This is a genomic window from Pseudoalteromonas sp. CR1, assembly GCF_019392235.1.
Lineage (GTDB): Bacteria > Pseudomonadota > Gammaproteobacteria > Enterobacterales > Alteromonadaceae > Pseudoalteromonas.
Map to the genome: position 1 here is coordinate 1 of NZ_JAHXRM010000013.1, position 115343 is coordinate 115343.

At 40.6% G+C, this 115343-nt stretch carries 103 protein-coding genes and 1 pseudogene (1 of these 104 running past the window's edge); 54 read left to right on the top strand and 50 right to left on the bottom strand.

What is annotated here, in order from left to right; translation table 11 throughout:
- Positions 1-370: 370 nt before the first annotated feature.
- Both gppA and rhlB read right to left on the bottom strand, forming a co-directional pair.
- Positions 371-1864, bottom strand: coding sequence for a guanosine-5'-triphosphate,3'-diphosphate diphosphatase (gppA, locus tag KZZ04_RS12115; RefSeq protein WP_058403740.1), 1494 nt, complete (start codon positions 1862-1864; stop codon positions 371-373).
- Positions 1865-1907: 43 nt separating this feature from the next.
- Positions 1908-3185, bottom strand: a complete 1278-nt coding sequence (gene rhlB, locus KZZ04_RS12120; protein ID WP_006792443.1) for an ATP-dependent RNA helicase RhlB — start codon at positions 3183-3185, stop codon at positions 1908-1910.
- A gap of 91 nt (positions 3186-3276) precedes the next feature.
- Between rhlB and trxA the strand changes: the two genes are divergently transcribed.
- Complete coding sequence (trxA, locus tag KZZ04_RS12125) at positions 3277-3603, top strand: thioredoxin TrxA (RefSeq protein ID WP_006792444.1); 327 nt, start codon at positions 3277-3279, stop codon at positions 3601-3603.
- Positions 3604-3786: 183 nt separating this feature from the next.
- The gene (rho, locus tag KZZ04_RS12130; RefSeq protein WP_006792445.1) at positions 3787-5046 is read left to right on the top strand and encodes a transcription termination factor Rho; all 1260 of its coding nucleotides are present in this window, start codon (positions 3787-3789) and stop codon (positions 5044-5046) included.
- 64 nt (positions 5047-5110) lie between these two features.
- Here rho and KZZ04_RS12135 read toward each other — a convergent pair whose 3' ends face one another.
- Positions 5111-7921, bottom strand: coding sequence for an ATP-binding protein (locus tag KZZ04_RS12135; RefSeq protein ID WP_219422844.1), 2811 nt, complete (start codon positions 7919-7921; stop codon positions 5111-5113).
- A gap of 76 nt (positions 7922-7997) precedes the next feature.
- Here KZZ04_RS12135 and KZZ04_RS12140 point away from each other — a divergent pair, with 76 nt between their 5' ends.
- Positions 7998-8573: a DNA-J related domain-containing protein gene (locus KZZ04_RS12140; protein WP_219422845.1), complete on the top strand. Its 576-nt coding sequence runs from the start codon at positions 7998-8000 to the stop codon at positions 8571-8573.
- A 5-nt stretch (positions 8574-8578) separates the two neighbouring features.
- Here the strand turns inward: KZZ04_RS12140 and dbpA are convergent, their stop codons facing one another.
- On the bottom strand, positions 8579-9967 hold the full coding sequence (dbpA, locus tag KZZ04_RS12145; RefSeq protein WP_033019133.1) for an ATP-dependent RNA helicase DbpA: 1389 nt from the start codon (positions 9965-9967) through the stop codon (positions 8579-8581).
- 197 nt (positions 9968-10164) lie between these two features.
- On the opposite strand from dbpA, the gene KZZ04_RS12150 reads away from it, so the two are divergent.
- The 3 genes from KZZ04_RS12150 to KZZ04_RS12160 all read left to right on the top strand — a co-directional run bounded on the left by KZZ04_RS12150 (position 10165) and on the right by KZZ04_RS12160 (position 14823).
- Entirely contained in the window at positions 10165-12243 is a 2079-nt protein-coding gene (locus tag KZZ04_RS12150; RefSeq protein ID WP_219422846.1) for a TonB-dependent siderophore receptor, read from the top strand.
- 139 nt (positions 12244-12382) lie between these two features.
- Entirely contained in the window at positions 12383-13786 is a 1404-nt protein-coding gene (locus KZZ04_RS12155; RefSeq protein ID WP_219422847.1) for a M20/M25/M40 family metallo-hydrolase, read from the top strand.
- An 86-nt stretch (positions 13787-13872) separates the two neighbouring features.
- Complete coding sequence (locus KZZ04_RS12160; RefSeq protein WP_138528105.1) at positions 13873-14823, top strand: tetratricopeptide repeat protein; 951 nt, start codon at positions 13873-13875, stop codon at positions 14821-14823.
- A 16-nt stretch (positions 14824-14839) separates the two neighbouring features.
- Here KZZ04_RS12160 and KZZ04_RS12165 read toward each other — a convergent pair whose 3' ends face one another.
- Positions 14840-15751: a DUF808 domain-containing protein gene (locus KZZ04_RS12165; protein WP_138528107.1), complete on the bottom strand. Its 912-nt coding sequence runs from the start codon at positions 15749-15751 to the stop codon at positions 14840-14842.
- 388 nt (positions 15752-16139) lie between these two features.
- Here KZZ04_RS12165 and KZZ04_RS12170 point away from each other — a divergent pair, with 388 nt between their 5' ends.
- The 5 genes from KZZ04_RS12170 (at position 16140) to KZZ04_RS12190 (ending at position 21491) form a co-directional block, all read left to right on the top strand.
- A complete protein-coding gene (locus KZZ04_RS12170; protein ID WP_058403734.1) occupies positions 16140-16460 on the top strand; it encodes an MliC family protein in 321 nt (106 codons plus the stop codon).
- A 28-nt stretch (positions 16461-16488) separates the two neighbouring features.
- Entirely contained in the window at positions 16489-18519 is a 2031-nt protein-coding gene (locus tag KZZ04_RS12175) for a methyl-accepting chemotaxis protein (RefSeq protein ID WP_058403733.1), read from the top strand.
- Positions 18520-18592: 73 nt separating this feature from the next.
- On the top strand, positions 18593-20059 hold the full coding sequence (gene ubiD / locus KZZ04_RS12180; protein ID WP_058551244.1) for a 4-hydroxy-3-polyprenylbenzoate decarboxylase: 1467 nt from the start codon (positions 18593-18595) through the stop codon (positions 20057-20059).
- Positions 20060-20207: 148 nt separating this feature from the next.
- Complete coding sequence (gene fre / locus KZZ04_RS12185; RefSeq protein WP_058403731.1) at positions 20208-20921, top strand: NAD(P)H-flavin reductase; 714 nt, start codon at positions 20208-20210, stop codon at positions 20919-20921.
- Between the two features lie 159 nt (positions 20922-21080).
- Positions 21081-21491, top strand: coding sequence for a CBS domain-containing protein (locus tag KZZ04_RS12190; protein ID WP_006792457.1), 411 nt, complete (start codon positions 21081-21083; stop codon positions 21489-21491).
- 92 nt (positions 21492-21583) lie between these two features.
- On the opposite strand, the gene add is transcribed toward KZZ04_RS12190, so the two are convergent.
- The 7 genes from add to cyaY all read right to left on the bottom strand — a co-directional run bounded on the left by add (position 21584) and on the right by cyaY (position 28738).
- On the bottom strand, positions 21584-22585 hold the full coding sequence (add, locus tag KZZ04_RS12195; RefSeq protein WP_058403748.1) for an adenosine deaminase: 1002 nt from the start codon (positions 22583-22585) through the stop codon (positions 21584-21586).
- A gap of 272 nt (positions 22586-22857) precedes the next feature.
- Positions 22858-23970: a heme biosynthesis HemY N-terminal domain-containing protein gene (locus tag KZZ04_RS12200; RefSeq protein WP_058403730.1), complete on the bottom strand. Its 1113-nt coding sequence runs from the start codon at positions 23968-23970 to the stop codon at positions 22858-22860.
- The gene (locus KZZ04_RS12205) at positions 23967-25799 is read right to left on the bottom strand and encodes a uroporphyrinogen-III synthase (protein ID WP_138528109.1); all 1833 of its coding nucleotides are present in this window, start codon (positions 25797-25799) and stop codon (positions 23967-23969) included. Before KZZ04_RS12205 ends, KZZ04_RS12200 begins: the two co-directional genes overlap by 4 nt.
- Complete coding sequence (hemC, locus tag KZZ04_RS12210) at positions 25800-26738, bottom strand: hydroxymethylbilane synthase (protein WP_058403728.1); 939 nt, start codon at positions 26736-26738, stop codon at positions 25800-25802.
- A gap of 35 nt (positions 26739-26773) precedes the next feature.
- A complete protein-coding gene (locus KZZ04_RS12215) occupies positions 26774-27739 on the bottom strand; it encodes a DUF2914 domain-containing protein (protein ID WP_058403727.1) in 966 nt (321 codons plus the stop codon).
- A gap of 22 nt (positions 27740-27761) precedes the next feature.
- A complete protein-coding gene (locus tag KZZ04_RS12220) occupies positions 27762-28418 on the bottom strand; it encodes an alpha/beta hydrolase (protein WP_219422895.1) in 657 nt (218 codons plus the stop codon).
- Positions 28415-28738: an iron donor protein CyaY gene (gene cyaY, locus KZZ04_RS12225; RefSeq protein WP_058403725.1), complete on the bottom strand. Its 324-nt coding sequence runs from the start codon at positions 28736-28738 to the stop codon at positions 28415-28417. Before cyaY ends, KZZ04_RS12220 begins: the two co-directional genes overlap by 4 nt.
- Positions 28739-28895: 157 nt before the next feature.
- On the opposite strand from cyaY, the gene KZZ04_RS12230 reads away from it, so the two are divergent.
- From KZZ04_RS12230 to KZZ04_RS12260, 7 genes are all read left to right on the top strand, one after another.
- The gene (locus KZZ04_RS12230; RefSeq protein ID WP_058403724.1) at positions 28896-29090 is read left to right on the top strand and encodes a lipoprotein; all 195 of its coding nucleotides are present in this window, start codon (positions 28896-28898) and stop codon (positions 29088-29090) included.
- Entirely contained in the window at positions 29091-30344 is a 1254-nt protein-coding gene (gene lysA / locus KZZ04_RS12235) for a diaminopimelate decarboxylase (protein ID WP_058403723.1), read from the top strand.
- Between the two features lie 64 nt (positions 30345-30408).
- Positions 30409-31239 carry a diaminopimelate epimerase gene (dapF, locus tag KZZ04_RS12240; protein WP_010557932.1) on the top strand — a complete coding sequence of 277 codons (831 nt, stop codon included), beginning with the start codon at positions 30409-30411 and terminating at the stop codon, positions 31237-31239.
- Positions 31236-31847, top strand: coding sequence for a DUF484 family protein (locus KZZ04_RS12245; RefSeq protein ID WP_219422848.1), 612 nt, complete (start codon positions 31236-31238; stop codon positions 31845-31847). The genes dapF and KZZ04_RS12245 overlap by 4 nt, the downstream gene beginning before the upstream one ends.
- Complete coding sequence (locus tag KZZ04_RS12250) at positions 31844-32788, top strand: tyrosine recombinase XerC (protein ID WP_219422849.1); 945 nt, start codon at positions 31844-31846, stop codon at positions 32786-32788. Before KZZ04_RS12245 ends, KZZ04_RS12250 begins: the two co-directional genes overlap by 4 nt.
- A gap of 9 nt (positions 32789-32797) precedes the next feature.
- Positions 32798-33508 (top strand): HAD-IA family hydrolase, encoded by a 711-nt coding sequence (locus KZZ04_RS12255; RefSeq protein ID WP_219422850.1) that lies wholly within the window; start codon positions 32798-32800, stop codon positions 33506-33508.
- A 47-nt stretch (positions 33509-33555) separates the two neighbouring features.
- On the top strand, positions 33556-33912 hold the full coding sequence (locus KZZ04_RS12260) for a HopJ type III effector protein (RefSeq protein WP_219422896.1): 357 nt from the start codon (positions 33556-33558) through the stop codon (positions 33910-33912).
- Between the two features lie 37 nt (positions 33913-33949).
- On the opposite strand, the gene KZZ04_RS12265 is transcribed toward KZZ04_RS12260, so the two are convergent.
- Together KZZ04_RS12265 and KZZ04_RS12270 are read right to left on the bottom strand one after the other, a co-directional pair.
- Positions 33950-34357 carry a GNAT family N-acetyltransferase gene (locus KZZ04_RS12265; protein ID WP_219422851.1) on the bottom strand — a complete coding sequence of 136 codons (408 nt, stop codon included), beginning with the start codon at positions 34355-34357 and terminating at the stop codon, positions 33950-33952.
- A gap of 41 nt (positions 34358-34398) precedes the next feature.
- Entirely contained in the window at positions 34399-34704 is a 306-nt protein-coding gene (locus KZZ04_RS12270; protein ID WP_006792473.1) for a DUF6482 family protein, read from the bottom strand.
- A gap of 91 nt (positions 34705-34795) precedes the next feature.
- Here KZZ04_RS12270 and KZZ04_RS12275 point away from each other — a divergent pair, with 91 nt between their 5' ends.
- The 3 genes from KZZ04_RS12275 (at position 34796) to KZZ04_RS12285 (ending at position 37183) form a co-directional block, all read left to right on the top strand.
- Positions 34796-35488, top strand: a complete 693-nt coding sequence (locus tag KZZ04_RS12275) for a pseudouridine synthase (RefSeq protein WP_219422852.1) — start codon at positions 34796-34798, stop codon at positions 35486-35488.
- Between the two features lie 99 nt (positions 35489-35587).
- Positions 35588-35962: a BlaI/MecI/CopY family transcriptional regulator gene (locus KZZ04_RS12280; protein WP_219422853.1), complete on the top strand. Its 375-nt coding sequence runs from the start codon at positions 35588-35590 to the stop codon at positions 35960-35962.
- Positions 35963-35971: 9 nt separating this feature from the next.
- Positions 35972-37183 carry a TonB family protein gene (locus KZZ04_RS12285; protein ID WP_219422854.1) on the top strand — a complete coding sequence of 404 codons (1212 nt, stop codon included), beginning with the start codon at positions 35972-35974 and terminating at the stop codon, positions 37181-37183.
- Positions 37184-37269: 86 nt separating this feature from the next.
- Here KZZ04_RS12285 and KZZ04_RS12290 read toward each other — a convergent pair whose 3' ends face one another.
- Entirely contained in the window at positions 37270-37653 is a 384-nt protein-coding gene (locus KZZ04_RS12290; protein WP_219422855.1) for an MAPEG family protein, read from the bottom strand.
- A 290-nt stretch (positions 37654-37943) separates the two neighbouring features.
- Between KZZ04_RS12290 and KZZ04_RS12295 the strand changes: the two genes are divergently transcribed.
- The gene (locus tag KZZ04_RS12295) at positions 37944-38786 is read left to right on the top strand and encodes a multidrug transporter (protein ID WP_257903623.1); all 843 of its coding nucleotides are present in this window, start codon (positions 37944-37946) and stop codon (positions 38784-38786) included.
- Positions 38787-38868: 82 nt separating this feature from the next.
- On the opposite strand, the gene KZZ04_RS12300 is transcribed toward KZZ04_RS12295, so the two are convergent.
- The 4 genes from KZZ04_RS12300 to KZZ04_RS12315 all read right to left on the bottom strand — a co-directional run bounded on the left by KZZ04_RS12300 (position 38869) and on the right by KZZ04_RS12315 (position 43995).
- Positions 38869-39186, bottom strand: coding sequence for a multidrug efflux SMR transporter (locus KZZ04_RS12300; protein ID WP_219422857.1), 318 nt, complete (start codon positions 39184-39186; stop codon positions 38869-38871).
- Complete coding sequence (locus KZZ04_RS12305; RefSeq protein ID WP_219422858.1) at positions 39186-40718, bottom strand: bifunctional GNAT family N-acetyltransferase/carbon-nitrogen hydrolase family protein; 1533 nt, start codon at positions 40716-40718, stop codon at positions 39186-39188. Before KZZ04_RS12305 ends, KZZ04_RS12300 begins: the two co-directional genes overlap by 1 nt.
- Before the next feature lie 88 nt (positions 40719-40806).
- A complete protein-coding gene (locus KZZ04_RS12310; RefSeq protein ID WP_219422859.1) occupies positions 40807-41655 on the bottom strand; it encodes an MBL fold metallo-hydrolase in 849 nt (282 codons plus the stop codon).
- A gap of 57 nt (positions 41656-41712) precedes the next feature.
- Positions 41713-43995 carry a penicillin acylase family protein gene (locus KZZ04_RS12315; protein ID WP_219422860.1) on the bottom strand — a complete coding sequence of 761 codons (2283 nt, stop codon included), beginning with the start codon at positions 43993-43995 and terminating at the stop codon, positions 41713-41715.
- 147 nt (positions 43996-44142) lie between these two features.
- Here KZZ04_RS12315 and ycaO point away from each other — a divergent pair, with 147 nt between their 5' ends.
- The 7 genes from ycaO to folX all read left to right on the top strand — a co-directional run bounded on the left by ycaO (position 44143) and on the right by folX (position 52736).
- The gene (gene ycaO, locus KZZ04_RS12320; protein ID WP_138528117.1) at positions 44143-45903 is read left to right on the top strand and encodes a 30S ribosomal protein S12 methylthiotransferase accessory factor YcaO; all 1761 of its coding nucleotides are present in this window, start codon (positions 44143-44145) and stop codon (positions 45901-45903) included.
- 109 nt (positions 45904-46012) lie between these two features.
- Entirely contained in the window at positions 46013-49369 is a 3357-nt protein-coding gene (locus tag KZZ04_RS12325) for an ATP-binding protein (protein ID WP_219422861.1), read from the top strand.
- Between the two features lie 51 nt (positions 49370-49420).
- A complete protein-coding gene (locus KZZ04_RS12330; RefSeq protein ID WP_058403707.1) occupies positions 49421-50050 on the top strand; it encodes a YceH family protein in 630 nt (209 codons plus the stop codon).
- Positions 50051-50118: 68 nt separating this feature from the next.
- Complete coding sequence (gene nadE / locus KZZ04_RS12335; RefSeq protein WP_219422862.1) at positions 50119-50949, top strand: ammonia-dependent NAD(+) synthetase; 831 nt, start codon at positions 50119-50121, stop codon at positions 50947-50949.
- A gap of 135 nt (positions 50950-51084) precedes the next feature.
- Positions 51085-51804, top strand: coding sequence for a dihydromonapterin reductase (gene folM, locus KZZ04_RS12340; RefSeq protein ID WP_219422863.1), 720 nt, complete (start codon positions 51085-51087; stop codon positions 51802-51804).
- A gap of 17 nt (positions 51805-51821) precedes the next feature.
- Positions 51822-52376, top strand: coding sequence for a GTP cyclohydrolase I FolE (folE, locus tag KZZ04_RS12345; RefSeq protein WP_010557916.1), 555 nt, complete (start codon positions 51822-51824; stop codon positions 52374-52376).
- A 3-nt stretch (positions 52377-52379) separates the two neighbouring features.
- Positions 52380-52736: a dihydroneopterin triphosphate 2'-epimerase gene (gene folX / locus KZZ04_RS12350; RefSeq protein WP_008129424.1), complete on the top strand. Its 357-nt coding sequence runs from the start codon at positions 52380-52382 to the stop codon at positions 52734-52736.
- A gap of 12 nt (positions 52737-52748) precedes the next feature.
- On the opposite strand, the gene KZZ04_RS12355 is transcribed toward folX, so the two are convergent.
- A complete protein-coding gene (locus tag KZZ04_RS12355; protein ID WP_219422864.1) occupies positions 52749-53183 on the bottom strand; it encodes a YqaA family protein in 435 nt (144 codons plus the stop codon).
- Positions 53184-53248: 65 nt separating this feature from the next.
- A pseudogene (locus tag KZZ04_RS12360) lies at positions 53249-53614 on the bottom strand (DUF4870 domain-containing protein).
- A gap of 182 nt (positions 53615-53796) precedes the next feature.
- On the opposite strand from KZZ04_RS12360, the gene KZZ04_RS12365 reads away from it, so the two are divergent.
- The 4 genes from KZZ04_RS12365 to KZZ04_RS12380 all read left to right on the top strand — a co-directional run bounded on the left by KZZ04_RS12365 (position 53797) and on the right by KZZ04_RS12380 (position 57535).
- Positions 53797-54498: a spondin domain-containing protein gene (locus tag KZZ04_RS12365; protein ID WP_058403703.1), complete on the top strand. Its 702-nt coding sequence runs from the start codon at positions 53797-53799 to the stop codon at positions 54496-54498.
- Between the two features lie 10 nt (positions 54499-54508).
- Positions 54509-55231, top strand: coding sequence for a spondin domain-containing protein (locus KZZ04_RS12370; protein ID WP_058403702.1), 723 nt, complete (start codon positions 54509-54511; stop codon positions 55229-55231).
- An 86-nt stretch (positions 55232-55317) separates the two neighbouring features.
- Positions 55318-56043 (top strand): response regulator transcription factor, encoded by a 726-nt coding sequence (locus tag KZZ04_RS12375; protein WP_138528124.1) that lies wholly within the window; start codon positions 55318-55320, stop codon positions 56041-56043.
- Positions 56044-56053: 10 nt separating this feature from the next.
- Positions 56054-57535: a cell wall metabolism sensor histidine kinase WalK gene (locus tag KZZ04_RS12380; protein WP_138528126.1), complete on the top strand. Its 1482-nt coding sequence runs from the start codon at positions 56054-56056 to the stop codon at positions 57533-57535.
- Between the two features lie 46 nt (positions 57536-57581).
- Here the strand turns inward: KZZ04_RS12380 and KZZ04_RS12385 are convergent, their stop codons facing one another.
- Positions 57582-59756 (bottom strand): S9 family peptidase, encoded by a 2175-nt coding sequence (locus KZZ04_RS12385; protein WP_058403699.1) that lies wholly within the window; start codon positions 59754-59756, stop codon positions 57582-57584.
- A gap of 129 nt (positions 59757-59885) precedes the next feature.
- Positions 59886-63353 carry a S8 family serine peptidase gene (locus KZZ04_RS12390; protein WP_219422865.1) on the bottom strand — a complete coding sequence of 1156 codons (3468 nt, stop codon included), beginning with the start codon at positions 63351-63353 and terminating at the stop codon, positions 59886-59888.
- Positions 63354-63589: 236 nt separating this feature from the next.
- Between KZZ04_RS12390 and KZZ04_RS12395 the strand changes: the two genes are divergently transcribed.
- Positions 63590-64060: a DUF2721 domain-containing protein gene (locus tag KZZ04_RS12395; protein ID WP_006792500.1), complete on the top strand. Its 471-nt coding sequence runs from the start codon at positions 63590-63592 to the stop codon at positions 64058-64060.
- A gap of 90 nt (positions 64061-64150) precedes the next feature.
- Positions 64151-64603, top strand: a complete 453-nt coding sequence (locus tag KZZ04_RS12400; RefSeq protein WP_058403697.1) for a cytochrome c — start codon at positions 64151-64153, stop codon at positions 64601-64603.
- Positions 64604-64673: 70 nt separating this feature from the next.
- Here the strand turns inward: KZZ04_RS12400 and KZZ04_RS12405 are convergent, their stop codons facing one another.
- Positions 64674-67817: an efflux RND transporter permease subunit gene (locus KZZ04_RS12405; RefSeq protein WP_058403696.1), complete on the bottom strand. Its 3144-nt coding sequence runs from the start codon at positions 67815-67817 to the stop codon at positions 64674-64676.
- An 11-nt stretch (positions 67818-67828) separates the two neighbouring features.
- A complete protein-coding gene (locus tag KZZ04_RS12410; protein WP_219422866.1) occupies positions 67829-69007 on the bottom strand; it encodes an efflux RND transporter periplasmic adaptor subunit in 1179 nt (392 codons plus the stop codon).
- 288 nt (positions 69008-69295) lie between these two features.
- Here KZZ04_RS12410 and KZZ04_RS12415 point away from each other — a divergent pair, with 288 nt between their 5' ends.
- The gene (locus tag KZZ04_RS12415; RefSeq protein WP_219422867.1) at positions 69296-71803 is read left to right on the top strand and encodes a zinc-dependent metalloprotease; all 2508 of its coding nucleotides are present in this window, start codon (positions 69296-69298) and stop codon (positions 71801-71803) included.
- Between the two features lie 136 nt (positions 71804-71939).
- Here the strand turns inward: KZZ04_RS12415 and KZZ04_RS12420 are convergent, their stop codons facing one another.
- Positions 71940-72359 carry a hypothetical protein gene (locus KZZ04_RS12420; protein ID WP_058403693.1) on the bottom strand — a complete coding sequence of 140 codons (420 nt, stop codon included), beginning with the start codon at positions 72357-72359 and terminating at the stop codon, positions 71940-71942.
- Between the two features lie 881 nt (positions 72360-73240).
- On the opposite strand from KZZ04_RS12420, the gene KZZ04_RS12425 reads away from it, so the two are divergent.
- Positions 73241-73438 (top strand): hypothetical protein, encoded by a 198-nt coding sequence (locus KZZ04_RS12425; RefSeq protein ID WP_219422868.1) that lies wholly within the window; start codon positions 73241-73243, stop codon positions 73436-73438.
- A gap of 423 nt (positions 73439-73861) precedes the next feature.
- Complete coding sequence (locus KZZ04_RS12430; protein ID WP_219422869.1) at positions 73862-74479, top strand: replication initiation protein; 618 nt, start codon at positions 73862-73864, stop codon at positions 74477-74479.
- On the opposite strand, the gene KZZ04_RS12435 is transcribed toward KZZ04_RS12430, so the two are convergent.
- The 4 genes from KZZ04_RS12435 to KZZ04_RS12450 form a co-directional block, all read right to left on the bottom strand.
- A complete protein-coding gene (locus KZZ04_RS12435; RefSeq protein WP_219422870.1) occupies positions 74431-75228 on the bottom strand; it encodes a PhzF family phenazine biosynthesis protein in 798 nt (265 codons plus the stop codon). The genes KZZ04_RS12430 and KZZ04_RS12435 overlap by 49 nt on opposite strands.
- Positions 75229-75244: 16 nt before the next feature.
- Positions 75245-75718 (bottom strand): pilin, encoded by a 474-nt coding sequence (locus KZZ04_RS12440; protein WP_219422871.1) that lies wholly within the window; start codon positions 75716-75718, stop codon positions 75245-75247.
- Entirely contained in the window at positions 75715-76536 is an 822-nt protein-coding gene (locus tag KZZ04_RS12445) for a hypothetical protein (protein ID WP_219422872.1), read from the bottom strand. Before KZZ04_RS12445 ends, KZZ04_RS12440 begins: the two co-directional genes overlap by 4 nt.
- A gap of 64 nt (positions 76537-76600) precedes the next feature.
- Entirely contained in the window at positions 76601-77215 is a 615-nt protein-coding gene (locus tag KZZ04_RS12450) for a SemiSWEET family transporter (protein ID WP_058403688.1), read from the bottom strand.
- 284 nt (positions 77216-77499) lie between these two features.
- On the opposite strand from KZZ04_RS12450, the gene KZZ04_RS12455 reads away from it, so the two are divergent.
- A complete protein-coding gene (locus KZZ04_RS12455) occupies positions 77500-78633 on the top strand; it encodes a PepSY domain-containing protein (RefSeq protein ID WP_058403687.1) in 1134 nt (377 codons plus the stop codon).
- A gap of 48 nt (positions 78634-78681) precedes the next feature.
- Positions 78682-79836: a lipopolysaccharide assembly protein LapB gene (locus tag KZZ04_RS12460; RefSeq protein WP_138528132.1), complete on the top strand. Its 1155-nt coding sequence runs from the start codon at positions 78682-78684 to the stop codon at positions 79834-79836.
- Between the two features lie 63 nt (positions 79837-79899).
- On the opposite strand, the gene KZZ04_RS12465 is transcribed toward KZZ04_RS12460, so the two are convergent.
- From KZZ04_RS12465 to KZZ04_RS12480, 4 genes are all read right to left on the bottom strand, one after another.
- A complete protein-coding gene (locus KZZ04_RS12465) occupies positions 79900-82725 on the bottom strand; it encodes a hypothetical protein (protein WP_219422873.1) in 2826 nt (941 codons plus the stop codon).
- Positions 82726-82851: 126 nt separating this feature from the next.
- A complete protein-coding gene (locus KZZ04_RS12470; protein ID WP_219422874.1) occupies positions 82852-84414 on the bottom strand; it encodes a PH domain-containing protein in 1563 nt (520 codons plus the stop codon).
- Positions 84407-84940 (bottom strand): PH domain-containing protein, encoded by a 534-nt coding sequence (locus KZZ04_RS12475; protein ID WP_058551203.1) that lies wholly within the window; start codon positions 84938-84940, stop codon positions 84407-84409. Before KZZ04_RS12475 ends, KZZ04_RS12470 begins: the two co-directional genes overlap by 8 nt.
- A 62-nt stretch (positions 84941-85002) precedes the next feature.
- Positions 85003-85854: a D-hexose-6-phosphate mutarotase gene (locus KZZ04_RS12480; protein ID WP_219422875.1), complete on the bottom strand. Its 852-nt coding sequence runs from the start codon at positions 85852-85854 to the stop codon at positions 85003-85005.
- A gap of 429 nt (positions 85855-86283) precedes the next feature.
- Here KZZ04_RS12480 and KZZ04_RS12485 point away from each other — a divergent pair, with 429 nt between their 5' ends.
- The 8 genes from KZZ04_RS12485 (at position 86284) to KZZ04_RS12520 (ending at position 94973) form a co-directional block, all read left to right on the top strand.
- Positions 86284-86766: a MarR family winged helix-turn-helix transcriptional regulator gene (locus KZZ04_RS12485; protein ID WP_006792516.1), complete on the top strand. Its 483-nt coding sequence runs from the start codon at positions 86284-86286 to the stop codon at positions 86764-86766.
- Positions 86767-86871: 105 nt separating this feature from the next.
- Positions 86872-88185 carry a porin gene (locus KZZ04_RS12490; RefSeq protein WP_219422876.1) on the top strand — a complete coding sequence of 438 codons (1314 nt, stop codon included), beginning with the start codon at positions 86872-86874 and terminating at the stop codon, positions 88183-88185.
- A 126-nt stretch (positions 88186-88311) separates the two neighbouring features.
- Positions 88312-88707 carry a YbaN family protein gene (locus KZZ04_RS12495; protein WP_138528140.1) on the top strand — a complete coding sequence of 132 codons (396 nt, stop codon included), beginning with the start codon at positions 88312-88314 and terminating at the stop codon, positions 88705-88707.
- Between the two features lie 328 nt (positions 88708-89035).
- A complete protein-coding gene (locus KZZ04_RS12500; RefSeq protein WP_058403679.1) occupies positions 89036-89668 on the top strand; it encodes a PepSY-associated TM helix domain-containing protein in 633 nt (210 codons plus the stop codon).
- Positions 89668-90177 (top strand): DUF2271 domain-containing protein, encoded by a 510-nt coding sequence (locus KZZ04_RS12505; protein WP_138528142.1) that lies wholly within the window; start codon positions 89668-89670, stop codon positions 90175-90177. Before KZZ04_RS12500 ends, KZZ04_RS12505 begins: the two co-directional genes overlap by 1 nt.
- 35 nt (positions 90178-90212) lie before the next feature.
- Positions 90213-91058 (top strand): DUF4198 domain-containing protein, encoded by an 846-nt coding sequence (locus tag KZZ04_RS12510; protein WP_058403677.1) that lies wholly within the window; start codon positions 90213-90215, stop codon positions 91056-91058.
- 292 nt (positions 91059-91350) lie between these two features.
- Positions 91351-93882: a TonB-dependent siderophore receptor gene (locus KZZ04_RS12515; RefSeq protein WP_219422877.1), complete on the top strand. Its 2532-nt coding sequence runs from the start codon at positions 91351-91353 to the stop codon at positions 93880-93882.
- Between the two features lie 197 nt (positions 93883-94079).
- Positions 94080-94973, top strand: coding sequence for a hypothetical protein (locus KZZ04_RS12520; protein WP_219422878.1), 894 nt, complete (start codon positions 94080-94082; stop codon positions 94971-94973).
- A 105-nt stretch (positions 94974-95078) separates the two neighbouring features.
- On the opposite strand, the gene KZZ04_RS12525 is transcribed toward KZZ04_RS12520, so the two are convergent.
- Genes KZZ04_RS12525 through KZZ04_RS12535 form a run of 3 tightly spaced genes read right to left on the bottom strand, consistent with a single transcriptional unit; the run spans position 95079 to position 99265 of the window.
- Complete coding sequence (locus tag KZZ04_RS12525) at positions 95079-96179, bottom strand: lipocalin-like domain-containing protein (protein WP_219422879.1); 1101 nt, start codon at positions 96177-96179, stop codon at positions 95079-95081.
- 7 nt (positions 96180-96186) lie between these two features.
- Positions 96187-98616, bottom strand: coding sequence for an FtsX-like permease family protein (locus tag KZZ04_RS12530; RefSeq protein WP_219422880.1), 2430 nt, complete (start codon positions 98614-98616; stop codon positions 96187-96189).
- Complete coding sequence (locus tag KZZ04_RS12535) at positions 98609-99265, bottom strand: ABC transporter ATP-binding protein (RefSeq protein WP_219422881.1); 657 nt, start codon at positions 99263-99265, stop codon at positions 98609-98611. Before KZZ04_RS12535 ends, KZZ04_RS12530 begins: the two co-directional genes overlap by 8 nt.
- A gap of 201 nt (positions 99266-99466) precedes the next feature.
- Between KZZ04_RS12535 and KZZ04_RS12540 the strand changes: the two genes are divergently transcribed.
- Positions 99467-101356 carry a monovalent cation:proton antiporter-2 (CPA2) family protein gene (locus KZZ04_RS12540; RefSeq protein WP_138528154.1) on the top strand — a complete coding sequence of 630 codons (1890 nt, stop codon included), beginning with the start codon at positions 99467-99469 and terminating at the stop codon, positions 101354-101356.
- A gap of 97 nt (positions 101357-101453) precedes the next feature.
- Here the strand turns inward: KZZ04_RS12540 and KZZ04_RS12545 are convergent, their stop codons facing one another.
- From KZZ04_RS12545 to KZZ04_RS12585, 9 genes are all read right to left on the bottom strand, one after another.
- The gene (locus KZZ04_RS12545) at positions 101454-101825 is read right to left on the bottom strand and encodes a hypothetical protein (protein WP_219422882.1); all 372 of its coding nucleotides are present in this window, start codon (positions 101823-101825) and stop codon (positions 101454-101456) included.
- Positions 101826-101839: 14 nt separating this feature from the next.
- Entirely contained in the window at positions 101840-102361 is a 522-nt protein-coding gene (locus KZZ04_RS12550) for a YcxB family protein (RefSeq protein WP_219422883.1), read from the bottom strand.
- 63 nt (positions 102362-102424) lie between these two features.
- On the bottom strand, positions 102425-103105 hold the full coding sequence (locus KZZ04_RS12555) for a hypothetical protein (protein WP_219422884.1): 681 nt from the start codon (positions 103103-103105) through the stop codon (positions 102425-102427).
- 44 nt (positions 103106-103149) lie between these two features.
- Positions 103150-103500: a hypothetical protein gene (locus KZZ04_RS12560; protein ID WP_219422885.1), complete on the bottom strand. Its 351-nt coding sequence runs from the start codon at positions 103498-103500 to the stop codon at positions 103150-103152.
- A 113-nt stretch (positions 103501-103613) separates the two neighbouring features.
- The gene (locus KZZ04_RS12565; RefSeq protein ID WP_138528160.1) at positions 103614-104048 is read right to left on the bottom strand and encodes a hypothetical protein; all 435 of its coding nucleotides are present in this window, start codon (positions 104046-104048) and stop codon (positions 103614-103616) included.
- Positions 104049-104337: 289 nt separating this feature from the next.
- Positions 104338-105075 carry a hypothetical protein gene (locus KZZ04_RS12570; protein WP_219422886.1) on the bottom strand — a complete coding sequence of 246 codons (738 nt, stop codon included), beginning with the start codon at positions 105073-105075 and terminating at the stop codon, positions 104338-104340.
- A gap of 112 nt (positions 105076-105187) precedes the next feature.
- On the bottom strand, positions 105188-106978 hold the full coding sequence (locus tag KZZ04_RS12575; protein ID WP_219422887.1) for an alkaline phosphatase: 1791 nt from the start codon (positions 106976-106978) through the stop codon (positions 105188-105190).
- 11 nt (positions 106979-106989) lie between these two features.
- On the bottom strand, positions 106990-108573 hold the full coding sequence (locus KZZ04_RS12580; RefSeq protein WP_058403666.1) for an alkaline phosphatase: 1584 nt from the start codon (positions 108571-108573) through the stop codon (positions 106990-106992).
- A gap of 516 nt (positions 108574-109089) precedes the next feature.
- Positions 109090-109857 (bottom strand): sulfite exporter TauE/SafE family protein, encoded by a 768-nt coding sequence (locus KZZ04_RS12585; protein WP_235591406.1) that lies wholly within the window; start codon positions 109855-109857, stop codon positions 109090-109092.
- A 170-nt stretch (positions 109858-110027) separates the two neighbouring features.
- On the opposite strand from KZZ04_RS12585, the gene KZZ04_RS12590 reads away from it, so the two are divergent.
- The 5 genes from KZZ04_RS12590 to KZZ04_RS12610 all read left to right on the top strand — a co-directional run bounded on the left by KZZ04_RS12590 (position 110028) and on the right by KZZ04_RS12610 (position 113264).
- Positions 110028-110777, top strand: a complete 750-nt coding sequence (locus tag KZZ04_RS12590; RefSeq protein ID WP_058403665.1) for a GntR family transcriptional regulator — start codon at positions 110028-110030, stop codon at positions 110775-110777.
- Positions 110778-111181: 404 nt separating this feature from the next.
- Entirely contained in the window at positions 111182-111391 is a 210-nt protein-coding gene (locus KZZ04_RS12595) for a cold-shock protein (protein ID WP_006792548.1), read from the top strand.
- Positions 111392-111578: 187 nt separating this feature from the next.
- A complete protein-coding gene (locus KZZ04_RS12600) occupies positions 111579-111788 on the top strand; it encodes a cold-shock protein (protein WP_006792549.1) in 210 nt (69 codons plus the stop codon).
- A 161-nt stretch (positions 111789-111949) separates the two neighbouring features.
- Entirely contained in the window at positions 111950-112195 is a 246-nt protein-coding gene (locus tag KZZ04_RS12605; protein WP_006792550.1) for a DUF3297 family protein, read from the top strand.
- A 166-nt stretch (positions 112196-112361) separates the two neighbouring features.
- Positions 112362-113264, top strand: a complete 903-nt coding sequence (locus KZZ04_RS12610) for a homocysteine S-methyltransferase family protein (RefSeq protein ID WP_219422888.1) — start codon at positions 112362-112364, stop codon at positions 113262-113264.
- A 17-nt stretch (positions 113265-113281) separates the two neighbouring features.
- On the opposite strand, the gene KZZ04_RS12615 is transcribed toward KZZ04_RS12610, so the two are convergent.
- The 4 genes from KZZ04_RS12615 to KZZ04_RS21245 form a co-directional block, all read right to left on the bottom strand.
- A complete protein-coding gene (locus tag KZZ04_RS12615) occupies positions 113282-114106 on the bottom strand; it encodes an alpha/beta hydrolase-fold protein (protein WP_219422889.1) in 825 nt (274 codons plus the stop codon).
- 369 nt (positions 114107-114475) lie between these two features.
- Positions 114476-114919 carry a MerC domain-containing protein gene (locus KZZ04_RS12620; protein ID WP_306430583.1) on the bottom strand — a complete coding sequence of 148 codons (444 nt, stop codon included), beginning with the start codon at positions 114917-114919 and terminating at the stop codon, positions 114476-114478.
- A gap of 8 nt (positions 114920-114927) precedes the next feature.
- A complete protein-coding gene (locus tag KZZ04_RS12625; RefSeq protein WP_257903624.1) occupies positions 114928-115248 on the bottom strand; it encodes a transcriptional repressor in 321 nt (106 codons plus the stop codon).
- A gap of 27 nt (positions 115249-115275) precedes the next feature.
- Positions 115276-115343, bottom strand: the 3' portion of a protein-coding gene (locus tag KZZ04_RS21245; RefSeq protein WP_257903625.1) for a hypothetical protein. The gene runs 67 nt beyond the window's last position; only the last 68 of its 135 coding nucleotides appear in the window; the start codon falls outside the window, past its right edge; it ends in the stop codon at positions 115276-115278.

The following is a 115343-nucleotide window of genomic DNA, read 5'->3' on the forward strand; positions in this document are numbered from 1 at the left end:
CGAAGTAGCTTGGCTGTTAGAACTCAATCTGTACGAGTGCCCACACAGATGATTGCTTTATATTGTTAAAGAACGTTTGAGTTGCCTTAGCGACTCAAGGGAAGCAAATCTTACGCTTTCCTGTGCTTTTGTCAACACTTAATTTTAAACTTTATAAAAATCTAAACCTAAGTTTTACTCGACTCACTAAGTGGTTTGCCTGCAGCTTAAGCGTTGCCTGCTCTGCCGTCTCAGTGGGGTCGCATTATAGGGAGATCCAAAAACAGATCAACCCTTTTTTGAAGAAAACTTGAAAAAACATGCTGTTCGCACGTATTTTAATCGAAACGATTACTTTAAACACTAAAAAGGCCCGCAAGGGCCTTTTTACTTAATGAACGACTAGCTTCCAACCAAGTTTACTTTGCTGTTTAGACTCTTGCTGTAGCTCACTAGCCATTAATGGATGTTCTTTTAACCAGTTATTTTCGAATGTTAGTGTTAAAACTTCATTTTTAGCAGTTAATTCAAAGTTTGGCAGGACATCATCTTGTCGTCTCATTGACAAAATAACAGATACCCGCAGTAATCTTACGATGTACTGCGCAAGAAGGTTGTTTGCACCTAACGTACTAAAGCTGTCTTTTGGTATATCAGAGCGATGCGCATCGGCTACTGCCACAATTAACCTGTGCTCTGATTGCGAAAAACCAGGCATGTCGGTATTTTCTAGAATATACGCTGTATGCTTATGATACTGCTTATACTCTATTAGTAAGCCGATTTCATGTAACTGCGCAACGGCTTTTAACAGGGGTAAGCCATTTAAGTGATTAATTGGCCAATCTTCATTAATGCTTTGTGCGAGCTCAATAGCTAAACTAGAAACTCGTGATGCTTGTTTTTGGTCAACATGGTAGCGACTCATAAACCCATCAACTGTTCGCTTTCTTATATCGCTATTATGAAACTCTGGCACCATGCTATATAAAACACCTTCACGAAGTGCACCGCCTGCAAGCCCCATTTTTTCAATATTTAATGATTCAAACAAAGCAATCAAAATAGCAAGACCCGATACAAAGACCAATCGACGGTCTTCGCTTAAACCTGGTAGGTCTAACGCAGCAATAGTTTTAAATGCAATTGATTGCTCTTTTATTGAATTTAGTTTTTCTAAAGTAAGAAGATCATCAAGGTTTTGTGCCACCATTATTTCTTGAATAGCCTGCACTGTACCTGATGCGCCTGATGCAATTTGCCACCCTGCGGCTTTGTATTCAGGTGCTATATTATCGATAACAGCTCGAGCGGCCTTTATAGCGGTATTGAAATTACTATGTGTTAATAAGCAATCTTTAAAATAACGCTCAAGGTAAGTAACACACCCCATGTTGAGGCTCTTGTATAAAAGGGCATCAAATTCTTTACCAATCACTACTTCGGTACTTGCACCACCAATGTCAATAACGAGCTGTTTGCCGGTACAAGCTGAAGTGTGCGCTACACCTTTGTATATGGTACGCGCTTCTAGTTCACCACTAATAACGTTGATTTTATGGCCAAGAATTTTTTCAGCTTGCGCTTTAAACACTTCAGCATTAGTTGCCAGGCGTAATGTAGCTGTAGCTACTATGGTAATATTTTGATTTGGAATATCTTGTAAACGCTCAGCAAAAAGCGCGAGGCATTCCCAGCCTCGCTGCATAGCCTCGGTGCTTAATACATTATCTTTATCAAGCCCGGCGGCTAGCCTAACCTTGCGTTTTACGCGACCAATCGTTTGTAAACCGCCAGCCACTGATTTGGCAATAAGCATATGAAAGCTATTTGATCCCAAATCAATAACTGCGTATACATTTTTTTGCGGTATAAGTTGCCCCACCGTTCAAAAACCTCTAGTTACTACTACTTATGCAAACGGTTTATTACGACCGTCCTTTTTGGTAACTATTATTTGGGCGACGTCCGTTGTTATTACTACGATTACGAGGACCATTTGAATAGTTGCGCTTTCTTTGAATAATAGGCTTAGTTAGGTCGTCTAACAAAGCGGCTTTATCATAATGAGATAAAGGAATGCTGTGCTCTATATATTCTTCAATTTCATGTAGGTTATAAGCATATTGTTCACATGCAAAGCTTATTGCATGCCCTGATGCACCCGCACGACCTGTTCGACCAATGCGGTGAACATAATCTTCACAGTCATCAGGTAAGTCAAAGTTAAATACATGACTTACTTCTGGTATATGCAAACCACGCGCGGCAACATCGGTTGCAACTAAAAAGTCTAATTCGCCTTTGCTAAATTGCGCTAAGATGCTTTGACGTTTTTTCTGATTTACATCACCTGTTAGCATACCAACACGATGGCCGTCAGCTTTTAACCACGCATACACGGTTTCACAACTGTGCTTAGTGTTTGCAAATACAATGGCTTTATCTGGCCATTCTTCTTCGATCAAAGTTAATAAAAGCTTAATTTTATCTTCTTGCGAAGGATGAAATAACTCTTCTTTTATGCGTTTACCGGTTTTTACGTCAGGCTCAATTTGAACATGCTCTGGGTTAGTCATGTGTTCAAAAGCAAGCTCTTGTACGCGGTACGATAAAGTCGCAGAAAATAATAAGTTTAATCGCTTTGATGTATCTGGCATACGATCAAACATATAACGTATATCTTTTATGAAGCCTAAATCGAACATACGATCGGCTTCGTCAAGCACGACAACCTCAATTTCATTGAGGGTGTAACAGCCTTGCTTGTACAAATCGATTAAACGACCTGTCGTACCAATTAAAATATCTACGCCTTTTTCTAATTGTGCACGTTGTTTTTCGTAATCTTCGCCACCATATACTAAACCTAAGTTAAGATTACAGTGTGGCGCTAAAATTTTTGCATCTTTGTGTATCTGAATCGCAAGCTCCCGAGTAGGGGCCATGATCAGGGCTCTTGGATGTTTACTAGGTGCTTTGCTAGATTGTAATAACCGATGGCACGTGGCAGTTAAAAATGCCAACGTTTTGCCTGTACCCGTTTGTGCTTGGCCCGCAATATCGCGTCCGTCACAAATAAAAGGTAGGCATTTTGCTTGAATAGGTGTGCAATATTCAAACCCATTCTCGGTTAGACCGGCAACCACTTCCGGTGCGATAGCAAAGTCTGAAAACTTTTTATCGGTTAAATGTGTCTTAGTCATAGCGTTTAAGCATAACGTTTAAACTTGCAATAAGAAACAAGAGTGTTTAAATACGCACTAAATATTTCGCCTAACTAAATCGGAGAGCGCAATGAGCGAGAAAATAATCCAAATTACTGACGATAGCTTTGAAGCTGACGTATTACAATCAGACAAGCCTGTACTAGTAGACTTCTGGGCTGAATGGTGCGGACCTTGTAAAATGATCGCCCCTATCCTTAACGAAGTTGCTGATGAATACGACGGTCGTGTTGCTGTTGCTAAACTTAATATTGACCAAAATGCTGGCACTCCGCCTAAATTTGGTATTCGTGGCATCCCTACTTTGCTTCTTTTTAAAGATGGCCAAGTTGCTGCAACTAAAGTTGGTGCACTTTCAAAAACACAACTTATCGAGTTTTTAGATAACAACATCTAATAGACTAGAACTAAAAAAAGGGCTTTTTGCCCTTTTTTTGAATTTATTTTGTATAAACACTGGACGCTATGCCAGTGAACTGCTAGTTTATAAAGCCAACTAATCCTTAGTTATATTCAACCAACCTCACTCAACGATCAAAGCGACTTTGAGTATGACAATTGTAATAAAGAACCCACCAATATGCATTTACGCGAATTAAAAGACAAGTCTATAAAAGAACTTGTAAACTTAGCTGAGTCCATGGGGCTCGAAAACGTAGCCCGCTTAAGAAAGCAAGATATCATTTTTACCATATTAAAATCCCATGCCAAAGGCGGAGAAAATATCTTCGGCGGCGGTGTACTTGAGATTTTGCAAGATGGTTTTGGCTTTTTAAGATCATCAGAAGCTTCTTACTTAGCTGGCCCAGATGACATTTATGTATCACCGAGCCAAATTCGCCGTTTCAGTATGCGTACTGGCGACTCAATTTCAGGCCTTATTCGTCCACCAAAAGACGGCGAACGTTACTTTGCATTACTTAAAGTAAACGAAGTTAACTTTGATAAACCTGAAAATTCTCGTACTAAAATTCTTTTTGAAAACTTAACCCCATTACATGCAAACGAACGTTTCCGCATGGAACGTGGTAACGGTAGTAAAGAAGACATTACTGCTCGTGTACTTGATTTAGCATCACCAATTGGCCGCGGCCAACGTGGTTTATTAGTAGCACCGCCAAAAGCGGGTAAAACAATGTTGCTACAAAATATTGCGCAATCAATCACACATAACCATCCTGACGTTACATTAATGGTTTTACTTATTGATGAACGCCCAGAAGAAGTAACTGAAATGCAACGTCTTGTTAAAGGCGAAGTTATTGCATCAACGTTTGACGAACCTGCGTCTCGTCACGTACAAGTTGCGGAAATGGTTATCGAAAAAGCAAAGCGTTTAGTTGAGCACAAAAAAGACGTTGTTATTTTACTTGATTCAATCACACGTCTAGCACGTGCATATAACACGGTTATTCCATCATCAGGTAAAGTACTTACCGGTGGTGTTGATGCTAATGCACTTCACAAACCTAAGCGTTTCTTTGGTGCCGCACGTAATGTTGAAGAAGGTGGTAGCTTAACAATTATAGCCACTGCGCTTATCGATACTGGCTCAAAAATGGATGAAGTAATCTACGAAGAGTTTAAAGGTACTGGTAACATGGAATTACACCTTAACCGTAAAATTGCGGAAAGACGTGTATTCCCAGCTATCGACTTTAACCGCTCTGGTACTCGCCGTGAAGAACTACTTACTAAGCCAGATGAGCTGCAAAAGCTATGGATTTTACGTAAAATTGTTCATGAAATGTCAGAAATTGACGCCATGGAATTTTTAATCGATAAACTATCAATGAGTAAAACCAATGATGAGTTTTTTGATTCGATGAAACGCCAATAAACGCATTTAAGTAATACAAAAAAAGCGCCCTGGGCGCTTTTTTTATATTTGTTATAATGTGTACTTACGTTTCATTATATTTGTGTAATACAGCCTGGAGCTCTGACACAAGCTGATTAATATATTTCATATCTTTTTCGCCTTTTTGCAATAAGGCGCTGTCTAAATTTTTCGCAGCTGAAGCTATTTCCTCTAAGGCAAACATTTGTGCCGCACCTAATATTCGGTGGCTATCTTTTTGCAAAGCGTCAAAGTCTTCACTTAAAAAATGCTGTGTAATGTTGTCGCTTTCTAAGCTGAAACTTTGTTTAAAGCTTATTACTAAGTCACTGATATCTATGTCACTTGGTACATTAGGTCCGTCTGAATGCACTTGCTCTAAATTTTCTGACAAGGTTTTATAAAATAAGTCTTTATCCAATGGCTTTGCAAGGTAACCAGTAAACCCTAATGTAAGGTAGTCGTCTATTTCGTGACTCATTGCGTTTGCAGTGAGCGCAAATATTGGCCGTTGAAAACCACATTTTTTCAATAACTCAAAGGCAGCTCGCCCATCCATTATTGGCATTTGAATATCAAGAAGTACAAGGTCTGGGTATATTTGTAAGCATTGCTCTACAGCTTGCTCGCCGTTTTCGACTGCAATTACATCAAGCCCTAAAGAGCGCAAATAACGGCTAATGAATCTGCGGTTATCTGCGTGATCCTCTGCAAGAAGCACAGTACCGCTTAGCTGCTTTTTATTTTGCTCTATTTGCCCAATATCACTGTGTTCACTGGATACTTGCGCACAAGGTAAAAAGAACGAGAATTGACTTCCTTTTTTATATTCACTTTGTACGCTTATATATCCGCCCATCATAGAAGCGAGCTGCTGCGATAAACTAAGCCCTAAACCTGTACCACCAAACCGCCGACTAATGCTGTTATCTGCTTGGCTAAAGTATTCAAAAATGAGTTTTAATTGTGAGGAGTTCATACCTATACCGGTATCTTTAACAATAAAAACAATGCCTTGCTCTGATTTATTTAATACAATTACCACCTGTCCTGATTGAGTGAACTTGATTGCATTAGCACACAAATTGATAAGAATTTGTTTTACTCGCATTAAATCAAGGCGGGTGTAAAACTCATCGCCCACCTTATTTTCAAGCACAAGCCGAAGGTTTTTTGCTTTTGCCTGAGGACTGAACATAGCGTGCACATCATTTACCAGTTGCACCATGTCGAAACACGAAACATTAAGCTCTAATCTATTCGCCTCTATTTTACTTAAATCGAGTACATCGTTTATCAAGCTTTTTAGATGATTACTGTGCCGCTGAATAATAGCTAACTCATCTTTTAGCTGTTCAGGCTCGTATAAACCATTCATTAAGTCGTCTGTTTGTCCGAGAATCGCCGTTAATGGTGTTCTTATTTCATGGCTAACATTAGCCAAAAATTGACTTTTAACATCATTAGCTGTTCTCAACTCTTGGGCAACACCTTGAAGCTCTGCTGTGCGTTGCGCCACCTGTTCAGCTAAATATTGTTTTGCCCGTTTTTCTGCGCCGCGTCGATATAAAGCAACCCCTGTCACTATGACTAAAAATAACAGTACAAAAATAAACACCGTTAACTGCGAACGCTGCTTCATTTTTAACTCTTGTAATTTACGGTCTTGTTTCAGCTCTTTAATTTCTTGATTCAATTGTGTGGCTTTAAATTGTTTTTCTAGCACGGCTAAGGCTTTAACAATAGAGTCACTTCTTAATTTGCGTAGTTCGTTATTGTACTTTTCATGCAACTGCATTGCATTTTCGTAGTTCCCCCTGCTTGCTTCAATCAAAGCGTGGGTGCCAAGCCCATCTCGCATAATACGATCATTACTATGCTCTTTAAGTAATTCAAAAACACGTTCAATATTCGTTTTTGCCTCATCTAACATCCCTCTAACAAGCTGAACTTTTGCGAGAGTTTGCAGTGCAGTGAGTTCTAAGTTTTTGTTATCAATTTTAAGTGAATACTCTATCGCTAATTGCGCTTGCTCATACGCTAATTCCACTTTATTAAGAATAATATTGACGTTTGCAAGGTTAGTGTACTGAGTCGCTAACTTATTCACATTGTTGACGGATAGGTAATAACGGGTTGCTAATTGGTAGTAATGCATCGCTAAATCTAGCTGGTTGCTTTCAAAATAAACCACCCCCATATTGTTATGCACCAAAGCAATACCCAAATTATCATCTAACTTGCGAAAAATTTTTAACACGTCTTGATAAATACTCATGGCATTTTCATAACGAGATAAGCGTATATACACGCCGGCTATGTTAAGCAAAATATCGCCTTTATCCTGTTCACTACCCACCTTTTCGTAAATCTCTTTTGCTTTTAGGTAGTAATCAAGCGTTGCTACTAATTTATGCATATTAAAATAAACTAAACCAATATTATTCAATAAGTTTGCTTGCTCTAATGGTTGGTTATTAATTTTTGCTATATCAAGTGCACGGGTGTATTGAGTTATTGCTTGTTTAAACAAGCCCTGATAAAAAAGTGCAACACCTTGCATTTTAATTGCACGAAAGTGCTCGCTAGGAAGAAGTGATCCAGAAGTTTCTTGCTCTAATAATTTAAAGTAATTAAAGGCATCGCTAAACTGACCGCTCGACAGCGCAGTATCGGCAAGGCCTGCATATATGACAGTGCGATTTTGGGCTGTAATGCGTTGGTTATTAAGTAAGGCGTTACCTAACTCAAGCTTTGCATCCCATTGCTGTTTTTGCTTAAACTCTTCTAATGTTGGCTCTGACTGTTGAGCATAACTTGGCAAATAGAACAAACTGCATACAATGAATAAGAGGCACTTGAGCTTGCCATGCATAATTTTAATCCTTCAAATTGTTACGTGTAACAATGTAATCTGTACTGAAGATACACTAAATACTAGGACCTAAACAATGCTTAACCCACTGATTGACCGAATATTTGACTTAATATTAACCCAAAAAGTGTGGCAAGTTCATATCCTAGCAGCTGAGCTTATTAATTGCGGCGTAATTAAGCCACTTGATAAAAACCCTGAACGTGATTTATTTAAGCGTAATTTTTTAATTATGAATGCATTGTATCAACTACAGGAACAACTTCACCCTAAAAGTCTCTTAATATCAACACTTCATATAGAGCTCATTGAAACGGATATAGAAAACCCAGCAACGCTTAAATCAAATTTAAAAGATTATTATTTAGACTGGGAGAATTACGAAGCAAGCGAAGAGCAGATTAATGAGCTACTCATAAGTTTTTGGCAAAAGTTTAAGAGGGTAAATAGCACGCCAGCTTTAACAGAAGATCACTTTGACACACTTTTGGCAAAGTGGCAGCTAACAAATGATTTTTCACTTAAAGAATTACAAAAACGTTGGCGACAGCTTGCACTGGCGAACCACCCAGACAAACCTACTGGCTGCGAGAATGCATTTAAGCAAATAAAAGTAGAGTACGAGCAGCTTAAACCGGCTGCTCGCTCATAACTTGATTAACGCGTTAGGCGACGAGCACGAATTTTGCGCCCTTTTATATTACCTTCGGTTAATTTACGAAGTGCCGGTTTAGACGCATTACGTTCAACAGCCACAAATGCGACATTATCAAGTACATTGATTTTACCCACTTGACGCCCAGCAATACCGTCTTTACCCGTTAACGCACCTAAAATATCACCAGCACGCACTTTTTGCTTTTTACCTGAATCTATCATCAGAGTGACCATTTCTGGTTTGTACGGTGGTTTGTCCAACAAATTATATGAAGGCATTGGCTCTGGTTCAAAGTCGCGCTCATAGTGATCACCAATTTGCGCTACTTTAAATTGCTCCGCATCACCATAAATTGAGCAAGCAATCCCTTTTTTACCCGCGCGGCCTGTTCGCCCGACACGGTGAACGTGTGTTTGCGGGTCATGTGCTAAGTGGTAGTTGATTACCATATCCATATCGTCAATATCTAAACCACGTGCTGCAACGTCTGTCGCAACTAAAATAGACGCACTTTTATTAGCAAAATGAATCAGAGTGCGCTCTCGGTCACGTTGTTCTAAATCACCATGCAATGCCACAGCGCTGAAACCTTCATCGGCTAAATCGTCGCACACTTGCTGCGTTTCTACCTTGGTATTACAAAACACAACACAGCTTTGTGGTGTAAATTTAAGTAATAGTAATTTAAGTGTTGGATAGCGCTGTTTATTGTTATCCATTTTGTAGAAGTACTGTTTTATTGTGCTTTTTTCTTGCTCTTCTTCTACTTTAATCATCTCTGGGTTACTAAGTACACGCTTTGCTATCGCTTCGATTGCGCGTGGAAAAGTAGCACTAAATAAAAGCGTTTGGCGGTTTTGTGGGATGCATTCAATAATCGCATCAAGGGTATCTTGAAAGCCCATATCAAGCATTTGATCGGCTTCGTCTAATACTAATGTTTCTACATCATCTAACCGTAAAGTCCCTTTGCGAATATGGTCATCTACGCGCCCTGGTGTACCAACAATGATATGTGCACCGTGTTCAAGCGACCCAATTTGCGGGCCAATTGATACACCACCACATAGCGTTAATATTTTAATATTATGGATACCACGCGCAAGCTTACGCATTTCAACAGCCACTTGTTCAGCAAGTTCACGTGTTGGACATAAAACTAGCGATTGAATTCTAAAACGTTTTACGTTTAATTTAGCAAGCACACCTAAACTAAACGCAGCCGTTTTACCTGAGCCGGTTTTTGCCTGAGCAATGATGTCTTTACCTTCAAGTACAGGAGGCAAACTTTGCGCCTGTACAGGTGTCATGTGGGCGTAGCCAAGCGTCGATAAATTATCAACAAGTCCAGCTGGTAAAGCCAAAGATGAAAAAGCAGTTGAAGTCACAGTAAATTCCATAGCAGTAAAAATAACGCAGGATAAAGTCCCACTAAATATGCCGCTAATAATAGCAGAATTCGTTATTGGCAACCATTAGCAAACACATTATAAAACATTGTTAATAAAAACACATTGCAAATGATATTTATTTTCATTAAGATTGCGCTTCACTTTTTATTTAAATATTGAGCTGGAAGCATCAAATGAAACTGAGTTCACTTTACATCGCACTATTAGCAACAATAACAACAAACACATATGCAAACTCTACCGACCTTGAACATATTGAAGTCAAAGGAAGTTACTTTAATGACTACAAAGTAGATAACGCAAATGGTGCAATGAGAACGTCAACTTCATTACTCGATACAGCTCAATCAGTGACTGTAATTGGCGACATTATTATCAACGAACAACTTGCAACAACATTAGGTGAAGTACTTTCAAACGATGCAAGCTTAACGGCCGGTTCAAAACAACGTAACCGTGAAGTATTTAACTTACGTGGATTCGAACTCAGCTCATCAACCGGTTATTTACGCGACGGGCATCAGCATTGGTCGCACTATCAACAACCCATTGAAATTTTACAACAAGTAGAGGTTATTAAAGGCCCATCAAGCATTTTATATGGTCAATCAGGTCCTGGTGGCCTAATTAATATGGTCACTAAAAAGCCGACAGCACACACATTATTTAATGCCAGTGCCGATGTAGATCAGCATGGTTCAACACGCTTTATGATAGATGCTGCAGGCGCTTTAACGGATGCAGAAGATTTACGTGCACGCGGTATTTTAGTTAAGCAAGATGTTGATTACTGGCGCGAATACCAAAACGGTGAAAACCGCGAGCGTGACCGCTTTTTAGGTGCGTTGATTGTTGATTACGATATTAGCGACAATGCTCTTGTTCGAGTTCATTATGACCGCACAGACGACGAAGCAGGTTTAGACACAGGTGCATGGATAGACGACAACGCCAACGTTATTGGCGACGATAAAACTATTCGCGATATGTCTTGGGCGTTTACCGACATAACGGTAGAAAATGCGGGCATTGATTTTCAAGTATTTTTAAACGATAACTGGCAAGTAAAGCTGGGTTATAACGAACAAACATTTGAACGCCAACGTTTTGAGTCAGCTCCACGTAAGCCGAGTAATTTTGTTGAAGGCAACAGCTATGAGTCTCGCCCTTACGACCGATTTGACGACTGGCAATTTAAAACCGCATTTATCGACTTTATCGGTGAATTTGAAACAGCAGGCGTTCATCATCAATTACTCATTGGTGCTAACTCGCTTGATTATTATTATGGACAGCGTCGCACCTCAGCTGATTCATTTAATTTTATATCTGGTCAAACAGAGCCAAGTCGCCCAACTGTCAGCTATAAAACAGATGATACTATCAGCGAAACAGAATACGACTACTACGGTATTTATGTTCAAGACTTAATCACGTTTTCGCCACAGTGGCAGCTATCGCTTGGTGGCCGCTACGATAAACAAACACGTGAAGATGCCAATAATGAATCGTTTGTGCCAAAAATAGGTGTGCTTTATCATCCTAATGCATCAGCGACGGTATACGCGAGTTACTCTGAAGGTTTTGAACCTCAAGGCAGTGATACTCTTGTAAACGAAGACGATATAAATAATGGGATGAAGCTAGATGCCGTTACCTCTGAGCAAAAAGAAATTGGTATTAAGTGGCAGTTATTTGATGATCGCTTAATGCTAAGTGGTGCGCTTTTCGATATAAGTAAAAATGGCACACTAGTTACAGAAACGCTTGAAGTACCAGTGGGTGATCTAACTTCTGAAACAAACCAAATTGGTGAACAACGCCATAAAGGGATTGAACTAACAGCACAAGGTGCGGCAACCGACCGTTTATTTATAATGGCATCGACTATGTACCTAGATGCAAATTACGAACGTGACGAAGAGTTAGAAGGTAAGCGCCCTACCGATGCCCCTAAATGGTCTGCATCACTTTGGACTCGTTACGAATTTAACGACGCGATTGCATTTAATGCCGGTGCATTTTACGAAGGTGAGCGTTTTGCAGATAGTGACAACACGATTATTAAAGATGCCTACACACGCGTAGATGTAGGTGCAACTTACAAACTTAAAGTAAGCAAAACCGATGTTAACTTACGCCTAAACATAGAAAACTTATTTGACGAAGACTACCTAGCCGGTGGTGGAACAAATAACGTAACAATAGGTGAAGGCACTAACATAAGACTAGCTGCACAGTTTAGCTTTTAATTAAGCGCTTTAATTACCAGCCCGCGCTTAAAATACGCGGGCTTTTTTGATCACTTAAAGCAGCTCATTCATCTCATCTATTTTTTTACGTCTTTATTACATGTTTTAATAGCCGCAATCATAAATAAGGCTAATTACCATGAAAAATCTCATCACCGCACTACTCCTTACCAGTAGTATGGCAGCTACTGCCAGCAGCAACGAATTTACAAGCAATCAATTACAACAAGTAGATAAAGTGCGTACCACAGCCCTTAATAGCCACTTAAGCTATGAGCTATTAGAGTCACTAACAACCGAAGTTGGCCCGCGTTTACCTGGTACCGAAAACGATAAAAAAGCCGTTGCTTGGGCGCAAGCTAAATTTAAAGAACTGGGCTTTGATAAAGTATGGCTTGAAGAAGCGACCTTTCCAGAATGGCGCCGCTACAGCGAAAGTGGAAAAATATTAACACCTAGCGAACAACCCCTTCATTTAACTGCACTAGGTAATAGCATAAGCACACCTAAAGGAGGTATCAGCGCACCGATTAAATTATTCGAAACACTTGATGAACTAAAAGCAGCACCGGCTAATAGTTTAAAAGGCAAAATTGCTTACATTAACTACAGAATGAATCGCGATATAGACGGCAATGGTTATGGACCCGCTGTAAAAGCACGTGCCACCGGAGCAATTGAAGCATCTAAAAAAGGGGCTGTTGCCTACATGATGCGGTCAGTAAGTACAGGTCATCACCGTTTTGCCCACACCGGCGGAAGCTATTATAAAGAAGGCGTTAAAAAAATACCTAACGTAACCATTGCTAACCCCGATGCCGATCAAATTGCTCGCTTAGTCGCTTTAGGCAAAGATGTATCGGTCAATATAAATGTACAAACCGAAAACCTTGGCGAAGGCACTAGTTACAATGTTATAGGCCAATTTAACGGTACCGAAAACCCAGAGCAATACGTATTAATTGGCGGGCATTTAGACTCATGGGATTTAGGCACAGGCGCACTTGATGACGGTGCCGGCGTTGCATTGACTATGGCGGCTGCTAAACATATTAGCGATGTAAAACGCCCTAAACGCAGTATTCGCGTTGTCCTTTTTGCCGCTGAAGAGCTTGGTTTATGGGGTGCAAAAGCGTACTTTGCGAAACATAAAAACGATTTACACAATATTGTCGCTGCTGCAGAGTCTGATTTTGGCGCTGATGTAGTTTACGGTTTTGAATCAAATGTAGATGCAGCGTCACTGCCTGTAGTACGTGCTATCGCAAAAGAGCTTGCCCCTTTAAATGTTGAGTACATTGGTAAAAACCAAGCTAACGGCGGACCTGATCTCATTCCATTTAAAAATGCGGTGTCGGCACCTATTTTTGAGCTGGCCCAAGATGGTACAGACTACTTTGATTATCACCACACCGCTGACGACACGCTTGATAAAGTAACGCCAGCAAAGCTTCGTCAAAATACAGCAACCTATGCGGTATTTGCGCTTATGGCAGCAGACGCAAAAACAACAATTAAACCAAAAATAACAACAAAAGAGTAACAGACATACTTACTTACAGTTTGTTGCTTTAAAAAATATGCCCCTTGTTTTACTTTAATAGAAATTAAAACTCGGGGCATTATTGCATGCTGCTTTTCAACACCGGTCAGTCTTTTCCTCATTTTTCACAAACGCAGTCCTGCCCAAGCTGCCAAAGCGATAGCTATCACTTAGTAAACCATAGCCGCTACTTACGTTTTACGATTATTCCTATCGTACCATTAAAGCTAAATTACAAGCGCGAATGCTACCAATGTGGCCATAACGAAGCTATTAATATAAAAAAACTCCCCTTAATTGAAAAACTAAGCCTGCCAAAATACGGGATTGGCTTAATTTTATTATTGTGGGTAATAGTGTATTTTTTCCAACAATACACCGACAACCAAGCACTCAAATACAACTACTTAAGTAACCCACAGGCATTTGATACATATTTAGTTCACGCTGATAAATTTACTCACGAACCATGGACGCTAACAAATTTAAAAGTGGCCCAAGTACTCAGCTTTGACGAGCAATTTATTACTTTTCAAGTAAGCAATTACAGCTATAAACGCAACCGAGGCATAACCACGGCAATGCGCACCAGTTTATTAGTACAACGCGATTATTTTTCAACAAGCACAATTACCTTACCCCGTGATGAGGTAAAGCGCTTATATAATAATGACGTGATTTACGATGTGCTGCGCCCACACGCTAATAGCTTGTATGGTGGGTTTGTGATGTTTCCGCCTAAACCTAAGCCTTTATACAAAGGTTTAAAGCTAGATAAAAACAACCAGCAAGGCATTATGTACTTTAAAGATGGGCAATTTGAAGAAGCCTTAGAAAGCTTTAAACTTGCTGCAGAGTCAGGCTCTCAATGGGGGCAGCTTAACCTTGCACAAATGTACCGAGACGGCCAAGGTGCAGACAAAAACACACAACAAGCTATTTACTGGTATAAAAAAGCAATTGCTCAAGGTAATAGTAAAGCAACCTACGAACTTGAGCAGTTGTGTAAATTTATAACATGTGAATCAATTATGTAGGGCAGAAAGCACGGCTCTACTTATCTGTTTTAAATAACCTTGTATAAACCACATTGCAAAGCACAATAACTAGCCCTGCAACAACCCCTAGCACTCCATCAAAGACTAGCGGAGCTAATAGCTCACCTATATTGCCTAGTATTGACTGCGCATAACTAATCACATTAAGTTGTGCATGATGTAATAACTCAATACCATGAGATAAAATACCGCCTCCCACCAAAAACATGGCCACAGTACCTGCAAAAGCTAAAAACTGCATAAGTCGTGGTGCTGCCGCAAGCAAGCTTTTACCCAGAAACTCTTTAACCGCACTGCCAGACACTTTAGATTGATTTACCAAATACAAGCCTGCATCGTCAAGTTTTACAATTGCAGCTACAAGTCCATAAACACCAATAGTCATAACAATCGCTATTACACAAAGAACTAAGGATTGATTGAGTAATGTTTGGCCCGCGACAGTACCAAGCGTAATAACAATGATCTCGGCCGATAGAATAAAGTCTGTCCGTATCGCACCTTTTATTTTTTGTTTTTCATATTCAACTAAATCAAGTGTTTTTTCGCCATCTGCAATCTCATCATGATGAGGTAAAAATCGCGCAAATATTTTTTCAGCTCCTTCAAAACATAAAAACAACCCACCTAAAATTAAAAGTGGTGTAATGAGCCATGGAAGCCAAACACTGATCATCAACGCCGCAGGAACAAGGATTGCTTTATTTAAAAATGATCCTTTTGCTACCGCCCATACAACGGGCAGCTCTCTGTCGGCTGACACACCCGTTACTTGCTGTGCATTCAGCGCTAAATCGTCTCCTAAAACACCTGCTGTTTTTTTTGTCGCTATTTTACTCATGGTTGCAATGTCATCGAGTAAAGCCGTTATGTCATCTAATAATGTTAAAAGGTTAGTGCCTGCCATTTTGCTTCCTTGGGTCTGTTGTTCTTTCAATGTTAAATTTGCAGCAGCCTGTTTGGTATTTAGGCAAGGCAGAGCCGATGCAGTGTGGTTATTCCCCATAAATTGGCGATAACGTAGCATTAATACCAAACAGGCGCTGCCCGATGGGTTCTTCCTAGGGGCTACTTACTTTTTGTTGCTCGGCTTTTACTTAGTCCACTAGGTTACAAACCTCGCGCCACGATTAAATAGCCCCTAGTTTGAACAAATTTCAATCCGAAAAGATCAACAGACCCTAGCTTATAAATAATTTAATCAACATAACGTAAAGCGCGCCTTTCACCAACGGTTAATTTTGCCCTGTTATTCTTAAGTAAAATAGCGGGTAAAATATATTAAGGAAGGGAAAATGAAAGCAACACTTGTTTTAATGGCTTGCTTACTCAGTTTAATTGGATGTAGTAAAAAAACAACAAGCACACACTACGTATGTAATAACAAGAAAGCAGTACTGAGTACGTTAAAAAACCAAGAAGCAGAGCTCACCTTCAATAATAAAATATACAACCTTTCTCATGAAGAAAGCGCGTCTGGAAATAAGTATATAAATAAAAAAGTACTTTTTTGGGGAAAAGGCGCTGAAGCGATGCTTATAATTTTAGGCAAAAAATATCACTGCACCTTAAAACAACAAGCTACTAACAACAAATTAAAAAACTTGCTACACTAAAAAAAGTCTTAATTTTGTTGATGAAGTTATGCGTTCTATTGCCATTAAACATAAAATAATTTTAGCCTTTTGTGCTATAGGTCTATTAATGCTTATCAGTAGCTTATTTTTTTACTGGTCCTTAAATAAAATAAGCACGACTACCTCACGAATAGAGAACCTTGCTGTTCCAGCTCAACAAGTCAGTAAAGACTTAAGATTATCGCTTCTCTCTATAACCAAATTCAATGCACTAGCCTATAGTCAAACAAAACCTGATTTATTACTGACCAATAAAAAAGAAGCGCTTAGCGAGCAACAAGAATTCAGTAATATGCTCAATGCACTTAAGCCACAATTGACAGGTCAGCAAAACATGCAAACTTTGCTAGTTGACGCTTCAAAAAACTTTGAGCAACTAAGCAAAACAAGCGCAAACATGTTTAATGCCAAAGAACAGCGTTTTACGGCGCAGTCGGCTGCTACCTCACTAATTAAAGAGTTTGGTGATGAGCTAAGTAACCTCAGTAATGCCTTACTCGATATAGAACTCATAGAGATAAATGCAAAGCAGCAGTCGTTACTAAACTCTGTATTTGGCACAGCAACACGCATTGACGACTTACTCTTTAATTTAAGCAACAATATTAAAAGTATTACGCAAACGACCAGTGTCAGCGACTTAAACGTCCACCAACAAGATACCCAATTTTTACTTGATAACATCCAGCCAAACTTTGTGTATTTAGAGCAGCAAGCCACTCCCTTAGGTGAGCGTTTAAACGCGGCTCAATTTACCGAGCAATTTAATAACTTAAGAACACGATTGAATGGGCCCGACGGTATTTACGCCCAGCAAAATAAAGCGCTTGAAAACACCCAAATGGCACAGCAAAGTTTTGAGCGTTTTCAACAAGAGTTTATAGACACAGAAAGCCAATTATTACAGCTTAATAAACTGGCTGACGAGCGTTTTAAAACTCTGCAAAGCAGTGCTAAGTCGGCAATTAATATGGGTTCTAGCTCTGTCATTATAATTGCGATTGTACTTATTGGTTTACTTATTGTTATTTCAATTTTTACAACTAATGCCATGCTAAAACCACTTAAAAAAGTAAATAGCGATTTAGCACGTATTGCCTCAGGTGATTTTTCTAAACGCAGCCAACCGCGTAGCAAAGATGAATTTGGCACTTTACTTAACAACATCAATAAGCTCAGCGATGATTTGACCCACCTTATAAAAGCGATTAGTAATGATGCTCACGAGCTTGATAAATCGGCCATTCAAACAAGTGAAAAGGGCCAACAGATGACCATTGTTGCTCAGCAGCAATTAGAACGAAGCGCACAAGCCACAGAGCTTGCGCATAGCATGCTAAACAATTCGCAAGCGGTCTATGAGCAGGCCGATAATGCATCTAACGAAATTACCAACGCCTCTCAGTTTGCTAACGACGTAAACCAAATAGCCAACGACAACAGTTTAAGTATTGAAGCACTCTTAAATCGATTAGATAAAGCGGTAAGTAGCACAGAAGAGCTGGCCGAATTTACAGATTTAATTGGCGCAATTGTAAATACTATTAGCAGCATTGCAGAGCAAACTAATCTACTTGCATTAAATGCAGCTATAGAAGCGGCAAGAGCCGGAGAAAATGGCCGAGGCTTCGCTGTGGTTGCTGACGAGGTTCGCTCATTAGCGGCACGTACACAGAGCTCCACAAGCGAAATTCACACCATGATCCAAACGCTGCAGCAACACACAAAAACAACGCAGAAAGAAATTAACGATGGCCAACAACAAGCTAAACAGTGTGTTGAAAACAGTGCTGAACTAAATAAAGCGGTTGAGCGTATAAAAGGGACGTTACTGTCAATTAACCAAATGAGTGAACAAATTGCTACAGCTTCTCATGAACAGTTAACAAACAGTGATGATATTCAAAAAATAATGGCTAAGGTGACCGAACATGCCACTTTAAATGCCAATAACGCAACCACCCTAGCAAGCGAAAGTGAAGACGTAAATCAACTTGCACACTCTTTAACAAGTGCCGTAGAGCGCTTTAAGTTTTAAGTGCAGGTGTAATGACTTGCTTTGCATGAAATGGGTATAATAGTTCAACTCTTTTGCTTAATAGCGGCCCATAATGAAATATAAAGATCTGCGCGATTTTATCAATTTACTTGAAAAAAAAGGTGAGCTTAAACGCATCACCCAAGAAATTGACCCGTATCTTGAAATGACCGAAATTTCTGACCGCACACTGCGTGCAAAAGGTCCTGCCTTATTATTCGAAAACCCAAAAGGGCACAGCATGCCGGTGCTTACCAATTTATTTGGAACACCGAAGCGAGTTGCTATGGGGATGGGCCAAACAGACGTAAATGAACTTCGTGAGGTGGGTAAACTACTCGCGTTTTTAAAAGAGCCCGAGCCCCCAAAAGGCATTAAAGAAGCACTTGGATCTATTCCTGTATTTAAAAAAGTGCTGAACATGCCAGCTAAAGAAATCAAAAAAGCACCTTGTCAGCAAGTGATTTTACAAGGTGATGACGTCGACTTAACAAAACTACCTATTCAACACTGCTGGCCAGGTGATGCAGCCCCTTTGATTACATGGGGTTTAACCGTCACAAAAGGGCCATACAAGAAACGTCAAAATCTGGGTATTTATCGCCAACAATTATTAGGTAAAAATAAAATAATTATGCGCTGGTTGTCGCACCGCGGCGGCGCACTCGACTTTCAAGAGTGGTGTAAAGAAAATCCTGGTCAACCTTATCCAGTATCGGTGGCATTAGGCGCCGATCCAGCGACCATTTTAGGTGCAGTAACTCCTGTACCAGATACGCTTAGCGAATATGCATTTGCAGGGCTATTGCGTGGAAGCCGAACTGAAGTGGTAAAGTCAATTTCAAACGACTTACAAGTGCCTGCCAGTGCCGAAATCGTTCTTGAAGGCCATATTATGCCAGGCGAAATGGCGCCAGAAGGTCCCTATGGCGACCACACAGGTTACTACAACGAAGTTGATGACTTCCCTGTTATGACCGTAACTCACATTACACACCGTAAAGATCCTATTTATCACAGCACATTTACTGGCCGTCCGCCTGATGAACCCGCTATTTTAGGTGTTGCACTTAACGAAGTATTTGTACCAATATTACAAAAACAGTTTCCCGAAATTGTGGACTTTTATTTGCCGCCTGAAGGTTGCTCGTACCGCATGGCGGTAGTCACAATGAAAAAACAATACCCTGGTCACGCTAAGCGCGTAATGATGGGAGTATGGTCGTTTTTGCGCCAGTTTATGTATACCAAGTTCGTAATTGTGTGCGATGACGATATAAATGCTCGCGACTGGGAAGATGTTATTTGGGCCATCACAACGCGCATGGATCCAGCGCGTGATACAACGTTGATTGAAAACACTCCAATAGATTACCTAGATTTTGCCTCTCCGGTATCGGGCCTTGGATCTAAAATGGGTATGGACGCGACTAATAAATGGGTAGGCGAAACCGACCGTGAATGGGGTGAACCAATAGTAATGGATAAAGCCACCAAAGAACGTGTTGACGATATTTGGGATAGCCTTAAAATTCTTTAGCAACTAAACAAACCCAGCGATGGTCAATAATTTATTCACCATCGTTCGGGTAAGCTATAAACAGGCTATAAAATAATCCTATAGGTATGCTAGAATCGATCCATTCAATTGCGTATCTGCTATCAAAAGCGCTGCTAAAAGGTAAAAAATGCAAACATTAAAAGCTGAAGTTGTAGCTATCAGCCCACTAACAGAATTTGTTAACAAAGTAACTTTAAAGCCACAAGAGCCTGTGACCTTTGAAGCGGGCCAATACATGCAACTGGTGTTAAGTGAAAAAGACAAACGCGCTTTTTCTATTGCTAGCCGGCCATCACAATGTGATGAAATAGAGCTGCACATTGGTGCCTCTGGTGCAGACTCGTACGCAATGCAATCGCTTGAACATTTACGTAATGCGCATTCAAACAAAACAATGGTTGATATAGAGGCTGGATTAGGTGTTTCCCAACTTCGTTTGCAATGTAACCGACCTATTATTTTACTTGCCGGTGGCACTGGCTTTTCGTATGTAAAATCAATGGCTGATCACCTAGCTGAAATAAACTGTGATCGCCCTGTGCTATTTTACTGGGGTGTTAAAGAAGAGTCGGCATTATATGCACATGAAGAAATGAAATTATGGGCAGAAAGCCACGAGCATTTTGAATTTATTCCTGTCGTCGAAAACCCATCAGCTAATTGGCAAGGTCACACGGGTTTTGTGCACAAAGCAGTAATGCAAGACATCGTATCACTAGAACCTTACGACATTTACATGGCAGGTCGTTTTGACATGATAGGGATTGTACGTGATGATTTTATAGCTCATGGCGCTATTCGTGAAAACATGTACGCCGATGCATTTGCATTTATAAAGTAAACTCATCGCATCATTTAATGATAAGCACCTATGGGTGCTTTTTTTTATGACTTTAAAGTTTTAATAGCTTAAACCTATCAAACACATCAATATAAACAATTTCCTAAAATCCAATCTATAAACCATACTTTGTACAGAACATCAGCGGGAGAGACCCAAATGCTAAATACAAAAGTAAAAGATTTTATGCAACGCAAGTTGCCAAACATAACACCAGACACTGAAATGACAACTGCCATAGCCGAGTTACAAAAATTTAAATTACTTGGTGCGCCTGTATTCGATAACGAAAAATGCCTAGTCGGATTTATTTCAGAACAAGAGCTATTAAAGCCTTTAATGCAAAGTAGTTATTTTTGCGAAGGGGTTGTAAAAGTGTCGCAGCTTATGCAGACCAATGTAGTCACAGTGAGTAGCGATTTAAACATTATTGAACTAGCTGAACAAATGCAGCCAGGTAAGCCAAAAAACTACCCTGTAGTAGAAGGCGTAAAAGTGGTGGGGATGATAAATCGTGCCGACGTACTCAAAGCGCTTTACGATAACTACCTTAGCTGCCAAGAGCACTAATTTAAAACCTGAGCGTTAGTAAATCTCTTAACTATCGCTCAAGTTAAATCTATAAATATGCAGCTTTAAAGCCGCATATTTATTTGCATTACTTAACGTGCACTCACTTGTGCTAGTAGTGCTTTTTTATCGCCGTCACTTAAAAATGCAATTTCTAAGGCATTAGCTTGGGCTTTTTCTATATCAGCCTGAGATAGGCCTGCTTTGGGTGCTGCAATGGTATATTCATGCTCTATTTCAATACCTTCAACAGCCGGGTCATCTGTATTAAGACAAGCAAGAATACCATGATCTAAAAACTGTTTAAGTGGATGCGTAGCTAGGTCGGTAACTGTACTGGTTTGAATATTACTGGTTAAACACGATTCAATACCAATGCGGTTATCACGCAGGTAATCCATTAATCCTGGATCTTCAATTGCTTTTACACCATGGCCAATTCTACTTGCACCTAATTCATTAATTGCTTGCCAAATACTTGGAGCGCCAAGTGCTTCGCCAGCATGAATTGTTGACGCTAAATACGCATCACGCACTTGCTTAAAGTGCTCAATAAATAATTCACCCGGAAAGCCAATTTCATCGCCCGCTAAATCAACCGCCACTAAGTCATTTTTAAACGCAAGTAATGCATCAAGCTCATACTGGCACGTTTTAACACCATAAGTACGCGACAAAATACCAATTAAGTTTGCTTTAATATTGGTATTCTTTGTTGCTGATTTAATACCATCAACCACAGCTTCTACAACACCTTGTGGGTGTAAACCTTGGCTTTGCGACATGTAGTAAGGGCTAAAACGAAGTTCAACGTAGTCAAGGCCTTGCGCTTGCGCATCTTCAATATTTTCAATAGCAATACGGCGGCATGCATCGTAATCGCCAAGTACCGTTACGCCCCAGTCTAGCTTTTGTAAAAAAGCCACTAGGTTTGGCTCTGGATCTATAACTTGAACATGAGGAATTAATTGTTCAACGTTATCTGCGGGTAAATCAATATTAAACTGACGACCAAGTTCTAGTATGGTTTGCGCGCGAACATTACCATCTAAATGACGGTGAATATCTAGCAAAGGTAGTTTTCTATTGATCATAGTAGCACCCAGTTTAATTAAATTTTTGCGCATAATACGCAGATAGAGGTATTTTTCAAGTCTATACGCTTTGTAATATTATTAAGCGGTCATATGTCTGCTTTTTGTGCAAAATATTCACGCACTTAACAATAATCTGTATAAAAATAGTATCGCCTTACTTTTTTATTGTTTCGCTAAATTTAAAAAATACCTATAAAAAAGCACAGGTAAAGCATTTATAAAACGCCTATAACCTGTGCCTAAAATATATAACTAATCAGCTAGTAAACTTATTTGTTATATAAAACGAGTGCCTTTTCAGCCTGTGCCGTGTTTTTATAACTCAAGGCTGCTTGGTCTGCAAATTGGTGTTTATTATCACCATTAAGCGCTTTATCAAATACACGTGCCGCTAAGTCATAATCACTTTGTGCATTAGCAAGACATGCCAGCGACAACAGCAGCGCTGTATTGGTGTCGTCTTTTTTAAGGCGATCTTGGATACTGGCTTGTAACTTGTGCGCTTCACCATGGTTTGCATTATTTAAAATAGCAGCAAGCTCATCATGTTGGCTGGCTTGCTTAACCATTTTAGTTAAATCGCCCTCAATAACGGCAAGCTGACCTGTTGCAGCCATTTGAGTTAAATATGCAGTCTGTGCATGAGTGTGTAGTTTTCGTGGTAATTGTTTGTATTTATTTGTTAATTCATCAGCTGATTGGGCCGTAAAATAGGCAGAAAATACACGCGTCCACTGCTCACTAGAAAACACTTTTTTACGCAGTAGCTTGGGTAAAAACTCTTCAAGTGCACTAAAGTGCTGCTGTTGTACTAATACCTCAGTGTACAGTTTAAGTTCAAGGGCGGTGGCTTTTTTAGCTTCTGCATTCACACGCAACTGCGATTCAATCGCACTGCTATCGCCACTTGCCAACCATAGCTTTGCTACTTTTAATTGCTGCTCTGGGCTTATTTCAAATAATCGCTCAAGCGCTTTATCTGCCTCGTTGTTAGCAAGTGCTGCTTTAGCTAAAAGCGCTAAACGAATATCGTCAAATTTTTCTGGCACACTGTTACCAGAAAGTGCGCGCTCTACCTGTTCGTAATCGTCGTTTATAGCACTGAAAAGGGCTTGTTCAATTGCGGCGAATTTACGCTCTTCACTGCGGGCAAAAAAACCATGCTTGGTATTTCTATAAATTGATAATAAATAACGTATTAGTTTGTAACTAAAATATAAAACTGCCGCAGACAATGCAGCCATAATACAAAACGAAACAATGGTGCCTTCAATGGTCGTATTATTGAACGAAATTAGCACATAACCTTTTTCGTCAAGTACAAAAGGGGTAACCGCAATTACAACAACAACAGCTACAATTAAAATAATTAGCCCTATCATTGCGCCCACTCCTTAACCATTTGTGTGCTTTGCAGTGTGACCTCTTGGCTGAAATTAAGTGGTTCTTTTTCTAATTTAGATAGCGTATTTAGTGTTGATTTAGTCGCTGCATCATCTTGCTTAAAGTATTCACCAATTAAGCGCTTTGCTTCGCTTAATGCATTAAAATATATACTGGCTTGTTTACTTAGTAGCGCATCTTGCGCCTGCGCTATATTAAGCTTAATTCGCTGGTTAATTAAATTGCGCTCTTGATCAGTTAGTAATGGTTCAACAGCTATACCTTCATGGCGCCTAATTTTAATAAAACTATCAACAATTTTATTCCAACTGTTACTGATATTTTGCTGCCAATCGTTAATATCTTCGCTGAGTGCATTTTCATCAACTTCCCGTGGTTCCTCTGGTAAATTGACCGCGTTAAACACCAGTTCATCAATTCGGTTAAGAACACTATTTAGCTGCAAATAAATAGCCTCGGTAGCAACCGGTTTTAAACTATCAAGCGTTTGTATGTCTTGCATAATAGATTGGCGAAGTTCAATTGTACCAGGGTGCTCACTTAACAGTCCGTCTAAACGCTTTAGTACAGCGCTTGCGCCTTGGTAGTCTTTTTCTGCCCACAGTTTAAATTCAGCCATACGCTGCAAACTAGTTACTTCTTGTGGATTTAAAGATGAGCCTTGTTGCTGCGCTTTTTGTAGTGCGTTTTTTAATGCTTGCTCATTTTCAAGAGTGCTTTGCGCTAACGCCTCAGATACTTTTTCTTCGCTATTAAATAGCGCTTGTTGCAAGCTCACTTGAGAAGACTTAAGAACCGCTAGCTCTTGCTGAAGTAGCTTATTTTGCTCGCTAAGTTCGTTAACAAATGTATTTTGCGCTTTACCTGCATTTAGCTTTTGATAAAACTCGTAACCAACTCCAGAGGCCACAACCAACGATATTAACAATGCAAGAGAAGCCACTTTACTAACTTTTTGTTTGTCATTTGCTGGTTTGTTTTTTACGCTTGCTGGCTCATTTTTAACTGATGCTGAACTCGAAGCTGTTGATGTTGTGTTTTCTGTTGTTATTGACTTAGGTTGTTCACTCATGCTGCTACCTTGCTGATTAATACAGGTAAACATAGCGTTATCGCTAGCCCCTGCTGCAATATGTATATTTGCCAAACTTACGTGTTGTTGCTGTAAATATGCGGCTATACGCTCGCTGGCAACATAAAAGTGGCACTGTTGTAACCATTGTAATTGTTGTGCAGCAAGGGGGGTAAATATGGCATCAACTGCTGCATTACTTGTTATGACTATACCGTGTACATTGTTGCTTTGCCAGTGGTCAGTCCAGTTACTAGTTAAATCGGATACTGGCTCACGTTCATAAACAACACAATTATTTAAAAACGCACCGCGCTCTTTTAGGACCTTGGCTATATCGGGTCGACCACCTTGCCCTTTGACCAATACAATATTGCTGCCATCAACCTGAGCCAACGACTTAAGAGCCAATACCCCTTCAGAATCGAACTGTTTAGGAGTTGCTGCACGCACACCAAATAATTCATATATTGTATCGGCAGTTTGCTGCCCTACAGCATAAAACTGCGCTTTAATGTTTATATCGGGCTTTAATTGTGCCAGTGCTTTAACAGCATCCTGAGAGATAAAAATAATTTTATCTGCATTAATAAGTGGGCTTAGTTGAGTACTAGAAGGCGTTAAATAGTTAATATTTAAAACAGGAAACAACGACGTCTGATAACCCGCTTGCTCAAGTTGTTCTGCAAGGGCTACGCCTTTTCCTTCGGGCCGAGTTATCAGAATATGTGTCATTTATGCGTCTCTGTATACGTCAGCTAAAATTTTATCTGCGCCTTGAGCAAGTAATTTTTCAGCCAGCTCTATTCCGAGTTTTTCGGCATCGTTAATATTACCCGCAACTTCGTCACGTAAAATTTCGCTGCCATCAATTGCGCCTACAAGCCCTCGTAAATGAACCTGCTCGCCATCAACTAACGCATAAGCGCCAATTGGTACTTGGCAACCGCCTTCTAAACGACGGTTCATGGCACGCTCTGCGTTAACACGAATACGCGTGTGTGCGTGTTCAAGCGGTGCTAATAACGCTTTAGTTACGTCATCTTCAATTCGACACTCAATACCTACAGCACCTTGGCCATTTGCAGGCAACGATACTTCTGGTTCAATGTAATCCGCAATACGCTCGCCCATCTCTAAACGAATAAGCCCTGCCGCTGCTAAAATAATGGCATCGTATTGCCCATCATCTAATTTAGCTAGGCGTGTATTCACGTTTCCGCGTAAATCACGGATTTCTAAGTCAGGTCTTAGCGCTCTAATTTGGCACTGACGACGTAAGCTAGATGTACCTACAATGGCCCCCTTCGGTAACTCATTTAAGTTGGCAAAGTTATTTGATACAAATGCATCACGAGGATCTTCACGCTCGCAAATGGTATGAAGCGCTAGTCCTTCCGGAAATTCAACAGGCACGTCTTTCATTGAGTGCACGGCAATATCAGCTCGGCCATCTAACATGGCTTGCTCAAGCTCTTTTACAAATAACCCTTTGCCGCCTATTTTGGCCAATGGCGTATCTAAAATAATATCCCCTTGTGTCGACATAGGGACTAACTCAACACGTACATCATCATGAAAATGCTCTAGCTGAGCTTTTACAAACTCAGCTTGCCATAACGCTAGGGCGCTTTTGCGAGTTGCTATACGTACTAATTTTGTTTTTTCTGTCATAGGGGTATCCAATTAATTACTGCGGTTAGCATTATTTAGTTAGCTAACACTCTAAATTCTTTTTGGGCAATTAAATTACCTTGCTCGTCAACAACGTCTACACGCCAATGGCCTGTTTGCGTGTTCATAATATTTTTTGTTGAATAAGTTCTGTAACGCGGCGAAGTAACATTAAGTGTAATTTCGGCCATTGTCTCACTTTCAAAATACCAAATATGTTTAACTTGCTGACCTTGAAGCCCTTTTAGTTCACTAAAAAACGATAATGTTCCTTCAAATTGACTCATACGCACATCTGCCGCAAACACATTTACAGGCTCTCGCTTTTCAACACTGCGAGTCAGAACCGCACGGCTTATTTTACCAGTATCAATTTGGGCCCCTAATGCAACACTTGCAATATGCGCATTGTCAGGAAATCTATCTGTACCAAATAAGGTAACATCATCGCTTTGCGGAGCGTCTAGTAAGGTGTCTATATCCGCAGATTGCTCGGGTAAAGGGTTAACTTCGCTTTGTGCATCGCTGTTTTGTGTTGATGAAATTATTTCGCTGTTAGATGTGTTAGCCAACTCAGCAGCTTGCAGAGCTACTATTACATTATCTAACTCAGGCTGAACGGTCACTGGCTCTGGGTTACTTTTGTTTGAGATATCGATGTTAACAACATCTTCAGCAGAGACCATTTGCTTTGCAGTTAACCCGTCAGTATTGGCAGCACTTATTTGCGACTGGCTATTGGGTTCATCGTGTATTGGGCTTTCAATGACCTCATTACTTTGTGTGCTATTAGAAATTAAAAGCTCTGTTTGTTCATTGGGGTGAGCGCCTTGATCTGCATTTACTGAGCTGGTTAAACCATATATCACGGCCGCAGATGTCATTACTATCAACATAGCCAAACTCACAATACGACGCCAATGCCATTCATAACTTACCGTAGGTAGGCTGTTTTGTGGCTCGCGTTTTACATTTGCTTTAATAACTATTTTTTGACTCATATTGACCTCAGCGGCTCCAAAATTAGCTTAAACGGGCAATTAACCAGTGGCGAATAGCGTGTAACTCTTCTGCACATACTTGATGTGCCATTGGGTATTCTTGCCAGCTTACATCCATGTTATGTGCTGTTAATACATCAAATGCACTTTTACCCGCACTCATTGGTACCACGTTATCTTGGCTACCATGTGCCATAAATACATTTAAATCGGTATGCTTTACTTCATCTGTGAATTTATGCGGCGCGCACATATAAGTAGACAATGCCATAACACCCGCTAGCTTTTGCTCAAAACGTGGTGCTAAGTGAAGCGACACAACACCACCTTGTGAAAAGCCTGCCAAAATAATTTTGTTAGCTGGTATTCCGTTTGCTATTTCTGTATTTATAAGGGCTTCTACCTTTTCGGCAGACTCTCTAACACCTTCTTCATCGGCACGTTTATCAAGCTCAATTGACTTAATATCGTACCAAGAGCGCATTTCCATACCGCCATTTATGGTGACCGGTTGCACAGGTGCATGAGGAAAAACAAAACGCACACCTAACTCATCTGGTAAGTTTAATTGCGGCGCTACAGGGGCAAACCCATCACCCGAATCACCCAACCCATGTAACCAAATAACGGTAGCTTTATGAGCGCTCTGTGCAGGGTATTGAACAAATTCTAGATTCATAGTGACGATTGCCATTTAATTTCTTGGCCAGCTTGGCGAGTTGACGCTTCGTTAATGAACTCCCAAAACTCTGCACCAGAGCGGTTATCAATCCATTGACCGTCACGCATTTCAAAATGATGACCATTAAATTTAGTTGCTACCCACACTTGATGAAGAGGCGCTTGCTTATTGATCACAATTTTACTTTTATCAGGAAAAATAATTTCTAAAATACCTTGCGCTGATTCGTAATCTAAATCGGCTTCACAATCATCAACTTGCTCTTCAATTGTGAACATAAGAGCTTCGGCTAATTGGTGATATTCGTGTTCAGTCATTGTTGATTCCTTTGCAGGCGAGCCGCCTAATATTGGGTACGTAATTGCGTTAAAAACATGCAGCTAGTGTAACAGGAATAAAATCATCCGCGAATAGCTGCATTTTTTAGATATTCTGTTACTCTGCGATTATAAAGCCAGCAACAATATTAATCTAATGAAAGCGACACATACCTTACAATTAAAAAAACTATTAATTAGCACGGCCCTATTTGGCGCATTAGCTGGCTGCGGACAAAGCGGCCCGTTATATTTGCCTGAACAACAGGCCCAGCAAAACCAACCAGAAAACACGATGACGCCTAACACGCAGGCCAAGCAACCCACTACCCCAGTAAAGCAGGAGCAATAAATGGATTTTTTTAACTATAAAAACAACCAATTGTTTGCTGAAGATGTGAGTATTGCCGCAATTGCTCAGCAATATGGTACGCCTTGCTATGTGTATTCTCGCGCAACATTTGAGCGCCACTACCTTGCGTTTGCTAATGCGACTAAAAGCCATAAAAGCTTGGTATGCTATGCCGTTAAAGCGAACTCTAATATTGCCGTATTAAATATTTTAGCGCGCTTAGGTTCGGGTTTTGACATTGTTTCAAAAGGTGAGCTAGCGCGTGTAATTAAAGCCGGAGGAGACGCCGGTAAGGTGGTCTTTTCAGGCGTTGCTAAAACCGCTGACGAAATAGCGTACGCATTAAAATTAGGGATTAAATGCTTTAACGTTGAATCAGCCTCTGAATTAGAGCGTATTTCAGAGGTTGCGTGCGAGCTTAACTTAGTGGCGCCAATTTCTATTCGCGTAAATCCCGATATAGATGCTAAAACGCACCCTTATATCTCCACAGGTCTGAAAGAAAACAAATTTGGCATTGATATTCAAACCGCTGTAAGTGTTTATCAACAAGCTGATGCTTTACCAGGCTTAAACGTAATAGGCGTAGATTGCCATATCGGTTCGCAGTTAACCGAAGTAAAACCATTTTTAGAAGCGCTAGACAAACTCCTTGCGTTAATAGATGAGCTAAAAAATGTCGGGATAGAATTAAGCCATTTAGATATAGGTGGTGGGTTAGGTGTCCCTTACGACAACGAACAACCACCTCATCCTAGTGAATACGCTGAGCAAGTAACCGCTCGCCTAGAAAACTACCGCCATTTAGAACTTATTTTTGAACCAGGTCGTGCGATTGCAGCAAACGCAGGGGTATTAATTACGCAGGTTGAGTTTATTAAACAAAACCAAAGTAAGTTTTTTGCCATTGTTGATGCTGGCATGAACGACATGCTTCGCCCTTCTCTTTATCAAGCGTGGCAAAAAATTATTCCTGTGTCGGTTCGTGATGACGATACGCCAACTCACAACTTTGATATTGTTGGGCCCGTATGCGAAACCGGTGACTTTTTAGGAAAAGACCGAGAACTAGCGCTTAAACAAGGCGATTTACTCGCGCAGCGCAGTGCTGGGGCATATGGCTTTACAATGAGTTCAAACTATAACTCTCGCCCACGCGTAGCTGAAATAATGGTAGACGGTCAGCAGCACCATCTTATCCGCGAACGTGAAACCATTGAGAGTCTTTATCAAGGTGAGAAAATTTTACCATAAACGTTTTTGCCAACTAGCTGCTCTGTGGCATGATTACCACAGAGCAAACACGAATTAGAGCGCTATGTTAGTTAATTTTTCCAAAATGCACGGCTTAGGCAACGACTTTGTTGTTATTGATAATATTACACAAAATGTATTTTTATCACGAGATCAAATTAAAAAGCTGGCTGATCGCCACTTTGGCATTGGCTTTGACCAATTACTCATGGTTGAAGCGCCATACTCCCCCGATCTCGATTTTCATTATCGTATTTTCAATGCCGATGGTACCGAAGTAGAACAATGCGGGAATGGCGCACGTTGCTTTGCACGTTTTGTTCGTATGAAAGGCCTGACTAACAAACACAAAATTAGCGTATCAACCAAATCGGGTAATTTAACGCTATACATAGAAAAAGACGGCCAAGTCACGGTTAACATGGGGCACCCTAATTTCGAGCCAAGCAAAATACCGCTTAAAGCCAGCAAACGTGAACTCACCTACATTATAAGGGCAGAAGAACACACCGTATTTAGTGGCGCAGTCTCTATGGGGAACCCACACTGTGTACTTGAAGTTGACGATATTACGACAGCGCAGGTCGATGTATTAGGTCCACTGCTTGAAAACCACGAACGTTTTCCACAGCGCGCTAACATTGGGTTTATGCAAGTTATATCGCAAGAGCATATAAAGCTAAGAGTATGGGAGCGCGGCGTAAATGAAACACTCGCATGCGGCACTGGCGCGTGTGCAGCTATGGTCATTGGGCATATGCAAAGTAAGCTTTCAAGCGCAGTACAAGTCGACCTCCCTGGTGGCACTCTTCAAATACGCTGGAGTGGAGAAGGTCATCCGGTACGAATGACAGGCCCCGCTGAGCACGTGTTCGACGGACAAGTTGCATTATGAGTAAGCTGAGCGAGGAGCAAATTACTAGCTACCTACTCGCAAATCCTGACTTTTTAGTTAAACACCCAGATGTGCTTGCTCAGCTAGAGCTTCAACAGCAAGCGCAAGGGGCAACGTCACTCGTGCATATTCAACAGCGCCAATTGCGTGAGCACAATACACGTTTAAAAAAGCAAATCGACACCATGAGTAAACACGCTGTTCAAAATGAGCGAGTATACTGTTTACTTAGCCAATGCCATCGCCAACTTTGGCGCCATGATGACTTTGATGCAATCGCTAAAAACTTACACGCTATTGTGTGCTCAAATGACGACATAAGCGACTTTAAATTATTAAAATACACTCCTGACTTTGACGAGCTCATAGAACATCGCCTCAGCGGTTCTGGGTATTATTTAGGGCGTATTACAACGCAAGAGCGTGCATTACTTTTTAGAGATGACACGCAATCTGCGGCTATTTATTTAATTGGCGATGCAAAGCAGCCTAGTGCCATACTGGCATTTGGCAGCAACAACGTTAACCATTTTGAACCCGCACAAGACAACCTATTTATGTTGGATTTTATTAGCGCCCTGCAACTAAGGTTACAAAAACTCGCATGAGTGATGATGTGCCTAATATAAGCGAATTAAGTGACAACTGGCGCACACCCATTACGCTATTTAGCGACTACCTAAAATTTGAAAAACAATATTCAGCGCACACCGTCAATCAATATGTCAGCCAACTTGGCTTTGCAGCGCTTTATTTCAATAAATTATGCGATGACTGGTTTGGCGTACAAGCAGAGCATATTCGCCGCTACAGTATGGCTTTACGCGCCAAACAATTAAGTGGCCGAACCATTAGCTTAAAATTAAGCTGTATACGGAGTTTATATAAGTTTTTAAAAGCCAAAAATATTGCACAGCAATCGCATTATCATAACCCTGCGACCGGCATTAAAGGGCCTAAATTTGCCAAGCCTTTACCTAAAAATCTTGATGTTGATCAAATGGCGCGTTTGCTCGAAATACCCGACGACGACCCTTTAGCAGTCAGAGATAAAGCCATGATGGAACTTATGTACTCATCAGGTTTACGTATTAGCGAGTTAGTTGGCGCTAACATGCAAGATATTAATGCCAAAAGTGGTGAAATATTAGTGCGTGGTAAAGGTAACAAAGAACGCCTTATTCCCGTGGGAACGAAGGCATTAGAAGCATTAAAAAAATGGTTAACCGTGCGGCCTCAATTTGCAAAACAAGACGAGCCCGGCGTATTTTTAAGTAGCCAAAAAAATCGTATCTCAATTCGCCAAGTGCGTTTGCGTATGCAAGAGTGGGGAATAAAGCAAGGGATTAGCTCACAGGTGCATCCGCATAAGTTACGCCATTCATTTGCATCACATATTTTAGAATCGTCGGGTGATTTACGCGCTGTACAAGAACTGCTTGGCCACAGCAGCTTGTCGGCCACACAAGTGTATACCCATTTAGATTTTCAGCATTTAGCCAAGGTGTACGACAACACACACCCGCGCGCTAAAAAACAAACTGATTAGGAAATTACAATGATCCGATTTAATCGTGCAATACGCCCTTTTTCTGTCATGAGCTTTGATTTAGACGACACCTTATACAACAACCACCCGATTATAAAAGCAGCTGTTAACGCCCAACAAAATTACTTAAATGCATTACCACGCTACCAAGAACAAGGCCCACAATACTGGCAACAATGCCGAAAACTTGCCGCTCAACAACAACCCGATCTTAAAGATAATGTAACGCAGTGGCGCAAGCATACATTGCGTTTAGCTCTATCTAAGTTGGGATTTACTGAACAAGAAGTAGAACTGCACGCTAGTAGTGCCTATAACGCTTTTGCCGATGCACGCAGTAACATTGTAGTCAGCGACGACGTATTAGCGCTACTTGATAACTTAGCGCAACATTTTACCTTAATCGCCATAACCAATGGCAATGTTGAAATAGAACGCTTTAATTTACACAATAAGTTTGAGCTAGTCCTACAAGCGGGCATGCATGGTAAAGCTAAACCTCATAGCACCTTATTTGACAAAGCAGCTGCGCACTTAAAAGTCGCCAAAAGCGACATACTCCATATTGGTGACAGCCTAGATACCGACGTACAAGGCGCCAATAACGCAGGTTGCCAATCAGTGTGGTTAAACGATCAAGGCGCTAAGTATACGTACAAGGGGCTGGCCGATGTTGAAATTGAGAATATTCACGCATTAACGCATTTTATTCGTTCATAAAATGCGTTAAGTAAATTAGCCTTACCCATTAAATTTAGGGAACAATGATGACTTTAAACGAATACCTTAAATCACTTGCTGAAAACCCAAAAAACATTCAATTTACCGATACAATGGCGGTGATCGAAGCCAATTACGATTTTACTGCTTGCGCCTTTAATAACCACGGGTTACTGAGCTCAGCAAGTGAAAATAACGGTTCATGTAAAATTTTTGCTTTTGCCAAACTCAATGGGCTTAGCAAGCAAAACACTTTAGATTGCTTTGGTAAGTTTTATCGCGAAGACGTACTACAAAACCCTAACGGTGACGATCATATGAACATTCGCACGTTTATGCTATCGCCAGAGGCGACCCCATTTTTGGGCGTTACATTTGAAGGCGAGCCGTTAACAGCCAAATAACTAGGGGCTAAATAAAAAATTAGAGTACCGGAATCAATTAAAGTAATTTTTCCATAAAGTAGCGGGTGCCGCAAAGTGGGTAATTATCAAGTTGATACTTCACACTGTATCCACGTTTTTCATAAAAAGGTTTGGCTTGAAAATCAAGTGTATCAAGCTGAGCTTTTTTGGCGCCAAGCAATATTGCAGCTTGCTCTAGTTCAGCGAGTAACTGTCCAGCAAGGCCTTTATTGCGCACTCTTTCACTGCACCAAAGCCAGTTTATAATTAGCCAATTACCAAATACGCAACCACTAATACCAGCCATCAATTCGTTACTATCGTCAACAAATTTATAGCCGAGTGGCACTCTTTGCGCATCGAAATGCTGGGCATTAAATTCAACCATTTCACTACGTAACGTTGAGTTTAACGCATCACTATTGTCTGCTTGTAATTGGTACATATTGCGCTTCTTAAAAAGCAGATACTAACAAACTCATACCGTCAAAACAGGTTATTTTTACCAAAGGGAACTTCAAGCAGATTACTTGAGGTTTTTTCTGGTTGACCACACATTTCGTCATAAGCACTTGTATGGCGGAGCATCATTTGTGCGTACGCTATTTTTTCAAATCGCTTTTGCACATGTAGCGGGCTTACTGCTCTTACAAACTCGCCATCTTCTTCTGTTACGTAATATTCAACGTTATTAATAATCACAGACACTTGGTAAAGCGCCATTTCTAGTGAGTGAACAACTACTTTTTGTAGTGGCTCATGATTTTTTAGTTCAGAAAATTTCATACCCATTTTGTTCACCTAAATTAAATATTGCTATATCGATACGCAGCTTTGCTATAATCGCGATCAGTTTTTTATTGCCAACCAACGAGTATATTTTATGAGCACCAAAATCCGACTGGCTAAATACATTGCTCATGCCGGTGTGTGCTCACGTAAACAGGCATCGCGTTTAATTGATGAAGGGGTGGTAACAGTAAATAATCGCCCTGCTAATCATATTGATCACGTTAATGAGCAAGACGAAGTCATAGTTAATGACCAAGCAGTTAAAGGCGCAGCTGAGCTAGTTTATTTTGCGTACCATAAGCCAGTAGGTATTGACTGTAAATTAAATAAAAATGACCCTACAAGCCTTATTCACCACTTACCTACACTCACTCGTGTTTACCCTATTGGCCGATTAGATAAAGACTCTCGGGGCTTGCTTATTTTGACCAACGATGGCGATTTTTGTAACCAGCTAATCCATCCTGACTTCCACCAGCCTAAGCATTATATAGTCACAGTAAATAAACCTATAAATAACGCGTTTTGTGAAAAAATGGCCGCAGGCGTCCCTGTTGATAAACAAGTAACCTTACCCTGTGAAGTAACAAAAGTAGCTAGCAATCAATTTAGTATTATTTTAAAGCAAGGGCTTAACAGGCAAATACGTAAAATGGCGCATTACTGCGGCTTTAAAGTAACTGATTTATTTAGAGTGCAATTTAGCGACCTTGCTCTTTCAAAATTAAACCTCCCTGAAAGCCACTACATACAAATTAGTAAAACTGATATTTCAAAAATCTAACCTTCGTTTAAATAGCACACAAAAAAGTTAAAAAATAACCTTGCAAAAACAGATTACAGGTGTAGTCTTAAATTAAAGATTACAATCGTAGGCAATAAAATGATTGAGTTATCAAAAGCAGAATTTGACGTGCTTGACGCACTTTGGATTAATTACCCAGCAACTGCCAGCCAAATTATTGAGCGCTTAAGCGATGATAAGCAATGGCACGAAAAAACCATTAAAACCTTACTGGGTCGATTAGTTAAAAAAGGTGCACTGTCGTTTGAAAAAGACGGTCGCCAATATATTTATACCCCCTGCATGGAGCGCGCCGACTACACCCTAAAAGAGAGCCAAAACTTTATTGAGCGCTTTTTTAGTGGCCGCATAGCACCACTGGTAAGCGGTTTTGCTAAATCGGAGCAGCTTTCTCAGCAAGATATAAATGAGCTTAAAAAAGTCATTGATGACTGGGAAAAAAAACAAAAGTAAGGGATTAACATGGTTATTCAAACTGGGTTTAATTGGTTAATTGAGCAACAACTACTATTAAGTATTTTGTTTTGTGGATTTATTTTACTCGAGCGATTTGGTTTAAAAACCCTTGGCGCGGGGTTTGTATACAAGTTAGTGTGGTTAGTGCCTGCCGCATTAGTTATCGCTAATTTACCCAATGCGATTAAACCATTGCAAAATAGCAATATTAGCCATTACTTAATTACCCCTAACCAGCCTTTTGCACATGAAGTGGGTATTAGCTGGGCACTCATGTATGTACTTATTACCGCTGGGTTATTAATAGCTAGTTTTATTACACATACTCGTTTTGTCAAAAGCCTGCAGCTAACTGAGCTAACACACTTTAACCATACACTTACTACAAATGCTAAAGCTTATATCAGCCAACATGTAGCCACACCAATGGTAGTCAGTATTTTTCAAAGCAAGCTCATACTGCCCAGCAATTATAAAAGCCAGTTTGATAAAGCCACTTTGGCGCTTATTTTAGAGCATGAATCTGTGCACATAAAACGCAAAGATAACCTAATAAATGCCCTGCTGTTACTGGCTACTATTTTATTATGGTTTAACCCGCTCGCGTGGATGGCATACGCAAGCTGTAGGCGCTTACAAGAGCTCACGTGTGATGAACGGGTACTTGCCAATAAAACCACACACCAACACATTTTATACAGCAGAGCCTTAGTTAACTGCGCGGCAACAACGCCCGCAGGCCTAATGGCTTATTCACACTACGGAGATAAAAAAACCATGTTACAACGACTTACCAATATAAAGCACAGTGGCAATCGCTCTCGCTTTGCCAAAGGTGGCTTACTGCTTGTTGCAGCAAGCATGTTAAGTACGCTCGCTATTGCAAAGCAACCGCAAGTAGAAGGTGCTAAAAGCGATCACATTTCACCAATAATTCGAATTGAGCCACGCTATCCTGCCCAAGCAGCTAAGCAAGGCATTAGCGGCTCGGTGGTATTAAAATACGATATTGCCGCCAATGGCAGAACAAAAAACATTAGTGTAATTCAATCTAAGCCGTCAGACGTTTTTGATAAATCAGCTAAAGAAGCCTTGGCAAAGTGGGAATATAAAATGTCTGAGGCAGGCTTTGATGATGTACTCGTACAGCTAGATTTTGCTATAAACAGCGAGGTTGCACATACCGATTTAATCGAGCGAATTAAAGTATCGCATTAATGCTATCGAATTATGCCATTAAGTAATGCAAGAGCACAAAGCAAGCGCCCTTTTAGGCCGCTTGCTTTGTGGTTTTAACAATAAAATTAGATACTCACTACAATCATGGCAATGGCAGTGCCTAAGCCAATAAACCATACAAGCGAACGTATAACATCCAGGTTCAACCAATAAAAAATACAATACAATGTACGCGAAACTATATGAGTAACCGCCAAGGTTTCGGTTACTGCATTTACCGAGTTAGTACCCAATACCACTATAATAGCAACAGCAAAAACAGTAAGTGATTCAAAACAATTTTGATGAGCAGCGAGCGCCCGCGCACCAAAACCTGTTAGTTTTGCTTGTTGGGAACGTGGGTGTTTATTGTCGTACCGGCCAAGCTTTGCCATCGCAACGGCCACAGGTACTTTTGCAAAATAAGGCATTAATACAGCTAATAATGCACACACCACTAATGTTGTCATAGTTTATTCTCTTATTATAAAACCTGATTATTTAGCAATACATATAACATACACACATAAAAAAAGCCGCCAATACGTTTTATGACAAACGCTGGCGGCTAAACAATAACATCATATTGACTATAGCTAAATTTACTCATAAAGCAGTGCGGCATAATGTCGCAGATGATGAATATTCACTATCACCCTTAATGCATCGCATTAATAACTAAAGATTGTTAACTTAAAGGCCTTATTTTTAATCGACAAATACCATGACTTGGATCTTTTTCACTTTTTTAGCTGCCTTTATGCAAGCCTGGCGAAATGCCCTGCAAAGTAAATTAAGTAACAATGTGAGTGTAGCTGGCGTAACCCTTTCGCGTTTTATTTTAGCAGGTCCCATTGCTGCAGTTTATTTATATGGCCTTTATCAATATCAAGATACAGCCATGCCTACGTTTAATAATGCCTTTTGGGGGTTTATTACTGGTGCAAGCGTTATGCAAATACTTGCCACGGGTTTAATGGTAAAGCTATTTAAAATGAATAATTACGCCGTAGGTGCAGGGCTTGCTAAAAGTGAAGCGTTAGTCGCGGCTATTTTAGGCGTATTATTTTTTGGCTCTGCGCTTAGTGTATTTGGCTGGCTAGGGGTATTTTTAGGCGCCATAGCAGTGCTTTTACTTAGCGGTATAACCAGCGTAAAACACTTTGATGCTAAAACAGCGTTACTTGGCCTTGCTTGCGGCACAAGCTTTGCCCTTACATCGCTTTGGGTACGTGAAGCGAGTTTAAATTCAGGGTTGTTATTTCCGCACTCGGCTGCATGGGTTTTACTGTTTGTAATAAGCCTACAAACACTTATATTACTTGGCTATTTATTACTTAAAGAGCCGCATACTCTTAGTAAACTTTGGCAATATAAAGGCATTACAACAGCCATTAGTATTTTTAGTTGTGTCGGCTCTATTGGCTGGTTTAGTGCAATGAGTTTACAGCACGTGGCGTATGTTAAAACGCTTGGGCAGGTTGAAGTATTTTTTACTATGTTAATTGCTGTACTTTGGCTAAAGCAACCTCTTAAAAAGCAAGACACCGCAGGCTTAATCCTAATAGCCATTGCCGCAATTTTAGTGATGCTGCCAAATTGAGAACATAAAAAAGCGCAGGCTTTTAATCCTGCGCTACTATAAAGCTGCTTATAACTTTTAAAGCGAGTTTTAAGCGCTATTTTTAAGAGCTAATTTTTAGCGTTATCACACCGCAAATAATCATGAGTACACCTGCAATGCGGCCAAACGTGGCTGCATCACCGTAAAATAATATACCCACTAAAAACGTACCCGCAGCACCTATTCCGGTCCATACCGCGTAGGAAGTACCCATTGATATTTGCTTTTGTGCAAGCCACAACATAAAGCCACTGGCTGCTAAAAACGCCACAGCCATTGCAATACCCTGCCAGCGAGTGTCGGGTTGTTGTGAAATTTTTAAACCAATTGGCCAGCCTACTTCAAGCAGGCCTGCAATGACTAAATAAACCCATGCCATTAAACATCTCTCTTTTTCAAAATTACGTCGTATAAATCTTCACGGCGATCTTTTAAATTACGCACCGTCCCTTCGCTATGAAGGATTTTTAGCTTATCCATATCAAGGTCGCTAAATAATAACATTTCGGTATTCGGTGTGGCTTCATTGAGTGTTGCATCGTGCGGAAAAGAAAAATCAGACGGCGTCAATACTGCCGATTGCGAGTACTGTACGTCTAAGCTTTCTACCTCAGGTAAGTTACCTACTGAGCCTGCAATAACCACATAACATTCGTTTTCTATTGCACGCGCTTGCGCACAATGGCGCACACGTAAATAACTATTTTTAGTGTCGGTCCAAAACGGCACAAAGAGTATATCAAGCCCCTGTTTGGCTAATATTCGCGAAAGCTCAGGGAACTCCACATCGTAACAAATTTGAATACCTACACGTCCAGCATCGGTATCAAACACGGCAATTTTGTCGCCGCCTTGAATAACCCAATCATTTTGCTCATGCGGGGTTATGTGTATTTTGCGCTGCTCGTCTATTTTACCGCTACGGTGACATAAGTAACTTACGTTATAAATTTTATCGTCTTCGGCAAGCGGCATAGATCCGGTAATAATATTGGCGTTATATTCTATTGCCATACGCGACATCGCGTTTTTAAACGTCTCTGTATATTCTGCTAAATAGCGGATTGCTTCGGTTTGATTATTTTGATCGCCTAAGCCCATAAGTGGCGCGTTAAAAAACTCAGGAAATAATATAAAATCGCTTTTGTAGTCAGATACCGTATCTACAAAGTATTCAACCTGCTTAAGCATTTCTTCAACCGAATCAACACAACGCATTTGCCATTGCACCGCGCCTATACGCACGATTGATTTAGTTGACTCGAGCACGGTGTCGGTAGGCTCATACATTATGTTATTCCACTCAAGTAAGGTGGCGTAACCTACAGATTCTTGATCCTCCGGCAGGTACTTTTTAAGTAACCGCTTTACCTGAAAGTCGTTAGAAAGCTGAAAGCTTAAAATGGGGTCGTAAAGCTCTTTTTGGTCAACCTTTTCAATGTATTCCATTGGCGTCATTTCACTGCTGTGATTGTAATAACGTGGAATACGGCCACCCGCTAAAATAGCGCGTAAGTTATATTGGCGGCACAACTCTTTACGGGCATCATAAAGGCGACGCCCTAAACGCATGCCCCGGTGAGTTTCGCTAATAGCAACATCTAAGCCGTACAGCGCATCGCCATCGGTATCGCTAAATACGCGATCATGGCCATCGGCTATGTCTTCGTAGGTGTGTGGGTTTGAAAAACGCGTGTAGTCTACTTGCACGCTCAGCGCTAAGCCCACCAGCACGCCATCATCCACTATGCCTATTTGCCCTTCAGGGAACTGATCAATTAATCTAAAAATAGTATGGCTTGGCCATGCGCCACCTAAGTCTGGGTAGGCTTGATCCATTAGCGTTTTTATTTGTGGGTACTGCTCTTTGGTCAAGTTACAAATTTCTAGGTGGGTTTTTTCTGCCGACATACACAACTCCTCGGGGCATGGGAACAAAAAAGCTGAGCAAATGCTCAGCTTAATAAACTATATTATGCGTGCTTACTCACTTTACAAGTTACTTTAAGCTACGATAAAACAACGTGGTTACTCGCTCTTTTGGTAGCCAATTTGCGTATTTAAGACCCAGTTCTGATAGTGGGTCTGCGTCAAGCACTTGCTGTAAACTCGCATCGTTTTGCATTGCCTTAAGCATAACATCTTTGGCCTTTTGCACCAGCTTACGATACGTTATCAGCCCTGAACGGTCACTTACTGGACCATGCCCCGGAATAACTTGAGTATTATCGTCAATTTGGTTAATAACATCGTCAACCGCCGCTAATACTCCATCAACACTGCCACCGCTATCTACATCAACAAACGGCAAGCTGCCAAAGTTAAAATAAATATCGCCCATGTGCACTATGTTGTCGTTACTAAAAAATATGACTGAGTCACCATCGGTATGGGCATGCGCATAATGCACAACATGTGCGTGTTCGTTATTAAAATGCAGTTTTAAATCGTGGCCAAAACTAATACGTGGCAGGTAATCTGAGTTTGCACCGTGTTTTTCTTCTAATCGCTTATGTACGTTGTCGTGCGCAATGACATGTGCACCCGCTTTAGCAAAGTTTTCGTTACCGCCGGTGTGGTCGCCATGATGATGGGTATTAATTACAAACTCGGCGCTACCGGGTTTTAAATCGCTAATGGTTTTTTTAATGTCGTCTGAGAGCTTGGCAAACTGATCGTCAATAATGTAAATACCGTCATCACCAACACTTGCAGCAATGTTGCCACCTTGACCAAATAATACATAGACGCTTTCACTGAGTTTTTCTGCGGTAACGGGGTTGTCGTCTGCATAAGCCGATGTGCTCAGTAACAAACTGGTCATTAACGCGGGTAGTAATTTTTTCATTTTAGTTCTCCATTGTTAGAGTTATATAGAACGTTATTACTTGCATTTTGGCTCACACTATTTTGGTGAGATAACTATTTGATGCGCTAGCGTTTGTGGCAATAGCGGAGTTTGCTTACCTTCAATATAGTCGCTAAAACCAGCTCTATAGAACTCTGATAGCGGATGTCCCGACTGCCCACCCGGCACACTTAAAATAGCGTGCTCTAAATGCCCAGGTTGAGCAATAAAACGCTGCGATGCACCAAAATTTCGCCCTTGTACCGCGGGCATGTAAGTATCACCAAACCCTGCAGCAGTTGGCATATTAAGTAACTTTGCCAATAGCGGGATTTGTTTTGCAAAAGGATGCTCTATTACCAGCTCGTTTACTTTACCCCACTGCCATTGCTTTATATTAGTGCCAAATTGCTCACTCAATTTATTTACAGCTTTATCAAAAGCACCCACTAATTGTTCATCCCAACTATTAAATTGAAAATTAACCCAAGATGCAGGTTTATTGTTAATAAGTTGCCAAAGCGCAGGCTCTAACCCTCGTTTTATAGGTTTAAGTGTACCTTTGTGCTCATTAAGAGTGACTTCAATATTGTTAAACACGAGGTTAATAACTTCGTCGCGATAGCGTTTAACCAAGGTATAACCTACCGAAGAAGCACATGCGCATTGCTGCCAGTTTTCAAGCTCTGTTATATACTGCGCATTTTTAACCTTATTGGTGTTTAACTGCTTGAGTAACAGCTCATGCCATGGCATTAAAAAACGGGCTTGGTTATCAAGCTGTAGCGCGTAAAAGTCAGACTCTGCAAATGTGTTTTTTTCAAATAAGCGGTCTCTAATTTGACTTGAACGTGCACCTAATGCATAGCCGCCATTACCAAAGCGTGCGTTATCGCTGGCGGATACAACCCGAGAATTCCCCGTCCATAATCGCCCACTGGACGGGTTTTTAACAAATGGGCGATTAATTTCGTTTTGTTCAAAAAGTGCCGAATACTGCGTTGTATTTACACTTAACTCACTCGCAGTTGTTCGTGCCGGAATACCGCCTATATTTTTCCATGCCGCATTGCCTAGGCTATCAACGACCATTAAATTCTGTACCGGAATACCAATATCACTTGCAAGAGCAAGCGCATCGTCTACAGTATCTGCCTGCTCAAGCTTTAATAGTTGCATGTTGACTGCATAAGGTTGATGCGCCGCCCAACTAAGTGCATAAGGCTTTTCGTTAATGTATTTTACTGGACCGTATTCGCTCATTATTAACGAGTAAGGTTCAGCGCTTCCCTCTGGTAATAAAATAGGCTCATCAACAAGCCATGTTTTGCTATCGTTATTAAGCGCTATCCAATCGGCGGTATCTAAATAACCGTTAGTAAACCCCCATGCAATTTTATTATTTGTTCCCACCACTATGGCTGGAGTACCCGGAAGTGATACACCCGTTATCTGCATTGGCTTGTTATTTAACATATAATTGAGTTGTGCTCGGTACCAAATAACCGGTACTGCCATTGATAAGTGCATATCGTCAGATACCATTCCTGCGCCGGTTTTTGTAAGCTCTCCGGTGACTGCCCAATTATTACTACCAAGCTCTTGAGGGGCTTCAATGTGGGTTGCAGCATGAGCCGTTTGCGTTGCGAGAACCGGCAGTTCACCTACAAACGGGGCTAATTTGCTACCATCAAGCGCTGCTTGGTATTGACTAGGTTGCGTTAAAAAATCAACCATATTCTTGCTGTATATTTGCTCTAGCAGAATCAAAGTTTGATCGCGATTAAATGTCATGCTTTGTAAATCTAAGTACATGCTAAATATCACTAATAAGCTATCTTCACTTTGCCAAGGTTTTTGCGCCCCGCCCGTTAGTAGGTATTCAAAGCTTGCATACCCTACTTGTGCCAGCCCTTCGTTCACGCCTTGTGCGTAGCTTTTTAATAATTGCTTATCGGTTTCAGGAAGAGTTTGTAAAATTGCGCGGCTACGCTTACGCAGTTGATGAAAGCGCATTTTTTTATCAAGCCCAAGGGCCGCTTTGCCAAATAATTCACTTAGCTCACCTGCGGCGTTGCGCCTTAATAAATCCATTTGAAAGAATCGGTCCTGTCCGTGCGCATAACCTAATCCGTAAGCGGCATCGTTACGGTTTTTAGCGTTGATAACAGCTTGGCCCAATGTATCGCGAGAAATTTTAACAGGTTCATTTACTGCCATACTGCGCCCGTTGCCATCAAGTGCTGGTAAACTCAAGCTAAGTACCCCATACACCACAGCGGTGCCACCCAGCCCTAAAATTACAATTAATAACAACAAGCGTTTGATTAGTTTATACATTGAGTTGCCCTTCCCCCCTTTACGTTGCCTATATAATAACCACAGTTTTATTAAATAATCATGATCTTGCTCGCAAAGGATGAAATAAACATCAAAATCCACGATAATGTCACTTCCACACATCGTGCAGAACTAGTTGAGATCAATATGACTGAAAAAACGTTTATCAAAGGTAAAGACCGCGATCTAGAATCGTCAATCTCTACCATGCAAAACAAGCTTAAAGCCCTGAATATTAATGTTGAAGAAGCGCTTTGGCTTAACCCTGTAGCTAACTGTTATTCGGTTCATATTAAAGACAGCGACTGCGGTGTTATGTTTACCAATGGTAAAGGCGCAACCGATAAAGCCTCTATTGCCTCTGCGCTAGGTGAATACTTTGAGCGTTTAAGCTGTAACTACTTTTTTGCTGACTTTTACTTAGGTGAAGAATTTGCCAACGGCGACTTTACTCATTACCCAAGCGAAAAATGGTTTGAAGTTGAAGGTGAAGAAGTACCTGAAGGCATAATGGACGAAAGCCTGTGGGATTACTTTGACCCAGAGCGCGAACTTAACGCATCACACCTTTTTGATTTTAACTCAGGTAATAACGAGCGCGGCATTTGTACATTGCCATACACGCGCCAACGCGATAACCAAGACGTGTACATTCCGGTAAACGTGATTGGTAATATTTTTGTATCTAACGGTATGAGCGCGGGTAACACCAAATTTGAAGCGCGAGTACAAGGTTTATCAGAAGTATTTGAACGCGCAATAAAAAACCGCATCATCGCTGAAGGCATTTGTTTGCCAATCGTGCCTGAAGAGGTTGTTAAGCAATACCCACAAATTCACGAAGCATGTGAAGAGCTACGCAGCCATGGTTTTCATTTACGTATTGCCGATGCATCACTAGGCGGTAAATACCCAGTAATGAGCGTAACGCTGATTAACCCAACAGATGGCTCTGTGTTTGCCTCGTTTGGTGCTCACCCTTCATTTGAAGTAGCTCTTGAGCGTACCGTTACCGAGTTACTACAAGGTCGCCGCCTTGATCAGCTTGATGTATTCCAGCCAGCCACGTTTGATAACGACGAAGTAGCAACGCCTGAAAACATTGAACTGCACTTTATTGATTCTAGCGGTTTAATATCGCATGACTTTTTCCGTGCAACTCCCGATTTTGACTTTGTACATTGGGACTTTAGCGGTACAACAGAGCAAGAATACAACTTCTGTACTGACCTAATTCATAGCATGAACCACGACATTTACATTATGGATTACACGCACTTAAACGTGTATGCATGTCGTATTTTAGTACCGGGCATGTCAGACATTTACCCAGTAGATGAGCTTATTTGGCGTAACAACAACGAAGGCGCTAAATTCCGTGAAGCATTCCTATCGCTTGATCAGTACGATGCTGAGCAATGGATGGACATTTACGACAGCCTAGAAGAAGCTGGCCACAGCGATATTATTCGCGCAGCAGAGTTTATTGGCCTTGCAACCGATGCAGATACACCTTGGCATACGCTACGTATTGGTGAGCTTAAAGCGCATCTCTGTTTAGCCGCAGGCAGCGAAGAAGCTATTGATTGGGTTGATTGGATACTGCATACAGGCCAAGTAAACGAAGAGGCAATGCGCCATTTCCGCTGCTTAAAAGCCATTCTTGAAATTAAATACGATGACGAGCGTGAATACGCCGACTACCAAGATGCACTTGGTTTAATGTTTGGCAGCGACAACGTAACGCTTGCGATTGAAATTGCCGAAGGCCGTACATTATTTAATGGTTTAACCTTCCCTGGTTTGTCGCTTAATGGCTTTAAAAAGCATGCAGCACTCCTAGATGGCTACCGTAAACTACATGTAGCTAAACAAAACCATTGGGCACGTGAAGTAAGCGACTCATAGTTTTAAACTGCTATTTATAAAAATAAAATGGCGCTTATGTTTAAGCGTCATTTTAATTTGTACAATAAATAGCTATAGTTGAGTAGCCTAACCCAAGCCAATGTAGCTAATGCCGCCAACTAATAATAAAAAAACGAATATTCATAACTACAAACGAACCTTCTGGTTATCGATGACACTACTACTGCTTATTAGTGTTGTACTAGAGCGCATTAATTACAATCGCGTGAAAGACGCTCATCGCCTACAAATACTCTTTGAAGTAAGCACCTACAGAGCACAATTAGAAGCCATTTTAATTTCTAACATTCAATTAGTCCGTGGTTTAGGCGTTGCGGTTTCTGCAGAGCCTAACTTAAATCAAGAACGCTTTGCACAAATTGCAGCCCCTCTTTTTAATACATCAAAAGAACTTCGAAATATTGGCGGTGCACCCAATATGATTATAAAAATGACCTACCCTATTAAAGGCAACGAAGGTGCGCTGGGCCTTAACTTACTGACCAATAAAAACCAACGCGCTGATGCAATAAAAGCACGCGATACCAATACAATTATAATGGCAGGCCCATTAACACTTGTGCAAGGTGGAGAAGCACTCATAGCGCGTGTGCCTGTATATACTCCGCCAGAGAATACGTTTTGGGGATTACTATCGGTTGTTTTAGATATCAATAAAATTTATAAAAACGCCGGTATTTTAGATCTAGAAGACAATTATAACGTTGCACTTCAAGGCCGAAATGGGCTGGGTGATAAAGGCGAGTTTTTTTTTGGTGACGCCACAATACTGAGTCAAAACCCTCTCGCATTTTCGCTAAACTTTCAAGGCGGTAACTGGCAGCTATATGTTGCACCAAAGCAGGGCTGGAGCCCACCCAACTCAGCAATTTGGCCATTACGTTTAGCAATTATCATTATTTGTGCCTTACTTACATGGGCATTTTGGTTTTTTTTAAAAATGCTTGAACGCCAGCAAAAAAATGAAAAAATGCTAGAAACCATGAGCGATTTGGCGCAAATAGGTGCGTGGTCGTTTAATTTAGAAACGAAAAAAGTTTATTGGTCAGATATGACTAAAAAACTGTTTAAATACCCACTCAATACCCAGCCACAATGGCCTGAAGATTTAAGCTATTTTAAAGAAGGTGAAAGCAGAGAAACCATCAAACCTCTACTCGAACGTGCTATTAAATATGGCCATAGTTATGAAGTTGAACTAGAGGTAATAAACGCTGAAGGGGAAGCTGTATGGGTACTTGTTAATGCAGAAGCTGAACATAAAAATGGTCGATGCGTGCGCATCTTTGGTTCGCTACAAAATATTGATACCCGTAAAAAAATTGAATTAGAAAATAGCTTTACGGCACTACACAATGAAACGTTAGCCTCATTAACGGTTAATAAGCTCATTTTAAACGGTAAACTTAGCCAATCAAAAGATATACTCACTGAAGCTATTTGCCACGCTTTAAAAATTGAACGCGCTAGCATTCGTTTTTATAACGAAGATCACACACAGTTAATTCCGTTCGCACTACATAATAAGTTAACACAAGCCGAAAACGTTGAACTAACTTGGCTTAGAAAACATCTTCCTGACTTTTTTAATATGCTTGATAACCAAGCTGTATTTAATATTCCCGACGTTATTCATAATTCAGCGCTATCTCCTTTGTCGCCATATTACTTATTGCCATTGGGAATAAAATCGATGCTGTGCGTAACAATCCCTGCCGGCAACGGGGTATTAGGAATAATATGTGCTGAGCAATGCAAAACCACACGCTTGTGGACAAAAAACGAAGAAAGTTTTTTAATCACAGTGGCTACGCTTATAGGCAGTTTACATTCAAGCCAGCAACGCATAGAAGCAGAACAGGAATTAGTAGAAGCTAAGGAATTAGCCGAACAAGCGGTGGCAGCAAAAAGTGAATTTTTAGCAACTATGAGCCACGAAATTCGCACTCCTATAAATGGGGTGCTAGGCATGCTAAATATAATTAAACAAACGAGCTTAAATCAACAACAGGCGCATCATATAGAGCTTGCGCAATCATCTGCCGAATCATTGCTTAATATTATTAATGACATACTAGACTTTTCTAAAATGGAAGCAGGTAAACTTAACATTGATAGTATTCAATTTAACCTCCCTAAATTATTAGGTGAAGTGGTTGAATCGTTTGCACTAAAAGTGGAGCAAAACAATACAAAACTAATTTTAGACGCAACTCAGATTACAGTAAGTGAAATAATTAGTGATCCGAATAGGCTTAGGCAAATTCTTAATAATCTGATTGGTAATGCTGTTAAATTTACTAAAAACGGTGACGTCATTATTATAGCCAGGGTGGACGACTCCACCGATGGCTCATTTCTAGAGTGCTCAATAATTGATACCGGTATTGGCATCAATAAAAATCAACAATCACTGCTGTTTAACTCATTTACACAGGCTGACGCTTCAACTACGCGCCAATTTGGCGGCACAGGCCTTGGCTTAACTATAGTAAAACAACTGTGTGAATTAATGGGTGGAAGTGTCAGTGTTAACAGTGTTGAAGGCGAGGGCAGTACGTTTTCATTTAATATAAAAATACAACCTAGATTAAGTAAAGAGCAGGATTTACCAAGCCATCTAATAAACAATAAGCGTATTTTAATTATTGATGAATGCCACTTAAATACCAGTATTGCCACTAAACAGCTGCTGATTTGGGGTGCTCATGTCGAGTTTATAAATGACTACGGTGAAGTACTAACACACTTAGCGGATACGACTCATTTATACGATGCAATTTTAGTTGATTATCACTTTTTCTCTATTGCTGCTAAAGCGCAAACAACCGCCTTACAAAACTTCATTTACAAATCTAAATGTAAGTCGGTGATTATGGCGCCAATGAGTTACTCGCAAAAAAATTCAACGCTTGCAATGAACGTTGACTGCATGATTTTTAAACCTTTAACACCATCGGATTTATTCGACTCACTTACTAATGAAAAGTTTTTAGAGCAGCAATTAAATCAGGCGCAACTCACTAATACGCTTACAAAAGCCCCTATTACAGACTCATCAGAACCCGTTTTATTATTAGTAGAAGATAATAAAATAAACCAAGTTGTGGCCTCTGCACTACTAAAAGAAGCGGGTGTGACCTTTGATATTGCCGAAAATGGCGAGGAAGCAATTAGTAAACTAAACGCCAAACAAAATAACCCGTATAAACTTATTTTAATGGATTGCCAAATGCCAATAATGGATGGTTACCAAGCCACGCAAGCAATTAGGCAAGGCAAAGCAGGTGAAATATACAGTCGCGTTTCAATTATTGCTTTAACGGCTAATGCCATGCAAGGCGATAGAGAAAAATGTATTGCTGCAGGTATGGATGACTATTTAACTAAACCGCTTGATATGGCCGCCTTAAAACCTAAGTTGCAGCACTGGCTTGACAGTTAAATAAGGCTTACCACTAGTTAGCATTAATAATTAATATTTTTAAGGGTACTTATGCAGTTATCACCAAATCAACAACGTGTTATTGGTTGCCTTCTAGAAAAACAAAGCACTACGCCAGAGCATTACCCTTTATCACTCAATGGGCTAGCCAATGCATGTAATCAAAAATCGAATCGCGATCCTGTTCTTAATTTAACAGAAAGTGATGTTCAAAATGCGCTAGATGAACTTATAGATATACGCCTAGTTACTGTTGATGAAGCGCCTTCAGGGCGGGTAAATAAGTACGACCACCGCTTTTGTAATACCGAATTTAGTAGCTTACAGTTTTCAGCACAACAACGTGCCGTTATTTGCCTATTGCTGTTACGCGGTGCCCAAACACCCGGCGAATTAAGAACTCGCAGCGCTCGCCTCGCTGATTTTAATAATGTAGATGAGGTTGAAAACGCCCTAAATAAACTAATTGAAAACGAGCAAGTCGCCAAACTACCGCGCGAAGCAGGTAAACGTGAAAGCCGATATATTCATTTATTTGGTGAGCAACAAATTACACCTGATAGCGATACCATTAATTTACCCAGCGAAGCGATTAAAGATAAAGAGTTAAACGATTTATTACGCGAAGTAGAAGAGCTAAAAGCAGAACTTAACCAGATAAAAGCACATTTAGGGCTTTAAATAAGTAAAACTAAATCACATAATAAGTTTATTGCGTATCACATTTAAAATATTACAAGGAGCCGGCAATGCGCGCCGAAATAATGACTGAAATGAAAGTTCAGCCAACCATTGATGTAAACGCTGAGATATCTCGTCGAGTTAACTTTATAAAAGCACGTTTAGTTGCGGCTCACTCACGATCGCTTGTGCTTGGTATTAGTGGCGGGGTTGATTCTTCAACTTGCGGCCGTTTATGCCAATTAGCTGTTAACGAATTAAATGAAGAACACAGCACTAATAAATACCAATTTATTGCTGTGCGCTTACCTTACGGTGTTCAAGCTGATGAAGACGAAGCGCAAATGGCGGTTGATTTTATTCAGCCAAGTAAGCGCATGACCGTTAACATTCAGCCTGCTGCCGATGCATTGCATGAGCAAGTGTTAATGGCAATGACTAGCAGCGGTGACGCATTACCAGAACAAGCACAAATAGATTTTATTAAAGGTAACGTTAAAGCGCGCCAACGCATGATTTCCCAATACGAAATTGCCGGTTTTAGTCAAGGTTTAGTGGTTGGCACCGACCATAGCGCTGAAAATATTACAGGCTTTTACACTAAATTTGGCGATGGTGCATGTGATTTGGCGCCTCTTTTTGGCTTATCTAAGCGCCAAGTTCGCGCACTAGCGACTGCTTTAGGCGCGCCAGCATTGCTTGTTGAAAAAGCCCCTACAGCCGATTTAGAAAGCGACCGACCAGGCCTCACCGACGAAGAAGCGCTTGGTTTAAGTTACAATCAAATTGATGACTTTTTAGAGGGCAAACCTGTCTCTGAAGAGGTAGAACAAAAGTTAATTGGCATTTATCTGCGTACGCAACATAAGCGCCAGCCAATACCAACAATTTACGATTGATATAAGTGATATAAAAAGCAATTAACCGTATTGGGTTTATTTGCTTTTTTGATCGCCCTATTCAAATATTACGTACACATTACGCTCAACGTATTAATATTTATTAAAAACTTACCAAAGAGAACACCGCATTATATGACATCGCCCATTTTAATCACTGGCGCTGGCCAACGAATCGGCCTAGCCCTTGCTAAGCACTACCTTACTCAAGGGCAAGAAGTCATTATTACTTACCGTACTCGCCATAATGCTGTAGAAAAACTAGCGCAGCAAGGGGTGACCTGTATTCATGCCGATTTTAGTACTGATGCGGGAATTAATGAGTTTATTAATACATTGAGAGCCCATACCCAGTCTTTAAAGGCTGTTATACACAACGCATCTAGCTGGGACTGTGAAGCAAATAACCCAGACCACGCTAAGCTTTTTGATAACATGATGCGCATACATGCCAAAACACCTTACTTAATTAATATGCAGTGCGCTGACTTACTTTTAGCGTACCAGCAAGCTAGTGGCACCGCCGCAGATATTGTGCACCTTACTGACTATGTAGTTGAAACAGGTAGCCCTAAGCATTTGGCATACGCGGCAAGCAAGGGCGCACTTGATAATCTAACGAAATCGTTTAGTGCTAAATATGCACCCAATATAAAAGTAAATGCGGTTGCGCCTTCGCTTATTATTTTTAACGAGCACGACGACGAACAATACCGCGCTAAAACACTCAAAAAATCATTGATGGGCATCGAACCTGGGTGCCAAGAAATTGTAAACAGCATTGATTTACTCTTACAAAGTCAGTACATAACAGGGCGCTCTATTCCTGTTGATGGCGGACGTCATTTAAAGTAAAAAACACTGAGACACCTATGCATAACGAATTAAAAGACAGCTACCAAAAAATTATAACCGCCGTAGGCGAAGACGCTGAACGTGAAGGTCTATTAGACACACCAAAACGTGCGGCAAAAGCAATGGAATACCTAACACAAGGTTATCGCCAAACGCTTGATGAAATTACCAATAATGCAGTATTTACCTCTGATGCCGACGACATGGTATTAGTACAAGACATAGAACTTTACTCTATGTGTGAGCACCACTTACTGCCATTTATTGGTCGCTGCCATATTGCTTATATTCCAAATGGCAAAGTGCTGGGGTTATCTAAATTTGCGCGTATTGTTGATATGTTTTCGCGTCGCTTTCAAATACAAGAACAGTTAACACATCAAATTGCCAAAGCCGTTGAAGAAGTAACCGGCGCAAAAGGCGTAGGTGTTATTGTTGAAGCTAAGCACATGTGTATGATGATGCGTGGTGTAGAAAAGCAAAACTCAAGCATGCGTACATCGGTAATGCTGGGTAACTTTAGAAGCGACCCTAAAACACGCAACGAATTTTTGCAGCTTATTAAAGGGTAATCTATGGCCAACGCAATTATTAATGTTACTAACTTACGCTTGCGTACATTTATTGGTTTTAATCCTGAAGAGCGTGAAAAAAAGCAAGACGTAGTCATTAATTTAGAGATTCACTACCCTGCGGATAACGCATGTAAAACCGATGAAGTAGACCAAGCACTTAACTATAAAGTGATCACCAAAGAGGTAATTAGTTTAGTTGAGCAAGGGCACTTTTTATTACTAGAAAAGCTCGTAGCTGAAATTCTTGCGGTTTGTCATTCTCATCCAAGTGTAAATTACGCTAAAGCCCGTGTAGATAAACCGCATGCGCTTCGCTTCGCGGACTCTGTATCACTAACACTTGATTGGACAAAGTAGCGTGCGTATAGCTTAAATAAGAGCTTCTATCCCCACGGCAAGGGCAATAACCGCTAAGTAGCGTGCGCCTTTGCCAAGTGTTACTAAAACCAAAAACACGCTAAACTTTACTTTAAAAATACCACCAATGACTGTTAGTGGATCGCCAACAATAGGCAGCCATGCAAACAATAAGCTGTACACGCCGTATTTATTAAACTGATTTTGCGCCTTTTCAAGCCCTTGCTCTGATACCGGAAACCACTTTTTATGTTTAAAGCGTAATACTTGCGTACCTAGCCAATAATTCACACAACTGCCCAATACATTACCCAGCGTAGCTGCGCACCATAAAAGCCAGATGTTTGCGTTTGATTGGGTAATCATCGTTATTAAAACGACTTCTGAGGAGCTTGGTAATAAAGTGGCCGAAATAAACGCACTAATAAACAAAGTAAAATAAAGCATAATGCCCTTAGGCTAAACGTAATAACCCAGCTTATAGCTGGGTTTGCAGAATAATAGCTAACGCTTTATTTTATCAAATTTAAACTCAGTGGGTAATTAAACTCTTTCCCTTCGTTTGCTTTTATACTCGCTAAAACCACCACCACAAAAGCAAATATAGCCACAATAGGAAGTAAAATTACACCGATCACAACAAACATCAACACAAAACAAATAATATAGGCAATGGCCATGGTTATCTGAAAATTAAGCGCTTTTTTACCGTGCTCATTGACCATTTGCATTTCATCTTTTTTAATTAACCAAATAATTAATGGCCCTATTATTGAACCAAACGGCACAATAAAACCAGCAAATGCGCTTAAATGGCACAACATTGCCCATGTGCGCTCATCTTTATTTACTACTTTAACCTGTTGATTTTATTCCATAAAACAATCCTTTAATTTTTATAATGCGGTTTAATTATACACAGTTATATAAGTTTTCTGGCGTATTTATTTACAAAAATCACAGCCTAAATGTCTGTGATAAAAAAGTGATAAGTTTGTGAGAGTTTCTGGAGACGATTATTCAATACTTATCTCGAATCATCACTTACAGGAAATAAAAAATGAAAGCTTCAACATTTACACTTGCAACTCTTTTAGCGGTAGCTAGCCAGTCAACCATGGCTGCAGAGTTAGACTTAACAATAACTAACCTAACCCAAGGCATTCACTTCACTCCGCTACTAGTTACAGCACACAACAGTGAAGATAAGCTTTTTGAAGTTGCAACTGAAGCTTCTACCGCATTACAAACAATGGCTGAAGGTGGCAATATTGCTGAGCTAATGGCACAAGCCACTGCAGCAGGTAGCGATATGGCTGCAAACCCAGCAGAAGGTTTATTAGCGCCATCGTCATCAACCATGACAACACTAATAACGACTGACGGTAACGATTACTTATCGGTGACCGCTATGTTACTACCTACAAACGATGGCTTTGTTGGCCTTGATAGCTGGAAAATACCAACCGAAGCAGGCACCTACACGGTTTATTTAAATGCATACGATGCGGGCACTGAGCAAAATAACGAGCTAGTGGTTGAAGGTTCTGGTGCACCGGGCACGCCAGGTATTCCTGCAGCACCAGGTGATAATGCGGGTACAGGTGGCGCAGGCTTAACAAGTACCGATAGCAACATTAACGTGCATATTCACCCAGGCACATTAGGTGACGACGATTTAACCGCTGGTAATAGCGATTTAAGTAATACGGTTCACAGATGGTTAAACCCAGTGGCTAAGCTAACCGTTACGGTTAAGTAGGAGCGTAATCATGGCATCTTTAAATAACTTTAAAAAAAGCATCGTGGTTGTTGCACTAGCAGCTTCACTTGCAGCCTGTGGCGACAACGATAGTAACGATCCTGTTCAGGTTGTTACACCGCCAACACCTGAGCCTGTAAGCTATACATTTGATGTAACAGTAAGCAACTTAACTGCAGGGCAGCCACTATCGCCAATTGCTGTTATTGCACATACAGAAGGCACACTTTGGCAAATTGGCAGTGCGGCATCGGTTGCATTAGAAACCATGGCTGAAGGAGGCGACAACAGCCAACTGCTTGCATTAGAAAACGCCATTGCCAACGCATCAAGCGAAGGTCCTGTTGGACCTGGTGCTAATACCACGATCACATTAACCACAGACTCACTTGAAGCACTTAAGCTGTCGCTTGCCACTATGATGGTGAATACAAATGATGGGTTTACCGGTCTTAGTGCTTTAGACGTATCTTCATTAGCCGTGGGCGACTCTTTAACTCGCACCACCGTTGCTTATGATGCAGGTACTGAAGCAAATACAGAAGCAGCTGGTACGATACCCGGTCCTGCTGATGGCGGAGAAGGTTTTAATGAAGCCCGTGATGATGTTAATTTTGTAGCAAGACACCCAGGTGTCGTTACAAATGAAGATGGTTTATCTAGTTCAGTGCTTAGCCCTGAACATAAATTTGATAACCCATTAGCAAAAGTGGTTATTACCCGCACTCAGTAATTCGTTTATCAATATCAACCTCGATATACCAGCTTGTAATGGGGAAGTTGGGGAGCATGGAAGCCCCCTTTTTACGAGGATAAACGATGCGTCATGAAAAATTACTCATAGTTGAAGACGACAGAGAAATTGGTAAATTAATTACCACACAGCTTACATCGCTAAATCTACATGTGGATCATGTTGTCAGTGCTGAACTGGCTTTAAAGAAAATAGCTAAGCACCCCTACGGGCTTATTTTACTGGATATAAACCTTCCGCAAATGGATGGATTGAGTTTATGTCGTAAAATAAAAGAACATTACCCAGCCACTTCAGTCATTTTACTCACCGCACTAAGTAGCGACATGGACAGAGTTATTGGCCTAGAAATGGGCGCAGACGACTATATTTGTAAACCCTTTTTTGCACGTGAACTACAAGCCAGAGTAAAAACCCAACTTCGACACAGAGCACAGTTACTTGCGAGCCAAAATACCGATGAACCCTCTGTTGTAAGTGAACAAACCCTTAAAGTTGGCTCATTAAACATTGCGTTTGACTCCCATCAAGTGTATTTGGCCGAACAGGCAATTAACCTAACTGCCACCGAGTTTGATTTGCTGGTGTATTTTGCACGCCATCCTAACCATGTATTTAGTCGCCAGCAACTACTCGATAAAGTATGGGGGTACCAGCACAGCGGTTACGAACATACCGTTAATTCGCATATTAATCGGTTGCGGGCAAAGCTTGAATTGCACCAATCGACACCTATTATAGAAACCGTTTGGGGTGTGGGATACAAACTCAATCCAAGCCAACTTAATTAAGACTTTTATTATGAAACTCTCTTTGTACCAAAAATTAGCAGTGTCGTTAGCCGTTATTTTTTGTTTTATTTGCGCGCTGGTTTATAGCTGGAGTAAACAGCTAGAACTCAACTCTAAACATCATGGCGAACAAAATTTACATTTAGCGCTGGCTGAGCATTTAGTACAAGACAATCCATTGATAAAAGAGGGTGTATACGATTACGAAGCCCTTGAAAACCTATTTCATACTTTAATGTTACTCGGCCCCGCCTTTGAATTTTACTTTGTAGACGAAAACGGAAAAATATTAACTTACTCCGCAGAGCCCGGAAAAGTGAAGCGTACACATATTAATTTAACGCCTTTAAAGCACCTTATAGCCAACCCAAGTGCTACACCGGTTTATGGCGACAACCCAAGAAACCCTGATCAACAAAAAATATTTTCTGTGGCGCCTGTTTTTAATAACAACACATTGCAAGGGTATTTATACGTAATTATTGGTGGTGAGGCATACGACACCTCACTCAATAATATAAAAAGTAACGACTCGTTATTCGTGGCTGCCATATGGCTAGGCTCAGCGCTCGTTTTTTTATTTATTGCGATGCTTATTTTACTGCGATTTTTTACAAATCCTATTCAACGTCTTGCAAAAGATGTGAGCAATATTGAGGCTGCTAATTATAGCCTAACCGATACAAAGCTGAGTATCTATTCAACTCAAAAAAGTAATGAAGTCCACAGCTTAAGCCGAACTATTCAAGCAATGCTCACACGTATAAACGAGCAATTTAAAGCACTAGAACAAGGCGATAAACAACGCAAAGAGCTACTTACTCACTTATCTCACGACTTACGTACGCCACTGGCTTCGTTACAAGGTTTTTTAGAGGTATTAAATCAATCAGGTGACAAATTAAGTGCGCAAGAGCAGCAAGAGTACTTGCTAGTATCATTGAATAACTGTGGCCAACTCAAGCAACTAATAGAGCAAATTTTTGAACTCGCACACCTAGAAAATGGCGAAATAAGTATCAACAAAGAAACATTTAACCTAGGAGAGCTCATTTACGATTGTATTGCTAAGTTTAGTTTGGCCGTAGAGAAAAAAGGCATTAATTTATCGGTTGAGCCAGAAATTTGTGACTTTCCTGTCATTGCCGACATAGCCAAGCTTGAGCGTGTTTTAAGTAACTTAATCGATAACGCCATTAGGCATACCCCGCGTGATGGTAGTATTGATGTACGTGTAAAACGCGGTGACCATAATCAATTATTTGTGCAGGTTTCGGACACCGGCGTGGGTATTAAACACGAGGAGTTACAAGCTATCTTTGATCCCCACTACCAAGCTAGTAATTCTAATACAGCGGACCGCCAACAAGGTGGGTTAGGGCTTGCTATTTGCCGCGGGCTATTAAAGCTCATGGACAGTGAAATAAACGTTCAAAGTGAAATAGGTAAAGGCACTATGTTTAGCTTTAATTTGCCACAAAAAAAGGCGTAACTTAACGTTACGCCTTGGCTCATTACTTAGTTGAATTTGGGTGTGGCTATTTTTTTATACCGGCTAAATCAAGCATAAATGCATAATTTAACGCAGCATCTTCTAAGCGTTTAAAACGGCCAGAAGCACCGCCGTGCCCGGCTTCCATGTCTATTTTAAATAGTAGCTTATTATCATCTGTTTTATAGTCACGCAGCTTCGCAACCCATTTTGCTGGCTCAAAATATTGAACCTGTGAATCGTGTAAGCCTGTAGTTACTAACATATTAGGGTAGTCTTGCTTACTGACTTGATCGTACGGTGAATAAGACAACATATAATCGTAATATTCTTTTTCGTTAGGGTTACCCCACTCGCCATACTCGTTCGTTGTAAGCGGAATAGTTTCATCCAGCATAGTGGTCACCACATCAACAAACGCAACCTGTGCAACCATGCCTTTATAAAGCTCAGGCGCTTGGTTAGCCACTGCCCCCATTAATAGTCCACCCGCACTGCCGCCTTGTGCAAATATGCTGTCTTTTGCACCATACTTTTGCTCAACTAATGACTTAGTTACATCTACAAAGTCGTTAAACGTGTTCTTTTTGGTAAGTAGCTTACCCGCTTCGTACCAAGGACGCCCTAACATTTGCGAGCCTCGTACGTGAGCAATTGCAAATACAAAACCACGGTCAAGTAACGTTAGTCGTGCAGAAGAAAAGCTCGGATCCATGGTTGCACCATACGAACCATAGCCGTATTGCAATAATGGGTTAGTACCATCTTTTTTAAATAGCTCTTTTCGATACACTAAACTCACCGGTACTTTTACGCCATCGCGTGCTGTAACAAAAATACGCTCAGACGCGTAGTTATCTGCGTTAAAGTCACCTAATACGGTTTGTTGCTTCAATAATGTTTTTTCGCCAGTGGCTAAATTAACATCATAAGATGAACCCGGCGTCGTCATACTGGTGTAATACACACGCAGCATATCACTGTTCAATTCGTTATTACCGTACGCATTAATGGTGTACGCACTGTCGTTAAAGCTTAGTGGTAACTCTTTGCCTGATGTTAAATTACGCGCAATCAGTGTTGATTGGCCCATTTCACGTTGTTGATATACCAAGTAGTCATCAAATAACTCAACGTCTTCGAGTTTAATATCCTCGCGAGCAGGGATCACACTTTGCCAATTTGCTTTATCACCGGCTTTATCAATATCAACTTTCATAAGCTGAAAGTTAACCGCATTTAAATTAGTCACAATGTAATAAGTATTGCCTAATTTTGAAATGCTGTATTCAAGGTTGGCTTCACGCTCAATTAAACGCTTAGGCTTAGCGTCTACATCATTTGCACTCAGCACTGACAAACCCGATGCATCGGTACTGCTATGCCAAATATAAATTTCTGAGCCGTCTTTGCTCTTGCTCATACCGGTGTAATAGCTTGTGTCTGTTTCTTCGTAAACAAGCTCATCATCGCTTTGTGGTGTACCAAGCGTATGGCGATAAACTTGGTAACCGAGTAAGGTTTGCGCGTCTTTTTTGATGTAATACACCGTTTTATTGTCGTTCGCCCACACAACATAACCACTGGTGCCTTCAAGCGTGTCTTCTAATAATTTACCAGTGCTTAAATCTTTAATTTTTATGTTGTAAACACGGCGACTCACCGTATCTTCACCATATGCCATTAAGTTGTCATTTGGGCTTACATTTAGGCCGCTAACCGCAAAATAGTCATGGCCTTTAGCTAGTTCATTTACGTCTAAAATAACTTCCTGATCGGTGCCTGCAAAATCACTACTGCGTAAATAAGTAGCATACTCGTTATCGCCGCGAGTTTGCGACGAGTAATAGTACTCTCCGTCCTTTACTGGAACTGAGTCATCATCTTTTTGAATTCGCCCTTTAAGCTCTTCAAATAAACTACTTTGCAGTGTTTTAGTATGGGCGAGCATAGCCTCAGAGTAGGCATTTTCTGCTTCTAAGTAGCTAATGATTTCAGGTGCTTTTCGTTCGTCATCTCTAAGCCAGTAGTAATTATCAATACGTGTATCACCATGAATGGTCATTTCATGGGGTACTTTTTTAGCAATAGGTGCAACCGCGGTTACTACTTGAGCTGACTCAACTTGAACCGTGTTTTTATGAGTTTCTTCGGGGGCTTTATTACAACCACTTAGAATAGCAAGCGAGAGTGCAGCAAGTGCAAAGGGAGTACGTGTCATCAGGCAAAATCCTTATTATTTTTGTTACCTAAATATACCTAAAATTAATACCTTTTGTGATCTAGTTTGTGAAGCTATGTAAAAAGGGAGCCGAAGCTCCCTTTATTTAGTACTTAAGCGTTTTTAAGCTTACTTTTGCTTGCGACGACGCATAAATGCGAACGGTGCAACTAAAAGAGTTAACCAAGCTAATGAACCTGAAGAACTTTTCTTCTCTGGCTCTGGAGTAACAACGGCCGGAGGTACTACTGCAGTTACATTAACAGTTACAGTTACAGGCTCAGAAACATTGCCTCGAATATCAATCGCAACAACTTCCATTTCAGCAGTGGTATCACCTGCTAACATATTGGTGTCAGCAACAACAATTTGGCCTTGCTCATCAACACCTAAACCTATATTGGTGTTTGATTGAACGTAGTACTCAGAAACCGCTAAATCAAACTCAGCTTCTTCAATTGTAAGCGCGCCAACTACTGTACCATCGGCTGCATCTTCAGAAACTGAGAATTCACCACCCACTAAGATAGGCGCCTCAATAGCTGGTAATGTAAGCTCTTCACTTGTCATTGCTTTAATGATGTTAGTGCCAGCACCTTGAGATAAAACAAATGGACCACTTGCAGATACCATTGCTTTTTCACCAGGTAGAAGTGATGCAACAGCTTCGCCAGTTTCAAGCGAAGTCATTTGAACTTCTGGTTGAACACCAAATACAACTGAACCAGTTACACTGTCTGTCTCAGAGAACACACCTGATTGGTAGCTTGGGTAACCCACTGATACTCTGAAGTTCATTGGCTGACCAAGTAACGACCCATCGATGTTCATTAGCTCAGAACAACCAGTAAATGTGATTGTATCTTCACCTGCTGAATGAAGAAGTGGTGTACCCCACGCCCAACCATCGTTGCCAGCGCCGTCAGTAGTACCGATCAATGTACGGCTACGACCTGGTGACGCAGTTGAGCGACCACGGTCATTTAGGTTTTGTAAGAACTGATCAGCAACACCATCATTATCTGTATCGATTTCAACTCTGTAACCTGCTTGGAATGTATGCGTTAGCGGGTCACGTAATTGAATTGATGAAGTGATGTAAATACCTGAATCACAGAAGTCTGCACCAAATGCAGAGAATGTGCTCGACAGAATGTTATACTCTGCCTCTTCCATTGTTTTCTCTGTACCTACTGCAATAATGCTTTCAGCCTGAGGAGTGATTTCAGTCTGGCCAGTATTTTCAAGTACTAATGATACTTTATTGTCAATCAGCTCGGCAGTATAACTTATCTCTGTTGCTGCTTTTGGCATTGCATGATACACAACATGTAAATCGTGGGTTGTATCTGTTGACGCATCATCAAATACTAACGCACCATCAAACTCAATCGATGTTAGTGCAGCACTACGAGCAGCAATATCATCAGCACTAAATGGATTCTCTAATTCCCATGCAGGTAGTTTACTTGGGTCAACCATCATTGTGATGTCAAAGTTTACAGCTTGCCCAGCAGGGATTGTTACTGACTCTGGGAAATCCCAGCTAACAGCTTCAGTTTCTACGTCGCTTTGGTAACGTGCTTCAGTACGAAGGTTGTATGTTTTCGCTTCAGCAGAGAAGTTTTTCACAGTGACTGTTTTAGTAATAGAACCGGCTTCTGCAAGGCTCACTAAACCATAAGAAAGCGCAGCTTGTTTTGTATCAAACTCGGCATTGTGTACCCATGCTGCAACAGGTAAGTTAACAGCTTTAGTCACATCTACTAAACCAGCACCTATCATACTAATAGGCGCAAGCTCTGAATCAGGATTGATAGCAAGAGGTTCGTTAGTTACTTCAAGGTTTGCCGCGTTCATAATCGTTGCTTTAATTTCAAACGCATTACGATTTGGGTGAGCTTCACGGATCATAGCAACCGCACCGGCTGTAATTGGACCTGAGAACGAGGTACCCGACACAGGGTTAGTGCCAGTTTGAGTTCCTGCTGCTGCTACGTCAATACTTGTACCTGGCGCTGTAATTTCTGGTTTAAGTAAACCATCCATTGAAGGGCCGCGTGATGAGAATGTTGCCACAGCACCCGCTGTTGTTTTAATCTCAACACTAATATCAAATGTTGCAGGGCCGCCAGCTTCTAGCTGTGCTTTTAGTGCAGCACCCGCTGCAAAATTAATCCCAACGTTTTTAATAGTTACGGCAGCATCAAAACCACCCATTGGGGCTGGTGTGCCGTCGTCAATGTTATTTGCAATAAATACAAACTCAGCACCTTTAGCTTGTGCGTTTAGTACTTTTTGTGTGAATGCACAGGCACCACGGTCTATAAGTACCGCTTTGCCTGTAAAGTCAACATCTTCTGCAAAAGCATCACAGCCGTTTTGATTTGCTGTAGGGTATACTAAATCAATATCAGCACCTGATAGGGTAAAGCCTTCTTGTGGGCCAAAACCTGACGCTTGAATATCGCCTTCAACGCCTGCAACTGTTCCACTTGCAATACCAACTTCTGTTGTTGGGTGTGTCATTGCACCAACAGACAGGGCGTTAGGGGTTGTACTTGGACCACCAACACGGAATGGGTTGTCACCATCGTTACCTGCAGAAATTACCATGTTAACACCCAATTCAACAGCACGTTGTACTAGGTATTGTGTACCACCACCAGTATAAGTGTCACCAAATTCACCACCAAGAGACATGTTCATTACGTCAACACGATCTGAAATATCCCCATCACCGTTAGGATCCATTGCAGCCTCTAATGCAGCTGCTTGTGCTGCACTTGGACAACCACCACCACATACAGAATATGCGTATAGCTCAACCTCTGGTGCAATACCGTTTACAGAGTTTGCAGATGATGTACCGTGATTTGTTGGATCACCTGTTGACGGTGAATTTGCAGCGTCATTTTCAATTGGATCTGCATCATCACGAATGAAGTCATAACCACCTTGTACAATGCCTTGTGGCCATGTAACCGTTGTAGGATCTTCTTGTGCTGCTAGGTATGCTTCAACAGTACCTGCACCGCCAAATGCTGCGTGAGTATAGTCAATACCTGTATCCAGTACTGCAACGCGCTGGCCTTTACCGCTTACAATACCATCAGTAATTAATGGTTTAGCGTTGATATAATCAGAGCTTGCTGCAACGTGAAGTTCACTGTCAAACATTGGTAATACTTTTGCAACGCGATCATCTTTTGCAATCTGCTTTAAAGCTTCAGGTGTTGCTTGAACTATTAACGTTGGAGCAAGAATTTTTGTTTTGCCAATTACTTTTGCATCAAAATCTAAGTTGCTCAACTCTTCAGTCATTATGTCTTGAAGCTGCTCAACCTGAGCTGTTATTTCACGGCTACTTGAAGCCTGATAAGTTCCAGCGGTTACTGCATCCACAGATGTTGCTGCTTTAAGAACAATCATATGAGCCGAAGGCTCTTTTTTGTCTGCTGCAACTTCAACAACTTGCTCTACTTTTTTGTAGTTAACATTTGCTTTTGGTAATTCAGCGGCACTTGCAAGTGTTGCCACAAATGCGCTAGAAACAGCCGTCGCTATCGCTGTCTTTTTTATTATATTGTTACTCATGAGTTCCCCTAGGATATTTTATGTATTATTGTAGTCACATTAATAAAGCAAATTACAATGTATGAACGAATATAAAACGTTCATTACCCACCAAGCAACACTTTGGTTACAAATAAGCATAAAGCATACAAAGAACACAAATAAAAAAACACCAAGCCACTGATATATATAAACAAAAATACATTTCACTTTTGTGAATATTTGTAAACAAAAACTGCATTATCACTAGGTACTTTATGAATAATGATGTAATCAACATTTTAACTATGGCTAAAGTAATACAAACAGCCGTTGCACCCGTGTTTTTAATAACGGGTATTGCTGCAACCCTTGGCGTTTTATCAAACCGCTTGGCTCGTATTACGGACCGTGCGAGGCAATTAGAGCGCAAGTTAAAAGTAAGCACCGATGAAGATTTTAATAAATCACTCGCAACAGAACTTCGCGCTCTATTAAAACGATCCCGCTGTATACACATAGCTTTTAGTTTAAGTGTTTTGAGCGCTTTGCTTGTATGCGCAGTGGTTATGCTATTATTTTTGTCGCATATTCAATCAATAAACTTAGGCGTTACTATCGCTAGTTGTTTTGTGGCCGCTATGGCGTTGTTAATATGTGCGTTTATGTCGTTATTAGGTGAAGTTTTCTTAGCAACTCGCAGTATGCGACGAGGGATGATATTTGCTGATATTGATATGAACGATTAACTTTTAGTTAATTTTTCTGTATTAGCTTGAATAAAACCAATAGCTAAGATACAAAGCGATAGTCAAAAAATAGTTAACAGGGGCAATAATATGAAATTTAAAAAGATTCTAGCGGGTGCATTACTAACAACATGCGCGCTAAGTGTATCTGCAAACTCTGCGTTTAAAGAGCCAAGCGACGCGATTGAATACCGTCAAAGTGCATTCTCTATGCTATCAGTTCAAATTGGTGATATGGGCGCAATGCTTAAGGGCAAGGTTCCGTTTGACGCTGAGCAATTCAAAATGCGTGCTAATAATGCTGCAGCGCTTTCAAAAATGCCATGGGAAGCGTTTTATGCAGGAACAGACAAAGGCGATACATCGGCACTTGCTGCTGTGTGGTCTGAAAATACGGTATTTGTTGAAAAAGCCAATGCGTTTGCGGCAAACGCAGACAAACTTGCTCTAGCTGCTCAATCTGGTGACAAAGCAGCTATTGGTAAAGCCTTTGGTGCATGGGCTAAAGGTTGTAAAGATTGCCACAAGCAATTTAAAGACTAATTAAAAATTAATAAAAACAAAAAAGGACTAAGTGTTAACACTCAGTCCTTTTTTTATTGTTTAGCAAAAATTAGCTATCAACTGACACTTCTACACTTCCTCGTTTAAAAATACGTCGGTAAGTGTTTTTAAATAATGCCCCAATATCACCTAATATAATGTACAAACAAGGTACAAGAATAAGCGTAATTAGGGTTGCAAACATAACTGCAAACCCCAGCGCAACCGCCATAGGTATTACAAACTTAGCCTGTAGGCTCGTTTCAAACATAATAGGCAGTACACCTGCAAACGTAGTGATTGAGGTGAGCAATATTGCTCTAAAACGCGCACAGCCGGCTTCAATTACGGCGTTTCTAACGCTAACCCCTTGCTTTCGCACCTGGTTTACATAATCAGTCATAACCAAGGAGTCATTAATTACAACACCCGCCGCAGCAATAAGACCAAAGCCAGACATTAAGCTCATATCAAGGTCAAACCAATAGTGCCCCCAAATAGCCCCCGTTAAGCTAAACGGAATAACCGACATAACAATAAGCGGTTGTGAATAGCTTTTTAGCGGTACAGCGAGCAGTATGTAAACTAATATCATGCCTCCTGCAAAAAACAACATTTGCTCATTGGCTTGCGCCTGTTGCTCTTCAATGGCACCACCAAGTTCTGATTTAACGCTTGGGTATTCTTCTTTAAGCTGTGGTAATAAGTTATCTTTTACCTGTTTAACCACTTCGCCCGGTTCAATTTGCTCTTCATCAATACTGCCGTACACATAAACAGTTCTGTACCCACCTTCACGGCGAATGTAGCTAATACCAGGTGTTTCGGTTAGCTCAACCACATCACCCAATAACACTTCGCGCCCAGTTGGCGTGGTCACCACAGTATGTTTGAGCGATGAAAATGCTTCGCGTGTGAGTTTAGGGTAACGAACCATCACACGGACTTCTTCACCATTTCTAATTACGCGTTGTGCTTCGCCACCATAAAAGCTGGCTCCCACTTGATTGGCAATACTGGCAAGATCTAACCCCAAGTCAAATGCAACGGGTTTTAAACTCATTTGCACTTCTTTACTGGCTGGGTCTATGGTTGAGCTTATATCAAACAACCCTTCTTGCTGTTGAAGCAATTGAATAAAACGGCGCCCAGCTTCGTTTAATGTATCAATGTCAGACCCAAATAGTAGATAACCAAACTCTCCTCCACCGTTGCCGCCACCGCCGCCTACGTCGTCTTGGATAGTTAACGATTTAACACCTGCAATAGTAGGCATGGCCTCACGCCATCGGCGCGACAATTCAAACGCATCGTAAGGGCGTAAGTCTTCATCAACTAATGGGGCTAATAATTGCGCTTCAGTACGGCCTTGGTTAAACACGAGTAAGTCGCGGATAATTTTTTGACCTGTTTGACGCTCTGTTTCATTGTCTACCTCAAGCACCATCGCTTCTATTTCACGAATAGCATTAATAGTTTGAATGTCGGATACGTTGTCATTCATTTCAATATTAATTTGTGGGAAATCATGTGGAACTTTAGGTGAAGGAATAGTGCGCACCTGATTTGAAGCAATTAATGCAAAAGTAACGACTAATAAAGCAATAAAACTAAATAAAACAGTCCAACGCCATTCAACACACTTGGAAACAAACCGTTTATATGGGCCATTTACAAAACCAAAAAAGTGGGTATTAAATCTATCTCGCCAGCCACCTTTTTTTATAGGGGTAAAGTGTGTGTGTGCAATATGCGCAGGTAGTATGAGTTTCGATTCAATTAAGCTAAATACCAAACACAGCATTACAACAACAGCAATACCGTAAAAAAAGGCACTTTCAGGCCCGCTCGAAAGCGTAAACGGCGCAAATACGGCAATGGTAGTAAGTACACCAAACGTCGCTGGGGTCGCTACACGCTTTGCACCACGTACAACGTTATCGACACCGCCGCCACTTTTTTCAACTTCGCTGTATGCGGCTTCGCCGATGACTATGGCGTCATCCACCACAATCCCTAGCACCATGATAAACGCAAATAACGAGATAATATTTATGCTAATACCAAATAATGGCATCACCATCATCGCGCCTAAAAAGCATACCGGTAAACCTATCATTACCCACAATGCCAACTTAAAGCGTAAGAATAGCGACAACATAATTGCGACTAAAATCGCACCTTGAAGAAGGTTTAATTTCATCATATCTAAGCGTGCATTTAGGTAGTACGTCATATCCATTAAAGGTTCTATACGCACACCCGGTGGGAGCTCTTTATTTTTTTGATCAATATACGCTTTAACCGACTCAGCTACCGGAATAATATTTTGTGATTGCGTTGCTTTTACTGATAAATAAACAGCATTTTCACCATTAAACTTAAAATAACGCTCACCTTCAGTAAATTGATCTTTAATTGTAGCAATATCTTGCAGCAAAACTTTGGCACCATACTCGCCAATTTTTACCGGAATTTGTCTAAATTCTTCGCCTGAATAAAACTGGTTTTCAACACGAACTGAAATAACACCCGCATCCGTTTTTAACTGACCTGCCGAAAAGTTAGCAGAGTAACGACGCACAGCATTCATAACATCTGAAATTGTTAAATTGTACTGGCGTAATGTATCTGGATCGATTTCAATCGCTATTTCATCAAGCGGTACATCATTGACCACAAGCGATACATTCGATAATTGCAGCAATTCATCTTCGATATTGTTTGCTATCGGCTTAAGCTCAAATAAAGGCAAGTCAGCAACCAGTGTCATGCCTATTACATCTTGTCTAAATTCAATCTGACTTATGGTGACCGGTTCCATCCCAGCTGGAAAAGTAGCTATACCGTCAACACGCAATTTTACTTTATCAAGCACATCGGTGAGCTCTGCGTCTGTATGAATTTCAAGACTTGCAGAGCCGCCGTTTCTAAATGCGCGATACACGCCTTTTTTTATTTCGGTAATATCTTTAAGTGATTCTTCAATTTTTATAAGAATACTTTCTTCAATTTCCTGAGGAGAGGCACCTGGGTAATTAGCGTTTACGTTAATATAGTTAATTTCTATATTAGGAAACATTTGTCGCTGAATCGTTTTGTAGCTTAAAAAGCCCATAACAATAATAAACAACATCATTAAGTTTGCAGCAACCGAGTTATTAGCAAAATAAGCTATTAACCCTGTTTGTTTTGTTTGTGTTGATTCACTCATTGTATTACACCTTAAAGCTGTTGCGTATTTGAGGTGCTCACATCAGAGCTTTCAGGTGCCGGTTGCGCACCTGCTATTTTAACTTCCATTCCCTTTTGAGGGTATTCTGGTAACGTAACCACCAGCTTATCGTCAGCTTTTAGGCCACTACTAATATAGAAGTACTCGCCTTCTTCTCGTATTACCGTTACTTTTCTTGGTTCAAGGGTTTGGTTTTCACCAACGACCCAAACGGTTTGGTTGTTAACAAGCGCCTGGGGTAAACGATAGATATTATTTAATGTCGTACCGGCAAAATTAACCTTTACGTAACTACCAAACTTAATTGCTGGCTGCTTATTTTTAAGGCCATACGGGTCTTCAATTCGCACCACTAAACTGCTCATACGTGTTGCGTTATCTACAATGCCTAAATCGCGGTCAATAACGCCTTCACGGGTAAAGCTATTAAGGCCTTTTTGAATAACGGTTGCAGTAATCCCTTTAATACGCTCAGGCAAAAACACACTATCAAAGCCTGCAATAGGAATAATAACTTCAGCCGTTTCTATATTGTTTAACTCAGCAACTTGAGAGCCCATTGTCACGTATTGACCCACACCTACATTACGGCTCACAATAAGTGCATCGTAAGGTGCTTTAACATCACAGTTTTCTAAATCGCGCTGCGCACGTTTTAATGCTGCTTGTGCTGATTTAACATTTGCTTGCGCACTAAGCACTTGAGGCTTACGTAAAAATAAATCGGTACGCGCTTTACTTGGAAAGCGTTTTGCTTCGTCTTCAGCTACTTTTGCTTGCGCTTGTTCTTCAATTAAACCCGCTTGGGCGCGAGCAAGTTCAGCTTCAGCCACGAGCACTGCAGCTTCGTAGTTATCTTTTTCAATCGAAAATAAGGTTTCACCACGCGCTACAACCCCACCGGCAACAAAGCTCGGATGCCAACTCAGTACCTCTCCCGATACCTGTGCAGACAGTTGTGTATTTTCCAGCGGTTTTACTTCACCATAGCTGTTAATTATAACCTGATGGTCGTTAGCCGAAACCGGCTCAACTTGAACGGTTGGTCGCGTATCAACTAACGCCTTTTTTTCTTGCTCACTGGCAAGCGCGTTTATTGCTTTAAAACCAACAACCCCTATCGCAAGCGCAACAAATGGAAAAACCCATCTAAGTGAATTTGTTTGCATATCCTAATTACCCCAAATTTCTATTAACGCCATAATAACAGAGCTTAATTAAACAATTACGTGACATTTGTAAGCAACTGTTACAAATGTGCATTAATTATACTTCTCATAATGAATTGTTTAATTATAAATTAGATTATATAGCCATAAAATTATATTTTGTTACAAACTTTTACTATTTAAAATCAATACATTAAATAAAAAAGGTATTATTTCATCGATTTGTTGTACGAAACAAATTGAAATTACGTACAGTAAAAATAAATTAACAAACGAAAAGATGACATTATGAAACTAACCACCCTAACTCTTGCGCTCAGTATTGCCCTAAGCGGCCATGCTTTTGCCGATGACAAAAAAGACGAAAAAAAACCAAAAACATTAAGTGAAATGATCAAAGGACAAACCGAATTTGCCGGTGTATTTAACCTGTATCAGGACGAAAAAACGGGTAAGCACTTAATGGTCATTAACGAATCACAGCTTGATACTCCTTTCGTTTATTTTGCTCATACTGTTGATGGGGTGACTGATGCAGGACACTTTCGTGGATCGTACCGTGAAACCAAACTCATTGAGTTTAGAAAGTACTTCGACCGTATCGATATTATAAGTAAAACACCTCGTTATAAATTTGACGAGAACAGTGCCATTTCAAAAGCCAGCAATGCAAACATTAGTGAAGCCGTGCTTGCGAGTATTAAAATAGAAAAAGAAGAAGACGGTAAAATTGCATTTAACGTCAATAAGTTATTTTTAAGTGAAGCACTTCATAAAGTATCTCCAACTATTAACCCTGCAGATAAAAATACTAAAAAACGTTTTAAAGTAGGCAAACTAGACAGCAAAAAGTCGCGCATAATTAAACAGCGTCCTTACCCTAATAATTTAGACGTTGTCGTAGATTACGTATTTACCAATGCAAGTCCAACCGTTCGTGGCTCTGGCGCAATAAGTGACCCGCGTAGTGTTTCGGTGAAGGTTCAACATTCATTTGTAGCACTTCCAAAAAACAACTACCAGCCTCGTTTAGACGATGCGCGTATTGGCTATTTCACAAATCAGTTTGATCAAATGACGTCAACTGATTGGACGCCTTACGAAGATGTAATTAAGCGCTGGGATTTACAAAAGAAAGATCCAAGCGCTGCACTTTCAGAGCCTGTAAAACCAATTACATGGTGGATAGAAAACACCACACCAATAGAGTGGCGCGATACAATAAAAGACGCCGTACTTGCATGGAATAGCTCTTTTGAAAAAGCAGGCTTTAAAAATGCCTTAGAAGTAAAAGTACAACCTGATGATGCCGACTGGGATGCAGGCGACATTAATTACAATGTACTGCGTTGGACTTCATCACCTAAGCCTCCCTTTGGTGGCTACGGGCCTGCATTAGCAAACCCGCTAACAGGAGAAATACTGGGCTCAGACATCATGCTTGAGTTTGTATTTATGAAAAATCGCTGGATTTACGACACCCTTTATACTCAAGGCGCTATGAGCCACGGCAATAATACACATACTGGTGAATTAAACTGCTCATTAGGTCATGAAATTCAACAAAACCTTATGCTTGCAAAAGGCTTAGCTGCTGGCGACAGCATTGAAGAAAACGAAATGATACGCCAAGGGTTAACACAGCTTATTCTGCATGAAGTAGGCCATACATTGGGCCTTAACCACAACATGAAATCATCTATTTTGTGGGATGAAAAAGAAGTCCACGATAAGAGTAAAACTCAAGGTATCGTAACGGGCTCAGTAATGGATTATGCACCAGCTAATATTGCGCCAATTGGCATGCAGCAAGGTGATATTTTTCAAACTAAACCAGGTCCTTACGATGACTGGGCTATTAACTACGGGTACAGTGCAGCACTGGCTGATGCATCTGCCGAGCAAGCTCGTCTGAATAAAATTCTTGCGCGCTCTAGTGAGCATGCATTAGCGTTTGGTAACGATGCTGACGACATGCGTGCGCCGGGCCGTCATATCGATCCCCGTGTTATGATTGGTGACTTATCATCAAACCCAGCAGCCTATGGTGCAGACCGTATGGCACTTATTAATAAACTGTTTACTGAGCTTAAAGATAAAGCCACTGTTGAAGGCGACTCTTACCAGCAACTTGTCACCTCAGCCAATAGCTTATTTGGCCAATACAGATCGCAGGCAGGTATTGTGTCTCGTCAAATTGGTGGGGTGTATGTAGAGCGCGCCGTTGTAGGTGATGCAAACGCCGACAAACCTTTCACCCCAGTGCCACTTGAAAAACAAACCCAAGCCATGGAAATTTTAGCCGAATACGTGTTTGCACCTGATGTATTACAAAGCATGCAACCGCTTTATAATTTCATGCAGCAACAGCGCCGCGGGTTTAATCACTATGGTAAAAATGAAGACCCTAAACCTCATAAAATGATTTTAGGAATGCAAAAGTCTGTGCTTGCACAACTATTGCATCCGGCGGTTTTACTGCGTATTTCAGATACCGCGCTATACGGAAACGAATATAGCTTAAATCAATTTATGGGGGATTTAACAGCGAGTATCTTTGTTAAAGACGCAGAAGCCAGCTCAATCAGTCATAACCTACAAATTGAATATGTAAACCAACTGATCGCCATTGCAGGTTTAGGCAAACCAAGTAAGTTTGATAACCTCGCTAAAACGGCTGCGTTATATCAGCTAACCGAAATAGCGGATACAAGCCTGTCATGGGGCGCAGATACCGCAGCTAAAGCACATAAAAAGTACATTGATCGCTTAATTGCAAAAGCACTAGAAGCGTAAATAGTTGTAACAAAAAAAGGCCGCATTGATTGTGGCCTTTTTTATAAACTTAACTCAAATCACCATTAAAGGTAAATTGTGCCTTCCATATCAGATAATAGCCCCAGTTAGGGCTATTGATAAATTCAAATGTTCTCTACTTTGGCATTGTTGTTGTATCTTTTGGTATTCTTACCGTTGTTACTTGGACGTCTAGTAAGTTACCATCTGCATCTCTGTAAGTAGTAATATAAACAACGACTATTTCTGTTGGAGTTTCGTAAGAGGTTGATGTTGTTCCAACACCTGGAACGGATGATAGTGTATTTATCATTCCATTGTTGTTTATTATTCTCTTAGCATTGATCGGTATGTCATCTACAGGGATTACTTTTTCTATATCTCCGTTCGAGTTTTTAGCTACTACATGCCAACCAGCATTAAGTTTAATAATTTCAGTACACTCATATGAGCAATTTATAGTTTTATTTTTTATATGATTTTCAACAGTTGCTGATGATACTGTGTGAGATAAGAATATAGATAGCGCAATACATATGGGTAAAAAAGTTTTCATTAAATAGTTCCTTAATTTTGAAAGTGAAATCCATTCACAAGATTAGCAGTCAATTATTGTAAATCAAGTTTAATAATACAGCTCATGCTGTGCGTGTAACTTTTCCGTGTGCAATTTTATTTAACCTTTGAATTATAAGGTCTCTAGGTTGATCTCACAGTGTAACCTAGAGCCCTTGTAACGCGATATTATTGTTGTAAAGCTACGCTATTGCTAATGAGGTAGTGATGTTTTGCTAATGCACCCTTTTACACTCCAAACTTAATAGGCACGCCGTCGACAGTCGCGTGCAAAGGATTTAACCCTTTTTAAATCTTCTCTTAACTGCATTTCGGATAAGTGCGACTCTCTTCGTTTTCTTCAGGGGCTCAAAAAAAAGTGATATTTTTAATTTTTTTGCGCCCGTTGGAGCTAATTAATTCTGATAGCCTAAATCTAGGCCAGGAATAAGCCAGGCTAAAAAGAGAGGAGCCAATATGAAAATTGAAGTCGATTATAACGTTAAATTAAAGGGTAAATTCGTTATTGATTTAACATTAGTGTTAGCGGTTATTCAGTTTGTGGTGAGTGCGTTTAATTGACAAGGTGACAAATCGCCGTGAGTCGGTAAAAGCTACATATCACCCCAGTGGTTGAGGTGTATGGCAGGATAGGCCTTTCAGGCCAAAATGTGATACACCCCAACTTATTATAAAAAATAACTAATTTTAGCGGCTAAAATAAAATATAAATAACGTACATATATCGAGTTTATCGTGTTTCATATGGTGTAAATAATGGTTAAGTTAAGGGCAGGACAGGTGAAGTAGGCCTACTTCAAAATAGTTAATTCGCCTGTGGCTCAAACAAGTTTCACCGGTGAAACTTTAGGAGATTTAAACATGACAGAAGAACACAACATCGATACGCTGTGTGATGCAATCAATCAGGATTTAAGTAGTAAGCGTGTGCGTCATTTTTATGCGCAACTGCAGGGAGAGAATAATAGTCCACAGGAAGGCGAAGCGGTTGAAGCATGGCTGGCCGAGCAAATACCCTTGAACGTGCCTATATGGGTATCAAAAAAAACAGACGTCTGAGGGGCACAGCTAACGCGCGTTGCTTGTTTGGCACGTAAAGCCGTTCAGAAACCGCCTGAGAGCGATTCTAAGCCGTTTTATGTGCTTGGTTAGTGGATTTGCGCGAAAGGTCTATAATGGCGTATTAAAAACGCTATTTAGCGCGTATATGGCGAAGAAAAGGTGTTTAACATAATGCCCGATATCGGCTATCGCGACCTTTTTGGTGGTTCAGGTGGATTTCGACTCCAAACGCGCCTTTTTGGCTGTCTTGCTGTGTGCTGTCATTTGGCGTAACCTAAGCCCTAATAAAACAAAACCCCGATATTCATTACCAACTTGGCGGGCGGATATGAATAATCAGGGTTCGAGATAAATCTCAGAGAGAATGATAACACATGGATCATACTTCACAAGCCAAAACCGCCATAAGCGCGGTGGAAATTGAATAGCAACGCCCAACAGCTCTCACTCTTTGAGCAGCGTTTACCCAAAAAACCGTACCATACCGATGAGTTCGCGAATGGCTTAGCGATTGCGCGTGCCCAGAACGCGATTAAATCACGCTACATCCAAGCGAATGGCCCGACGCATAAATACTGGTTAGTGTTTGACGTAGACAAACCGAATGCATCCTTAGATTGGTATGATTCAGATGCACCCGCACCTAATATCATTGCAACCAATCGTGAAAATGGCCATGCACATTTGATTTATGGCCTTGAAGTCTCTATTCGAACTGCGCCAGATGGCCGCAGTGCGCCACTTCGCTACGCAGTAGCCGTAGAAAGTGCGCTGAGAGAAAAACTCGGTGCCGATATAGGTTACGCTGGCCTTATTTGTAAGAACCCTTTAAATCCACATTGGCAGGTCTCTACATGGGAGTCGTGCTTATATAATTTGGATTGGCTCGCTGATTATGTCGATTTGAGCGCCTACAGTGGTCGTAAACGACTCCCTGACTACGGGTTAGGGCGTAACTGTAACTTATTCGATTATCTTAGTACGTGGGCTTACAAGGCGATTAGGCAGGGGTGGCCGGTTAAATACCTAACTGCATGACCTGTTAATGTTACCGTTGACTCCCCTACCTCGCACTGTAAATGCCCACCTCGGCTAGATGCCTGATAGGCAGTTAATTGTGTTTTACCTAACAATTGTGCCCAGTATGGAGCAAGCCCTGTATGAATAGAGCCCGTAACATAATCTTCATCACCGCCGCTGGCTGGCCAAAAATAACGAGAAATAAAGTCGTATTCATCACTAGGTGCTGTTGCAACTACATCGTGTGGCCCTAACATCTTTAATACTGCAGAGTCGGTAGTTAAGTTCTCTACCTGTTTAGCCGATTCATAAACTGCAAAGTAAGCTTGACGATTTTTAAGTACCTTAACAGGTTGTATAGACAAGCCATTTAACAATGCCTGTGGCGGGTTTTTAACCTCTACTGGTGCTTGCTTAGGGAATGTCATAGCAAAGCTGCCATCATTGTTTTTATTAACAATAAGCTCGCCTACTACATCAGCTATAAACCGGATTTGCGATACATCATGTTCTTCACATAAAACATATGCAGTAGCTAGCGTGGCATGGCCACAAAAGTCTATTTCCATTAACGGTGAGAACCAACGAATAGCAAAACGGCCATCGGTTTGCCTACAGGTAAACGCAGTTTCAGATACGTTGTTTTCAGCGCCTATATTTAGCATTAGGTCATCATTCAACCACGACTCAAGTGGGATAACAGCTGCATAATTGCCTTTAAATAAAGCGTGTGTAAACGCATCAATTTGGTGAATAGTTAATTGCATTAGCTTCCCTTGTATTTTAAATACACGCCGAAGGTAGTAAATCTTTTGGCACTGAGGTTTTATTTTCACCAATCGCTTTCATACCTGTGACTGGCTGATCAAAGCCGCACAACCAAGAAATTGGGCTCAAAGGGCTACCTTCAACAACAGCTGGTCTAAACGTCAATGTTGTATTTTGTAAAGGCCGAGATGCTTTGTTACCTAAAGTAATATGTATAGCACCGTTTTTAATAGTAATTCCCGTTACCCTATTCCCTATTAAGTATTGACTAGCAGGCACACCCGCTTCTTCATTATTACTAGGAAAACGTTTATTCTCGAGGTAAAACACAGTTACGTCTTCTCTTATTGCAGCCGCCATAGCAAGGGGATCAACAAGCTCTGCCTTTTGCATGTATTTACTGTATTGAGGCAATGCTACAGCAGCCAAAATACCAATAATTGATACAACCACCATTAACTCTATGAGCGTAAATCCTTTTGCTTTCATAATACTTCTCCATACATAAATAGTGGTTTATAGGCCGCTGAAACAAACAAATAAATAGAGACAACAATCACTGCACCATAAACGATTATAAGTTTATTAATAAAGTATTTTGCGCGCTGATTAAACTGTTTTAACTGCTGCTGTAACAGTACTTCAAACTCATTTTGAGCATTTAACCCCAGCGCTTCACACTCATATAAATGCTTTGTTTCTGTGGTTGTAACACCTGAATTTACTGAGCTTAATGGAAAGAATAAAATAGCAATTAGTGTTTCGTAGTTTTTGACTAGTTTTCGTGGGAAAAACACTTTAAACAAGCCTGAAAACGGCTTTAACTCACTCAATATACTGGCGTTTTTGAGCTTTAAAATTACGCTGAGTATAAAACTAAGCAGCAAAAATAATGATATGATCGGAACATACCAATAGCGAAAATAGCTATCAAAGATATTGTGATCATGTTGTTGATTCATGCTGTACATGTCTACAAATGCAGGGACAACAAAAAGTTGGTAAAGAAGAGAAGATAAACAAAAAAACGCAAAAACAAACGTCAAATAAACAAGCCAGCCTTTATGCTCAAATTTAAAATCGTTGATTAATTTGGGTAAACACTGGTAATAAGTTGCACTTTTTTGTGCGGCTACTTCGTCTTGCGACACAACACCCGCAACTAGCATTTTTGCAAGTTCACTATCGTCGTTATCGCCTTGATATATATTCAGACTCGCCTTTTCACTTAGTCTTAGCTTATCGCTTTTGCTTAACTGTGCTGAACTATTTATTCGGCATAAATAGCCAAATTGCTCCCAATTCATACTCTATCCTTTGAATAACGATAAAGTAACATGCCATATATTTACCTAAATATAAATGAAAACATTAAGCCATTATCGGTCGCATTTTATAATATTGCATACAACCAAATTGCACGGCATTAGTCAGCAACAACATGATAAACATAAGTAAGTGTGAAGTACTTGGTGTGGTATTTGTTAACTCAACAACTAAGCCGCAAATGCCCGCTATAAATTGCAAACTAAAATAACGAGCACTTAAGTTACTTACATCACCTGTGCGCAACGTTTTATAGGTTTGTGGCATTACGCGCACTGAGCTCATCACCAGCCCTACGTAAGTAAGTGAATTAAGCACCCATGCGGTATCAAAGTTTGGGCTTAATAACAGCGAAAACGGCATAAGCGAAAAACCAAGCATGAGCAACAACTGAAGACGCTCTTGCTTTGCGGCGTTGTAACGGGCAAAAAAGTACAAGATCAAGCCGCTTAATACGCCTGTTACAAAAAAAGGTAAAGCAATAAAGTATCGCTCAAAATAAATGTTATACGTTATGAAATAGAGACTTTGTGCGACTCCAAATGTCATCATCAGCAAAGATAAACCAGAAACACTTCTGTTTTTTCTAATTTTATTTAGCAATGGTAAAAAGCTAAAAAGTAAAATAAATGAAGACAAAATAGGCAAATAGTGCGCCAAAACAACCTCGCTGTTACATAACGATTACTTTAATTACTTAATAAAAACATTTATTAAACATCTGTTTTAAAAGGCTTTTACTGTGAGCGCGGCATTGTAGAGTGAAGTTAATTTAACTCAACTAAACAGCAAAAACCCTTTTTAGTAACTGGAAACTTATATTTACAAAATATGTTATGTAATGTGCACAGTTTATCAGTTTTCCGAATTCTTGTACTGCCACTATTAAATGCAAATAACAATTGATATCATTTGTATATAAATAATTTAAATAACGACAACCCATGAGAAAAACACTTTTTAAAATTCATAGCTGGATTGCTCTCATTGCAATTATTCCATTAATTGTAATAAGTATTACTGGCAGTGTGCTTGTATTTAAAAGCGAGATAGATGGCTTACTTATGCCCGAAAGTCATTTTGTGATTAGCACTCAACCTGAACGTTTAGATATGGATAAGCTAATTTCTATCACGCAGAACGCTTACCCTGAGTATGTCATTGGTAGCTGGGAAATTTTTAACGACGATACAGCTGATCGGGTTTACTTAATCGAGCGCGAGTCGCAAGTTTGGTATAAATTTCATTTAAATCAATATACTGGTGATGTTTTGTCAGCCCCAGTGGGAACGAGCCATTATTTTACAGATTGGTTTTTAGAACTCCATTACACCTTTTTACTCAATGATTTAAAAAGCTTACCAGGCCAAACAGGCACCGTTTTGGGGTTCTTTTTTGCTTTATTTTTATTGGTGCTCGGAATAACCGGCCTTATTATTTACCGAAAGTTTTGGCAACGCCTATTTACCGTGCGTTGGCGCGCAACATTACAAATCGTATTAAGTGATATTCATAAAATGACTGGTGTTATTGGTTCACCTATTTTAATTGTTTTAGCTATAACCGGTGGTTATTTTAATGGTGCCGTTTGGTATCACGAAGTACTTGAACACGCTGAAGAAGAACATTATGCCCTAACCAAAAACCTGTATAGCAAAAATGTTTCCTTCCAAGATATTTTAGATGACAGCAAGCAACAAATAGCCACGTTCAACAGCACTTACTTGGTTATGCCATTAGAGCCTGATGACAACATTACTGTATTTGGTGAAGTAAATTCTAATAACCCACTGGCAAGTGAATACGCTAATACCGTTTCGTATAACAAAATCACTGGTGAGCATATTGCCAATTGGGATATACGCCAAGTAGGTCTTGGCTGGAAAGTATTAGACAGTTTTCGTAAGCTTCACTTTGGATATTTTGGTGGCCTAATAAGTAAAATACTGTGGAGTTTTATAGGGCTAAGTCCACTATGGCTAAGCGCTACTGGCTTTTATTTATGGTTCACACGCCGCAAACGTAAAAAACAATCGCAAATAAATCGTCATAATAAACAACGAACAATAACCGCTTGATTAAAAAGTCACCTCAATGTAATGTGAAAAATCACATTGAGGTGGCTTATGAAATCTATAGTATTAGTTACGTTATTTTTGGTATTTTTAAGTGCATGTAAAAGCACGCCAACAACGCCTACAGTTGAGCAACCCCAGCTTACTGCCCTTATTAATCACACCCGCTTTAAACAAATAGACACTCCGACCGAGGTGAATATTTTTGAATTGCCAAACGCCGAAAAAAAACGCTTTTTAGCTTATGCCGACCAGCAGCAACTAAACGGTGTTAGAACCGATCGTATTATTTACAACTATTTAGAAAACCAACTTAGCGATTTTAGTTATCATGGTGACACATTAACTTCTTCGCAAACTCTGACTCGCGCACACGGCAACTGTATTAGTTTAGCGGTTCTTACACAAAGTTATGCAAATGCGCTGGGGCTAGAAACCAGCTTTCAAGAAGTTACTAGTGAACCTGTGTACGCAAAAGAAAGTGGAATGGTCTATGTAGCTAATCATTTTAGAACCATGGTATATGCACCAAAAGTTGAGAAAAAAGATAACGTTATTCAAGTTTTTCGCCCAGGTACGCTTATCGATTATTTTCCTACACGCGGTAGTTTTTATTCTGGCAGCGCCAGCTACAACGACTTAGTGGCTAAATTTTATGGCAACTTAGCAGCTAAAGCATTTGCTGAAGAAAATCTTAACGCTGCTTATTCTTTTATTTTACAAGCCAATAAATTTACCCCGAATGATCCTGAGCTTTTTAACATGGCGGGTATGTTACATCGCCGTGTGGGAGATTTAAAAAACGCAGAAGTAATTTACGAAACAGCAATAAACAATAATTTATCGAGCGTCAATTTGGTTAATAACTATCAATTATTAGCTAAACAACTTGGTAAAACTGTACTTGCAGAGCAACTAAGCAGCCAATTAAATTACAAAGAAAGAGACCCTTATGAACTACTTGCTCTAGCAAAAAACGAATTACAAACCGGTTATATTAATCGAGCAAAAGACCACTTAGAGCTCGCTTTATTTAAAGCCCCCTATATTTCTGAGCTATACCTAGAACTTGCTAAAGTTCGCTACCATCAAGGTAAAACTGAGCGTTCAAAGCGACTTCTCAAAAAAGCAATTGAATACGAACGAGACGATAAAAAGTTAGACGTATATCAAGCCAAGTTGTTGTCGCTGCAATATAAAGATTAGGGTGAATTGAACTGTGGTCAATCGGTTTACAATCCACAGTTCAAGTAAACTCATTCATCCTAGTTAAAGCGAATAATAGAAGCTTAGCCATGCACGCATTTCATCGTCAAAGCTGCTGCCCTCAACCCGCGACACACCCACATTAAATGTTAAATCGTTAACACCCGCAGGTCCCATGCCAAAGCTAAAATCACCTTGGTATTTTAAACCGTAACTTTGTGCATAAACGCTGTCATCTAATTGATGTTGAGTGTAATAAAGCCATGGCATACCCTCTTTATAAGTAACTCCACCGCCATACCCTTGGTAACGATCGGCAGTTGCACTGTAAAAAGGCAGGTCAGCTGCCAGCACAAATTCACTACTGTAGTTTTGATTAATAAGGTTTGAACTAAACCCGCCTAGCGCAAGGCGTGCATCGTCTCGCTGCCTTTGTGTAAAGTTAATGTACAAAGGAGCGTTAAATACCTTACCAAATACACTGGCATCTAGGTCATAACCCTGCCAATTGTTTTCACCTCTTCCTTCGTACCAACGGGCATTAACACGTTGCCCTATAGCAAACGTTTGGCGGTCATATTGCCAACTTTGAGCAAAACCTAAACGCGCCCAACGGGTATGGCTTTGTTTATAATCGGTATAGTTATAAGCCAGCTCGGGCGTTAGACTTAATTGTCCAAACTTAAGTGGATAGCTCATTGCTACAAACCCACCACGCGCATCTCTTTTTGTATTTAAATTGCTGGGGCTTACAGCTTGATATTGACGAGAAGTATCTAAGTTGTAGTCATACAAAGCGAGTTTAAACTTAACATCAAGCGCATTATATTTAGCATTTACAAACCCGCCATGTAATGCGCTATCGTTTAAATCAATACTATAACCCGCTTGCAGGTCTAGCTGCTTTAATAAGTCACTGCTTTTAATACCCAGACTTAATAAGCTGGTCGATGCAGAATAATACTGAGAACCCAACGCAAAGGTTGCGTGCTGATCAAGTACTGCATAATCGCGCTGTTCGCCAACGTCTTGGGTGTATACTTTAGCCTCTGGCAACGTATGCTCGTTAACCATTAATAGCGGGGGTTTGCTATTAATAGCTAAATCGGTCACCTTGGTGTTAATACTAGTATTTGCTAGGCTTTTTATATCAGGGCCGTCGGCATGAATCGACAAATAAAGCAGTGTCTCATCTTGCATTTCTATGGGGTGAGCAACCGCTTCTTGCCCTTGTGTTAATCGCTTAAGGGTATTGCTGGCTATATGATAGTTATAAATATCAGTCGTATTATTTAACCCCGCAACAAAGTAAATTGATTCGCCATTAATGCTAAAACTAGGTTGGGTTAAATATTGATATCCGTTTGGCATAGGCACCGACTGGCTAACCCCCCTGTCAACATCTTGTATATACATTTGCCAGTTTTCGTTTAAAGAAGCTGATAAATAAACTAATTTTTTATTATTAGGACTAAGCGTGGGGTAATCGTATGCGGTATTTAAACTTTTTTTAAATAAAGGCGTTATGGCACCGGTGTCTATATCTACTTTTACTAATTCAGAATACCCATCACGTATTTGCTCTGCATACATAACTTTACCGTTGCTTGTTGCACTAAAGCGCCTGATACCTGCAAGCTCGGTTAGCTTTTCTACGTTGCCGGTTTCAATGTTATAGCTAAATATATCAGACACCCGATTATAAATGCCCGACTCTTCAGTGCTATAGGCATTAAAATACAGTGTCGTGCTATTTATCCATTGAGGGTTAGCTATACCAGCCCGGTTTATTTGATTAAGTATTTGTTTTTGTTCACGCTTAAATACACTCGGCGGCGTATCAGGTATATCGAGCGGATCTTGTTCAATTAGCGTTTTTTGCGCTTTTTCAAAGCTATTCATCGCTTTGGTGTTATCTTCGGTGCTATAAATAACCAGCTTAGTATCACGCTTTTCATTACGCTCAACTATCGCAAGCTTACTGCCATCATGAGAAAGTGCTGGATTACTAGCGTATAAATCAAGCTCAAGCCATAACTCACTATTAAGTGGTTGATCCTCTTGCTCTTGCTGCATGGCCTTATACGTATATTCAGCAATAAAACGACGATACAACTTGGCTGCGCTTTGGCCAAACACACCTTCAAACGCTTCATCAAAGTCACGTAACTTAACCGCCTGCATTCGAGTCCATACACTATCAAGAATTTGCTCTGAAAATGTTTGCTCTAACCAATATAAAAACCGGCTGCCCATCAAATAAGCCATTGAGCCCCCCATAAAACCACTATCACTACTCAATTGGCCATAGGTTGGTAACGCACCTTGCTGGGCAAATTCACGCAATATCGACTCAGAGTAATTATCAAATAATCGCCCTCGTCCGGTCATTTTAGATTCAATTAATGTTGCGTATCCTTCAGCAACCCAACGCGGTGTATCACTGTAGGTTAAGTCGTAAATATCCCATAAACCGCGCACTTTTTGTTGCCAGTGGTTACGTGTAGGCTGCGCTAAATGCACTAAATGAATATATTCATGCAACACCAGTAATTGCTGCCAGCCGGGGCTATTCGAAATCACCGTGTCAGACTGCGGTGGCGTAGTAAAAAGTGCCATCACAGGGTTGTTCGATGTAGGCAAGGCGAATCCGTTCGCTGCATTTAAGGGGTCAAACACGACAACGTCGACGACTTTATCGAGTGCACGATTTTGCTGCTCAAGCACTTTGGTGCGTATTATTTCAAGTTCAACAGCGGTCGATTTAGCAAAATCAATATGCTCAATGCTGTAGTGCACATTAAAATGTTCGGTATGAATGGTTTGCCAGTCGGCAGCGAATGCGGGGGTAGTAAGCAACAAAGCAGAGGCAATGAGTGACTTTTTCACAATAATCCCTTAAGTAGTATCTTTAATAATGCTTAGAGTATTATTAAACTAACTGGGTTTGCAGTAAAAAAGTGTAATAAAGCATGTGCAAATGTGTTTTTGCACATACTTTATAGTTTGCAGAAGTTACATCCAACTACGAGTATCTGATTCAGCCTGCTTAAGCGTAAAATCAATCACAAAATCAGCATCTTGCTCTTTTATGTATGGCATAAACGCAAAGCCGTGAGCAAGTTGTATATACAGGCTTTTCAGTCCTGATCTTCGCATTAAATAGGTACTTTCGCTGCTAGCACTTTGTACTTTATAAAGTTCAAACACGCGGTAATGTACGCCAATCATGCCCTTGCGTACAACCATGTAAAATCGGCCATTATCTTCATGTAAATAGTAGCCATAACGCTGATACGACAGAGTAACCAAGCCCGCAAATACACCAAGTACACCCAAGCTAATAAAGTAATTTAGCTCATTAAAATAACAAAAAACAGCCACAAGTAAGCTAGGTAATAATGCATACAAAACTAAGTTTTTATACCAAAGAGCGCGCTCTGCCTGCTTAAATGCCAGTGCGCTATTGTTAAACCACGGGTAAATCCACTGGCATACACTGTTAACTTGCTCGTTATTTAATACAGGTAGTACTAAGGTTTGTTTATTTTTTTTAGCGGCCATGCCCGCCATTGCACCACCGCTACTCGCTTGTAAAAATTCAACGGTAAAGCGCTTGAGTAATCGGGCAATAATATTTTGTTTTATGACAATCGACTGCACTTTATCTAAGCTCATAGATAACTGATGGCGCTCTAATAAACCGGCAATGCGTTTAAACTTTTTACCTTTAAAATAAAGCTGATAATTATAAAAGCGGATCAGCGACATCCCTACCGACAGCAAAACAGCAATAAGTACCACAAATACAAATAATGTGAATATGGCAAATAACGCCGCACTGGCTACAAGGCCAAGTTCTTGCTCATAAAAGCCTTCTACTTTTGTGATTAACTGCTTTTCAAGCACATCGGCCACCACATTTATGAGCGGTGCAATGGCTGCTAACGCTAAAATAGCCATATTCGACATTAAACCAAACTTAGCTATTTCTTTGTTAGAAATAAACAAACTACTTTGCTCTGCAGCCTCATCGGTTTCTACTTCCGTATCTGGCTCAAGCTGCTGTTGGGCCTTGTAAGCAAATATTTGCTTTCGCATTTGCTCTGCATAACTTTGGGTTACTCCAGGCAATACAGCTTCTTGAGCCGCACTACCTGCCGCATCAAAAATACAATTAACCAGCGTTACTGGTTTAAAGTAAAAAGGCTCAGCAATATTTACATTTTGAACTCGCTCAAATTTAAGCGTTAAACGTTCTTTTTTAAAAACGCCTTTATTAAGCAGTATTTCGTTATCGCTTGAAATACAAAACCTAAAGTTTCTGTAATATAAAATAGAGTATAAAAGCAACGCACTTACAGCCACTGCTGCTGCAATTTGCCCCCAAAAAAGTTTATTTTCTACTTGTGTAACAAATACAAAACCAAGCGGTAATAAGTTAAATATGCCGTCGCGCACAAAACGCACACCAAAATGGACAACAAAATACACAAGCGCCCAAGGCGATACTTTTTGCCACAGTTGCGCGTGAGCAGCATCCGTTTTTTGTGTGGGGTGAGGTGTTAAATCACTCATCGGCTGGTACAGCCTGTGTAGACGTGTGTTCTTGGCGGTAATCTTGAACAAACTGGCGCATATTTTTACAATCAGTGTGCGTAAGCCCACTTACTTGCAAATCGGCACTCATGCCACCGGCGCTATACAGTTTTAAACTAGCTAAACCCAGCTTTCGCTCAATAGGTCCACGATGTATTTCAATGTGCTGCACGCGTGCTAACGGTAAAATAGTAACCCGCTGCCAAATAATTCCTTTTTTAAATGCAATGTCGTGCTGGCGCATAGCCACCCCCTGCAATTTAATACTCGCAACGCTGTAAAGCATAGAGATGAGTATTAAAATAGGCATACCAATTAATAAATACGTTTGCATATTATTGGCGAAGTTTTCGTTGAAGTAACAAATAGCGGCTAATATTGCGCTAAAAGGAATATAAAATACTAACCAGTTAAGCTGAGCATGGAGCAGTGCTTTATCGGCAAGCGCTTTAAACTCAATGCTTTTGTGTTGTGGTAAATCCGTTATTTGCTGATTATTAAACACACTATTTCCTATATTGTTTTTTATTATTTTAAAATTTAAGAATCCTAATCAAGCATATCTTATTATGCCCATTCTATAGATGTTACCAACGTATGGCTTTGCTGTGGTTCAAGGGTAACCGCATCATCTAATACATTAGCGGCTTCTAGGCATAACATGGTTTTGTATTCATCGTCAGCAAAATTAGACAAGCGCTTTGATTTTTCAATCCACGGATTCCAAAGCACACACGAACTAGAGTTTGCTCGCCCAACCTTGATAACGCCTTCGGGTGTATTAATGTATTGCACAGGTGCAGCTTGGGTGTAAACCATATCGGTTTCACGTTCAAAGCCAACAACCGCTTGTTGCGTAAAAGGCCCTTCAGCAAATTCAATATATTGCGCGCCTTGCAAGCCTTCAACGTGTGTATTAGTAATATCTGATGTTGGGAAATATGTGTGCAGCGCTTGTGTATAGCTAAACGCCTTGCTGCCTAAATTTGTTGTGGTTAATTTTACTTCAAGAGAATCACTTAAAACAAATTCCACTTTTAATGCCGACTCGTGCGGCCAATATTCAGAGTTAATAAGCTTCACAGGGAGCTTTAAACTAACCGTAATACACTCGTCAGATTCATGCACCTCGTCGGCTTGCCATACACTAGTGCGAGCAAAACCATGTGCGGGCCAGCCAGTATTTACATGCGCGCCAAACCATGGCCAACAAATAGGAATACCACCGCGAATACTCGTGCCTTCTGAGAACGTTTCATTACCCGACATCCAAATAAGAGGTTGCTTACCCTTCGGTGTAAATTGCGTAATTTGGCCACCTTGCAAAAATATTTTTGCATTGCATAAATCACTTTCAACGTTAATAAACTCAAGACCTGTTTCGGTGTGTTCAATACTCACTGATGGCGATAACTTCATGCCTTTCCCTTTAATGTTAATAATCACAACGTTCAATACTCTTACATATAACGTAAAGTATAAACCAATCAAATAAATTTTTGCTCACTAAGGTAATCATTGTGAGCATATTGATAGTTGTATATCATAAGCTTACTTAATCTACACTTTGATTAATTGCATACCAAACACATAAAATACACTTTAAAAAAAGACAATTTTAGCGGTGTACCTATTACTTAAAACAGCGCTAAAACGCTTAATTAAACGCCCCACCTATTAAAAACACTTAATTAAAGTGCACTTGCTTTAAGGTAAATTAGTTTCTACTCTAATTAATAAAGACGAGTAACTGCAGTAAAAAATTAAATTTTTAATTTGAATTCAATTTATTTGATGTGTAACATTTCGCGATTATGGCAAAGCATTGCTTTTCGACGAGATAAACACATGCAAAAATATGACGAGTTACTGGTATCTTTACGTAAAGTGATCCGAGCGATTGATTTACATTCTAAGCAACTTAATAAAACAGCCGGTTTAACTGGCCCACAGTTGCTTATAATGCACGAAGTGTCTCAAACTGATGGCATCACTGCTAGCCGCATTGCGCAAAATGTAAATTTAAGTCCAGCAACCGTAACTAATATTCTCGACAGAATTGAAAGCAGAGAGCTGGTTACGCGCGTTCGAAGCCAAATGGATAAACGTCGAGTGAGCTTACACCTCACTGAAAAAGGGAAAGAATTACTACTTAAAGCCCCTCAACCATTACAAGAACACTTTATAGAAAAGTTTTCTGGTTTGGCCGAATGGGAGCAGTCTTTATTACTTTCCTCTATGCAGCGCATTGCAGCCATGATGGATGCAGACAAATTAGACGCCTCACCACTACTTGAAGTGGGTGCACTAACACAAGCGCCTAAAGAATAAAAAACGAACAATAAAAATATAAAGGTTTTGTACTAAGCTCTTAACCCAAGGTGTTATTAATATCTTGGGTTTTAATTTTTAACCAAACAAAAAGAAGCAGCTAATATGACCAAACTCTCAAAATTATCGCTCGCATTTATTTTAGGTAGTGTTTCGAGTACTTCTTACGCCACTGATATCGATACGCTTCAAAGTCAATTAAAACAACTACAGCAGCAAATGAAGCTGCTTGAACAAAAACTAGTTGAAGAAAAATCTAAACAGCAAAAAATCAACGAACAACACCAAGAGCAAGTTGCACTTATCGAGAAAAAAGCTGACCAAAACGTTGTGGTGGCAGAAGCGCCGAAAGAAAAAAGCAGCGGCATAAAGGTAGGCGGTGCTATTCGTACTAACTTTAGTTATGCATCGTATGATGACGATAACGAAGATCGCGGCGGCGACTTTGATTTTGACGTTTTTAGACTTAATTTTTCTGGTGATGTAGGCGACGTTATTCTTAACGCAGAAATTCGCTTTTTTGATTACATGACCGCAGTAAAATATGCTTATGCAGCGTACGACTTTGCAGACGATTGGCAAGTAAAAGCAGGTATTACCAAAGTACCTTTTGGTAACTGGCCTTATAATTCACATAACTGGTTTTTTAACACCACCTATTACATCGGTTTAGAAGATGATCACGATTTAGGCATTATGTTTAAACGTAAAATTGCAGATAACTGGCAACTAGATCTTGGCTTTTTCAAAAACGATGAGCTTGGTGGCGTAGATGGCTACGTTGACAACCGCAGCGATCGCTATTCATACGATGTAGTTGGCGTAAGAGCCGCCGAAGATGGTATTTACGCAGAGCCTGCAACGCAAATAGGCGAATACAACACGTTCTCGGGTCGTTACGGTTACCACTTTGAACACGAGGGCGGCACAACCGAGTTAGGTTTTTCTGCGTTATCTGGCGGGTTGCATGATGGTAATGACCGCGCAGGCGACTATTATGCATGGGCTATGCACCTAAATAGCAATATTGATGCATGGAACTTTCAACTTCAACATGGTGAATACAACTACGACATAGATAATATTGATCGTATGGCCGTAGGTGCTTACTCTTTTTACGACAGTATTGCCACAGAAGCAACCATGACCAATGCAAACATCGCTTACAGCATGCCAGTAGAATGGGGTCCGGTGACAGACCTACAATTTTATAACGATTACGGTGTTATTTACGATAAATCTGACAACAGCGCAGATACGTGGATGAACGTGACCGGTGTTTCGGTAGCGGCTGGGGGCTTGTTTACTTACTTTGATTTAGTGCACGCCAAAAACCAACCTTTCGTTGGTGGATCGATTGCCGGGGACAGTAGCGAAACAGAAAGACGCTTTAATATAAACATTGGTTATTATTTTTAATAACCAAGTCTACAAAAAAGGACATACTGGGTATGTCCTTTTTTATTGAAATAGCGTTTTAGTTTTATAATACATGTAAAATTGGCCTACACTTTAAATTAGTCGCCACTCACTATAGCGTCGTCAATGAATATAAAATCGTCACTTATCTGTTATAAAAACGTAGGGTTAAAAATGCTAGGCTTAACCTTAGTGGCGCTAGGCATTGTGGGAATTATGCTACCAGTCATGCCCACCACTATATTTTTTATTTTGGCGCTAACCTGTTTTACTCGATCGTCCCCCGCGCTTGCACACTGGTTACTTAACCACCCTCGTTATGGCATAACCCTGCAACAATGGCAGGCTCACAAGGTGGTGCCAACCAAAGCGAAGTGCTATGCCGCTATCGGTATGCTTATTGGATTTATATTTTTACTGCACTCTACAGCGCCTATTTGGGTTGTATACCTTGTAGCAGCAATAGAAATTACAGTCATGATTTACCTTATTTTAAGACCCTCACAACCCCCTAAGCATTAAACCTCGTTTAAACGCACGAACTAGGTCAAAAAACGTCTTTGACCTGAACTCGGTATAATAAACCTGTCTCTAGCCGCTATTTTCAGCGCTAACTACGTTGAATATACTTGCAATAGGCCAGCTATAGACGCGTAAATTTGCCTTATTTTCATTGAAAATCTCTGGCTAGAAAAAACAAATTTAAGTACCACTATAATTCAATATTTTAGTAAGTCTCTTAACTAGGGTTCAGGTTATTTAAAGTAATAATGTAAAGTTACGTAAGTAAATTTGTAATAAGTAATGCAAATCATTATCATGTGACAAATTTCATTACATTAAATTATTTATGCCGTTTATTAATAAGCGAGCTTTGTATAGTACAAGCCGTGCCCTACATATTTATATTTCTACCGCTTTGTTTTTTTTACTCATTCTATTTTGCGTTAGTGGCATTGTACTTAACCATGTTGACTGGCTTAAAAACGATAAAAGTAATGGGCAAGTAACCGCAACTATTCCAGCTGAGCTTGTAACAAAGGCAAACTCGCAGCTAAACACATTACCTACGCTTTACCCAGAAATAGAAGCCTATTTAGCAACGCAGTATGCACTTACTAAAGTGAAAAGTATTGAGTGGGAAAAAGAAGATGCACTTGTCATGCTCGACTACCCCCTTCCGGCGGGTTTTGCTTACGCTGAGCTTGACTTTACAACTGGCGAGCTAAACCTCGAGTACCAAACAGGTGGGTTTTTAAGCCTAATAGGCGATTTGCATAAAGGCCGACATAGCGGTGCAGTGTGGAGCTGGGTAATTGATATTTCAGCGGTGTTGATGATTATTTTTGCCATCACCGGAATGATTATTTTATTTCAAAACAGAAAAAAACGCTTAGCAGGTATATGGATAACCGTTTTAGGCATCGCCACGCCTATGGTTATTTACTTGTGCTGGGTACCTCAAATTAAAGGAGTGTCTTAATGTTAAAAGTAAGTACTGTAGTTAGCGCAGCATTATTAATAGTTGCCGCGTTATTTCAAACAACGGCTCAGGCACAAGCGCCACAGCTAGAAATTGAACTCACCCTACCCGAGCTTGATGTACAACCTTACCACCGACCGTACGTTGCCGTATGGCTAGAAACACCAGAGCGCAAGCACGTAACAACGCTTGCACTATGGGTTCAAAAAGCAGAATGGTTTAAAGACTTACGCCAATGGTGGCGTAAAGCAGGCAAAACCGATATTAATTTTGACGGCATAAGTGGTGCAACTAAGCGACCTGGTACTTATACAATTGACTGGCAAGGTAAAGATTTAGACGGCAATGCCGTAGCGCCGGGTAAATACCTGTTAAATATTGAAGTAGTTCGTGAAGAAGGCGGCCGTGATTACCAACGCCTTGAACTCGATTTAACAAACCCAGGTAAAATTACCATCGATGGGAAAAAAGAGTTTTCAACCAGTTTTGTTACCGTAAACGCTAAGTAGTAGCTATTTATAATTCGAATTTAAAGGAAAGAAAAATGAAAATTAATTTATTAAAAACAGCATTAATTGGCGCACTTAGTTTATCAGCGCTGGTATCTACTTCAGCCAGCGCACATGGCCGTTGGTTATTGCCATCACACACCTCACTTTCTGGCGATAAAGCGCATTACGTAATGATTGATGCCAGCATTTCTAACGAAATGTTTGCACCCGACAAAGCCTTTAAGCCAAAAGAAAAAGACGCCCAATGGGACGACACATTACTAATGGCACTTATGCCAAATGGCGAGCCTGTTAGCGACACTATTCGTGCTTATTACTTAAAACGTAAAAGTTCAGCAGCAATAAGCTTAACTGAGCAAGGCACCTACCACATTGCAATGACACAAAAGCCAATGTACATGACCTTCTATAAAGACGAAGAAGGTAAGCGTAACCGTGTATTTGGTAAAAAAACAGACGCTAAATTACCTAACAACGCTCAAGGCGTGCGCACCACTAAAGTTATTTCAACAGTCGATACCTTTGTAAGCCGCAACGGTACATCTAAGCCAGCACTGTTAGGTTTAGGCTTAGAGCTAAGCGGCCCTACACACCCAAATGACTTATTTGTTGGTGAGAAAGCACGTTTTCAATTACTACAAGACGGAAAACCAGTAGGCGAAGGCATTGAAGTTAATATTTTAAGAGGCGATACTCGCTACCGTAACGAACGTGGCGAAGTAAAAGTAATCACCGATAAAAACGGCTTTTTTACAACAACATGGAACGCACCTGGTGTTTATTTAATAGAAACCGCAACCGAAGTTGATGTGAAGGAAAAAGGCGTAGATTCAGGTCGTTATGCTTTATTTACAACGCTTGAAGTAGCGCCTGAGTAAGTATTTAGGCATTCATTTAAACATATTTTTAAGCCAAGTTTTTAACTTGGCTTTTTTTCTGCCTATCACTTTTTTTGCAATCTCTCTTTTACTTTTATTGATTTCGTCACCATTCACTACAAGATTACAACAGTAACGATCTAATCGTCTATAACGTACGTAAACAGTGGCCTTACTTATTAAAAACGTGAATAACATAGATGGTTTTTATCTTTGCACGTAGTTGAGCGCTTCTATATGATTCGCTCCTTTTTCAAACTCACCAAAACAACGACGTTCTTAAGGAACATTCATGACTTTTAAGCGTTTATCAGCCAATAAATTAGCACTTAGCTTGGCCGTAACCTCTGCACTTAGCAGCTCTTTCGTTACAGCTAATGCGGCAGAACAAGATACCCAAGCACAAGAGAATATAGAAGTAATCTCAGTAACAGGGACTCGCCGTAGTTTGCGAAGTATTGCTGAAAGCTCAGTGCCAGTAGATATTATTACTAGCAGCGACATGGCAAGCACAGGTCAACTTGAAATCAGCCAGGTTCTTGCTAACCAAGTACCCAGCTTTAACTTTCCAAGCGCCACTTTAGGTGATGGAACAGATCACGCAAAACCTGCTGTACTGCGCGGCTTAGCGCCCGATCACACTTTAGTGCTTATCAATGGTAAACGTCGTCACTCTGGCGCGCTTTTAAACTTAGCGGGTGTTGTAGGCAGGGGCTCTACCGCGGTAGATTTAAACATGATCCCTACATCAGCCATTAAGCGCGTAGAAGTACTACGCGATGGTGCCGCAGCGCAATACGGCTCAGATGCCATTGCCGGGGTGATTAATATTGTTTTAAAAGACGCCTCTGAAGGCGGCAGTGTAAGCGTAACCTATGGTGAATACGACACACAAATGGCGGGCGCACCTAACTTAGAAAGCGCCTACGCAGATGCAAACGGCGATCTTGCATTTAACCTAGGTGATGACCGCGAAATTAGCGATGGTGCAACGCGCACTATTAGCGCTAACTCTGGATTTGCATTATCAGACAGCGGCTTTATAAACGTATCGATTGAATACCGCGATAACAGCCCAACACAACGCTCTGGTTTTGACCCTCGTGAACAATACAGCCGCCTTGACGATGGCAGCCTAGACCCGCGCGAATTTACTATTGATCGTTACAACCATCGTTTTGGTAAAGCAGACCTTGAAGATTACGCTTTATTTTACAATATGGGTTACGAGCTTTATAACAGCCTAAACCTGTATTCTTTTGGTAGCTACTCAAAACGAGAAGGTAATTCAGGTGGTTTTTACCGCCGTTCACAAGACAACCGTAACGTATTAGCACTTTACCCAGATGGCTTTTTACCGCAAATTGAAACCGATGTTGAAGACTACTCATTAGCCCTAGGCTTAGAAGGCGAAACGGGTGACTGGACATGGGATGTAAGTACCAACTACGGCCGAAACGACTTTGCACTAGGTGTTGTAAATAGCTTAAATACGTCTCTGGGCGCCACCAGCCCCACCGAATTTGATAACGGCGCATTAGTTTATGACCAATTTATAGTCAATGGTGATGCCAGCACAACCCTTGATTTAGGGTTACCTGACGACGTATTTTTTACTCTAGGTGCTGAATACCGCCACGAAAGCTATAAAATAGAACAAGGTGAAGAAGCCTCATACATTACTGCCCTTGATAGCAATGGCAACCCAATTGCAGCCGGTGGCGCACAAGTGCTTTCGGGTTTTGGCCCAGAAAGCGTAACCGATGAAAGCCGCCATAACGTTGCACTATTTGTTGAGTTTGACACCTACCTAACTGAAAATTGGAACATGGTTTTAGCAAGCCGCTACGAAGATTACAGCGACTTTGGTAACACTTTTACCTCAAAGCTTGCAACACGTTACAGCGTTAACGAAAACCTGTCGCTACGTGGGGCAATTAGCACAGGTTTCCGTGCGCCATCGCTTGCACAGAGCTCGTACCGTCAAATTTCTACTGTACTTGAGAACAACCAAGCGTTTGAAGTGGGCTTATTCCCAACAGATGCACCAGCAGCACAAGCCCTTGGCGCAAAACAATTAGACGCTGAAGACTCAGTTAATTTAACAGCTGGTTTTGTATACACCCAAGGTAACTTTAGCTTAACGGTTGATGCCTACCGTATTGATATTGATGACCGTATTGTGCTCTCGGAAAACTTAAGCGGTGCCGCAGTACAACAAATTTTAGCGGATGCTGGTGAGTTAAATACCGAAAGCGTACGATACTTTACCAACGCCATCGACTCGCGCACACAAGGCGTAGACATTGTTGCAACTTACCTACTACAGCTAGATAACTTTGGCGACGTGCGCTTAAACGCAGCGGCTAACTTTAACGACACCGAAGTAACACACGTTGACGATAACCCTGAGCAATTAAACTCATTAGGTGACGACTATGTTGTATTTGCACGTCGTGAAGTGGGTCGTTTTGAGCAAGGCACACCAGACAACAAATGGAACCTATCGGCAGTGTGGAACTTTAACGAATGGCAAACAACTTTGCGTGCAACACGTTATGGTGAAGTTGCCGATATTTCTACTACCGCCGATCGTGATGAATACCTAGACGCTAAATGGATAACCGATTTAGAAGTTGCGTATCGCCCTAATGATGAATGGAAATTTGCACTCGGTGCCAACAACTTATTTGACCAATACCCGCAAGCCACGGTCGATAATATTGGTTACTCTACCTTTAGCCAAATATTTCCGTACACACCGTATGCACCATACAGTTTAGATGGCCGCTTTTTATACGGTAACATTACCTACAGTTTTTAATTAAAACTGACGTTTAAAACGAAAAGGATGCTTTATTCATCCTTTTTATTAATAATTAGTAATTTTAACCACTAATTAGTCTTTTAATTTTCAACAAAAAAACTAAATTCATTATAAAACAAACACTTAAATTTAGGCCCCATTTTTGCTCTAGTCTTGTTATATTAACTAATACTGTCACATTAAAAGGACTAACCATGAGCTCATCAACTGTATCTACCATTGCTAAACCACTTTCACTAATTAGTGGTATTTTATTATTAAGTGGCTGCGTGTTTCATATTTCGCCAAGCGTTGCGTCGGTAAAACAAACACAACAACTAACATTACCTAGCAATAACCTTGAATACCTAGACGTACTTAGCGGCGCGGGTTCACTTAAAATAACAGGTTCATCAACAGCAACCAGTATTAATGTTGACGCCACTATTTATACAGCCGACATAGACGATGAATACGAACTCACCCTTGATCAAAGTGGCACTAAAGCAAAGCTTGTTGCACAAAACAAAAGCAATAATGGAGTTAGCTTTTACAGCGGTCAATCGCCAAGTATTGATTTAGTGGTCACCGTACCTAACAACCTTATGCTAGATATTGATGACGGCTCGGGCGACATCACTATTAACGCCATGAAAAATAATATTGATGTAAAAGATGGCTCTGGCAGCTTATCAATCAATGGCGCTAAAAACCTAAACATAGACGACGGCTCGGGCGATATTTCTCTTCAAAGTATCACTGGTAACCTAGATCTTAACGATGGTTCGGGCAGCATTACTATTAATAACGTTAATGGCAATGCAAATATTGATGATGGCTCAGGCGATATGAGTGTAAACAATGTACGTGGTACGTTAACCGTTGAAGACGGCTCGGGCAGCATAGCAATACAACATATTAATGGCGCTGTAGACGTTGAAGATAACTCGGGCGACTTAACCATTGAACATGTTGATGCAAGCGTTACCATTGAAGATGGTTCGGGTAGTATTCGCGTTAATCATGCTAAAGGGTTAACAATTACAGAAGCGGGCTCGGGCGATGTAAGTATTGATAATATTAACGGCCCTGTAAAATTCGACCAATAAACGCGAGTATACAACCTCAGGTTTAAATAACCTGAACTGTGAATAATAAAATGCACTTAGCCTTGGCTTAAGTGCATTTCTTTTTGAAAGCCATTTTATTGCCCGCTAATAACCAACTAACTCTGCATAACCTTTACCTTTAAAACCGCCTTGGGTTTTAATTCGCCCCTCCCAGTAGGGAATGCTCAATTGATTTCGTGAATCGGGGTTACGCGCTTCAATTATAATTGGCTCAAACCCTTTAACTTTGAGCTGCCACTTAACTGGATAGGTTTTACTACTGGGCGTTGTTTGGGCTGTAAGCTCAGATGTTTTTAATACCTGTAAGGTCACGTCGTCATTTGCAATAGCGCGCACTTGTCCACTTTGTGTAATGTGCGATGCACTGCAGTAATCATAACTTTGTTGACCATTACGAATACAAAATGCCATTAAGCCCCCCTGTTTTTTATCATCAGCCTGAATGCTAAACCAGTCCCAACCATTTTGGGTAGGATCGATTAGCGCCGAAGACCACTCTCTGTCTAACCAAGCATCTCCAGTTACTTTAAAAGTTTTACCCGCAAATGTGATGTCGCCTTGGGCGTGTAAAAACGGATAGCTGTAATAGTAAGAAGCATGCCCCTGGTGGGTTTTTTGGCTGTAACCTTGCTCGCCATGTTTTACAAGCGGGCTATTAGCCAGCACTAGGTTAGCACTGTAATTTTCCTGCTGCGCCTTTAAGCTAAGCGGTAAAAATGTTACCTCCTTACTTGCTAGCTGCCAATCATCTAGGCGAGCTTCAAATGGCTGCGCTGTTATATTTACTTGTCCCGATCGGCCATACTTTTCGAACGCTTGATGCTGTGAATCGGTTTGTATTGCAAAGTGAGCAAAGTAAAGCTGCCCATTCCACCAAGGTGATGGTTCTGTTTGTGTGTTTTGCTCATCAACCGAGAGCCTAAATAAAGTCCATTGCACACCAAAGGTATCGCCATTATCTGCTTTTAAATTAGCAGTTACGTACCACCATTCAATTCCTTGCTGATGATGCGCCCCATGATCGCGTGGAAAGCTCAGCCCTTGTTTTTTGTTTACAGGTTCACCATATTGTTGCGCAAACCCGCTATGCATTTTTTTATTTTGATTTACTTGCTCTACTTCGGGCTGACATGCGCTTAATGCGCTAATAAAAATAAAGGTAACGGATGCTTTTAGTCTATTCATGTAAGTCCTAGTGCTTGGCAACATTATCGGCAACGGCGCTTCGCGTTAATTTTATTAGCGGTAACGCGCTCACAAATAAAGCTAACATAAACATAAGCACCGTAAAGCCACCTAACTGTAGCCAATTAACGGTCATGGCCATGGTCCAACCAAAGGCAATTGGCATGACGTAAGTTAATAGTACCCATCCAAGGCTAAGCCCCAGTGGTATAGCTAATAACAAGGTGGTTAAAATAATAAGTGCAGCTTGCAGTACTTTTGCCCCCAATAATTGCTGCTGGGTGACACCCAGCGTTTGCAATACCGCCATGGGCTGTAATTGCCCCCGCCCTAAAGTTAAAAAGCTCACCCACATGCCAAATAATGCAATCAGCATAATGAATATATTAAGCGCCTGAGTAACATAAAAAGTTTTACCAAATAACTGTTTTGCAAAGCGTTTAAACTGCTGATTAGCAATGACCTGTTGGCTATCTAATTGGTGCTGTTTTTGAATATATTCGGCTATGGCGTCAACATCGCTATTAGAATTTAGCCAAAGCGATAAACCATACTCGGTGTAGTTTAAGCTACTATCCAATAATGCTGCTGTAGTGACTACTACATTTAACCCTTGCTCGCCGTAATCAAAATAGGCAGCGCGTACTTGGCAAGTTAGTGTATTAATATGCTGTTTTAGGGTTATTACATCACCTACTTTAAGCGAATACTGCAGCAAGGCGGGTTCGTTCACTAAGCAACCCACCACCCCGTTTTTGTTTTTTTCAAATACTGCAGATGTAGGTGCTTTATTGTTTAACAAAGTAAGGTGTTGGTTGTAGCTAGCCGTTGCACCAAATGCCATAACATCAACAGCTATCCTATTTTTAGGTGTGTTAAGCTCACTGTTAGCTGACCAATATACGCCTACTTTTTCGACCTCTGGGAGTTCACGCAATTTAGCCCCTAACGCTTGAATGTTTTGATCGGGCCTTACGTATAAATCGGCGCTTAGGCGTTTTTCAAGGTGTGTATCTAAGGTGTCGCTAAAACTGCCAACCATAATTTGCATACCTACGGCGGCCCCCATCGCCATTAAAATAGCGAGCACTGAGCTTAGTAATGCGGGTAATTGCACTAGGCTGTCGGCTTTTAACCACTGAATAATGGGGTTTCGTGTTGGCCATGGCAGTTTAAAAACGGCTTTAACTACCGGTGGCGTAATAACAAAAAAGAGGAGTAGCACACAAACACACAGCAATAAGGCGCTTATTTTGGTATTTGCCGTTAACGCTAAGTAGCTGGCTGCAAAAATAGCTAACGCAAACATTAGCCATTTAATACGCGTTAAAAAAGTACTTAATCGAGCCGATTGACTGGCTAAAAACCCCAACAAAACAACAATATTAAGTGTAAAACCGCTAGCAATCATGCTGCTATCAAGATTTACTACAAAGCTTCTATCTAGCTGGTAAAGCCCTCTAAGAGTCGCCGATACATCCATAACCAAGGCGTTTGCTAGTGCCGCGCCTAATATCGCACCTAACACAGCCGCAAAAAAACTAAGCACCGTTAATTCAATAACCAGCGCCTTAATTAACACTGACCTTTGACAACCCAGCACCCACATTTGCTGCTGCAAGTGAGCGCGCGCATTGTACGCCAGCTTAATTGCATTAAAACTTAAAAACGCACCCACCACATAACCTAACAAAGCCAGCGCTTGTAAATTAAAGAAAAAAGCCTCAGAGAGCGCATCAAAAGCCTGCTCTTGCGCAGCTTCAAGCCGTGCTTGATCGCCTAACAATACCTTTAATTGGGCTGTTTGTTTATTATTTAAGCCACTTACTTCAAAGTAACTAATTACCCCATTTGCGCGCAGTAACTTGTCGGCAAGGCTAATATCCACCAGCATGGTCATGCCTAAACCTTGTAACTCGCTTACCGCTAACGTGCGTGTGGCATCGCCCATGTTTATATTAATACGGCTGTTTTTTAAATTTAGCCGCTGCATTAATTTAGGATCGATATAAACAGTATTTAGTAGCTGTTCAAACCCTGAATAACGATTGTTGGTTGTTGATGCTGAGCCGCTGGTATTTTGTGTAAGCCACTGTAATAAATTGACGCCCCTAAGCGCGAGTTTTTGCTGCGTATCGGTTTCAATTACGCCTTCTAAAACCGGTTGAACCTGCGTAAAGCCAGCTGCTCTAATGCGCGACCACATACTGTTGGGCAACCTGTTTTCGCCTAATACGGGGCGTACAAAATGCGTTACTGGGTTTGCAATTAATGCTGTGGTTTGTTGATAGCGCTTACCGGCCTCTAAATTTAAGCCCTGTATTGCAGTAAGTAGCGCCGCGCCTAAACTAAAACCAATGAAAAACAGTAATAACAGCCCTACATGACGGCGATAAAACTGCATATACGTTATTAAAATAAGTTTAAGTTCAGCCATTAATTTGGCCATCTTTTAAAAACAATTGCGTAGCAAACTGATCGGCCAATCGCTGACTATGCGTGACCATAATTAGTATTATTTGCTCATCTTCACACAAGCTTTTTAATAGCGTAACGATATCGAGTGAGCGAGCGGCATCAAGGTTGCCCGTAGGTTCATCGGCCAATAATAGCTTAGGCTTATTTAATAGCGCACGACCTATGCCTACTCGTTGCTGCTCGCCACCAGAGAGTTGCTCAGGCATTGCTGTAAGCTTGCCTTCTAAACCCAGTTTTTTAGCCATTGTATTTACTTCATCGTCGCTCGGCGATAACCCGTTAAGCCTTGCTTGAAAACACATATTGTCTTTCACATTTAACGGGCTGAGTAATTGGTAATGCTGAAAAATAATCCCTATTTTACGCCGATAAAGCGCAAGTTCACTGGCACTCAATTCACTAATTTTTTGCTCATTAACCGTAATAGTTCCAGCATCTGGAGACAGTAAACCGGCTAATAAATTTAATAATGTTGTTTTACCCGAGCCACTATCACCGAGTAAGGCAATGTGCGCAGCAGGTGAAATAGTTAACGATAAATCATTAATTATTTGTCGTTTCAAGCCACCATCTTGGCGTGTAAAAAACACATTATTTAGCGAAATCATAAAATGAAGCTCGTCCTAGTAGCAAAGTTTTTAGTTTTGTTTTAAACGTTACAGTAACAGCAATTCGGTCATTTAAGTGCTTTATTTAAGCACATTGCAATAAATTTTATCATTCAGTTAAAGCAATTTGACTGAGTAACTTATTGTATTTTATACGTACCTAAGCCATGCTAATTGTCTAAACTTTAATAAGGTAAGCATGTGTTAGAAATAGCGTTAATATACTTAGCTGCGGCTATTGTGGCAGTTCCTATTGCCAAGCGAGTTGGTCTTGGTTCGGTACTGGGTTACTTAATTGCCGGCATACTCATTGGCCCCTTTGCATTAGGGGTGGTGGGAGATCAAACCGATGTAATGCATTTCGCTGAGTTTGGCGTAGTAATGATGCTATTTTTAGTTGGCCTTGAACTACAACCCTCTCGCTTATGGAAACTTCGCCACTCTATTTTAGGGCTCGGTGGCCTACAAGTAGTGCTAACTGCCGCCGTTATTTTTGCATTTTGTTATTGGGTGTTTACCATGCAGTGGCAAACAGCCCTCGCTATTGGATTAATGCTTGCGTTGTCGTCAACCGCTATTGTGCTGCAAAGCCTTGAGGAAAAAGGCTGGCTAAAGCGCGAAGCCGGCCAAAATGCATTCTCGGTGTTATTATTTCAAGACATTGCCATTATTCCAATTTTGGCGCTGTTGCCATTACTCGCCTTTGCCCCACCAAGTAGCTCTAAAGAAATAAGCCATTCTATCATTGCCAACTGGCCTGTGTGGCAACAAGTCGCTGTATCGATAGGTGTGATTGCTGCCATTATTGCCGGTGGTAAATACGTATCGGCCCCGTTATTTAGGTACATAGCTAAAACTCACATGCGTGAAATATTCACTATTTTTGCGCTATTTTTAGTGGTGGCTATTGCCCTTGTTATGCAAAGTATTGGGCTTTCACCTGCATTAGGTACATTTTTAGCGGGTGTAGTCCTTGCCGAAAGTGAATTTAGACACGAGCTCGAAGCCGATATAGAACCTTTTAAAGGGCTACTTTTGGGGTTGTTTTTTATAACCGTGGGCGCCTCTATCAACTTTGAGTTATTGGCTAATGAGTTTTCAACTGTTATCGCACTTGTTGCGTTACTTATTGTGGTAAAAGCCTGTATTTTATATGCCCTTGCCATCACCTTTAATATTAGTAAAAAACAGCGATTACTGTTTGCATTAGCCCTTGCACAAGGCGGCGAATTTGCTTTTGTATTGTTAAGCGTAACCACAACACTGGCTATTTTAACGCCAGCACAAACAGGCTTAGTGACCCTTGTTGTTGCTGTATCAATGTTAGTGGCTCCGCTATTGTTAATGGTGTACGAACAACTCGAAAAACGCAGCCATACCAGTGCACCAGAGTTCGACAAGCCAGAGCAAATTAGCACAGCTAAGCACGTTATTATTGCGGGCTACGGACGTTTTGGACAAATTATGGGGCGTTTATTGCACGCCCAAGGCTACGAAATAACGGTACTCGATCACAGTCCTAGCCAAATAGAATTACTACGCCGCTTTGGTAATACCGTATTTTATGGTGACGCCGCCCGCCAAGAACTCCTTGAAGCCGCAGGCGCACACACCGCACAAATGCTGGTTGTTGCCATTGATGATCCAGACAAAACCATTGAAATAATTGAGCTTGCCCACAAAAACTACCCACAATTAAAAATTGTTGCCCGCGCAATAGACCGTCGCCACGCATACAAATTACTTAATTTAAAAGTAGATGCGTTTAACCGCGAAACCGTCGACTCAGCTATTAACTTAGCCGTAGAAGCACTCGAACTACTTGGAAACAACAAACAAGACGCTGAGCGTGCTGGTAAGCTGTTTAGAGAACACGATCGCGCTGCGGTTGTGCAACTTGCTGAACTGTGGGGCGACGATGCAAGCTACGGCGTAGCTGTGCGCCAACGTATGGAAGATTTAAAACAGGTATTACAACAAGACAGGCAAGCACAAAGCGATTTAAATACCTGTGAACACGGCGACTGTGAAGACGGCCTTACAGAGCTCGCCGATAGGCCTAAGAAGCCTGATGATACTCATTTAGAGTAGTGTCTAAAAATTGATATGTGCTATTAGCATGAGTTAATAGCACTTTTAATAAATACCGTACTCAAATAAGCTACCTAAAAACATAGCCTTACTTTAGCTAATGTTCAAAACGCTTATATATTCCTAGCCAATCTGAGTGTTCAGGATATTTAATCTTATAAGCATTTATTTCAGCCTTAGAGGCGTATTGAAAATAGGTAGAGACATAGTCACTTATGTAGCTTTCGCCTTCCCCCATTCTCCAAAAAATTTCGCTTGGGTGGTAATCTGGAAACTTAATCCAAGGCGGTATTGGTGGGTTGTGCTTTAACTCATTCTCATAGCGCTCTTTTAGCATTTTCTCCCAAGCAGCTCTATGCTCAAGATACTTATCTCGTTGTTCATCGGTAGTGTTAGCTTGTTTTTCACTTCCTATTGATGAAATAGGTATAAGCATTAAAATAAGCGCTAAAGCTTTGTAAGTACTCATAAAGTAACGCATGACTAGATATGGGCTTTAATTAAAGCTTTTAGTTCTTCTTTTTCGGCTTCGCTTGTAAAAGCACTCGCGGGGATTATTAAAGCCAATAGCTTGTCTACAAATATATATAAGTCGCCTTTATTTTCTTCTATCGCTTCAACGGCTTGCCATTTATAAAAGTAACGTCCTAGATGATTAGTTTCGCAAATACCATCAGCCTGAAACTCAATTGTTTTATTGCCAATCATTACACCATTTTCATTGGGGATTGATTGCTTTTTTATCTTATGATTATTGTATAAAAATACAATAATCAATATTAAAAATGGCACTGCTACAATTAATCCACTTGGCCAATGAAAGTCAGAAAGGCGAATAGACTCAACCTGAAAAAAAGTCATAAAAACAACGGTTAGCACACACCATGCAATCACATTTTTTATAAACCCTAAACTTTTATTATCTTTAGGCGCACACAACTTTTTTATTATAAAATCAGCATAGTCGGTATAATTCTTTTTAGTAACAGTAAAAGATTTGAGCATTGTCATGTCCATATAGAACGCCTTTAGCGCATAATTAGGTTGTGTGTTTAAGTTAATTACTAACTACAAGCGTGTATCAAGCTTAACTAACTCACCTGATAGTACATCAAAAATATAATAAAGTGTTTCACTCTCCGCCTTGGTATAAATTAAGGCCGTATTATTACTAATCAACTGATAGCCCTCAATATTATCCATAATGGATTTTAAGCCTGAGCCATCGTATTCAGAAACGAATAGCTCTTTTTTATCTTCACTATTTAAAAAGCCATCTTTGTTTGTATCGTTTTGTACAACTGAGTAAATATTTTTACTTAAAACGCTTTGGTAACTGGTTTCTTTTAATTGAACCGGAGAAAAGCCTACGATCAATCCGTTATTCTTGAATAACACTTTATTTTTCTGGCCAGTTTTAGTAAACATTAAATTTACTGCATTACGACTCAAGCTCAGTGCTGAGGTAACAATAATCTCAGCATTAGCCCTGTAAGGCTTTTGATTTATTATTTTGTCAGATGTGATTTCTAAAATGTGAACATCTTTGATTTGACCAATATAATTTTTTTGTAACTTTGGTTCTTCATCAAAGGCTGCGCTATGTTCAATCACCTGAACCTTAGGCGCAGAATAGCCACTTTTAAAAAGATCACTAATAAGGCTCTTACCAATAGCAAAAATTACAACTATCGCGGCAATAAATAGTAATACCTGGTTAGATTTCTCAATAAAATTCATAATGCGCATATTCGATGCAAACTCCTTATAAGCAACTGTTTAAGCTTTGGTAATTAGTTTTTTACCCATGTAATATTGGTTTCTTTAATACCTAAACCTTGCTTGAATCTTTCAGGAAACTCTAATGAGGGCTTACCAGTCCATCCTCTCTCAAGGTATAAATTGTAGCCGTCATCATTTTTTTCATATTTAACAGCGGACAACCAAATACCATCCCAATCACCTAAAAAATCCAGTTCGGCTAAAGTGTTTGGATATAAGCCATTGCGGGTTTTATGTAGTTCAATGAGAGAAATAGCAGATACAAAATTTTGCGTACCAAACCTTTCATCGGCTCCAGGTACTTCAAAATCACACCCGGCTAGTAATAAGATAAATAAAAGACTAAATACGTACTTTCTCATTAAAAGTAACTCCTAACTTTGTTTAAACATTGCGAACAATTAAAGCGCCGTAAAAAACTCAACCAAGCTACTTCAAACTTTCTGAGCGACGTTGTAAAAAAGAACAATAATTTTTATTTTAACGGCGGTGGTATTGCTATGATTGCTTCTGGCCGATTTGCTCTGAGCAACTCTTTTAAATTTAACTGTATTCTTTCACCACACATCACTATTCCTTTTTTGTCTTGTGTTGTTGAGTAACCGAGTACTATATTTAGTAAATCTAATTCTTCAGGATTAACTTGAAAAAAAACGTTGTAATAACCTTCATAACTATTAGCTTCAGTAAAGTTTAAGTCTGCTAAAAAAGTATCTTTTATCACTAGAGTGAATGACGTTAAATAATAGCTCTTAAATATTTCAGGTACATATACATCATAGCCTGCAACGTTACCTACGCTATAGTCTTCATTTATTTTTGCAAAAGATGCGAGTTGACCTAGTTCATCATCACCGCAGGCGAATAATGAGTTAGTCCAGAAAAAACATATAACTAAAAGTGCTCGCATTTAAGTCCAATATAACAGCTTTGTTGAGAGGCATTTATGTAACGTCCCTATTGCGTAGACTTCTATTAATATCAAATAGCTTAAGTTATTGCCAACTAAAAATATTTGGCTGTAAGTGGCTGCTTATTTATAAGAAGAGGTGATTATTCGAGGTCTTCTGGGCAGAAATATTTTAAATGCACTTTATTTTACAGGGTGTTTGGTAGCTCACCACAGCTTGCTGATTGAAGTATAAATTTATCCCCAACACAGCAAGCTCGTTTTACACCATATTAAAACTCACCAAAACCTAGTGGTGGTGCCCACCTTGAATAGCTTCACCTTGTTGGTTATAAAACCCTGTTGCGCCGTGTTCTATAAAACCTAGGTTGATCATTTTTGCTAAAAACGGGTCGTTTTCGTTATCGCCAATGTCGGCGTAGTCAGTAGTTTGAAAGCGGTCCCACTGCGCAAATTGCGAAGTAACTTGCTGCTTGTTGTAGCTGACCTTATTTAAGCTTAATAACGTCATTGTTTGGTTTTTTGTGTTGTTTACAGTAAATGATTTAACAAGCTGAGTTTGGCTATAAAAAGCAAGTGAATAGGTATTTTCACCCTCTTGGTAGGTGTAGTTTTTTACTTCATCACAGCCTGTGCCTTGCGTTTTTTTAAGAGTCATTTTTTCAATTAACTGATTATCCACCAGCTGGTTTTTAGCACTCCAATTTTGTACGCCACGTACCTCTGATGGCTGATACTCAATTCCGCGTTGTTGGGCATTAAAATAACGTATTGGGCGAATTTGTTTATTGGCTAAATGCTGCCACAGCTCAGTGGTTACATCGCTCTGATGTGCTACTTGCTTGTTATTACGCCAAAGTGTAAGTATCTGACTACTTTGCTTGTTTTTGTGGGTATTGGTAATTGTGTAGTCTGCTTTTAAATACTGGCTATTTAGGTTGCACTGCGTGGCAAGTGCGCTGGTGCTTGTAAGTGTTGTAAGTGTTGTAAGCAACATGGTTGCGGATAGTGATAATGCTGTTTTCATGGAGTTCTCTGTATTTAACGTCACTGTTATTGCCATAACATACCCACTAACAGTGGCATTTTTATGACACAAAAAAGCCCGCAAAATAATGCGGGCTTTTAATGGGCTCTACTTACTGAGCCACTGTTTCGTCAGCTGTTTTAACTAGGTCAGCGGCAAAGTCCATTACGTGGAATAAAAAGCTTTGCTCGTTTGTGCCTGTAACTAAATGTGCACCTGGGCCCATTGCGTATACACCTACATCTTCACCTGCGTGAGTTTCTGAACTAAGTGGTACTAATGACTCTTGGTGGAAACCCGGAGTGGTTGTATCAACATTTGTTAAATCAACACGTCCTGTAACTGGTGCAGCTAAGTATGAGGCGTCGGCATTGGTTTCATCACCTAAGTCTCTGTAGCCTAAACCATTAGTGTAACCTACTGTGGTGTAGGGCATGTCGTCGGCGGCAAGACTTGGCTCGGTTTGACCTACTGCAACTACTTTACCTAGTATTGGGTTACCACGTTTTGGGTAGCCTGCAATGGTAAATACATGGCTGTGATCAGCAGTCACCACAATTAAGGTTTCTTCTGGGTTAGTGTTGTCCATTGCGGCCTTAACGGCTTTAGCAAATTCAATAGTATCGTTAAGCGCGTTGTATGCATTGCCTGCGTGGTGCGCGTGGTCTATTCGCCCGGCCTCTACCGATAAGAAAAAGCCCTTATCGTTGTTATTAAGCACGTTAATTGCTTTTTCGGTCATTTGCGAAAGCGACGGTTCGCCCGCAACATCGTTTGCCCGGTCGGCTTCGTATTGCATGTGGGATTCGTTAAATAAACCAAATACCTTGGTAGCATCGTCGCTAATAGCATCAAACCCTGCTTGGTCCATTACGTAGTTGCCGCTTGGGTAAGTAGCTTGCCACTCGGTGACTAGGTTACGACCATCGGTACGATCCCCTTCAACCGTGCTGATTGCATCGCTTGAATTAGCCGCGGCATCTTTTGGTAAAAAGTGACGACGACCGCCGCCCATTACTACGTCTATGCCATCTACATCAATACCGGCAAAACGTGCCTCTAGGTTCGCTTCAAAGTTTACTAGTTGCGATGCAATGTCTTCACAAGCATCTGAACCTGCTGGCATATCTGAGTTATCTTCCCAGTTACGATCAGCCGATTTGGCATACGTTGCCGCTGGGGTTGCGTGAGTAATACGTGCCGTTGAAATAAGGCCGGTTGCTTTACCTGCTATTTCAGCAAGCTCAAGCGAGGTCACCAGTTCGTTACCTGCAACGGTTGAACAAATACCGCGCTCAATGTCTTCGTCTACACCAATGACGCCTACATCGGTTTTAACACCTGACACCATAGCCGTCATTGTGCCTGCTGAATCGGGTGTTTGTGCATCTACGTTGTACGTTTTAACAAAGCCTGAGTAAGGCATGGTTTCAAAGCTAAGTTGGTAGTCTTCACCCATACCGCCTTCAAGCTGGCCTGCTAAAATTCGTGCAGCCGTAACGGTAGAAATACCCATGCCGTCGCCGACAAATAAAATTACGTTTTTAGCTTTGCCCGACTCAGTAACCGCCTCGGTATTAGCTTGCTGTGTTGCTGATAACTTAGTTTGTGCGTCGCTATACCATGCGTTACCTGTAAGGTTAGCTAATTGCTCTGTAGTTAGCGACGTTGCCGGCGCATTACACACTAGGTTAGATGAATTAACTTCGTCGCTATCAAGCACGCCATTTTCGTTTGTATCTACGCCCACTTGGGTTTCTACACCGCCATTAATACATTGCGCTGAGCCCACGGCTATGGCGTTGTCTACTGCGATAATGTTGTTATCACTTTTATCATCATCACTTGAACAACCCGCTAGCGCGACCATTACTGCTAAAGAAAGTACTGTTAATTTTTTCATGTTCGCCGCCATTATTGCTGAGTTAATTCAAGAGCTTGGTTAATTAGATGAAATACAACGTTTTGCTCAATTACACCTTGAGCAAGTTGCGCACCCGGGCCTTTAGCGTGCAGTGAAATATCTTCACCAGCATGTGTTTCAGAGCCAAGAGGTACAGTGGTTTCTTGGTGAAAACCTGGGGTTGTTGTGTCAACGCCGTTTAGCTCAACACGCCCTGCGACTGGGCCGCTTAAGTAGGTTGCATCAGCGTTTGTTTCATCACCTAGGTCTCTAAAACCTAAACCATTTGCATAACCTACTGTAGTGTATGGCATGTCATCGGCAGCAAGGCTTGGCGCTGTTTGGCCTACGGCTACTACTTGGCCTAAAATTGGGTTACCGCGTTTAGGGTAACCTGCAATAGTAAATACATGGCTGTGATCGGCAGTCACTAAAATAAGGGTTTCTTCTGGGTTGGTATTATCGATTGCCGCTTGCACTGCATTGGCAAATTCAATGGTGTCGTTAAGTGCGTTGTAAGCGTTACCCGCGTGATGTGCGTGGTCAATTCGGCCCGACTCAACCGTTAAGAAAAAGCCATTATCGTTTTTACCCAGTACATCAATCGCTTTTGTGGTCATTTCGGTAAGTGACGGCTCGCCTGCCACGTCGTTTGCGCGGTCAGCTTCGTATTGCATGTGCGATTCGTTAAATAAACCAAATACTTTAGTGGCGTCATCAGCAATGGCATCAAACCCTGCTTGGTCCATCACATACGTTGCATCTGGGTATTGTGCTTGCCACTCGGTAACTAGGTTACGCTCATCGGTGCGGTCGCCTTCAACAGCACTTACTGCGTCACTTGAATTAGCCGCAGCATCTTTTGGTAAAAAGTGACGACGACCGCCGCCCATTACAAAATCAAGGCCGTCTACGTCGGTGCCTAAAAAGCGCGCTTCTAGATTTTTTTCAAAATTAACTAGCTGTGAGGCAATATCTTCACAGCCTTCTGAGCCCTCTGGCATATCTGAAATATCTTCCCAGTTGCGGTCTGCCGATTTAGCATACGTTGCCGCTGGCGTTGCATGGGTAATACGCGCTGTAGAAATAACACCTGTTGCTAGGCCTTTAATTTCAGCCAGTTCTGTTGCCGTTAAAAGCTCGTTACCTGCAACCGTTGAACACACACCACGTTCAATGTCTTCGTCTACACCGATTACACCTACATCGGTTTTAACACCTGAGATCATTGCGGTCATTGTGCCTGCAGAATCGGGGGTTTGCGCATCTACGTTGTAGGTTTTAACTTGCGCAGAGTATGGAAATTTTTCAAAGCTTAAATAGCCTTCTTCACCTGGGTTACCTGCTCGTTGGCCTTTTAAAATACGTGCTGCCGTTAGGGTAGAAATACCCATGCCGTCACCCACAAATAAAATCACGTTTTTTGCTTTTGTAACTTGTGCACTTTGTGCCTGAGTATTTTTAGTAGCTAACGTAGTTTGTGCGTTTGTATACCAGTTATTATCTGTTTGGCTTTGTGGTAACACATTGGCATGGCTAGCGGCGCTTAACATAAATGTTAGCCCAACCGCCGCAGCGACTTTTTTAATTTTCATCCTTTATTATTCCCATTATGTAGTGGTTATTTTTGCTTGAAGCTAAAACCTCAAATAAGTAACCGCTGCACTATAGAAAATACATATGACTAATAAAGGACGTTTTAATGAAGAAAAAGTGACCAAAAATTGACAAAAATAAGACACAAAAAAGCGCAGCGGTTTAACGCTGCGCTTGTTGTTATACAAGGGAAAATATTTTTAATTATTAAAAGCGCGCCTTAAACGACACCCCAAAGTAGCGCTCTGCATCACGCGGGATTTGGTAACGGAAGTTATCGCCACTGTAGGTTGTTGCATAGCTTTCGTCAGTTAGGTTTTTAGCAATAAGCGATACTCTGAAGGCATCGTCTTGATGCTGATTGATGTACTAACAGGCCGTGGCTTCAAAGTCTGGCTTGCGTCATTCCAATGCATTTAAGAGGCTTCTTAACCAACCACTCACTGTTCATAAGATACTAGTTAAACTACTGTAATTCCCATATCAACGTAAATAAACTTAAGTTACCCACTAACTTACAATATACTCGCTGCTGATGTGGCCACCAGCGATACACCACTTAAGCCGAGCAATGTAATTGCCATTATATAAACCCATTTTGCATCGACGTAATGGGTTAATTTACGGGCAAAATGTGTAACTAAGAGCACAAGAGGTATTGCCGCTGCAATTAAAAACATAATGTCGGGCTCAGGTAAGGTACCAAATGTTGCAATACCTACACGCACAAAGCCGCTAATGGTAAATACAGCAAGTAATGTGCTGCGTATAGCCTCAATAGACCAACTTTGTTTATAGCACTGAAAAACCAACGGTGGTCCCGAGGTTGAAAACAGCCCGCCCAACAATCCACTTAAGCCGCCTGCGATTAAAAATGATCCACGCCCGCTTTTCTTATTTACTTTTGCACGGCCAACTAGCATTAAGCCACAACACAGCAAAATACTAACTCCTAAAATAAAGTTTAAAAGCTGCGTTAAATGCGCCGACATATACTCAAGTAAACCAAACCCTAGCAACATTAGCGGGATACCCGTATACAGCATGAGTTTTAGTTCAGGTACTTTTACTGCATTACGGTTTTTAACCACCACAGTGGTTGAGTTAACAAGCCCTAACAAACTTACTAAAAACGTGGTTGCTGTTAATGGCAATACATCTAAGAGCGTAAAACTGGCAACCACCAGCAACCCAAAACCAAACCCACTAAGCGTTTGCATTATGGTGGCAATGCCTAGACAAAGCGCCATAAGCAATATGAGTTCTAACGAGATACTGAGCACTTTAAATTTCCTAGATATGCGCTATTGTAGCGTAACGATTTGTTTTTAAGAACAAAGTAAATGTAAGCTGTATTGCAATTGCTCATAATTAATTGGGCTTACGCCAAGGTGCGCAAAAAGTACCACCTATGTTATAACTACAGGTGGATTAAATTTAACGGTAAATAACGATGAGTAACTCTTTGTTTGATCACAAATTAAGTGGCCCAAGCTTGGCTTTTCAACCGCTTTACTTACAAGTGGCTGATTATATTAAACAGCTCATTGTTGGAAGACGCTGGGTGCCTGGCGAAGCATTACCAAGCGAATTTCGCCTTGCTGAAGAATTTAATGTAAGCCAAGGCACTGTTCGTAAAGCACTTAATTTATTAACCGACGATAAAATAGTCACCCGCCGCCAAGGTGTTGGTACCTTTGTATCTGAGCATACCCCGCAAGACGCACTTTTTAGGTTTTTCCCACTGCAAGCCGACGGTAAAGGTACTGATTTACCCAAAGCAGAGCTGTTATCGGTTGAGCTTTGCCCTGCACCACTCGATGTAATTGAAGCCCTGCAACTTAATAAAAAAGACAAAGTCGCTAAGCTTGTGCGTAGGCGTATTATTGATAACGAATTTTGTATGAGCGAAACTATATACCTTCCACAAAGCTACTTTCCTAATATACATCAAAGTAGTGATATTCCGCATACATTGTACCATTACTATCAAACCAAATTTAATCAAACCGTACATAAAACCCAAGACAGTATTAAAGCGGTATTAGCGGATGAAACCGATGCAAAAATGCTCGCAATTAACACTGGCGATCCACTGTTACTGGTGTCGCGCATTACAGAATCGATTGAAGGTAAACGTATTGAATATCGCCAAAGCAAGTGCAGAAGCGATCATTACCACTACCAAATTGAACTTGATTAAAAAACCGCGCTTTAACCGCTAATAACTAGGGCCTTTTGCCCTGTATGAATTAAAGTTTGTTGAATCTAACGGCGAGATTTAATGGCGTCGTGAGGTTTTTAACCTAGTAATATCGATAACTGATATTTAATTAATCTACTGACTCATACCCATATAATAAATAAGAACGGCGAAACTAAAGAGTAAACTACCCTAAGCTAAAAAATAAAATAACAATAAAGCTTGGTGTATTATCAAACATGCTGTTATCCTGCTCGGCATCGGGTTGATGAAAACCCAGTTTATTTGTAAGTACCTCGTTGATATTAGTAATAATCCTTCGCGTTATCCTCAGTTAAATGCACGTTTTCTTCCTGTTAAATTGCCTATTTAGGGTACACTTTTATTTATTTTTAGGATCTATTATGTCTAATACAACAACTGGTACAGTTAAATTTTTTAATGAAGCAAAAGGTTTTGGTTTTATCGAGCAAGAGTCTGGCCCTGATGTGTTTGCACATTTCAGCGCAATCTCTGGCGACGGTTTTAAAACCCTTGCTGAAGGCCAACGTGTACAGTTTACTGTTACTCAAGGTCAAAAAGGCCCACAGGCTGAGAACATTGTTAGCATCTAATTGCTAAACAATTAAATGGGTTAGCAATAACCCATTTTGAATACTAGTTTGAAAGAAGTTTTGTTTTATTTGTTAGTACCCCGTTGTTTTAGTAATAATCCTGCGCGTTATCCTCAAGTTAACTATTTTTTCCGGCTCAATCGCCTCTTTTCAGGCACACTTATATTAATTTTTTAGGATACATATTATGTCTACTACAACTACTGGTTCAGTAAAATGGTTTAACGAAGCAAAAGGTTTTGGTTTTATCGAGCAAGAGTCTGGCCCTGATGTGTTTGCACATTTTAGCGCAATCTCTGGCGACGGTTTTAAAACCCTTGCTGAAGGCCAACGTGTACAGTTTACTGTTACTCAAGGTCAAAAAGGCCCACAAGCTGAGAACATTGTTAGCATTTAACATGTTTTAAATAAATGCGTTTTTTAACGCATTTATTACTCCCTTAGTTACCTTCTATCAGTATTACTAAAGCCCCTTCAAACATTTATTTCAGTCTTGCTTGAGCATAACTCCTGTATTGCCTACAATAGCGCACAATATATTCTATACAGATCCCTATTATGACTGATACAAATAAACCTGAATTACCTGATCAACTTTCTATTAATCCACGCAGCAAATTTTATGTAGAAGAAGTTTTTGAACATGAAATTGGTATTACACTTAACGGCAAAGAACGTTTTGACGTTGAAGAGTACAGCATTAGCGAAGGTTGGATTAAAGTAGCAGCACCTAAAGCGTTAGATCGCCGCGGCCAGCCATTACTTATGAAAGTAAAAGGCAAGGTAGAAGCGTTTTACAAATAGGTTAAACCTTATTTAAAAGTAAGCGACTCCTTTGGGCAGTCGCTTTTTTTGTATCTATTAAAAAGTATTGAGCTTTTTTCATGTTAAACCTGATGAAGTTTCACTATATTTTTAAGCAAAACATGTTTGAATGACGCCATATTATATAGAACAGCGGAAGCTTATTATGAATAAAGTAATTATTTTAGATGGTGGCATGGGCCGCGAACTTAAGCGCATTGGTGCTCCGTTTACGCAACCCCTTTGGAGTGCACAAGCACTTATAGAAGCGCCACACTTTGTCACTCAAGCACACACTGGGTTTATAGACGCTGGCGCTGAAGTAATTACTGTAAATAGTTACGCATGTGTACCGTTTCATTTGGGCGAAGCGCTTTATAATTCACAAGGTGCCGCGCTTGCTAATCAAGCTGCAATCATTGCAAAAAAAGCAGCTCAAAGTGCACAGCAAAATGTAATGGTAGCAGGTTCGCTTCCGCCGGTATTTGGCTCTTACCGCCCGGAGCTATTTGAACCTAAACGTGGTTTTACTATTTTAAATACACTTTATGACGCACAAAACGAGCATGTAGATTTATGGATTGGCGAAACTATTTCAAGCATTGAAGAAGCGCATGTAATGGCAAGTGTACTTAAAAATTCAAACAAGCCATGCTATTACGCATTTACTTTAAATGATGAAGTTAGCGAACAAGCAACCCTGCGCTCAGGTGAATTAGTAACTGACGCCATAACAGAACTACTTGAATACAATATTGCTGGTATTTTATTTAATTGCTCGATCCCCGAAGCAATAGAACAAGCCTTGGTAGATACTAATAAGGTCGTGTCGAAACTTAATAAAACCGTGGCGTTGGGCGCCTTTGCAAACGGCTTTACACCTATTGCCCATGACTATCAAGCCAATCAAGGCTCGCAAGCGTATCGCGATATTTCACCTTCAGAATACCTAGACTTTGCAAAAAAATGGCACAACCTAGGCGCAAGTATTATTGGCGGCTGCTGTGGTATAGGCCCAGAATTTATTGAAGTACTGGTAAGCTGGAAAAATGAACTCAAAAACACTTAGCGTTATTGGTTGTGATTTTATTGCAACCAATCAAGCCCTTGTATTGCTGTAGTAGGAAATGCTGTTGCATGGCTAGCGCCCTCAATAACCACACTTTTTAATTGTATGTTGTCACTGTTAAGTGCATTAATTTTTTGTACCAATTGCTTGGTACCCTCAACCATATTTTGTCCTTCACCAAAAGCAGGGGTTTCCTTTGCTCCCACCGATATATAAACTTTTATAGGCACTTTAGGTTTATTTGCTTGTAGCGCTAAGATTGCGTTGCTATCAAACCAATCAGACGGGCTACCAATAATATAATGGCTAAATAAATCGGGCTCTGTAAATAAAATAGTGGCACCTAATAAGCCGCCTAGCGAGTTACCTATGTAGGTTTTGTGAGTGTGACTAGCTCGGTAGTTTTGCTCAATATAAGGAAACACAGTGTTTTTAATAAACTGAATATGGCCTTGCGCATTACCTGTTTGTTTTTTCCAATCTTTTGCAAAGGTAGGTGTGTAGTCTCTTATTCGACTAGCTGATCCAATAGAGCCTTTTTCGTAACCTATGGCGACAATAATCGCCTGCTGCATTTTTCCGGTATTCATAGGAAATCGTGTTGCCCCTGCCACTATAGGAAACGTGTACGGCGCATCGGTTAAGTAAATAACGGGATATGTTTTATTTAGCTTATTTTTATATGACTTAGGCAATTGAATGTAAACAGGATAAACGCGCTTACTGGACGATTCCGTTAATTCAATAACGCTACTTCTAGGAATTTCGTAAGGCGTATTTGCACTTAATTTAAAACATATGAAAGCGAAAAGTAATACTAAAGATTTTAAAGCAGTATTCACTATATTAATTAACCTAAGCCAATATTAAATGACTACTTTAACTCACTTTTAGCCTTAGGCTATTAAAAAATAAACACTCGGGCCTGTTGACCTTTCAGGATTATAATTTGTTCAATCTAGGGGCTATTTAATCGCGGCGCGAGGTTTGTAACCTAGTGGGCTAAGTAAAAACCGAGTAACAAAGAGTAAATTGCCCCTAGGCAGAACCCTTCGGGCAGCGCCTGTATGGCATTTATACGTCGTTATCGCCTATTTATGGGGAGTAACCACACTTCATAGGCTCTGCCTTGCCTAAATACCAAACGGACTGCTGCAAATCAAAACTCGAAAGGTAAACAGGCCCTAGGCTTTGAAAGGCAGTGCTACATGTTAGTTGTTTGTAGCACTGATAACGCTAAGCGGCTTGAGTGCTTGAGCATGGGCAATTATCGTCACTTTTTTTAAGGCACTGTTGGTAATTAAACCAGTGAGCACCACTACAAATGCCGAACCAAGTAGAGTAAAGCCTTTTTCACCTACCTCGCCAAAAAGCGACTCACCCAACGTCACAGCAACCAGCATTAATGTAATACCCACTGCGCCAAAGGAGATATAACGCAAACGTTTATGCTTTTTACAACCTAGGCTCAAAGCAAGTAAACTTGTAGGTATAACAGCAACTAAAATCCAAAAGTGAAATTGCTCACTATTAAGCTCAAGCGCACCAATACTAGGTAGTAGCGATAATAAAATAGGCGTTGCAAAACAGTGCACTGTGCACAATACAGAAAGCCCTATAGCAAGCCTATCCATTACACTTTGATTTGATCTCATTTCTAATCTCACTTTTCTATTAACTCTGATGTACTGTGCTGGCACTCGTCGCATGTCCCCGATATCTCGAGTTGTGAAGTGGTTGGTGCAAAACCAGTTGCTTGTACTTTCTTGAATAACGACCTTACTAATTCATCTGTTTCATTTATTTCACTTACGGTGTGACACGAATTACAAATTAAAAATATTGATAACTGGTGATGACAACCGCCATCAGCATGACTGCAAGGCATATATTTATTTTCAGACTTCAATCGGTGTACTAAATTAACCGACTCCAATACATTTAAAATTCGATAAACAGACATCGCAACAATTGAAGAGTCCATTATTTTATTAAACTGATTTTTTACTTCTTAAGCTGATAAAGGTTTATTTGCATTTAGTAAAATTTCTAATACTTGCTGACGCTTTTTTGTTAGCC

Coding starts and splice junctions, on each gene's coding strand:
- rhlB (WP_006792443.1), bottom strand. CDS start 3,185: ATGACTAAGACACATTTAACCGATAAAAAGTTTTCAGACTTTGCTATC.
- trxA (WP_006792444.1), top strand. CDS start 3,277: ATGAGCGAGAAAATAATCCAAATTACTGACGATAGCTTTGAAGCTGAC.
- rho (WP_006792445.1), top strand. CDS start 3,787: ATGCATTTACGCGAATTAAAAGACAAGTCTATAAAAGAACTTGTAAAC.
- KZZ04_RS12135 (WP_219422844.1), bottom strand. CDS start 7,921: ATGCATGGCAAGCTCAAGTGCCTCTTATTCATTGTATGCAGTTTGTTC.
- KZZ04_RS12140 (WP_219422845.1), top strand. CDS start 7,998: ATGCTTAACCCACTGATTGACCGAATATTTGACTTAATATTAACCCAA.
- KZZ04_RS12150 (WP_219422846.1), top strand. CDS start 10,165: ATGAAACTGAGTTCACTTTACATCGCACTATTAGCAACAATAACAACA.
- KZZ04_RS12155 (WP_219422847.1), top strand. CDS start 12,383: ATGAAAAATCTCATCACCGCACTACTCCTTACCAGTAGTATGGCAGCT.
- KZZ04_RS12160 (WP_138528105.1), top strand. CDS start 13,873: ATGCTGCTTTTCAACACCGGTCAGTCTTTTCCTCATTTTTCACAAACG.
- KZZ04_RS12165 (WP_138528107.1), bottom strand. CDS start 15,751: ATGGCAGGCACTAACCTTTTAACATTATTAGATGACATAACGGCTTTA.
- KZZ04_RS12170 (WP_058403734.1), top strand. CDS start 16,140: ATGAAAGCAACACTTGTTTTAATGGCTTGCTTACTCAGTTTAATTGGA.
- KZZ04_RS12175 (WP_058403733.1), top strand. CDS start 16,489: ATGCGTTCTATTGCCATTAAACATAAAATAATTTTAGCCTTTTGTGCT.
- ubiD (WP_058551244.1), top strand. CDS start 18,593: ATGAAATATAAAGATCTGCGCGATTTTATCAATTTACTTGAAAAAAAA.
- fre (WP_058403731.1), top strand. CDS start 20,208: ATGCAAACATTAAAAGCTGAAGTTGTAGCTATCAGCCCACTAACAGAA.
- KZZ04_RS12190 (WP_006792457.1), top strand. CDS start 21,081: ATGCTAAATACAAAAGTAAAAGATTTTATGCAACGCAAGTTGCCAAAC.
- add (WP_058403748.1), bottom strand. CDS start 22,585: ATGATCAATAGAAAACTACCTTTGCTAGATATTCACCGTCATTTAGAT.
- KZZ04_RS12200 (WP_058403730.1), bottom strand. CDS start 23,970: ATGATAGGGCTAATTATTTTAATTGTAGCTGTTGTTGTTGTAATTGCG.
- KZZ04_RS12205 (WP_138528109.1), bottom strand. CDS start 25,799: ATGACACATATTCTGATAACTCGGCCCGAAGGAAAAGGCGTAGCCCTT.
- hemC (WP_058403728.1), bottom strand. CDS start 26,738: ATGACAGAAAAAACAAAATTAGTACGTATAGCAACTCGCAAAAGCGCC.
- KZZ04_RS12215 (WP_058403727.1), bottom strand. CDS start 27,739: ATGAGTCAAAAAATAGTTATTAAAGCAAATGTAAAACGCGAGCCACAA.
- KZZ04_RS12220 (WP_219422895.1), bottom strand. CDS start 28,418: ATGAATCTAGAATTTGTTCAATACCCTGCACAGAGCGCTCATAAAGCT.
- cyaY (WP_058403725.1), bottom strand. CDS start 28,738: ATGACTGAACACGAATATCACCAATTAGCCGAAGCTCTTATGTTCACA.
- KZZ04_RS12230 (WP_058403724.1), top strand. CDS start 28,896: ATGAAAGCGACACATACCTTACAATTAAAAAAACTATTAATTAGCACG.
- lysA (WP_058403723.1), top strand. CDS start 29,091: ATGGATTTTTTTAACTATAAAAACAACCAATTGTTTGCTGAAGATGTG.
- dapF (WP_010557932.1), top strand. CDS start 30,409: ATGTTAGTTAATTTTTCCAAAATGCACGGCTTAGGCAACGACTTTGTT.
- KZZ04_RS12245 (WP_219422848.1), top strand. CDS start 31,236: ATGAGTAAGCTGAGCGAGGAGCAAATTACTAGCTACCTACTCGCAAAT.
- KZZ04_RS12250 (WP_219422849.1), top strand. CDS start 31,844: ATGAGTGATGATGTGCCTAATATAAGCGAATTAAGTGACAACTGGCGC.
- KZZ04_RS12255 (WP_219422850.1), top strand. CDS start 32,798: ATGATCCGATTTAATCGTGCAATACGCCCTTTTTCTGTCATGAGCTTT.
- KZZ04_RS12260 (WP_219422896.1), top strand. CDS start 33,556: ATGACTTTAAACGAATACCTTAAATCACTTGCTGAAAACCCAAAAAAC.
- KZZ04_RS12265 (WP_219422851.1), bottom strand. CDS start 34,357: ATGTACCAATTACAAGCAGACAATAGTGATGCGTTAAACTCAACGTTA.
- KZZ04_RS12270 (WP_006792473.1), bottom strand. CDS start 34,704: ATGGGTATGAAATTTTCTGAACTAAAAAATCATGAGCCACTACAAAAA.
- KZZ04_RS12275 (WP_219422852.1), top strand. CDS start 34,796: ATGAGCACCAAAATCCGACTGGCTAAATACATTGCTCATGCCGGTGTG.
- KZZ04_RS12280 (WP_219422853.1), top strand. CDS start 35,588: ATGATTGAGTTATCAAAAGCAGAATTTGACGTGCTTGACGCACTTTGG.
- KZZ04_RS12285 (WP_219422854.1), top strand. CDS start 35,972: ATGGTTATTCAAACTGGGTTTAATTGGTTAATTGAGCAACAACTACTA.
- KZZ04_RS12290 (WP_219422855.1), bottom strand. CDS start 37,653: ATGACAACATTAGTGGTGTGTGCATTATTAGCTGTATTAATGCCTTAT.
- KZZ04_RS12295 (WP_257903623.1), top strand. CDS start 37,944: ATGCAAGCCTGGCGAAATGCCCTGCAAAGTAAATTAAGTAACAATGTG.
- KZZ04_RS12300 (WP_219422857.1), bottom strand. CDS start 39,186: ATGGCATGGGTTTATTTAGTCATTGCAGGCCTGCTTGAAGTAGGCTGG.
- KZZ04_RS12305 (WP_219422858.1), bottom strand. CDS start 40,718: ATGTCGGCAGAAAAAACCCACCTAGAAATTTGTAACTTGACCAAAGAG.
- KZZ04_RS12310 (WP_219422859.1), bottom strand. CDS start 41,655: ATGAAAAAATTACTACCCGCGTTAATGACCAGTTTGTTACTGAGCACA.
- KZZ04_RS12315 (WP_219422860.1), bottom strand. CDS start 43,995: ATGTATAAACTAATCAAACGCTTGTTGTTATTAATTGTAATTTTAGGG.
- ycaO (WP_138528117.1), top strand. CDS start 44,143: ATGACTGAAAAAACGTTTATCAAAGGTAAAGACCGCGATCTAGAATCG.
- KZZ04_RS12325 (WP_219422861.1), top strand. CDS start 46,013: ATGCCGCCAACTAATAATAAAAAAACGAATATTCATAACTACAAACGA.
- KZZ04_RS12330 (WP_058403707.1), top strand. CDS start 49,421: ATGCAGTTATCACCAAATCAACAACGTGTTATTGGTTGCCTTCTAGAA.
- nadE (WP_219422862.1), top strand. CDS start 50,119: ATGCGCGCCGAAATAATGACTGAAATGAAAGTTCAGCCAACCATTGAT.
- folM (WP_219422863.1), top strand. CDS start 51,085: ATGACATCGCCCATTTTAATCACTGGCGCTGGCCAACGAATCGGCCTA.
- folE (WP_010557916.1), top strand. CDS start 51,822: ATGCATAACGAATTAAAAGACAGCTACCAAAAAATTATAACCGCCGTA.
- folX (WP_008129424.1), top strand. CDS start 52,380: ATGGCCAACGCAATTATTAATGTTACTAACTTACGCTTGCGTACATTT.
- KZZ04_RS12355 (WP_219422864.1), bottom strand. CDS start 53,183: ATGCTTTATTTTACTTTGTTTATTAGTGCGTTTATTTCGGCCACTTTA.
- KZZ04_RS12365 (WP_058403703.1), top strand. CDS start 53,797: ATGAAAGCTTCAACATTTACACTTGCAACTCTTTTAGCGGTAGCTAGC.
- KZZ04_RS12370 (WP_058403702.1), top strand. CDS start 54,509: ATGGCATCTTTAAATAACTTTAAAAAAAGCATCGTGGTTGTTGCACTA.
- KZZ04_RS12375 (WP_138528124.1), top strand. CDS start 55,318: ATGCGTCATGAAAAATTACTCATAGTTGAAGACGACAGAGAAATTGGT.
- KZZ04_RS12380 (WP_138528126.1), top strand. CDS start 56,054: ATGAAACTCTCTTTGTACCAAAAATTAGCAGTGTCGTTAGCCGTTATT.
- KZZ04_RS12385 (WP_058403699.1), bottom strand. CDS start 59,756: ATGACACGTACTCCCTTTGCACTTGCTGCACTCTCGCTTGCTATTCTA.
- KZZ04_RS12390 (WP_219422865.1), bottom strand. CDS start 63,353: ATGAGTAACAATATAATAAAAAAGACAGCGATAGCGACGGCTGTTTCT.
- KZZ04_RS12395 (WP_006792500.1), top strand. CDS start 63,590: ATGAATAATGATGTAATCAACATTTTAACTATGGCTAAAGTAATACAA.
- KZZ04_RS12400 (WP_058403697.1), top strand. CDS start 64,151: ATGAAATTTAAAAAGATTCTAGCGGGTGCATTACTAACAACATGCGCG.
- KZZ04_RS12405 (WP_058403696.1), bottom strand. CDS start 67,817: ATGAGTGAATCAACACAAACAAAACAAACAGGGTTAATAGCTTATTTT.
- KZZ04_RS12410 (WP_219422866.1), bottom strand. CDS start 69,007: ATGCAAACAAATTCACTTAGATGGGTTTTTCCATTTGTTGCGCTTGCG.
- KZZ04_RS12415 (WP_219422867.1), top strand. CDS start 69,296: ATGAAACTAACCACCCTAACTCTTGCGCTCAGTATTGCCCTAAGCGGC.
- KZZ04_RS12420 (WP_058403693.1), bottom strand. CDS start 72,359: ATGAAAACTTTTTTACCCATATGTATTGCGCTATCTATATTCTTATCT.
- KZZ04_RS12425 (WP_219422868.1), top strand. CDS start 73,241: ATGACAGAAGAACACAACATCGATACGCTGTGTGATGCAATCAATCAG.
- KZZ04_RS12435 (WP_219422870.1), bottom strand. CDS start 75,228: ATGCAATTAACTATTCACCAAATTGATGCGTTTACACACGCTTTATTT.
- KZZ04_RS12440 (WP_219422871.1), bottom strand. CDS start 75,718: ATGAAAGCAAAAGGATTTACGCTCATAGAGTTAATGGTGGTTGTATCA.
- KZZ04_RS12445 (WP_219422872.1), bottom strand. CDS start 76,536: ATGAATTGGGAGCAATTTGGCTATTTATGCCGAATAAATAGTTCAGCA.
- KZZ04_RS12455 (WP_058403687.1), top strand. CDS start 77,500: ATGAGAAAAACACTTTTTAAAATTCATAGCTGGATTGCTCTCATTGCA.
- KZZ04_RS12460 (WP_138528132.1), top strand. CDS start 78,682: ATGAAATCTATAGTATTAGTTACGTTATTTTTGGTATTTTTAAGTGCA.
- KZZ04_RS12470 (WP_219422874.1), bottom strand. CDS start 84,414: ATGAGTGATTTAACACCTCACCCCACACAAAAAACGGATGCTGCTCAC.
- KZZ04_RS12480 (WP_219422875.1), bottom strand. CDS start 85,854: ATGAAGTTATCGCCATCAGTGAGTATTGAACACACCGAAACAGGTCTT.
- KZZ04_RS12485 (WP_006792516.1), top strand. CDS start 86,284: ATGCAAAAATATGACGAGTTACTGGTATCTTTACGTAAAGTGATCCGA.
- KZZ04_RS12490 (WP_219422876.1), top strand. CDS start 86,872: ATGACCAAACTCTCAAAATTATCGCTCGCATTTATTTTAGGTAGTGTT.
- KZZ04_RS12495 (WP_138528140.1), top strand. CDS start 88,312: ATGAATATAAAATCGTCACTTATCTGTTATAAAAACGTAGGGTTAAAA.
- KZZ04_RS12500 (WP_058403679.1), top strand. CDS start 89,036: ATGCCGTTTATTAATAAGCGAGCTTTGTATAGTACAAGCCGTGCCCTA.
- KZZ04_RS12505 (WP_138528142.1), top strand. CDS start 89,668: ATGTTAAAAGTAAGTACTGTAGTTAGCGCAGCATTATTAATAGTTGCC.
- KZZ04_RS12510 (WP_058403677.1), top strand. CDS start 90,213: ATGAAAATTAATTTATTAAAAACAGCATTAATTGGCGCACTTAGTTTA.
- KZZ04_RS12515 (WP_219422877.1), top strand. CDS start 91,351: ATGACTTTTAAGCGTTTATCAGCCAATAAATTAGCACTTAGCTTGGCC.
- KZZ04_RS12520 (WP_219422878.1), top strand. CDS start 94,080: ATGAGCTCATCAACTGTATCTACCATTGCTAAACCACTTTCACTAATT.
- KZZ04_RS12525 (WP_219422879.1), bottom strand. CDS start 96,179: ATGAATAGACTAAAAGCATCCGTTACCTTTATTTTTATTAGCGCATTA.
- KZZ04_RS12530 (WP_219422880.1), bottom strand. CDS start 98,616: ATGGCTGAACTTAAACTTATTTTAATAACGTATATGCAGTTTTATCGC.
- KZZ04_RS12535 (WP_219422881.1), bottom strand. CDS start 99,265: ATGATTTCGCTAAATAATGTGTTTTTTACACGCCAAGATGGTGGCTTG.
- KZZ04_RS12545 (WP_219422882.1), bottom strand. CDS start 101,825: ATGAGTACTTACAAAGCTTTAGCGCTTATTTTAATGCTTATACCTATT.
- KZZ04_RS12550 (WP_219422883.1), bottom strand. CDS start 102,361: ATGCTCAAATCTTTTACTGTTACTAAAAAGAATTATACCGACTATGCT.
- KZZ04_RS12555 (WP_219422884.1), bottom strand. CDS start 103,105: ATGCGCATTATGAATTTTATTGAGAAATCTAACCAGGTATTACTATTT.
- KZZ04_RS12560 (WP_219422885.1), bottom strand. CDS start 103,500: ATGAGAAAGTACGTATTTAGTCTTTTATTTATCTTATTACTAGCCGGG.
- KZZ04_RS12565 (WP_138528160.1), bottom strand. CDS start 104,048: ATGCGAGCACTTTTAGTTATATGTTTTTTCTGGACTAACTCATTATTC.
- KZZ04_RS12570 (WP_219422886.1), bottom strand. CDS start 105,075: ATGAAAACAGCATTATCACTATCCGCAACCATGTTGCTTACAACACTT.
- KZZ04_RS12575 (WP_219422887.1), bottom strand. CDS start 106,978: ATGAAAAAATTAACAGTACTTTCTTTAGCAGTAATGGTCGCGCTAGCG.
- KZZ04_RS12580 (WP_058403666.1), bottom strand. CDS start 108,573: ATGAAAATTAAAAAAGTCGCTGCGGCGGTTGGGCTAACATTTATGTTA.
- KZZ04_RS12590 (WP_058403665.1), top strand. CDS start 110,028: ATGAGTAACTCTTTGTTTGATCACAAATTAAGTGGCCCAAGCTTGGCT.
- KZZ04_RS12595 (WP_006792548.1), top strand. CDS start 111,182: ATGTCTAATACAACAACTGGTACAGTTAAATTTTTTAATGAAGCAAAA.
- KZZ04_RS12600 (WP_006792549.1), top strand. CDS start 111,579: ATGTCTACTACAACTACTGGTTCAGTAAAATGGTTTAACGAAGCAAAA.
- KZZ04_RS12605 (WP_006792550.1), top strand. CDS start 111,950: ATGACTGATACAAATAAACCTGAATTACCTGATCAACTTTCTATTAAT.
- KZZ04_RS12610 (WP_219422888.1), top strand. CDS start 112,362: ATGAATAAAGTAATTATTTTAGATGGTGGCATGGGCCGCGAACTTAAG.
- KZZ04_RS12620 (WP_306430583.1), bottom strand. CDS start 114,919: ATGAGATCAAATCAAAGTGTAATGGATAGGCTTGCTATAGGGCTTTCT.
- KZZ04_RS12625 (WP_257903624.1), bottom strand. CDS start 115,248: ATGGACTCTTCAATTGTTGCGATGTCTGTTTATCGAATTTTAAATGTA.